103 protein-coding genes and 2 riboswitches (2 of these 105 only partly in view) are annotated in these 114938 nt (G+C 61.7%); of the genes, 78 read left to right on the plus strand and 25 right to left on the minus strand.

Features of this window, described 5'->3' with window-relative positions:
* The 3 genes in view from ADJ70_RS03415 to ADJ70_RS03425 are tightly spaced (at most 3 nt apart) and all read right to left on the minus strand, a layout consistent with a single transcriptional unit that may run on beyond the window.
* Positions 1–1440, minus strand: partial view of an NAD(P)/FAD-dependent oxidoreductase gene (locus ADJ70_RS03415; protein WP_050343497.1) — the 5' portion only. It extends 219 nt beyond the left edge of the window; 1440 of the gene's 1659 nt are visible here — the first part of the coding sequence; its start codon is at positions 1438–1440; its stop codon lies off the left edge, out of view.
* Positions 1433–2797, minus strand: coding sequence for an aminoacetone oxidase family FAD-binding enzyme (locus ADJ70_RS03420; RefSeq protein ID WP_083443783.1), 1365 nt, complete (start codon positions 2795–2797; stop codon positions 1433–1435). Before ADJ70_RS03420 ends, ADJ70_RS03415 begins: the two co-directional genes overlap by 8 nt.
* A gap of 3 nt (positions 2798–2800) precedes the next feature.
* Entirely contained in the window at positions 2801–3691 is an 891-nt protein-coding gene (locus tag ADJ70_RS03425) for an Mrp/NBP35 family ATP-binding protein (protein WP_050343501.1), read from the minus strand.
* A 233-nt stretch (positions 3692–3924) separates the two neighbouring features.
* Between ADJ70_RS03425 and ADJ70_RS03430 the strand changes: the two genes are divergently transcribed.
* The 21 genes from ADJ70_RS03430 (at position 3925) to ADJ70_RS03530 (ending at position 32082) form a co-directional block, all read left to right on the plus strand.
* A complete protein-coding gene (locus ADJ70_RS03430) occupies positions 3925–4383 on the plus strand; it encodes a DUF2975 domain-containing protein (RefSeq protein ID WP_050343503.1) in 459 nt (152 codons plus the stop codon).
* A gap of 41 nt (positions 4384–4424) precedes the next feature.
* Positions 4425–4637 (plus strand): helix-turn-helix transcriptional regulator, encoded by a 213-nt coding sequence (locus ADJ70_RS03435; RefSeq protein WP_050344739.1) that lies wholly within the window; start codon positions 4425–4427, stop codon positions 4635–4637.
* 91 nt (positions 4638–4728) lie between these two features.
* Positions 4729–6402, plus strand: a complete 1674-nt coding sequence (locus ADJ70_RS03440; RefSeq protein WP_050343505.1) for a DUF4153 domain-containing protein — start codon at positions 4729–4731, stop codon at positions 6400–6402.
* A gap of 201 nt (positions 6403–6603) precedes the next feature.
* Positions 6604–9513, plus strand: a complete 2910-nt coding sequence (gene uvrA / locus ADJ70_RS03445; RefSeq protein ID WP_050343507.1) for an excinuclease ABC subunit UvrA — start codon at positions 6604–6606, stop codon at positions 9511–9513.
* A gap of 1068 nt (positions 9514–10581) precedes the next feature.
* A complete protein-coding gene (locus ADJ70_RS03450) occupies positions 10582–13164 on the plus strand; it encodes a dynamin family protein (RefSeq protein ID WP_050343509.1) in 2583 nt (860 codons plus the stop codon).
* Positions 13154–16666: an ATP-binding protein gene (locus ADJ70_RS03455; RefSeq protein ID WP_050343511.1), complete on the plus strand. Its 3513-nt coding sequence runs from the start codon at positions 13154–13156 to the stop codon at positions 16664–16666. The genes ADJ70_RS03450 and ADJ70_RS03455 overlap by 11 nt, the downstream gene beginning before the upstream one ends.
* Entirely contained in the window at positions 16663–17487 is an 825-nt protein-coding gene (locus ADJ70_RS03460) for an HNH endonuclease (protein ID WP_083443784.1), read from the plus strand. The genes ADJ70_RS03455 and ADJ70_RS03460 overlap by 4 nt, the downstream gene beginning before the upstream one ends.
* Before the next feature lie 19 nt (positions 17488–17506).
* On the plus strand, positions 17507–17896 hold the full coding sequence (locus ADJ70_RS03465; protein ID WP_050343516.1) for a hypothetical protein: 390 nt from the start codon (positions 17507–17509) through the stop codon (positions 17894–17896).
* A gap of 836 nt (positions 17897–18732) precedes the next feature.
* On the plus strand, positions 18733–19251 hold the full coding sequence (gene ybaK / locus ADJ70_RS03470; protein WP_050343518.1) for a Cys-tRNA(Pro) deacylase: 519 nt from the start codon (positions 18733–18735) through the stop codon (positions 19249–19251).
* A gap of 94 nt (positions 19252–19345) precedes the next feature.
* Positions 19346–20557 carry a C40 family peptidase gene (locus ADJ70_RS03475; protein ID WP_050343520.1) on the plus strand — a complete coding sequence of 404 codons (1212 nt, stop codon included), beginning with the start codon at positions 19346–19348 and terminating at the stop codon, positions 20555–20557.
* 263 nt (positions 20558–20820) lie between these two features.
* Complete coding sequence (gene hisG / locus ADJ70_RS03480; RefSeq protein ID WP_050343522.1) at positions 20821–22488, plus strand: ATP phosphoribosyltransferase; 1668 nt, start codon at positions 20821–20823, stop codon at positions 22486–22488.
* A complete protein-coding gene (gene hisD, locus ADJ70_RS03485; RefSeq protein ID WP_050343524.1) occupies positions 22485–23903 on the plus strand; it encodes a histidinol dehydrogenase in 1419 nt (472 codons plus the stop codon). Before hisG ends, hisD begins: the two co-directional genes overlap by 4 nt.
* 13 nt (positions 23904–23916) lie before the next feature.
* Positions 23917–25020 (plus strand): histidinol-phosphate transaminase, encoded by a 1104-nt coding sequence (gene hisC, locus ADJ70_RS03490; protein WP_050344741.1) that lies wholly within the window; start codon positions 23917–23919, stop codon positions 25018–25020.
* Complete coding sequence (hisB, locus tag ADJ70_RS03495; protein ID WP_083443785.1) at positions 25017–25661, plus strand: imidazoleglycerol-phosphate dehydratase HisB; 645 nt, start codon at positions 25017–25019, stop codon at positions 25659–25661. Before hisC ends, hisB begins: the two co-directional genes overlap by 4 nt.
* Positions 25661–26329 carry an imidazole glycerol phosphate synthase subunit HisH gene (hisH, locus tag ADJ70_RS03500; protein ID WP_050343526.1) on the plus strand — a complete coding sequence of 223 codons (669 nt, stop codon included), beginning with the start codon at positions 25661–25663 and terminating at the stop codon, positions 26327–26329. Before hisB ends, hisH begins: the two co-directional genes overlap by 1 nt.
* Before the next feature lie 8 nt (positions 26330–26337).
* Positions 26338–27129 carry a HisA/HisF-related TIM barrel protein gene (locus tag ADJ70_RS03505; protein ID WP_050343528.1) on the plus strand — a complete coding sequence of 264 codons (792 nt, stop codon included), beginning with the start codon at positions 26338–26340 and terminating at the stop codon, positions 27127–27129.
* Complete coding sequence (hisF, locus tag ADJ70_RS03510) at positions 27119–27889, plus strand: imidazole glycerol phosphate synthase subunit HisF (RefSeq protein ID WP_050343530.1); 771 nt, start codon at positions 27119–27121, stop codon at positions 27887–27889. Before ADJ70_RS03505 ends, hisF begins: the two co-directional genes overlap by 11 nt.
* Positions 27890–27985: 96 nt before the next feature.
* The gene (hisI, locus tag ADJ70_RS03515; RefSeq protein WP_050343532.1) at positions 27986–28375 is read left to right on the plus strand and encodes a phosphoribosyl-AMP cyclohydrolase; all 390 of its coding nucleotides are present in this window, start codon (positions 27986–27988) and stop codon (positions 28373–28375) included.
* Position 28376: 1 nt separating this feature from the next.
* Positions 28377–28694: a phosphoribosyl-ATP diphosphatase gene (gene hisE, locus ADJ70_RS03520; RefSeq protein WP_050343534.1), complete on the plus strand. Its 318-nt coding sequence runs from the start codon at positions 28377–28379 to the stop codon at positions 28692–28694.
* Positions 28695–28791: 97 nt separating this feature from the next.
* Complete coding sequence (murJ, locus tag ADJ70_RS03525) at positions 28792–30510, plus strand: murein biosynthesis integral membrane protein MurJ (protein WP_253273222.1); 1719 nt, start codon at positions 28792–28794, stop codon at positions 30508–30510.
* 135 nt (positions 30511–30645) lie between these two features.
* Complete coding sequence (locus ADJ70_RS03530; RefSeq protein WP_050343535.1) at positions 30646–32082, plus strand: NlpC/P60 family protein; 1437 nt, start codon at positions 30646–30648, stop codon at positions 32080–32082.
* Positions 32083–32894: 812 nt separating this feature from the next.
* On the opposite strand, the gene ADJ70_RS03535 is transcribed toward ADJ70_RS03530, so the two are convergent.
* On the minus strand, positions 32895–33674 hold the full coding sequence (locus tag ADJ70_RS03535) for an aspartate/glutamate racemase family protein (protein ID WP_050343537.1): 780 nt from the start codon (positions 33672–33674) through the stop codon (positions 32895–32897).
* Between the two features lie 801 nt (positions 33675–34475).
* Here ADJ70_RS03535 and ADJ70_RS03540 point away from each other — a divergent pair.
* The 6 genes from ADJ70_RS03540 (at position 34476) to uvrC (ending at position 41218) form a co-directional block, all read left to right on the plus strand.
* Positions 34476–34706, plus strand: coding sequence for a type II toxin-antitoxin system prevent-host-death family antitoxin (locus ADJ70_RS03540; RefSeq protein ID WP_253273223.1), 231 nt, complete (start codon positions 34476–34478; stop codon positions 34704–34706).
* 36 nt (positions 34707–34742) lie between these two features.
* Entirely contained in the window at positions 34743–35057 is a 315-nt protein-coding gene (locus tag ADJ70_RS03545) for a type II toxin-antitoxin system RelE/ParE family toxin (RefSeq protein WP_050343539.1), read from the plus strand.
* Positions 35058–35704: 647 nt separating this feature from the next.
* Positions 35705–36937 carry an ATP-grasp domain-containing protein gene (locus ADJ70_RS14910; protein ID WP_050343541.1) on the plus strand — a complete coding sequence of 411 codons (1233 nt, stop codon included), beginning with the start codon at positions 35705–35707 and terminating at the stop codon, positions 36935–36937.
* Between the two features lies 1 nt (position 36938).
* Complete coding sequence (locus tag ADJ70_RS03555; RefSeq protein ID WP_050343543.1) at positions 36939–38135, plus strand: DegT/DnrJ/EryC1/StrS family aminotransferase; 1197 nt, start codon at positions 36939–36941, stop codon at positions 38133–38135.
* Between the two features lie 51 nt (positions 38136–38186).
* Complete coding sequence (locus ADJ70_RS03560; protein ID WP_157051383.1) at positions 38187–39188, plus strand: GNAT family N-acetyltransferase; 1002 nt, start codon at positions 38187–38189, stop codon at positions 39186–39188.
* Positions 39189–39229: 41 nt separating this feature from the next.
* The gene (gene uvrC / locus ADJ70_RS03565; protein WP_050343547.1) at positions 39230–41218 is read left to right on the plus strand and encodes an excinuclease ABC subunit UvrC; all 1989 of its coding nucleotides are present in this window, start codon (positions 39230–39232) and stop codon (positions 41216–41218) included.
* 224 nt (positions 41219–41442) lie between these two features.
* Here uvrC and ADJ70_RS03570 read toward each other — a convergent pair whose 3' ends face one another.
* The 3 genes from ADJ70_RS03570 to ADJ70_RS15065 form a co-directional block, all read right to left on the minus strand.
* The gene (locus tag ADJ70_RS03570) at positions 41443–43047 is read right to left on the minus strand and encodes an ABC transporter substrate-binding protein (RefSeq protein ID WP_050343549.1); all 1605 of its coding nucleotides are present in this window, start codon (positions 43045–43047) and stop codon (positions 41443–41445) included.
* 769 nt (positions 43048–43816) lie between these two features.
* A complete protein-coding gene (locus ADJ70_RS03575; RefSeq protein ID WP_050343551.1) occupies positions 43817–44278 on the minus strand; it encodes a helix-turn-helix domain-containing protein in 462 nt (153 codons plus the stop codon).
* Between the two features lie 76 nt (positions 44279–44354).
* Entirely contained in the window at positions 44355–44540 is a 186-nt protein-coding gene (locus ADJ70_RS15065; protein ID WP_216597310.1) for a hypothetical protein, read from the minus strand.
* A 169-nt stretch (positions 44541–44709) separates the two neighbouring features.
* Here ADJ70_RS15065 and ADJ70_RS15070 point away from each other — a divergent pair, with 169 nt between their 5' ends.
* From ADJ70_RS15070 to ADJ70_RS03600, 5 genes are all read left to right on the plus strand, one after another.
* Entirely contained in the window at positions 44710–45051 is a 342-nt protein-coding gene (locus ADJ70_RS15070) for an ATP-binding protein (protein ID WP_050343553.1), read from the plus strand.
* A 740-nt stretch (positions 45052–45791) separates the two neighbouring features.
* Positions 45792–45904, plus strand: a riboswitch (TPP riboswitch).
* A gap of 61 nt (positions 45905–45965) precedes the next feature.
* Positions 45966–46304 carry a thiamine-binding protein gene (locus tag ADJ70_RS03585; RefSeq protein ID WP_050343555.1) on the plus strand — a complete coding sequence of 113 codons (339 nt, stop codon included), beginning with the start codon at positions 45966–45968 and terminating at the stop codon, positions 46302–46304.
* 94 nt (positions 46305–46398) lie between these two features.
* Positions 46399–47112 carry an ABC transporter permease gene (locus ADJ70_RS03590; protein ID WP_371256193.1) on the plus strand — a complete coding sequence of 238 codons (714 nt, stop codon included), beginning with the start codon at positions 46399–46401 and terminating at the stop codon, positions 47110–47112.
* Between the two features lie 2 nt (positions 47113–47114).
* A complete protein-coding gene (locus ADJ70_RS03595; RefSeq protein ID WP_050343559.1) occupies positions 47115–48176 on the plus strand; it encodes an ABC transporter substrate-binding protein in 1062 nt (353 codons plus the stop codon).
* Entirely contained in the window at positions 48177–48998 is an 822-nt protein-coding gene (locus ADJ70_RS03600) for an ABC transporter ATP-binding protein (RefSeq protein ID WP_083443788.1), read from the plus strand.
* Between the two features lie 111 nt (positions 48999–49109).
* On the opposite strand, the gene ADJ70_RS03605 is transcribed toward ADJ70_RS03600, so the two are convergent.
* The 3 genes from ADJ70_RS03605 to ADJ70_RS15620 form a co-directional block, all read right to left on the minus strand.
* A complete protein-coding gene (locus ADJ70_RS03605; RefSeq protein WP_216597311.1) occupies positions 49110–50324 on the minus strand; it encodes an amidohydrolase in 1215 nt (404 codons plus the stop codon).
* A gap of 101 nt (positions 50325–50425) precedes the next feature.
* A complete protein-coding gene (locus tag ADJ70_RS03610) occupies positions 50426–51715 on the minus strand; it encodes a HipA domain-containing protein (RefSeq protein WP_050343561.1) in 1290 nt (429 codons plus the stop codon).
* On the minus strand, positions 51716–51979 hold the full coding sequence (locus tag ADJ70_RS15620) for a helix-turn-helix domain-containing protein (protein ID WP_050343563.1): 264 nt from the start codon (positions 51977–51979) through the stop codon (positions 51716–51718).
* Between the two features lie 506 nt (positions 51980–52485).
* Here ADJ70_RS15620 and ADJ70_RS03620 point away from each other — a divergent pair.
* A complete protein-coding gene (locus ADJ70_RS03620; RefSeq protein ID WP_050343566.1) occupies positions 52486–52698 on the plus strand; it encodes a hypothetical protein in 213 nt (70 codons plus the stop codon).
* 533 nt (positions 52699–53231) lie between these two features.
* Here ADJ70_RS03620 and ADJ70_RS15625 read toward each other — a convergent pair.
* A complete protein-coding gene (locus ADJ70_RS15625; RefSeq protein WP_050343568.1) occupies positions 53232–53489 on the minus strand; it encodes a flavodoxin in 258 nt (85 codons plus the stop codon).
* 56 nt (positions 53490–53545) lie between these two features.
* Positions 53546–53717: riboswitch (Lysine riboswitch) on the plus strand.
* Between ADJ70_RS15625 and ADJ70_RS03630 the strand changes: the two genes are divergently transcribed.
* The 4 genes from ADJ70_RS03630 (at position 53702) to dapD (ending at position 57630) form a co-directional block, all read left to right on the plus strand.
* Positions 53702–55090 (plus strand): diaminopimelate decarboxylase, encoded by a 1389-nt coding sequence (locus ADJ70_RS03630; protein ID WP_253273224.1) that lies wholly within the window; start codon positions 53702–53704, stop codon positions 55088–55090. It overlaps the preceding riboswitch by 16 nt.
* Positions 55091–55165: 75 nt before the next feature.
* Positions 55166–56068: a 4-hydroxy-tetrahydrodipicolinate synthase gene (gene dapA / locus ADJ70_RS03635; RefSeq protein ID WP_050343570.1), complete on the plus strand. Its 903-nt coding sequence runs from the start codon at positions 55166–55168 to the stop codon at positions 56066–56068.
* 9 nt (positions 56069–56077) lie between these two features.
* Positions 56078–56806: a 4-hydroxy-tetrahydrodipicolinate reductase gene (dapB, locus tag ADJ70_RS03640; RefSeq protein ID WP_253273225.1), complete on the plus strand. Its 729-nt coding sequence runs from the start codon at positions 56078–56080 to the stop codon at positions 56804–56806.
* Positions 56807–56919: 113 nt separating this feature from the next.
* On the plus strand, positions 56920–57630 hold the full coding sequence (gene dapD / locus ADJ70_RS03645; protein WP_083443789.1) for a 2,3,4,5-tetrahydropyridine-2,6-dicarboxylate N-acetyltransferase: 711 nt from the start codon (positions 56920–56922) through the stop codon (positions 57628–57630).
* A 255-nt stretch (positions 57631–57885) separates the two neighbouring features.
* Here the strand turns inward: dapD and ADJ70_RS03650 are convergent, their stop codons facing one another.
* The gene (locus ADJ70_RS03650) at positions 57886–59058 is read right to left on the minus strand and encodes a hypothetical protein (protein ID WP_050343574.1); all 1173 of its coding nucleotides are present in this window, start codon (positions 59056–59058) and stop codon (positions 57886–57888) included.
* 290 nt (positions 59059–59348) lie between these two features.
* Between ADJ70_RS03650 and fba the strand changes: the two genes are divergently transcribed.
* The gene (fba, locus tag ADJ70_RS03655) at positions 59349–60221 is read left to right on the plus strand and encodes a class II fructose-1,6-bisphosphate aldolase (protein ID WP_050343576.1); all 873 of its coding nucleotides are present in this window, start codon (positions 59349–59351) and stop codon (positions 60219–60221) included.
* A 147-nt stretch (positions 60222–60368) separates the two neighbouring features.
* On the opposite strand, the gene ADJ70_RS03660 is transcribed toward fba, so the two are convergent.
* Complete coding sequence (locus tag ADJ70_RS03660) at positions 60369–61217, minus strand: Crp/Fnr family transcriptional regulator (protein ID WP_253273226.1); 849 nt, start codon at positions 61215–61217, stop codon at positions 60369–60371.
* A gap of 441 nt (positions 61218–61658) precedes the next feature.
* Between ADJ70_RS03660 and ADJ70_RS03665 the strand changes: the two genes are divergently transcribed.
* A complete protein-coding gene (locus tag ADJ70_RS03665) occupies positions 61659–62192 on the plus strand; it encodes an A24 family peptidase (protein WP_083443790.1) in 534 nt (177 codons plus the stop codon).
* Positions 62193–62263: 71 nt separating this feature from the next.
* Here ADJ70_RS03665 and ADJ70_RS03670 read toward each other — a convergent pair whose 3' ends face one another.
* Positions 62264–63532, minus strand: a complete 1269-nt coding sequence (locus ADJ70_RS03670) for an ISL3 family transposase (RefSeq protein WP_050343580.1) — start codon at positions 63530–63532, stop codon at positions 62264–62266.
* A gap of 1559 nt (positions 63533–65091) precedes the next feature.
* Positions 65092–66990, minus strand: a complete 1899-nt coding sequence (locus ADJ70_RS03675; RefSeq protein WP_050343582.1) for a hypothetical protein — start codon at positions 66988–66990, stop codon at positions 65092–65094.
* Positions 66991–67369: 379 nt separating this feature from the next.
* Between ADJ70_RS03675 and ADJ70_RS03680 the strand changes: the two genes are divergently transcribed.
* Both ADJ70_RS03680 and ADJ70_RS03685 read left to right on the plus strand, forming a co-directional pair.
* On the plus strand, positions 67370–68596 hold the full coding sequence (locus ADJ70_RS03680; RefSeq protein ID WP_216597312.1) for a hypothetical protein: 1227 nt from the start codon (positions 67370–67372) through the stop codon (positions 68594–68596).
* A gap of 100 nt (positions 68597–68696) precedes the next feature.
* The gene (locus ADJ70_RS03685; RefSeq protein WP_050343585.1) at positions 68697–69260 is read left to right on the plus strand and encodes a cysteine hydrolase family protein; all 564 of its coding nucleotides are present in this window, start codon (positions 68697–68699) and stop codon (positions 69258–69260) included.
* Between the two features lie 40 nt (positions 69261–69300).
* Here ADJ70_RS03685 and ADJ70_RS03690 read toward each other — a convergent pair whose 3' ends face one another.
* Together ADJ70_RS03690 and ADJ70_RS03695 are read right to left on the minus strand one after the other, a co-directional pair.
* Positions 69301–69972, minus strand: coding sequence for a hemolysin III family protein (locus tag ADJ70_RS03690; RefSeq protein ID WP_050343587.1), 672 nt, complete (start codon positions 69970–69972; stop codon positions 69301–69303).
* Between the two features lie 64 nt (positions 69973–70036).
* Complete coding sequence (locus tag ADJ70_RS03695) at positions 70037–71611, minus strand: C69 family dipeptidase (RefSeq protein WP_050343589.1); 1575 nt, start codon at positions 71609–71611, stop codon at positions 70037–70039.
* A 290-nt stretch (positions 71612–71901) separates the two neighbouring features.
* Between ADJ70_RS03695 and ADJ70_RS03700 the strand changes: the two genes are divergently transcribed.
* Complete coding sequence (locus tag ADJ70_RS03700) at positions 71902–72930, plus strand: 3-deoxy-7-phosphoheptulonate synthase (protein WP_050343591.1); 1029 nt, start codon at positions 71902–71904, stop codon at positions 72928–72930.
* A 133-nt stretch (positions 72931–73063) separates the two neighbouring features.
* Here the strand turns inward: ADJ70_RS03700 and ADJ70_RS03705 are convergent, their stop codons facing one another.
* Positions 73064–73546 carry a gamma carbonic anhydrase family protein gene (locus tag ADJ70_RS03705; protein ID WP_050343593.1) on the minus strand — a complete coding sequence of 161 codons (483 nt, stop codon included), beginning with the start codon at positions 73544–73546 and terminating at the stop codon, positions 73064–73066.
* A 434-nt stretch (positions 73547–73980) separates the two neighbouring features.
* On the opposite strand from ADJ70_RS03705, the gene ADJ70_RS03710 reads away from it, so the two are divergent.
* From ADJ70_RS03710 to ADJ70_RS03735, 6 genes are all read left to right on the plus strand, one after another.
* Positions 73981–74712, plus strand: coding sequence for an amino acid ABC transporter ATP-binding protein (locus ADJ70_RS03710; protein WP_050343594.1), 732 nt, complete (start codon positions 73981–73983; stop codon positions 74710–74712).
* Positions 74713–74729: 17 nt separating this feature from the next.
* Positions 74730–75671 (plus strand): transporter substrate-binding domain-containing protein, encoded by a 942-nt coding sequence (locus ADJ70_RS03715; protein WP_050343597.1) that lies wholly within the window; start codon positions 74730–74732, stop codon positions 75669–75671.
* A gap of 15 nt (positions 75672–75686) precedes the next feature.
* On the plus strand, positions 75687–76439 hold the full coding sequence (locus ADJ70_RS03720; protein ID WP_050343599.1) for an amino acid ABC transporter permease: 753 nt from the start codon (positions 75687–75689) through the stop codon (positions 76437–76439).
* A 2-nt stretch (positions 76440–76441) separates the two neighbouring features.
* Positions 76442–77089, plus strand: a complete 648-nt coding sequence (locus ADJ70_RS03725; RefSeq protein WP_050343601.1) for an amino acid ABC transporter permease — start codon at positions 76442–76444, stop codon at positions 77087–77089.
* A 48-nt stretch (positions 77090–77137) separates the two neighbouring features.
* Entirely contained in the window at positions 77138–77806 is a 669-nt protein-coding gene (locus ADJ70_RS03730) for an AAA family ATPase (protein ID WP_050343602.1), read from the plus strand.
* Positions 77807–78006: 200 nt separating this feature from the next.
* A complete protein-coding gene (locus ADJ70_RS03735; protein WP_050343604.1) occupies positions 78007–81564 on the plus strand; it encodes an ABC transporter ATP-binding protein/permease in 3558 nt (1185 codons plus the stop codon).
* 136 nt (positions 81565–81700) lie between these two features.
* On the opposite strand, the gene ADJ70_RS03740 is transcribed toward ADJ70_RS03735, so the two are convergent.
* The 4 genes from ADJ70_RS03740 to pth2 all read right to left on the minus strand — a co-directional run bounded on the left by ADJ70_RS03740 (position 81701) and on the right by pth2 (position 84750).
* On the minus strand, positions 81701–82333 hold the full coding sequence (locus ADJ70_RS03740) for a hypothetical protein (protein WP_050343606.1): 633 nt from the start codon (positions 82331–82333) through the stop codon (positions 81701–81703).
* A 349-nt stretch (positions 82334–82682) separates the two neighbouring features.
* The gene (locus tag ADJ70_RS03745) at positions 82683–83108 is read right to left on the minus strand and encodes a hypothetical protein (protein WP_050343608.1); all 426 of its coding nucleotides are present in this window, start codon (positions 83106–83108) and stop codon (positions 82683–82685) included.
* 209 nt (positions 83109–83317) lie between these two features.
* Positions 83318–84085 (minus strand): 2,3-diphosphoglycerate-dependent phosphoglycerate mutase, encoded by a 768-nt coding sequence (gpmA, locus tag ADJ70_RS03750; protein WP_050343610.1) that lies wholly within the window; start codon positions 84083–84085, stop codon positions 83318–83320.
* Positions 84086–84309: 224 nt separating this feature from the next.
* The gene (gene pth2 / locus ADJ70_RS03755; protein WP_050343612.1) at positions 84310–84750 is read right to left on the minus strand and encodes an aminoacyl-tRNA hydrolase; all 441 of its coding nucleotides are present in this window, start codon (positions 84748–84750) and stop codon (positions 84310–84312) included.
* 298 nt (positions 84751–85048) lie between these two features.
* On the opposite strand from pth2, the gene ADJ70_RS03760 reads away from it, so the two are divergent.
* The 5 genes from ADJ70_RS03760 to murI all read left to right on the plus strand — a co-directional run bounded on the left by ADJ70_RS03760 (position 85049) and on the right by murI (position 92812).
* Entirely contained in the window at positions 85049–87145 is a 2097-nt protein-coding gene (locus ADJ70_RS03760; protein ID WP_083443791.1) for an ATP-binding cassette domain-containing protein, read from the plus strand.
* On the plus strand, positions 87129–88790 hold the full coding sequence (locus ADJ70_RS03765; protein ID WP_050343614.1) for an amino acid ABC transporter ATP-binding/permease protein: 1662 nt from the start codon (positions 87129–87131) through the stop codon (positions 88788–88790). Before ADJ70_RS03760 ends, ADJ70_RS03765 begins: the two co-directional genes overlap by 17 nt.
* Positions 88791–89005: 215 nt before the next feature.
* Positions 89006–89974, plus strand: a complete 969-nt coding sequence (locus tag ADJ70_RS03770) for a hypothetical protein (RefSeq protein ID WP_050343616.1) — start codon at positions 89006–89008, stop codon at positions 89972–89974.
* A 222-nt stretch (positions 89975–90196) separates the two neighbouring features.
* Positions 90197–91873 carry an alpha-amylase family glycosyl hydrolase gene (locus ADJ70_RS03775; RefSeq protein WP_172674433.1) on the plus strand — a complete coding sequence of 559 codons (1677 nt, stop codon included), beginning with the start codon at positions 90197–90199 and terminating at the stop codon, positions 91871–91873.
* A gap of 165 nt (positions 91874–92038) precedes the next feature.
* Entirely contained in the window at positions 92039–92812 is a 774-nt protein-coding gene (gene murI, locus ADJ70_RS03780; protein ID WP_050343618.1) for a glutamate racemase, read from the plus strand.
* A 40-nt stretch (positions 92813–92852) separates the two neighbouring features.
* Here murI and ADJ70_RS03785 read toward each other — a convergent pair whose 3' ends face one another.
* A complete protein-coding gene (locus ADJ70_RS03785) occupies positions 92853–93737 on the minus strand; it encodes a DegV family protein (RefSeq protein ID WP_050343620.1) in 885 nt (294 codons plus the stop codon).
* A gap of 107 nt (positions 93738–93844) precedes the next feature.
* On the opposite strand from ADJ70_RS03785, the gene ADJ70_RS03790 reads away from it, so the two are divergent.
* From ADJ70_RS03790 to rpsJ, 6 genes are all read left to right on the plus strand, one after another.
* Positions 93845–95146 (plus strand): O-acetylhomoserine aminocarboxypropyltransferase/cysteine synthase family protein, encoded by a 1302-nt coding sequence (locus tag ADJ70_RS03790; protein WP_371256161.1) that lies wholly within the window; start codon positions 93845–93847, stop codon positions 95144–95146.
* Between the two features lie 26 nt (positions 95147–95172).
* Complete coding sequence (locus ADJ70_RS03795) at positions 95173–95550, plus strand: metalloregulator ArsR/SmtB family transcription factor (RefSeq protein WP_050344756.1); 378 nt, start codon at positions 95173–95175, stop codon at positions 95548–95550.
* Positions 95551–95786: 236 nt separating this feature from the next.
* Positions 95787–96161, plus strand: coding sequence for a 30S ribosomal protein S12 (gene rpsL, locus ADJ70_RS03800; protein WP_050343624.1), 375 nt, complete (start codon positions 95787–95789; stop codon positions 96159–96161).
* 48 nt (positions 96162–96209) lie between these two features.
* On the plus strand, positions 96210–96680 hold the full coding sequence (rpsG, locus tag ADJ70_RS03805) for a 30S ribosomal protein S7 (RefSeq protein ID WP_050343626.1): 471 nt from the start codon (positions 96210–96212) through the stop codon (positions 96678–96680).
* Between the two features lie 23 nt (positions 96681–96703).
* On the plus strand, positions 96704–98800 hold the full coding sequence (gene fusA, locus ADJ70_RS03810; RefSeq protein WP_050343628.1) for an elongation factor G: 2097 nt from the start codon (positions 96704–96706) through the stop codon (positions 98798–98800).
* Between the two features lie 79 nt (positions 98801–98879).
* Positions 98880–99188 (plus strand): 30S ribosomal protein S10, encoded by a 309-nt coding sequence (gene rpsJ, locus ADJ70_RS03815; RefSeq protein WP_050344757.1) that lies wholly within the window; start codon positions 98880–98882, stop codon positions 99186–99188.
* A 93-nt stretch (positions 99189–99281) separates the two neighbouring features.
* Here rpsJ and ADJ70_RS03820 read toward each other — a convergent pair whose 3' ends face one another.
* Positions 99282–100277: a glycosyltransferase family 2 protein gene (locus tag ADJ70_RS03820; protein ID WP_050343630.1), complete on the minus strand. Its 996-nt coding sequence runs from the start codon at positions 100275–100277 to the stop codon at positions 99282–99284.
* A 167-nt stretch (positions 100278–100444) separates the two neighbouring features.
* On the opposite strand from ADJ70_RS03820, the gene ADJ70_RS03825 reads away from it, so the two are divergent.
* The 19 genes from ADJ70_RS03825 to ADJ70_RS03910 all read left to right on the plus strand — a co-directional run bounded on the left by ADJ70_RS03825 (position 100445) and on the right by ADJ70_RS03910 (position 113845).
* Positions 100445–101395 carry a ChbG/HpnK family deacetylase gene (locus tag ADJ70_RS03825; protein ID WP_050343632.1) on the plus strand — a complete coding sequence of 317 codons (951 nt, stop codon included), beginning with the start codon at positions 100445–100447 and terminating at the stop codon, positions 101393–101395.
* Positions 101392–104148 carry a YfhO family protein gene (locus ADJ70_RS03830; protein ID WP_050343635.1) on the plus strand — a complete coding sequence of 919 codons (2757 nt, stop codon included), beginning with the start codon at positions 101392–101394 and terminating at the stop codon, positions 104146–104148. The genes ADJ70_RS03825 and ADJ70_RS03830 overlap by 4 nt, the downstream gene beginning before the upstream one ends.
* A gap of 177 nt (positions 104149–104325) precedes the next feature.
* Positions 104326–104745, plus strand: coding sequence for a DUF1810 domain-containing protein (locus ADJ70_RS03835; RefSeq protein WP_157051387.1), 420 nt, complete (start codon positions 104326–104328; stop codon positions 104743–104745).
* A 351-nt stretch (positions 104746–105096) separates the two neighbouring features.
* Positions 105097–105717 (plus strand): 50S ribosomal protein L3, encoded by a 621-nt coding sequence (gene rplC, locus ADJ70_RS03840; RefSeq protein WP_050343640.1) that lies wholly within the window; start codon positions 105097–105099, stop codon positions 105715–105717.
* Positions 105718–105764: 47 nt separating this feature from the next.
* A complete protein-coding gene (gene rplD / locus ADJ70_RS03845) occupies positions 105765–106391 on the plus strand; it encodes a 50S ribosomal protein L4 (RefSeq protein WP_050343642.1) in 627 nt (208 codons plus the stop codon).
* On the plus strand, positions 106391–106693 hold the full coding sequence (gene rplW / locus ADJ70_RS03850; protein ID WP_050343644.1) for a 50S ribosomal protein L23: 303 nt from the start codon (positions 106391–106393) through the stop codon (positions 106691–106693). Before rplD ends, rplW begins: the two co-directional genes overlap by 1 nt.
* Before the next feature lie 134 nt (positions 106694–106827).
* Positions 106828–107664 carry a 50S ribosomal protein L2 gene (gene rplB / locus ADJ70_RS03855; RefSeq protein ID WP_050343647.1) on the plus strand — a complete coding sequence of 279 codons (837 nt, stop codon included), beginning with the start codon at positions 106828–106830 and terminating at the stop codon, positions 107662–107664.
* Between the two features lie 26 nt (positions 107665–107690).
* Positions 107691–107951 (plus strand): 30S ribosomal protein S19, encoded by a 261-nt coding sequence (rpsS, locus tag ADJ70_RS03860; protein WP_050343649.1) that lies wholly within the window; start codon positions 107691–107693, stop codon positions 107949–107951.
* Between the two features lie 14 nt (positions 107952–107965).
* A complete protein-coding gene (gene rplV, locus ADJ70_RS03865; RefSeq protein WP_050343651.1) occupies positions 107966–108328 on the plus strand; it encodes a 50S ribosomal protein L22 in 363 nt (120 codons plus the stop codon).
* Between the two features lie 7 nt (positions 108329–108335).
* The gene (gene rpsC / locus ADJ70_RS03870; protein WP_050343654.1) at positions 108336–109052 is read left to right on the plus strand and encodes a 30S ribosomal protein S3; all 717 of its coding nucleotides are present in this window, start codon (positions 108336–108338) and stop codon (positions 109050–109052) included.
* Entirely contained in the window at positions 109052–109480 is a 429-nt protein-coding gene (gene rplP, locus ADJ70_RS03875) for a 50S ribosomal protein L16 (RefSeq protein WP_050343656.1), read from the plus strand. The genes rpsC and rplP overlap by 1 nt, the downstream gene beginning before the upstream one ends.
* The gene (gene rpmC / locus ADJ70_RS03880; protein ID WP_050343658.1) at positions 109481–109696 is read left to right on the plus strand and encodes a 50S ribosomal protein L29; all 216 of its coding nucleotides are present in this window, start codon (positions 109481–109483) and stop codon (positions 109694–109696) included.
* A gap of 19 nt (positions 109697–109715) precedes the next feature.
* Complete coding sequence (gene rpsQ / locus ADJ70_RS03885; RefSeq protein WP_050343663.1) at positions 109716–109982, plus strand: 30S ribosomal protein S17; 267 nt, start codon at positions 109716–109718, stop codon at positions 109980–109982.
* 81 nt (positions 109983–110063) lie between these two features.
* On the plus strand, positions 110064–110432 hold the full coding sequence (gene rplN / locus ADJ70_RS03890; protein ID WP_050343666.1) for a 50S ribosomal protein L14: 369 nt from the start codon (positions 110064–110066) through the stop codon (positions 110430–110432).
* 12 nt (positions 110433–110444) lie between these two features.
* Entirely contained in the window at positions 110445–110762 is a 318-nt protein-coding gene (rplX, locus tag ADJ70_RS03895) for a 50S ribosomal protein L24 (protein ID WP_050343668.1), read from the plus strand.
* Positions 110763–111441: 679 nt separating this feature from the next.
* Entirely contained in the window at positions 111442–112611 is a 1170-nt protein-coding gene (locus tag ADJ70_RS03900; RefSeq protein ID WP_050343670.1) for an IS630 family transposase, read from the plus strand.
* 106 nt (positions 112612–112717) lie between these two features.
* A complete protein-coding gene (locus tag ADJ70_RS14000; protein ID WP_083443795.1) occupies positions 112718–112927 on the plus strand; it encodes a hypothetical protein in 210 nt (69 codons plus the stop codon).
* Between the two features lie 32 nt (positions 112928–112959).
* A complete protein-coding gene (locus ADJ70_RS14005) occupies positions 112960–113169 on the plus strand; it encodes a helix-turn-helix domain-containing protein (protein ID WP_253273227.1) in 210 nt (69 codons plus the stop codon).
* Between the two features lie 475 nt (positions 113170–113644).
* Positions 113645–113845, plus strand: a complete 201-nt coding sequence (locus ADJ70_RS03910) for a hypothetical protein (RefSeq protein WP_050343672.1) — start codon at positions 113645–113647, stop codon at positions 113843–113845.
* A 65-nt stretch (positions 113846–113910) separates the two neighbouring features.
* On the opposite strand, the gene ADJ70_RS03915 is transcribed toward ADJ70_RS03910, so the two are convergent.
* Positions 113911–114938 carry the 3' portion of a hypothetical protein gene (locus ADJ70_RS03915; protein WP_050343675.1) on the minus strand. 508 nt of this gene lie beyond the right edge of the window, so the window shows 1028 of its 1536 coding nt (coding positions 509–1536); its start codon lies beyond the right edge, outside the window — the gene reads right to left on this strand; its stop codon occupies positions 113911–113913.

Here is a 114938-nt window from a genome sequence, read left to right on the forward strand (position 1 = left end):
GCCCATGGCAGGTATCGCCAGGCGCAGTGCCTCGCTGACGTAGGATGGCAGGCAGGTTCTGACGTCTCCCCAGCTCACGCCGCGCGGGTAGGTGGGAGAGACGCTTCCCTGATCGCTTGAGGGCACACCCTGCAGGAAGTCCCCCACGAGCTGTGCCGGTGCTGCGTAGGAGCCACCACCTAACGTGAAGGCTGCCCGCTCGCAGCGGCGCTGTAGCATCACGCCCGCAAGCACGTCCTCTCCCTCCAGGTCCTCGGGAAAGACGTTGGCCAGAAGACCCGAGTTCGCGTTGGTCCCCGCTCGATCGGAGCGACTCATACCGTTCGTGACGACACCACCCTCCTCGCTCGCCGCCGCGACGACATACCCACCCGGGCACATGCAGAACGAGAAGACGGGGCGCTGTGAGCTTGGATGTGCGACCAGCTTGTAGGGGGCGGCACCGAGCTTCGGATGACCGGCAAAAGGACCGTACTGGGCGCGGTCGATGTCCGCCTGGAGGTGCTCTATGCGCACTCCCATGGCGAAGGTCTTGCGCTCGAGGGTGACGCCTGCGTTGCAAAGCAGCTCGAACACGTCTCGCGCGGAGTGTCCGCAGGCAAGTACCACGTCACTCACGGGCCTGCGTTCCTCCACGAGAAGGCCGCTTTCCTCTCTGCGCTCGAGGACGACTGCCGTCACATGCCCGCCCCTGATGTCGAGTTTCGTGAGTCTGGTGCTCAGGTGCAGTTCCCCGCCCGCGGCCTTGATGCGCTCGCAGATCTTGGTGACGACGGCGGGGAGCAGGTCGCTTCCCACATGGGGCTTCGCATCCCAGAGTATGCGGCGTGGCGCCCCGGCCTCCACGAGGGTCTGGAGGATGAAGCGGTGCGCCGCGCTCTTGGTGCCGGTCTCCAGCTTGCCATCAGAGAAACTGCCGGCTCCGCCCAAACCGAACTGTATGTTGCTCTCGGGGTCAAGCTTACTTGTTCGAATGAAGCGCTCGACGTCGGCCGTGCGCCGCGCAGCATCCCGGCCACGCTCCACGAGCAGGGGTTCAAGTCCTGCCTCTGCAAGCGCGAGGGCGCAGAATAGACCCGCGCATCCCGCACCGACCACAAGGGGCCGCTGCGTGCGCCGTACGCTAAGAGCCTTGGGCAGCGTGAAGTGCTCGACGTCAGCAACGCGGACCTGTCTGTCCTGGTGACGCCGTGCCAGACGGCAAAGCAGCTCTCTCTCGGCGTTCTCTCCGCCGCGCAGGGCGATGCGCACGGTGTAGCCAATGTGCACGTTTCCCCTCTTGCGGGCATCGATCGAGCGTTTGCGCAACTCAAGGGAGCTCAGGTCGTCAGGGGTAAGGTGAAGCCTGCGCAGCACCACCCTGCGCAGGGTGGCCTTTTCGGTACCGTCCGCACCATCGAGCTCCTTGAGGGGCAGGCGGATGTCGGAGACGTCAAGCATGTCGGGCTACCTCCCCTGCCTCGCCCGAGCGGGTCGTGCGCGCCGTGGTGACGCTTGCCCGCGCGGCGGCAGCACCTGCGACCAGGCCGCTCTTCCAGGCCCACGAGAGGTTGAAGCCACCGCAGTCGCCGTCAACGTCGAGCGCCTCGCCCGTCGCGTAGAGGCCGGGTATGTCAAGTGCTTCGAGCGTCGTGGGCAAGAACTGCGCGTTTGCAAGGCCACCAGCCGTGACCTGTGCATGCGTGACGTCTGCGACACCCGTGATGCGAAGGGGCAGTGCCTTTGTCAGCAAGACAAGTGCCTCAACGTCGTCGTTGGGGACCCCGCTGCCCCAATCGCGCCATGTGGGCTGCCAGCGTGCGAGGGCGAGTCTCTCGAGTAGTGCCGCAATGTCAGGGTCGAGCACGCCGTCAAGGCAGCCTGGCTCGAAGTCACCCCGAGCTGAGCTGCATGCAAGCCCTCTCAGTTCAGAGTGGGAAAGGTCTGGCGTGAGGTCGAGCTCAAGTACATCTTTTGGCGCCGCGCGGCGCGACAGGTCAAAGATTACGATGCCCGAGAGGCCATAGTCCCTCAACATGACCTCGCCGCGATCCTGCCAGTGAGGGAAAGGCCCACCCTTCTTGCTGAGGGTGACGGCCGCGTGCACGCGCCGACCGTCGAGGGCAGAGAGGGGCGAGCTCTCGCAGGACAGGGGGCAGAGGACGGGTCGGGTCGGTGTCGAGGAGAGTCCGAGTCCATCAAGCCACGGCTGTGGAGCCTCTCCTGCGCCGTTGCCCCCACAGGCGACGATGAGCCTGCCTGCGCGCAGCGTTGACGGGGTGCCATCCGCCAGCGCAGAAGAGAAACTCACGTCAAAGCCCCGCCCGTCCTGGTGTCTGACCTGGGTCACGCGCCGTGCCGGTGCCGCTACCACCCCCGCCCTGCGCAGGCGGGCGATAAGCACGTTTCTCACGCTCGCCGCGCGCCTTGACATCGGGTAGAGGCGGTCTTGCTCCAGACACCAGCGCAGACCACAGTCGCGAAAGAAGCCGAGGATGTCATCAAGGGGTCTCTGGCCAAAGACCTCGCCTACGAACTCAGGGTCATTGTAGTGCCCCGCGTCGAGCAACACGTTGGAGAAGTTGCAGCGTCCGTTGCCCGTGGCGAGGATGCTGCGCCCGCACTCGAGCCCGGACTCGAGCACGACGACGGAGGCTCCCGCCTCGGCTGCGATGATCGCGGCGACGAGACCGGAGGCGCCGCCGCCTACGACGCACACGTCTACCTCCGACGGCACGTTCACAGATGTTGCCGCCCGGAGCAGGGTGTCATGCTGTCTGGCTCGAGAGACGGCCCGTGTGGTTCTGCCCTTCGACACCCCCTACTCCTCCAAGCCCTCATGGGCCTCGATCTGCTCTATCGTTCGTGCCACAAAGCCCTTGGGAAGGACGTCCTCGAAGGTTCCCTTGTCACAGCTTGTGGCGATCGTGGGGTCGATGGGCAGCTCGTCGAGCGCTGGGATGCCAAAGTGCGCGGCCGTCTCCTTGAGGCGGCTGGGCCCAAAGGGCTCTACGCGCGCTTTGCAGTGGGGACAGGGGAGCCACGCCATATTCTCAACCAGCCCTATGACTGGCACGTTCATCATGGCGGCCATGTTGAGCGCCTTGCCGACGACCATCTGCACAAGGTCCTGGGGTGAGCTCACGATCACGATACCCTCGATGGGCAGGCTCTGGAAGACGGTGAGCGCGACGTCGCCAGTCCCGGGCGGCATGTCGACGACCATGTAGTCGATCTTGCCCCAATCGGTGTCCTCGAAGAATTGGCGGAGCGCCCCCATGAGCATGGGCCCGCGCCAGAGGACGGGATCGGTCTCGTTCTCGAGGACGAGGTTGGTGCTCATGATCTTGATACCGCCCTTGGAGGTGACAGGGATGATCCGCTCACCGTAGGCTGTCGCATGCTCGCCTGATAGCCCGAACATCTTGGGGATCGAGGGTCCGGTGATATCGGCGTCCAAGATGGCAACCTTGTTGTTCCTGCGGGCGAGGCTCGCGGCTATGGCGCCCGCGACAAGGGACTTGCCCACGCCACCCTTGCCCGACACCACGCCAATCACATGCTTGATGTAGGTTCCTGCGGCAGGTACGAAACGCTGCGGTCCCTGGTCCTGCGCGCGGGCGTTGTGACCGAGAGCTGCGTCCACCTCGCGACGCAGCGCCTCCTTGTCAATCTCCGGTGAACGTGGTGTATCCGACTTCGCGTTCGTCATGGCGGGTCCTCTCGCGTCCTTTCGTTAGCTGTGCGCAATGTCTCGATTCTACCCAAAGTGTCCGGTACCTGTGATTGGGGTGTCGCGAGGGTGGCGTGCGCGTGGCGCAGAAGGATGAGATATACGAACGGATTATTGAAAATCGAAATATTATTATTGATATTCGATATATATAGACTATACTGGTGCGAGTAAGCAGTAGGCAGTAGCTAGGGATGATGGGAGATGGCCACATGTCCAAGAGGAGGACGTCCATCCTGCTCAAGATCGTGAACCTCATGGCGGTGGCGGGTTGTGTGTCCATCGCTCTTGTGGTGATACCAGGTGCCGAGAGGGTGGGCCTCGTGCCACACCTCTCGACATTGCTGTTCATCATAGGATCTGTCCCACTGCTCGCACTTGCGGTGGTCTCGTGGAGGTTGTATGGTGCGATCGGCGCGGGTGAGGTCTTCACGTCCAAAAACTCCAGAGCGCTCAGGACGATGGCCCTGCTCTGTACCGTTGACTGTGCCATCTGGCTGGTGGAACTCGTCCTGTACCTTGCCCTTGCCGAGCACCTGCGCTTCTCGGTGGCGGCGTCGCTGCTCGTCGCGCTCGCATTCTGTTTCTCCCTGGCCATCGTCTGCGCGTCCCTCTCGGCATTCACCGCAAGCGCCGCAGAGCTCAAGGACGAGAACGACTTGGTGGTGTAGGGATGGGCAAGCGAGAGCAGGTAGGACGGCGATCAGGTGAGATGTGCGGTGAAATACGCGTCAACCTGGACGTCATGCTTGCCCGAAGGAAGATGACCCTCACCCAGCTCTCTGAGCGCGTGGGAGTGACCTTGGCGAACCTCTCGATACTCAAGAACGGCAGGGCCCGCGCCGTGCGCTTTACGACGCTTGCGGCCATCTGCCACGAGCTGGACTGCCAGCCCGGTGATCTGCTTGAGTACGAGCCTGAGTGATAGTTATAGTCCCTTGAGCTGGCCTTGTTGCGTGGGAGTAGCACCGTTCAACTTCAGTATCTCTCAACTTCGATTCGATAGGAGACCAACCATGACAGATAGACCCAACGATGGGCGTCCTCCCGTCCCCCAGGGGCTCTCGGCAGCTCCTACGTCAGACGCCGCTATCCCGACGCCTTGCCTTACAGAGTCGGATACCTCGGTTCCAGGGGCCCCCATACCGCCGGGAGCGCCCCTGCCACCACAGCCATCACAGGTTCACACCAGAAGGCCTCCCGCCCGCTTCGACGAGAGGGACTGGCCCACACTCGTCCTCTCTGTCCTGCTCTCGCTCTTCTGGTGCGTCGCCTCAGATGGCCCCAAGATCTCCCTGGCATTCATCCTGTTTGGCGGCATCGGCTTTAGCATCTCCATGCTCGCGTTCTTCGCATGTGCCCTCTTCCTGCGCGGCGGACTCAAGGGTCTGGGGCCCTACACCATCTTCTTGTTGGTCGTCGTCATGGGGCTTGCCTGTGTACCTTCCGTGACGGCCAACCCAGACGTGCGCTTCCTCAACGCCTTCGTGCTCGCGGCTGCCTCGATGCTCGAGTACCTGCTGCTCGCGGGCTGTGCCGAATCCGTGGCGCTTTCCTTGGAAGGGGCGTGTCTCGCCCTGGCGACCTTCGTCCGAGAGCAGGGTCGCAACATACGCGTGCTCAGGACCCTCAGGCGCGGCTCCAAGGGAGAACGGAGCGTCCTTGCCGCTGCCCTTCGCGGGCTTCTTGCCGCCGCGCTCATCCTAGCCTTCGTGCTCCCGTTGCTTGCCAGTGCCGACGAGGGTTTCGCGTCTGCGTTGAGGGGGCTTTTAGGCTGGCTCGACGACGGTTGGGTGATGTACAGGGTCGTCCGCCTCGTCTTCATCGGCGCCCTCGCGTTCTCGCTGCTGTACGGCGTGGCGCATGCGCATGGCGGGGACTCGTCCACGCACCCTGCGTCGGGTAGGCCCGCGAGCGCCGTGACGGTGGGCACCATGCTTGCTGTGCTTGACCTCCTCTACCTGATGTTTGTGGCGATCCAGTTTGGCAGGCTCTTTGGCGGGACGTCCATCGCGGTAGGCGACCATGCGTATGCTGGATACGCGCGTGAGGGCTTCTTCCAGCTGGTCATCGTCGCGGGCATTAATATCGTGGTGGCCTTCCTGAGTGTGCGGGCGCGCAGGGGCGCACCCCGCTCGGTAGTCTTGATCGTTTTGCAGTACGTCCTCCTTTTTGCGATCCTGGTCATGCTCGCCTCAGCGGCTCTTCGCATGGGGGCCTATGTCGGACGCTACGGCCTGACCATGCTGCGCGCCCTGACCTATGTCGGCATGCTTGCGATTCTCTCACTTACGGTGCTCGTGGCGGTGTGGGTCATACGTCCTGGCCTCAAGGTCTTTCGCTGGTCTGTCGTGGCGCTGCTGGTGATCTGGCTGGCCTTTGGCCTCTCGTCCCCTGCTGAGCGCATCGCGCAGTACAACGTGGAGGGCTACCTGTCGGGCTCCATCGAGAGAATAGACGTGGCCTACCTCGTCTCCCTTGAACCTGACTCATCTTATGCCATCGAATGCCTGCTGGACAAGAAGCCCAGCCTCCGTCAGGAAGTCATGGAGATGCGGCACTACGGCGGCACGGGATACGGCTACGCGGGATACGGCGACGCCCGCGAGGGGTATGGGGGGATGTCTGCGCACCACGACTGGGCGGAGCGCTCACTGCGAGAGCTGGTAGGCTCGGGCGACGAGTCGTAGGGGCCTGGAGCGCGCGAGGCGCGATGGGCCGCGTCGCAGGAGTGGGATGCGGGTCGTGTGCAGTTGCGGGCGTGTTTAGAGACGTTTGCCGCCTTGGGTAGACTAGGTGCCGAGAAACCATCTGCTTGGGCTGTCCTCGTGGCATGTAGCTGCAGGTCCTTTGGCATGCCTAGGCGACTCAGAGCGAACGGACAGGTACCCATGGCATCGGAATCCATCGTCATCCGCGGAGCGCGCGAGCACAACCTGCGCGACATAGACATCAGCATCCCGCGCGACAAGCTTGTCGTGATCACGGGCCTCTCGGGCTCGGGCAAGTCGAGTCTCGCCTTCGATACGATCTACGCCGAGGGACAGCGGCGCTACGTGGAGTCCCTCTCCAGCTACGCCCGGATGTTTCTGGGCCAGATGGACAAGCCCGACCTCGACAGCATAGACGGCCTCTCTCCGGCAGTCTCTATCGACCAGAAGACCACGAGCCGCAACCCCCGCTCCACGGTGGGTACGGTCACGGAGATCTACGACTACCTGCGTCTGCTCTTTGCCCGCATCGGGGTGCCGCATTGCCCCGAGTGCGGGCGGCCCATCGAGCGCCAGACCACCGACCAGGTGGCCGACAAGGTTCTCGCACGTGCGCAGGGACGCCGTGCGCTCGTGCTCGCCCCGGTAGTCCTAGGTCGCAAGGGCGAGTACGCCAAGCTCTTCGAGGACCTCGCCAAGGAGGGCTTCTCCCGCGTGCGCGTGGACGGCGAGGTGCGTGATCTCTCCGAGACCATCAAGCTCGACAAGAAGTACAAGCACTCCATCGAAGTCGTGGTTGACCGCATCGTCGTGCGCGAGACCAGCCTGGGTCGCGTGGCCGAGGCCGTAGAGACGGCGACGCGGCTCGCCTCGGGACGCGTGGGCTTCTACCTGCTGCCTGACAAGGACGCGCCCGAGGGGACAGAAGGTGAGCTCCTCCAATACTCGCTCGCCCTCGCCTGCCCGGAGCACGGCCACTCTATAGATGATCTCCAGCCGCGCGACTTCTCGTTCAACGCCCCCTACGGCGCCTGCCCCGACTGCGACGGTCTCGGCGTCCGTCGCATCGTGGACGCCGAGGCGCTCATCGAGGATCCGACCCTCTCGGTCAAGGACGGCGTCTTCGACGCGATCTTTAGCCACTCCAACTACTATCCGCAGATCCTCTCCGCCGTCTGCAGGCACCTGGGCGAGTCGGACGAGACGGCTTGGCAGGACCTCTCGAAGAAGGCGCAGAAGGCCCTGCTCGATGGCTTGGGTGACACTAAGATTCGCGTGGACTACCACACCCGTGACGGGCGCGATACGCACTGGTTCTCCAAGTTCTCTGGCGTGCGCTCCATCCTGTTCGAGAAGTACCAGGAGACCACGAGCGCGACCATGAGGGCCCACCTGGAGAAATTCGTCCGTGAGGTGCCCTGCCCCAGCTGCCATGGTGCGCGACTCAAGCCCGAGTACCTGGCCGTCACCGTGGGTGACAAGAACATCCAGGAGGTCTGCGACCTCTCGTGCAGGGACAGCCTGTCCTTCTTCGAGCGGCTGCAACTCACGGAGCGCCAGCACCTCATCGGTGCCCCCATCGTGAAGGAGGTCATCGCTCGTCTGCGCTTCATGGTCAACGTTGGCTTGGACTACCTCACACTCAGCCGTGCGGCCACGACCCTCTCTGGCGGCGAGGCACAGCGCATCCGCCTGGCCACCCAGATAGGGGCGGGTCTCATGGGCGTGCTCTACATCCTAGACGAGCCGTCCATAGGCCTCCACCAGAGGGACAACAACCGCCTCATCGACACGCTGAAGCGACTGCGCGACCAGGGCAATACCGTGATCGTGGTCGAGCACGACGAGGACACCATACGTGCGGCCGACTATGTGATCGACATGGGTCCTGGTGCGGGCGAACTGGGTGGCGACGTCGTTGCCGCAGGTACGCCAGAGGAGATCATGGAGCACCCCGACTCCCTGACGGGGGCTTACCTCACGGGAAAGAGGCTCATCAGGCTTCCCGAGAAGAGGCGCAATCCGCGCCGTGGGTTCATTCGGATCACAGGTGCTCGCGCCAACAACCTCAAGAACGCGAGCGCCAAGGTGGAGCTGGGTACCTTCACTGTGGTCACGGGCGTCTCCGGTTCGGGAAAGTCGTCGCTTGTCACCGATACGCTGGCTCCGGCGCTGACCAACATCGTGCATCACTCCAAGCGCGTCGTCGGTCCCTATAAGAAGCTCGAGGGCTTAGTCGACGACGAGGGTCGAAAGATCGTGGACAAGGTCATCGACATCGACCAGAGCCCCATCGGTCGCACGCCGCGCTCCAACCCCGCCACCTACATCGGCCTCTGGGACGACCTGCGCAACCTCTTTGCCTCCGTGCCCGAGAGCCGGGCTCGTGGCTACAGTGCGGGACGCTTCTCGTTCAACGTATCGGGAGGGCGCTGCGAGGCCTGCAAGGGTGACGGCCAGATAAAGATAGAGATGAACTTCCTGCCCGACATCTACGTGCCCTGCGAGGTCTGCCACGGCAAGCGCTATAATCGCGAGACCCTTGAGGTCACCTATCACGGCAAGAGCATCAGCGATGTGCTCGACATGACCGTGACCGAGGCGCTCGCGTTCTTTGGTAACATCCCGCGCATCAAGAACAAGCTGCAGACCCTCTTTGACGTGGGGCTGGGCTACATCCACTTGGGCCAGAGTGCCACGACGCTCTCGGGCGGCGAGGCCCAGCGCGTGAAGCTCGCAAAGGAGCTTCACCGCCAGCAGACGGGCAAGACCTTCTACATCTTGGACGAGCCCACGACAGGCCTGCACTTCGAGGACGTGCGCATGCTCGTCGAGGTGCTCGAGAAGCTCGTGGATGCGGGCAATACCGTGCTCGTGATCGAGCACAACCTCGATGTCATAAAGATGGCTGACCGCATCATTGACCTCGGTCCCGAGGGCGGGGAGGGCGGCGGGCGCGTCGTGGCCTATGGCACACCCGAGCAGGTGGTGAAGGTGAAGGAGAGCTATACCGGTCACTACCTGGCACCCATCCTCGAGCGAGATCGCGAGCGCATGGTGGATGCGGGTGTGGAGTTGGGGCCGTCGTAGAACTCTGGCGCGGGGTCGTTGCCGAATCGCATCGCGGGGACCGGGACGTCTCCCGGGGCCGCGTCTGCGCCGCACCTCTCTCGCGCTCGTCTCGCGTTGCATTGCGGGGCCGAGGCGTCTCCTTGCATCGCGCCTATGCAGGCTCACGTAGAGACGCATTCTGGAGGTGACGCCCCAGCCAGAGTGTGTCTTTTGGTGAGGCGTGCCCCGGGGGCGCGACCAAAGTGCGCTTTTCCGTGAGGCCCGACGCGCAGAATGCGCTTTTCCGTGAGGTGTGCTCTGCGGGCGCGGGCCAGACTGCGCTTTTCCGTGAGCCCATCAGGACAGAATGCGCTTTTCCGTGAGCCGACGCCGCGTTTGCGCAGGTGAGAAAAAGCGCACTCTACGGAAAAGCGCATTCTGGAGTTTGACGTTACGGAAAGACGCATTCTGCGCGCTCCAGAACCGCCAGAGTGCGCCTTTTGGTGAGGCGCCTCACGTAAAGACGCATTCTGGAGGTGACGCCCCAGCCAGAGTGCGCCTTTCCGTGAGGTACGTCCCCGGGGCGCGGCCAAAGTGCGCTTTTCCGTGAGGTGCGCTCCGGGGGCACGGGCCAGACTGCGCTTTTCCGTCACGTCGCAACCACAGAGTGCGCCTTTCCGTGAGGCCCAACGCGCAGAGTGCGCTTTTCCGTGAGCCGACGCCGCGTTTGCGCAGGTGAGGAAAAGCGCATTCTACGGAAAAGCGCATTCTGGAGTTTGACGTCACGGAAAGACGCATTCTGCGCATTCTGGCCCCCGCCCCTCACGGAAAAGCGCACTCTGGACGGGCGGCGGGTGGCCACGGGCAGTACCGATCACGGGTACACGGGTAGCGCCTACCGAATTGTCACCGACCAGGTTGGCCAGGACAGTGCCAGTCGGGTTGTCGCTAAGATGCAACTCATCTCGCTGACGCGGGATCTTGAATCGCGTATTTTCAAACCATTTACAGAACTTGAGGGTCAATCGTCCTCAGGTCATGTGATACTACAGGACGTGCCACGTGTTCGCATTGACCATAACGACGTAGTGCAAGGTGTGTCGAATCATGTCTCGAGTCAAGATCATCAGCGATCCCTACAGGAAACAGACCAACTTTCAGTGCGAGGGCGATGCCGAGGATGACTGGCGTCCGGTCAACCCAGGCAGCAAGCTTTTGGGGGACAGCATCGCGCATGGGTTCTTTCCCTTCAAGGTGAAGGAGATCGTGGACATCATCGTCGGCGACTACTGGACGTCCGGCAACCCGGTCAGCATCGTCTTCGAGGGAGCGAGCGACGAGTACGGGGAGCTTGAGGCGATATGTGCGGATGCCCGCTACGTAGACACCGTGAGGCTGTCGCAGTCCGCAAGACGTCTGTCCAATGCCCGCGACATCCTCCCGGACATCATTGCGCTCTTCCATGAGCTGACCCCCTTCCTCACGGAGCATGTCAGAGATCACTCCAAGATCGACAATGACCTGAGGAAGTTCTCAGACGCATCGAGTGATGCGGTGCCCATCTGTGTCATGGGCAACTATAGCGCGGGCAAGTCGACCTTCATCAACGCCCTCATCGGCGCTGAGCTGCTTCCCAACGGGGATGAGCCCACGACGGCTCGCATCTACCAGATCCAGCGCTCCCAGCGCGACGAGACCGGCCGCATCGACTTCTCGTACGAGGGGACTGACGTCTCTCTGAGCTTTGGCACCAATGGCCTCTCAAGTTCGAAGGGCGAGGGCGACCTTCCCATCTTGGATACCGTGCGCTCTGCGGCCGAGGCTGCTGCCAGCGGAGGGCTCGTGCGGCAGATGAACGCGGCGCTGCGGGTGATAAACGACTGCGTCTCCCTTGAGGGACAGGGCAGGGTCTCTGACCTCGTGAGAATCGAACTCCCGCTGAGCGACGTCGATCCCTGGGCGCAGTCAGGAAACTTCGTGATCTTTGACACCCCTGGGTCGAACTCGGCAACCCACGCGGACCACCTGCGTGTCCTGCGCGATGCCATGCAGAGCATGTCAAACGGCGTTCCCGTGTACGTCTCCCAATATGACTCACTTGACAGCATCGACAACCGCAGCCTGTACGACGAGATCAAGAAGATCGAGGCCCTTGACAGCCGATTCGCGATGATCGTCGTAAACAAGGCGGACATCGCCTCGCTGCCAAAGGGTGGGTTGAGCGCCGAGGACGAGGCCCAGATACTCCATCAGGCCGTCCCTGCGCACATGTACTCGCAGGGAATCTACTTCATATCCTCCATCGTGGGTCTGGGAGCGAAGGTGGACGGGCAGTTCTCGAGCGACTACTATGCGGAGAAGTTCGAGGACCAGCAAAGAAAGTATGCAGACCCCTCTGAGCCCTATTACAAGTCTCTGTACCTGTACGACATCATGCCCGAGCAGATAAAGGCGAGAGCCGTCACGGAGTCGAGGGCGTGCGAGAACCTCATGCTCGCAAACAGTGGCCTCTATGCCCTCGAGCGCGCGATGCAGACCTTCGCGTGCAGGTATTCCTCATACAACAAGTGCTACCAGTCGAGGCAGTCGCTTGACAGGATCATCGACATCACGCAGGAGGAGCTGTCGCTGACGAAAGAGGACTGCGAGCGCTCGAGAAACCAGCGCAACAAGGTGCTTGAGGATGACAGGGAGGCGCTTCTTAGGCAGCTCGAGGCGAGGGAGGCAGAGCTGAGGGAAGAGCAGGTCTCTTCGTTTCGGGAGGCCTTGCTCCCGGTTGCCGACGACGTGTGCAAAACCCTGCGTCCCGATGACCTCAGTAAGAAGGAGGAGTCACTCATCGCAAAGGAGAAAGAGCGCCTGGGCTACGACGAGCTAGCCGAACGGGTGCGCCAGGCCCATGGCGCAGTGTTTGGTAACCTTACTAACCGTGCGCGTGCCTTTGCGGAGGACGAGGGCGGGACGTCTTCCGACCAAGAGGACGGGCCTGTCGAGAAGACAGGGACGATGGGTGACGTGAGGGAAGCCAGAAATGCGAGCAGGTCGCGGCAGGAGCTTTTGAGCCGTGCGACGCGGGGTGCCACCGACAAGCTGCTGGCACAGCTTGAGGGACTTCTCGTGTCTAGGTTGAGAAAGGCGAACGAGACCATCACCTTGCGTTCGCGAGAGTACTGGGAGGATGCCTCCAAAAGCAGTCGGCAAGCGCTGTACGAACTGGTCTCGGGCTCGACGGAGATCGACGAGGGTGTGAGGCAGGAGCTTGCGGATGTCATCGCGGACTACAGACCCCTCGAGCTGAGTCAGCCGACCGTGGAGTACTTCGACAAGGAGAGGATGCACGGTCTGTGGCTCGGAAACTTTCGTCTGATACGCTCTGACAGGCTGAATATCCCCAAGGTCTCCAAGGTGTATGGCCGCACGGTCCGGCAGGTCGTTCACGATGAGATCTTTCCCAGGGTAGAGGAGAGCCACAGGCAGAGCTTCGTGCTGTGGCTCCAGGAGCTCCTGGCGCTCTGCTCCAAGAACATCATTTCTTACAATCCCTCGCTGAAAAGCCAGGCACAGATCATAGAGGATGATACGAGGAGGATCGCCGAGCTGGAGTCGGGCATAGACATGCTCAAGAGATGCAGGAGTCAGATAAGTCTCATGCTCGACTGGAAGGACGAGGTGCTCGCGTATGGGGATTAGGAGCCTTGCCAGGCGCATTGGCGGCAGGGCAGCAGACGCGGTTGCCAGTCTCTCGGTGCTTGGTCCCGGCCAGCTCAAGGAGATCCAGGAGCGACGAGAGAGCTATCTCTCCAGGATGGCGGATCCCACTGATGCGGCGGCCAAGAAGCTGACGCAGACCCTCCTTGCCGCAAACGCCGTCGAGGTCTATGATGCCTACCTGCCGCAGTTGCGGGAGCTCTACGTGCCCGTCTCGCGCGACGAGGAGTACGAAGGCGCATTTGACCCGGCCCATAACGTGAGGTACATCAACATCACCAGGTGGGTCATGGACGCCACTGAAGACAGCCTCGAGAAGCTCGTGAACGTCTATGACGTGCTGTCCGACGAGGAGTGCAACATAGCGCTCGTGTTCCACAGGACCACCCATGACACCCAGGTGTTCCTCGCCGTGGTCAACGTGCGCAATGATCATGACAACGTCAACGTGGATAACTACATGGACCGGGTCACGGGAGCCCTGAGGGGCAACTTCCCGGGCTCTGAGTGGGGACGGGAGGTGTGCACGGGCGTCCCTCCCTGCATCGACGACGACAGGCCGTACTCGGTCGCATGTGCGTCGAACATTCCAACGGAGAAGTCCGAGAGCTTTGTGAGCCAAACCGTCGACAAGTTGTTGGACGGCATCGTGCCCGCAAACATGACCCAGCAGTACACGCTGATCTTGCTGGCGTCGCCCATCCGGGACGTGGGGGAGCGAAAGCTTCGCCTTGGTGAGATCTACTCGGGCCTTGCCCCGTATGCCTCGTGGCAGACCAACTACACCTTCACGGAGTCCGACTCCCAGATGTCTGGCGCCACCGTGGGCCTGAACGTGGGAGCAAGTGCCGGCATGCAGGTGGGCACCAACCAGTCGATGACGGACGCCGACGCGACGAGCGACTCGACGAGCAGCGCGGAGTCAGAGAGCGCCTCAGTGGGCGAGACGAGCGGGACGACCCACAGCGAGTCGAGCAGCAGCACGCACGCGGATACGTCGGGCGAGAGTACAACAGGTTCTGTGCAGGTGAACACATCGCTGAGTTCTCGAGCGGGCATAAGTGTTGGTGGGGCGAGCGCGGGCGTCGGGAAGAGCGTAAGCGTTGGGGCGAGCGTGAGCCGACAGTACAGCTCAAGCACCTCAGACGCAATGGGTACCTCGGTCTCGGATGGGAGTTCGAGGTCCATCGCCAACACGGTTGGCAAGGCAGTGTCACGGGGCCTCGGTCGTGCGGTGACCAAGACGGTGGGTACGGCCGCCGGCAGCATGGCCGCAAAGAGCCTTGGTGCGAACTTCGGCATGAACTTTGCCAGGACCTCAAACGTCACGGCGACGGTGGGCAAGAACGAGGGCATCACGCAGTCGTTCGCGAACTTCTCTGTCAAGCATGCGCTTGAGCTGCTCCAAGAGCAGATGAAGCGCTATGAGGCGAGCTCCGCGCTCGGGATGTGGGACTTCGCGGCGTACGTCCTGAGCGAGGACCTGAACGTCGCCAACAACGTCGCCCACACGTACCTGGCCCTGACGCAGGGTGAGCTGTCCTATCTGTCAAGTTCTGCCGTCAACCTCTGGCGTGGGGACATGGGCGAGGGCAGCGGGGCGGCGCACGAGATCTACAGTTACCTGCGGGAGCTGCGTCAGCCACTGTTTGGCATCAGCCCCGACCTCATCTCACGAGACGACGACTTCTGCGTCTATCCGCCCCTCGTGAGCGCGATGACGCCTCTGAGCGGCAAGGAGCTGGCGCTGTCCCTCAACTTCCCGAGGAAGTCCCTGGCGGGGTTTCCGGTGATAGAGTGCGCGGAGTTTGGCAGGAGCGTCACGACCTACTCTGCCGTCCGCCCTGACGCTGCGGGCGAGTTCTCGCTCGGCAGGGTGTTTCACATGCTGCATGAGGAGAGAACGCCCGTGAGGCTCTTTGCGGACTCGCTCAGCTCCCACGTGTTCGTGACTGGTAGTACGGGATCTGGCAAGACCAACACGGTCTGCCAGCTCCTCTCTGAGGCAGACAGGGCGGGCGTGGGCTTCCTTGTGGTCGAGCCTGCGAAGGGCGAGTACAAGGACGCCTTTGGTACGAGGGGCGACGTCAGGGTCTTTGGGACCAACCCCCTGGTCGCACCGCTGCTGAGGCTCAATCCGTTTGCCTTTCCCGCAGGTGTCCATGTCCTCGAGCATCTGGACAGGCTCGTGGAGGTCTTCAACGTCTGCTGGCCGATGTACGCCGCGATGCCTGCGGTGCTCAAGGAGGCTGTCGAGCGCTCCTACGAGGATTGCGGGTGGGACCTGACCGAGTCCACCAATGATTACGGGGAGGGACTCTACCCCTCGTTTTCGGACGTCGCGCGCAACGTGAGGGAGATCCTCGACACGAGCGAGTATGATGCCGAGAACAAGGGCGCCTACAAGGGAGCCTTGCTCACGCGCCTGAGGTCCCTGACCAATGGGATCAACGGCATGGTCTTTGCCAGTGTCGGACTTGATGACGCAGAGCTCTTCGAGGGCAGGGTCATCGTCGACCTGAGCCGCGTCGGCTCCAGCGAGACGAAGTCGCTCCTCATGGGCGTCCTCGTGCTCAAGCTGCGGGAGTACCTGATGAGTTCCTTCCCCGTGGCCAACAAGGGCCTCAGGCACCTGACCGTCCTTGAGGAGGCACACAACCTCCTCAGGCGCGTGTCGACCGAGCAGTCGGCCGAGGGCGCAAACCTGCTTGGCAAGAGCGTGGAGATGCTTACTAACGCCATCGCCGAGATGAGGGCCTACGGGGAGGGCTTCGTCATCGTCGACCAGGCGCCCGGACTGCTCGATCTGGCGGCGATACGCAACACCAACACCAAGATCATCATGCGCCTGCCCGACGAGGACGACCGCCAGCTCGTCGGGAGGTCCGCCAACCTCAACGATCGTCAGGTCAAGGAGCTCGCGAGGCTGCCGCAGGGCGTGGCGGCGGTCTACCAGAACGAGTGGGTCGAGCCCGTCCTCTGCAAGGTCGAGCGATTCGAGGCGCCGTCTGGGACTTATACGTACGCGCGCCCGGAGGTGCTCGACCCCTCAGGCAAAAGAGAAGACGCACTTCTCATCGCCGAGCTGCTGAGCGGGGGCAGGACGCTCTTTGGCCCAGAGCGGTTTAAGGACCTGCGAAAGAGGCTCGATGCCCTGGGCGTAGAGGCCTTCGTACAAGTCCTTATCCTGAGGTTCTTGCAAGCGCCTCCAGCCGAGCCGCGCATGACGAGGCTTGGTCCCGTGATGAGCGCCCTCTTCCCGGACGTGCGTCGCGCGGTCGTCTCGTCACATCGCGAGAGCGCCTTCGACATGTCCGCATGGACGAGGGCTGCATCTGAGTGTTTGGCACAAGAGGCTCAGACTACCTTGGCCGAGCAAGTCAGAAGAGACATCATCCAGGCGATCGTCACCGACTACCTCTACAACGAGCTCCATGACGAGAACGCGCTAAGAGAGTGGTCCATCAAGGGGGGTTTGGCATGAGGGGGATGTCTGACGTGGGCTCGAACCAGGACGTGGCACGGCCACCCGATCCCTCAGAGCTCTCCGGTAGCGTCCATGGCAGTTTTGACCCCGACGCAAGGATTGGGAAAGCTGCCCCGGATGGCGTCGGGGTCGAGCGTGGGGACGTTGGGAAGGCGGATGATGCCCTCTCTGATTTCAATCCCGATGCGCGTATTAGTACACCATCAGGGGATGCTGCGGCGTCCGAGGCGGAAATTCCCGATTCGGGGGAGCCTAATGTCCAGGTCCCAGAGCATGCGTCCGGTGACCTGCGGGGTCCTGACGGGTACTACACATCCCTTGATGATCGAAAAGGGCTGGCACTGGCTACACGGGGCGAATGGGTCTCGAGTCCAGGCAATTCCCTCTGCAGGCCTGACGTGACCACCGAGGGGGGCAGAGCCGTCAAGGAGGAGCTCGCTAGGGCCGGGCTCGAGGGAATCGTCTATAAAGGCTGCGTACCCGATTTCGGTCCCGTCGCCAAGGAGACCGTCACGATCGATACCATGACGCCTGATATCGAGACCAATAGGACATCGGCCTACCAGGCCCTCGCTGACAGGTGGTGCGCGGAGGGGCGTCCCGACAAGGAGGGAAACCCCAAGACCGACTGGATCTCGCGTGACGTCGCTGAATGGAAGAAGGAAAACAACCTCGCGTTCCATGAGTGCAGCGACATGCACACCTGTCAGTTCGTTCCGCAGACCATTCACTCATACTATAAGCATTACGGTGGCCGCTCGGAGTGTGCAGCAAAAGAGAGGCTAGAGGGCATGGGAGTCGGGGAGCAGCAGCTATGAGGCATGGGAGGTAGCAGCTATGAGCGGCATTGTCATGAGCACGTGGGGCAAGGAGATCACCGTTGAGGTCAGGTTCGACCTCCTCGACGACGAGAGGGTGACCTCAAAACAGGCGTATGCCTTGGGCGTGATATTCGTCTTGTGGGATGCGGTGAACGGTGCGCTCGACGCTCTGAAATCCTACTGCCTCGAGAACGATGGGAACATGCTTACCTCCGAGTGCGGCACTGCGCGCATCGACGACATCTTCGACGTGGTGGAGCCCTACTCCCTCTTCGTCGTTCGGGATGATTCAAAGCGCTCCGTCGCGCTCATGTGTCACTACCGTCTTGATCCGGAGCATGGCCTTGCCCTCCTCTTCGAGAACGAGAGGCTCACGAAGATTGGGCCGGAGGACATCGCCTTCTGATAGCGCGCGACTTCTGGTGCGTGTATCCCGACGCCGCCTCGAGGGCCGAGCTTGTTACAGGCAAAGTGCGCTTTTCCGTGAGGCCCAACGTGCAGAATGCGCTTTTCCGTTACGTCGCCCGCCCAGAATGCGCTTTTCCGTAGAATGCGGTTTTCCTCACCTGCGCAAACGTCGGTCCGTCTCATGGAAAAGCGCATTCTATGTTTTCCGCCTCACGAAAAGACGCATTCTGGAGGTGCCGTCTCACGCAAAGGCACATAGTGTTAACGGCGACCGAGATCAGCCAAACGGGACTGCGGCGAAAATCTTGGACCAAAACAAGTCAGTCACTCGTGCGGCGTCGGCCATGGGGGTTGCGCGCGGGTGCCGTGCGAGGTCAGGGACTGCGGGACCCAGATGGGTGACAGACGGTGCCGGTGCGGAGGAAGGTCGGCTCGCTCCGCGCGGTGCGACGGAAGGTCGGCGCGCTCCGCGAGAGGTTCGACATAGACCCTACGGACCTATCCCTGCTCGGAGGGCAGGTGGGTGTGCCAGTCTAGCAGCTAAGCGTCACAGTTGAGGTGGCGCGGAGACTCAGGGCGACTATATGCGCATCTCGTAAGCGATATCCCATGACGGCGCCGCCAATCCGATGGGGGCAGCACCGCGAGACGCTACTGTCCGCAATCCGGTCCGAGTGCTCGTCGTGGCTCATCGGCCATGCCAGAGGGTATACAGAGTATGCAGCAACAAGTGCGCAGTGGTCTTCCAAAATGTCTGGATAAGGCAAAGGAGATGAGGGTGTCGGTGGTCTTGATAGGGGTTGCGAGCGGCACGACGCTGGGAGTTGGTCAACCATGAGTAGACGAGAGAGGGAGAGGGTCGCAAAGACCAACGCCATGCGTGAGTTGGAGCGCGGTCACATCACCTACGTGGCCCGCGAGCTTGGCGAGGAGAAGGATATCTCGCGTGGACTCGGTCTGCGAATGGCGCGGGAGGCGGGAGAGGATCCCCAGAGCCAGTTCAAGACCCTCGTCTGCGTGGCGCCCTCGGGCGGCCACATGGTCTGCTGCATCCCCGTTGCAGACGAACTCGACCTCAAGAAAGCCGCAGCGGCAGCGGGCGAGAAGTCTCTTGAGCTTCTACCTGTCAAAGACCTTGAGTCCGTGACGGGGTATGTGCGTGGGGGCTGCACGCCCGTGGGTATGAGACGACAGTTTCCCACCCTTATCGACGAGACGGCCCAGCTCTTCGGCACGGTAGGCATATCTGGAGGCCGACGTGGCCTGAGCCTCGAGCTCGACCCCGGTGACCTCGCAGGGTTTGTCAAAGCGACATTTGCCGATATCGTGCAAGGTAGTGACAGTTCGCACTAAACTGGACTATACTGGCCTTTACACATTTTTCGATGACAATCTGAACCTAAAATCTGGCAAACGTCACGGGACGTGTTTCGAGAGGGGTCTACCTATGGGCAAGCTGGTTGTTTCGAGAAGGAAATTGCTTGCTCTGGCGGGTGGTATGGCGCTGGGGGCGGTCATGTCGGGGCTCGGCGCGACGCTGGCTTACGCAGATCCCGAGGCATCGCAAGAGACCTTGGACGCGCTTTCCGACGCGAAGGCGCGCTACGACGACGCCGAGGCAAAGCTCGAGGAAATCGGCAGCCAACTCGAGGAGCTGGGCGCCCAGCAAGAGCAGACACAGCAGCAGGTCGATGACACTCAGTCCAGGATCGACGAAACTCAGTCAAAGATAGAGGACTCGAGGCAAAGAATCCGGAGCAAGCAGGAGGAGATCGACCAAAAGCAGAGGGAGATCCAGTCCGCACAGGACGAGCTGGGCAGGAGCGTCGCCGCTAACTATAAGACGGGCGGGATTTCCATCGTCGACATCGTCGTCAACTCAGGCTCCCTCGACGAACTCGCCAACAGCATCTACTACTCTGACAAGATCGCCCAGAGCGAGCGGGACAAGATTGCTCACATAAAGAGTCTGAAGTCCCAGCTTGAGGAGCAGAAGGCCCAGCTCGAAGAGGAGAAGGCCCGGCTCGAGAGGCAGAAGGCCCAGCTCGAGGAGCAGAAGGCCCGGCTCGAGGAGCTCAAGAGGCAGCTGGACCAGCAGGCGGCAGACACGCAGGCCAAGCAGCGGGAGGCCCAGTCGGTGGTCGACGGACTCGACCAGGAGGTAAAGGACCTCATAGCTAGGCGCGACGCCGAGACCCAGGCTGCGCGCGAGGAGGAACAGCGTAGGGCCGCAGAGGCTGCCGCAATGGCAAACTACGGTGCGGGCACACCTGCCATTACCGGTTCGGGGCTTCGCGAGCGACTCTGCAATGCCGCGCTGTCGCTCCTTGGTGTCCCCTATGTGTGGGGTGGGACCTATCCGCAGTCAGGGGGGACGGACTGCTCTGGCCTCATGCAGTGGGCCTTTGCCCAGTGCGGCTACTCCATTCCGCGCACGACCACGACTCAGCTTGCCGCCTGTAGGGCTGCCGGCCACGTGTTCTTTGACACCTCGCAACTCCAGCCTGGCGACCTCGTGTTCGTGAATGGGGGCCACCACGTTGCCATGTATCTTGGTAACAGCAGGTGTGTCCATGAGCCGAGCCCGGGTGGGGTCTGCATGGTCTCCCCACTGAGCCGTTGGGGTGGTATCTATGCGCTAGGTTTTCCGCTCGCGTAGGTCTTATGCGCCGCGCTACGGGCGTCGCTGCGGTCCTGCGACATCTCATTGCGATCCCGCTATCTTTGCGAAAGCTTCACATAGGTCTCATACAACCTGCGTATGTCACGTACGTGAGGGGGTTCGATGCTTCCGAGCCACTTGAACCACTCAAGGTAGTAAAAAGTGCGTTTCCCCCTGCACCTTTCTTCTTGGTGTGGGGCACTTCCCGTTTAAAGTCGTGGGGTACGGTACTGGTGAAGGCGTAGGACAGGAGGAATGCGGTGCGGGCTGGAACAGCGCGGGGGTTTCGGGACATCCTTCCGAGCGAGGCGCTCGCCCGCGAGCGCATCGTCGGCATGGTGCAGGCATGTCTCACAGGGCACGGCTACGTTCCTGTCGAGACGCCTCTCCTCGAGCTGCACGAGACCTTCGAGCGTGTCGGTAAGCCGAGAATTCCATCATTTCAGCTCTTCGACTCAGAGAGCGGACCGCTCGTGCTCCGGTCCGACCTTACGATGCCCATTGCGCGCATGGTGTCCGAGCGAACCGACGAGAGCAGCCTGCCCCTTCGTCTGCGCTATCTGGAGCCTGTGGTCCGCGAGAGCTCGGCCCTTGCGGGGCAGCCGAGGCAGTTCACCCAGCTCGGGGCCGAGCTCTTCGACGTGCGGGGCAGCCTGCCCGAGATCGAGATAGTCTCGGTCCTTGCCGAGACGCTCAAGACGCTAGGCGTGCCATCCTGGCGCATCGTCTGCGGTTCTGTGACCCCGCTCCTCTCGCTGCTTGACGCCTGCGCACCAAGTGCCGCCTTTCACGCACAGGTCCTGTCGCTGGTTCATGACTCTGACCTGCCGGGGCTCGACGAACTAGTCAGGGGCGCCATGCTCGATCGTCGTGCGGCCCATGCGCTGAGCTCTCTTTGCCGCCTTGCCGGCGACGCCTCCACCATCGATGAGGCCGACGGCCTTCTCGCCGAGGTGGGCATCCCCATTAAGAGGCGTGGGACGTGTGAGCTGCGTGACTTCGCGAGGCAGCTCTCGAGCCTTACCGAGGATGCGGACATCGGTTTTGACTTCTCGATCGTCAACTCCTTCGACTACTATACGGGTATCGTCTTCAAGGCCTACTCTGACGCCTCGAGCGGGGCGATCGCCTCGGGGGGGCGCTATGATGCGGTACCCGAGAGCTTCGGTCGTTCCGAGATGTCTGCCTGCGGCTTTGCGCTCTCGTTGGAGCGTCTGCAGGAGGTGCTCGGCGAGCAGGGGGAGTCGGGTGTCGTGTCTACCGCACGCGGGCGCTCGACACGCCCGCTCAGGATCGCGGTTCCCAAGGGCGGGCTCTTTAGAGGTGCCGTGGACGTACTCGGTCGTGCGGGTCTTCCCGTGGAGGGCCTGCGCAACCTCGGGCGCAGGCTCATCGTTTCGGCGGGCGACGTTGAGTACGTGATCGTGCGTGCCCAGGACGCTCCCGCCTTCGTGGGCCACGGCGGTGCCGATTGCGGCATCTGTGGAAATGACTCGATCATCGAGGCGGACATCGAGCTCGTCCAGCTCGTTGACCTCGGCTTCGGTGCCTGTCGTTTTGTGGTGGCCGAGCCTCGCGCCAAACAGGGCGTCGCCGAGGGTGCCTACTCATGGCGCGGGACCGTGCGTGTTGCGACCAAATATCCACGCATCACGCAGGATTACTACGACTCCATCGGCCAGAAGGTTGACATCGTCACTTTGCACGGCAACATCGAGCTTGGACCCATCGTGGGTATGACCGATCGTATCGTGGACATCACCGCGACAGGGGCCACGCTCAGGGAGAACGACCTCGTCATCGTCGATGACGTCATGAGCTGCACTGCCCGCTTCTTCGCAGGGCCCGCCGCCTATCGCTCCGATGGACGCGTGCGCAGGCTCGCAGCGAACTTGGGCAAGCTCTCACAGGAGGGAAGAGAAGCATGAGAATTCTAAGCCTTGGTGTCGGCGGGCGCCTTGACAGGGCGGCGCTCAGACCTCTAGGCGCACTTCCGCGGGAGGCCATGGAGGCTGCCGAGCGGATAGTGGACGATGTGCGCGAGCGTGGTGACGTTGCCGTCCGCGAGCACTCCCTGCGCCTCGATGGGAGCTGCCCTGAGGAGTTTCGCGTTCCTGGGGAGGTCATCGAGGGCGCGCTCGACCTGGTGGACGAGGAGTTCCTCTCCGCCCTGAGGCTCGCAGCCAGGCAGATTCGCGACTTTCACGAGAGGGAGCGCGAGCGCTCCTGGTTTACCACGCGTGCCGACGGCACTGTGCTCGGCGTGCAGGTGACGCCGGTGGCCGCCGCCGCGCTCTACGTGCCAGGTGGTCGCGCCCAGTATCCATCGACTGTGCTCATGGACTCGATCCCCGCGAAGGTCGCCGGCGTGCAACGCGTCATCATGATGACTCCCCCGCAGAGGGACGGATCACTCTCGGCCTACACGCTGGCAGCAGCGGCAGTCGCGGGTGTGGACGAGCTGTATGCCGTGGGAGGTGCCCAGGCCATCGCTGCCGCAGCCTATGGTACTGAGTCCATCCCTCCCGTCGAGAAGATCGTGGGTCCCGGTAACGCCTTCGTTGCCGCCGCCAAGCGCTGTGTCTCGGGCGACGTGGGCATCGACATGGTCGCAGGCCCCTCCGAGGTGTGCGTGCTCGCAGACGCTACGGCCGACCCCGTCGTGGTCGCTGCCGACCTCATGGCACAGGCGGAGCACGATCCCATGGCAGCCTGCTACCTCGTGACCCCTGATGCGAGACTTCCCCAGAAGGTGGAGGATGCCATCGAGCTTCTGGTCCCGCAGAGTCCGCGCAAGGACATCACGAGGGCATCGTTGGACGTCCACGGTGTCATCGTTATCACCAGCTCGCTTGCAGATGCCGTGGATGCCGTGAACGTGATCGCGCCGGAGCACCTTGAGCTTCACTGTGCGGACGCCCTCTCGCTTCTGGGCAAGGTGAGGAATGCGGGCGCCATCTTTGTGGGCGCCTGGAGCTCCGAACCTCTGGGCGATTACGTCGCCGGTCCCAACCACACCCTGCCAACGGGCGGTACCGCTCGCTTCTCGAGTCCGCTTGGCGTCTATGACTTCACTAAGCGTTCGAGCGTGATCTCATACTCGCCAGAGGGGCTGCTCGCCGATGGTCCTGCCGTCCAGGCGTTGGCCCAGGCCGAGGGACTCTGGGCGCACGCACTCTCTATAGGCCTTCGAAGGAGACTCCTCGCAGAAGGCAGGGCGAGCACGGGCTTTTCCGATGTCGCCTCGGCATGCGAGGACGCAGGATTCACCGCCTGGCCGCGAGCACTCAGGGCGCCGGGTACAGCGAGGCTTTCGGATCCTGGCGATCAGGCCGGCGACTAGCTTGGGGGAATCCGTGACGCTTTCCATCTCCAAAAGGGTCCGTTGCCTCATGCGGCCTGCGGCGGCGGCGCTCGAGCCTTACGACGCGGCTTTCTCTCAGGCACACATCAACCTCTCCGCCAACGAGAACGACTATCCTATGCCAGCTGCCGCACGCGAGGCGATCGACGCGGCCATCGCGCGGACGCCCACCAATCGTTACCCCATCGCGATGGCGGACGAGCTGCGCGAGGCCATCGCGGCGTGGCATGGCGTCGAAAAGGACCAGGTCATCGTCGGAAACGGTGGCGATGAGCTCCTTTTCAACCTCATCCTCGCCTTTGGGGGAACCGATAGGCCCCTGCTCGTCCTTGCGCCGACCTTCTCGGTCTACGAGCTCTACGCCAAGCTCCTCGAGACACCCGTCATCAGGCTGTGGCGTGATCCGGATACTTTCGGGGTCGACGAGGACAGGGCCGTCGAGGCAGCAGGGAGAGCCAACCTCATCATCGTGACGACGCCCAACAATCCGACGGGCAACCTCTCATCTCCAGAGTTCGTGGCCCGTCTCTGTGACGCTTGCCCCGGCATCGTTCTTGCCGACGAGGCCTACATCGAGTTCGCTGAGAAGGGGTCAAGCTCAGAGGGGCTGCTCGTTGCCCATGACAACCTGTCCGTGCTGCGCACGCTCTCGAAGGCCTACCAGTTCGCGGGCGGTAGGCTCGGTTACGCCTTGGCGTCTGCTGACGTCATCGCGGCGCTCGCGGCTGTGCGTCAGCCCTACTCGGTGAGTGTTCTTGCGCAGGTAGCGGCGCTTGCCGTCATCGAGCGCCGCTTTGAGTTCCAACACAGTATCGATAGGATCAGGCAGGAGCGACAACGGACGCTCTTGGCCTTGGCCTCCTTGTCGGACATGGGCCTTCGTGTGTGGCCGAGCTCGGCGAACTTCCTGCTTGTGCGTCTGCCCCATGCTGCCGAGGCCCGTGTGCGCCTGCGTGACGAGTTCTCGATACTCGTGCGCGACCTCTCGGATACGCCGGGCCTCACGGACTGCCTGCGTATCACCGTCGGCAGGCCAGACGAGAACGACGCCGTTATCGGCGCCATCACCACAATCCTGAGAGGAGAGTCGCAATGAGCCTATCGAAGGAGGACCTCGTGAGCGGTCCGACAAAGGATGCGACAAGCACAGCGCACAGGCGTGCCAGCGTCAGCCGCACGACTGGGGAGACTGATGTGACGGTTACGCTCGACCTCGACGGTCAGGGAGACTGTTCCTTGGCTACGGGGGTCGGCTTCTTCGACCACATGCTGAACGCCCTCGGTCGCCACGCCCTGCTCGACCTCACGGTCGAGGCTAGGGGCGATACCTGGGTGGATGACCACCACACGGTCGAGGATGTTGGCATCGTCATGGGGCAGGCCCTGCGTGAGGCCCTAGGCGACAAGAGGGGTATCAGGCGCTTCTCGGATGCCTGCGTCCCCATGGACGAGGCGCTCGTGCTCGCTGCCATCGATGTCTCGGGCCGAGGTGAGCTCTTCTGGGACCTGCCCATCAAGGTCCAGAAGGTGGGGAGCTTTGACACCGAGCTTGCCCACGAATTCTTTGTAGGTCTTGCCCGCGACGCTGGCATCACCCTGCACGTTCGCAAACTTGCGGGTGAGAATGCCCACCACGTCATCGAGTGTGCGTTCAAGGCGGTAGCCAGGGCCCTGCGCATCGCGGTCGAACCTGACCCGCGTGTGAGCGGCGTACCCTCGACGAAGGGAAGCCTTTGATGCTGTCCAAGGAGATCGTGGTCGTGGACTACCACCGCGGCAACCTGCAGAGCGTAGTGAGGGGCCTTTCCGCAGTGGGGGGGTTTGCCGTCGCGTCCGACGACCCTAAGAGAATTGCCTCTGCCGCAGGACTCGTTCTTCCAGGCGTCGGCGCCTTCGAGGATGCGATGGGCTTTCTGAGGCAGAGCGGTGAGGCGGACGCCATCCTTTCATCCATAGGCGAGGACACGCCGTTTTTAGGTATCTGTCTTGGCCTTCACCTCCTTTTCGAGCGGAGTACCGAGCGTTCGCGGTCTCTTGGGCGAAGCTCATGGGGTGGCAATTGGGTGCCTGGCCTTGGTGTTCTTGCCGGTTCAGTCACGCGACTCGACTCGCAGCGCCTCAAGGTGCCCCATGTAGGTTGGAACCAGCTGCATCTTACCAAGCAAGGAGAGCAGTGTCCCCTTCTTGTAGATGTTGCAGAGGGTACGAATGCCTACTTCACGCACTCATACGCCCTTGCTGACGGTCATGATGGGGACGTCGTCTGTGCGAAGACCCATTATGCGCGCAGCTTTCCTTCAACAGTCTGGAGAGACAACGTTTTTGCCGTCCAGTTCCATCCCGAGAAGTCCTCCACCGCAGGTCTGAGGATGCTCTCGAACTTCGTGCGTATCGTGTACGGATAGGAGGGACCGTGATCCTGTTTCCCGCCATCGATCTCGTCGCTGGCAAAGTGGTACGCCTCTCGCGCGGTGACCGGTCGAAAATGGACGTCTACGCGGACGATCCGGTGGCTGTGGCGCGTGACTTCGCAGCACGGGGTGCCCGTTGGATTCATGTGGTGGACCTCTCGGCGACCTTTGGGGAGGGTGAGGAGGCGCTCTGTGCCAACCACCGTGCCATCGAGGGCATCTGCCGGCTGGAGGGCGTTTCGGTTGATGTCGGCGGCGGCGTACGTAGCATCGAGTCCATAGAGCGTCTTGTTGAGGTGGGCGTCGGGCGCATCGCCTTGGGGACAGTCCTCGTACGTGATCCCGAGCTGGCGCGTAGGGCTGTTGCACGCTTTGGTGAGCTACTCGTTGCCGACGTCGCCGCCAGGGACGGTCGGGTGAAGGTCAACGGCTGGCGTGAGGGCGCAGACGTCCTGGCGGAGAGGCTCGTGGAAGATCTTGCCATAATGGGGTTCAGACATCTGGTCTTTACCGATATCGCTCGTGACGGCATGCAGACGGGTATCGATGCGGATGCCTATGTGCGCATGGCAAGACTGGCCGGCTTTCCCATCATCGCCTCCGGCGGCATCGCGGGGTTGGAGGACATTCGTACCCTTGCTGAGCTCGGTCCCCGGCTTGTAGAGGGTGCCATCTGCGGCCGTGCCCTCTTTGAGGGAAACTTCACCCTCGAGGAAGCGCTGGCTGCGGCAGGTGAGGGGTGTGCGAGCGGGCAGAAGAGAGGGCAACGGGAAGGAGAGTCACATGCTGACTAAGCGAGTCATACCGTGTCTGGACGTACGAGACGGACGTGTCGTCAAGGGCGTGAACTTCGTTGGGCTGCGCGATGCGGGAGATCCCGTGGAGCTTGCGAGTTCCTATGACCGGGCCGGGGCCGATGAGGTCGTCTTCCTCGATATCACTGCGACCTCTGACGACCGCTCCACGACCGTTGACCTTGCGAGCCGTGCTGCCAAGGAGCTGCATGTTCCCTATACCGTCGGGGGAGGCTTTCGTGACGTGGACGGCATGACCAAGATGATCTCGGCGGGTGCGGACAAAGTCTCCATCAACTCCGCCGCAGTCAAGGATCCCACACTCATCTCGGCTGCGGCGTCTGCCTTCGGCAGCCAGGCCGTCATCTGTGCCATAGACGCCCGCCATACGGGAGGCGCAAGGGACGGCTGGGAGGTCTATGTCGCTGGGGGCCGCAAGGCCACGGGCATCAACGCGGTCGCGTGGGCAGAGGAGGTCGCACGACGCGGTGCCGGTGAGATTCTGCTCACCAGCATGGATCGCGACGGCACCAAGGACGGCTTCGACCTTGCGCTCACCCGTGCGGTCGCCCGTGCAGTGTCCATCCCCGTCATCGCCTCGGGCGGCGTGGGGACGCTCGAGCACTTTGCCGAGGGTATCCTCGAGGGCGAGGCAGACGCGGTTCTTGCCGCAAGTGTCTTTCACTTCGGGACCTTCTCGATCCGCGAGGTGAAGGAGTACATGGCGAGCCAGGGCATTGCCGTGAGGCTGGACTTCTGACCCATGGGCCTTGTGCCTGGTTGCCCCGAGGGGTCGCATAACGCTAGAATCTGTCGGGTACGCAGGGTTGTTCGGTCAGGCAAACCAGGAGGATGCATGGAGCAGGTCGCACTTGGGGAGGTTCGGCTGAGATATGATGGGCGGGGTCTCATTCCTGTGATCGTGCAGCAGGTGGGCACGGGCGAGGTCCTGATGGTTGCTTGGGCGAACGAGGAGGCTCTTCGGCTCACCCTCGCTACGGACACGAGCTGGTTCTGGAGCCGCTCTCGCCACGAGCTCTGGAATAAGGGAGCGACGAGCGGAAACGTGCAGAGTGTCAGGCGTGTGCTCGTGGACTGTGACGCGGATACCCTCATCTATGAGGTAGATTCCCCTGGCCCCGCCTGCCACACGGGAAGCCGAAGCTGCTTCTTTCGCGAGCTTGTCGAAACGATGGCATCAGAAGACGCGCCCGCCTTGTGTGCGGGGCGGGCGAAGGGGGACTAGGATGGGCGTGCGCACCGCAGACGTGCAGGATGGCGATATGGCAGAGACGCTCGACTCTCTCGCGACTACCATTCACGGGCGCTGGGAGCATGACCCGGCTCGCTCCTATACCGCCAGGCTCCTCACCGGTGAGGAGGACGAGCTCTTGAAGAAGCTCGCCGAGGAGGCAAGCGAGGTCATCATGGCCTGCAAGGACGATGATCACGATCACATCCGCTACGAGATGGGTGATCTCATCTACCACCTGCTCGTCACGGCTGAGCGCTACGAGGTGACGCTCGGCGAGCTCGCAGGCGAGCTCGACGCGAGGATGAGGTAGCGCAGTGCCGCAGGGCGATGTGGCTCCAGGAGAGCCACCGATGACGCGTGGGCCCAAGCACATGGCCTCGCCTGAGGTGACGGCAGCGAGGGCCAAAATGTCTAAGGCCAGTTCGTCCTCGTCCCAGGGGAGGCCGAGGCACCTCGCGCCCTCTGAGGGGCCCTCGTCCGGACTTGGGGGCGTCGTCGGTTCCGACACGGTTCCGATGGAGGCCGTCCAGGAGGCTGGCCAAGAGGCTGCGGTTGCCATCGGTCGCAACACCGCCCTCATGAGCGCCTTGGTCATCGTGAGCCGCATCACGGGTTTCTTTCGCACCTGGGGGCAGGCGTACGCCCTTGGCGTCACCGTGATGGCGAGCTGCTACTCGGTTGCCAACAACCTTCCCAACCAACTTTACGAGATCGTCGTGGGTGGCATGCTCGTCACGGCCTTCCTGCCCGTGTACCTCTCTATCAAGAGACGTCTCGGCACAGAGGGGGCGAGTGCCTACACCTCGAACCTCGTCTCTATCGTGCTCCTGCTCATGGGCGCCGTCGCCGCCCTGGGCTTCGTGTTCGCCGCCCAGGTGGTGTGGACGCAGTCGTTCGGCGCGACGAGTGAGTTCGACTCCGAGCTTGCCGCCTACTTCTTTCGTTTCTTCGTGATAGAGGTCGTGCTCTACTCGCTATCATCGATTTTCTCGGGCGTTCTTAACGCCGAGAGGGACTATCTCTGGTCGAGCGCGGCGCCCATCATCAACAACTTCGTGACGACCGCCTCGTTTCTCGCGTACGCCTGGCTCGTAGACTCAGATCCCTCGCTCGCCCTCATCGTCCTCGCCCTTGGCAACCCGCTTGGCGTCGCCGTGCAGGTGCTCGTCCAGCTGCCCGCGCTGAAACGACATGGCATTCGCCTCAGGTGGCGTATCGACCTGCGTGACCCGGCCATCAAAGAGACCCTCACCATTGGTGTTCCCACCATCGTTGTCATGCTCTGCTCCTTTGAGACCACCTCTGTAATGAACAGCTCGGCACTCTCGGTGACGGGGGCGGGCGCCTCGATCTCCTACTACGCACGCCTGTGGTTCACGCTTCCCTACGCCATCCTCGCCGTGCCCATAACCACTGCCATGTTCACCGAACTGTCGGTCTATGTCGCGGAGAGCGACCTTGACTCGTACAAGAGGGGCGTGGCCGACGGCACGAGCCAGATTCTCTTCCACATGATTCCGTTCATGCTCTACCTGATCGTCTTCGCGCGGCCTCTCGTCGGGTTCATATCAGCAGGCAGGTTCAGCCCGGATGAGATCGGGACCACGACGCAGTACCTTCAGGCGCTCTCGGTGTCGCTGCCGCTCTATGGGGTGAACACCTACCTGCAGAAGGTGTGCTCGTCCATGCGACGCATGAGCCTCTACGCGCGTGCCCACGTGATTGCCGCCCTTATCCAAACGGCACTCTGCCTACTGCTCACTCCTATCCTCGGGCTCAACTTCGTGGCGCTCAGCTCAGCCGCGTACATGCTGTTGGTCGATATGGTCTCGTTTGTGGGCCTCCGGCGGCAGCTGGGGCCGATGGGCCTTTGGAACGTGGTAGGCTGTGCCGTGAGGGCATCGGTGTTTGGTGTGACCGGCGCGGCGGTCGGCTTCGCTACCCTTTCCCTCTTGGCGCGCACCGCCCTGGTGGCGGCAGGAACGTTCGGTTCCATCGCGTGCCTTATGCTTGCGGGCATTCCGGCGCTTGTGGTGACCTATGGCATTGCCTTGGCGACCAAGGCCCCCGAGGCCGGCATGGTGTCCCGTCTCTTGGGTAGGGTCCTGCGCAGGGGTGTGCGGTGAGGTCGTGTGTCAAGGCATATGTTGATTCTCTTTCTCGTGCGGCAGCGTGTGTTCCAAGAGTAAAGTAACAAAGGATTATGCGGGCAAGAGTGGAAACTGTGACAGTGCAGATGACTTTTGCGAGGTAGGGAGCTTATGACAGATAAGATACGGGCTGTGGTGAGGGCAGGGGCCGCAATGGGTCTCTCTCTCACGCTTGCGTTCTCGACTGTTCCGACCTATGCCTTTGGTGCGACGAGTTCTGCTGAGATGCAAAGTGAGCTTGATCAAGCGCGAGCAAAGCTCCAAGAGTACTCACAGCAGGCGAGCGAGAGATTCTCTGAGCTCGAGCAGGCTCAGGCGAACTTGGAGGATACGCGTGCCCAGATAAGCGACACACAGTCGCAGATCGAGACAAAACAATCTGAGCTTACGGATGCGCAGACAGAGCTTTCGGGCATCATGTCCGATAACTACAAGGATGACACCAACTTCGTTGGGTATGTCTTGAGATCTACCTCCTTCGATGACCTTGCCTCACGCGTATACTACGCGAACAAGGTCTCCGAGAAGGAGACCAACGCCATCGCTGAGGTAGTGAAGATTCAGTCCGAGCTGCAAGAGCAGAAGTCCAAGCTTGAGCAGGAGGAGAAGGAGGAGGAGAACCTCCTAGAGCAGAGTAAGGCGAGCTACGAGCAGATCCAGTCGGTCATCTCCAATCAGCGCAGCTACGTCAACAATCTCTCCGAGGAGGTTCGCAAGCAGATAGAGGCCGAGGAGGCAGCGCGCAAGCAGGCTGAGGAGGAAGCTAAACGCCAGGCCGAGGCTGAGGCAGCGGAGGCGGCGCGCAAGCAGGCCGAGGCTGAGGCTGCAGCTGCGGCGTCTCACGACAACACAGGTGATGAGTCGAACTCGGATGCGGCCGCTGACAACGGTAGTTCCCAGAGAGATGATGACTCAAGTTCGAATGAGCGCTCGAATTCTAACTCGGGCGGTAATTCGGACGAAAGGCAGGACTCTGGGTCGAAGAGGGACTCTGGGTCGAACAGGAACACCGGTTCCAACAGCAACTCTAACTCGGACGGTGGCTCTAGCTCGAACAAGCGCTCAGAGTCTAAGCGTAGCTCTAACTCAGGTAAGTCGAAGTCAAACAGCAGCTCCGGTTCCTCTGGTTCTAGCTCGAGAAAAAGCTATGGCTCAGGTATTTCGGCGGTTATAGCCGCAGCGAAGTCCCAGCTGGGCGTCTCCTACTCCTATGCGGGCAACGCGATCGCCGGGCAGGAGTTTGACTGCTCCGGACTAGTCTGGTGGGCGTTCCGACAGGCGGGGTACTCGATCCCTCGTGGCCAGCGTATGGCCAATGGCTACAACAACTCCATGATCGGATGGGTCATGCAGCACGGCTTGAAGACGAGTATTTCTCAGCTTGAGCCAGGCGATCTCATGTTCTGGGGTTCGGGAACCGGATCGACTACCCATGTCGCCCTCTATATTGGTAACGGTCAGATGATCCACTCTAACTACGGTGGTGTCGAGATCAGGAGCGCAAGTTACTCCTCCGGTCACTTCGTGGGCGGCGGTTCGGTCATCTAGGCACTACAGGACAAGGCATTCAAGACGGGGTCGGGTAAATCCGACCCCTTTTTTGAGGCTTCGTGAGCTCGTGTGGGTGGATGGTTGCGTCACCGCCCCGGTGGCATGGGCCTCAGGCCCGGGCACCTGAGCATCACGGGGGCCATGGGGCCGTCGACGTCGTGGGACCCGTGGCCCCGTCCGGTCGCGCGGGCGGGCAGACGTGGGTATGCAGGGGTGTACGCAGATCGGCGAAAACGGCCTCTCGACGCAACCACCGCTCGCATGCAGAACGCGCCCTTTGGTCGGCTCACACGCAAAGTGCGCCTTTCCGTGAGGTGGCGGGTGCAGACTGCGCTTTTACGTGAGACCGTCTGCGCAGAATGCGCCTTTGCGTGAGGTGGCTCCACGTTTGCGCAGGTGAGGAAAAGCGCACTCTACGGAAAAGCGCATTTTGGACGGGCGACGTCACGGAAAGGCGCACTCTGCGATCGAACCCTCACGGAAAGGCGCACTCTGCGCGACCGCCCGCATGCAGAGTGCGCCCTTTGGTGAGGCCCACACGCAAAGTGCGCTTTTCCGTGAGAGTGACACCTCCAGAGTGCGTCTTTCCGTGAGTCGCCGGTTGCAGAGTGGGGCACTTGTGCACGTTGTTGCGACGCGATTCGCCGAGGCGTCAACCCACACTAACCCCCGAAGAGCCCCTTTTTTGGTTCGCTTGTTACATGAGCAGGATTCGTCTCCTGGCGTAACGTACGTCTTCCCGTTGGCCGAGCGCCTGTTGGTCTCGTGTCATGTTGATACGCGCAAGAGCGCTCAGTTCACCACAGGCGTTACGAAGAGGCGGAGTCCGGCCCTTGCGGCCGGGCAGGCATCGCCTTTGTCTGCACCCATACGCTCCCCTTATCCTTGCGTTCCGACTCGTAGGTCTCTACGCAGCGCTCGGCGAGGATGTCAAGGGAGTCGAATAGAAACGGTGGCCTTTGGGTGAGGTCTTGGTAGATGACCGAGAGCTCCGTACATCCTACCACCACGGCATCGCCGCCCCGCTCATGGAGGCGCTCGGCGAGCCGGACGAGATCCCTGGGATCGTAGGTCCCGTTTGCTTTGATCCCCTGGTAGATGAGGGACATGACGCGCCTCTGGTCGGCGTCGTCGGGCTCTATTGTCCTCAGCCCCTCGGTCTCGAAGTAGCCCTGGAAGACGCCCGACTCTATGGTGCCGTCCGTGGCGAGAAGCCCCACTGCGCCCGTGGCGCCAATCTCGTGGGCTATCCTTCGCGCCGTCTCCTTCATGATGTTGAGCACGGGGATGCTCACGGCCTTACAGATGGCGTCATAGAAGTAGTGCGCGGTGTTGCAGGCGATGGCAATGTAGTCGGCACCGGCCTCCTCGAGCCATTGGGCAACCTTGACCATCTCGGGCTGTGGGTCGGGTTTTGTGTGGTCGAGGATGTAGGCGGTGCGATCAGGGATCTGTGGGTCGTTGAACACGATCATCGGGATGTGGTCTTGATCGGTGGTTGCGGGGGTCTTCTTGATGATCGCTTCCATGAAGTATGCGGTCGCCAGTGGCCCCACCCCACCGATGATGCCGAGGATTGGTCTGTTCATGTGCTTGCCCCCTCGATGCTCGTCATGCGCGCTGTGCGTACGAAGAGCATTCTAGACGATATGCGGAAGGACATACTGAGACCTCTCCTCGTAAGCTAAGCGGCGAGAAATCCGCAAACGACGAGTCGTGGTCAAGGTCGCGATTTTGTTTTGGGAAGGTTGGACGGCGAAAACGAGACGACTTTAGGCAAAACCGAAGCCGAACCGCTAGAATAGCGGCTTCGTGAGCTCGTGTGGGTAGGTGGTTGCGTCACCACCCCGGCGATGTGAGCCTCACCGCCAGGGCGACGACGCAGGAGTGTACACAAATCGGTGGAAATGGCCTCTCAGCGCCGTTTCGGGGCATTTGTGTACACAGTTGGGCCGTGGGCTTGGGTTGTGGGTGGCCTTGGGATCGCAATAGTGTACACAAATGGGAGGATCGGGCCTCTCCGCGCCGGATTGGGGCGTTTGTGTACACTGTTGGGCTGTTGCGCTGTTGCGAGCAGCCGTGGGGACGCAGGAGTGTACACAAATCGGTGGAAATGGCCCCTCGGGGCCGTTTTGGGGCATTTGTGTACACTGTTGCGACGCGAGTCGCGATACGAATTGCGACGCGAGCTGCGCCAGGTGGCACGAGCGCCTCAACCGCCACGGCGTGTCGGCGCCTCCCCCTCGCTGGCCTCCCTCGCTTGGTCGGGAAGACAGACTCTGAGCGAGTGGCGCCGCTGCCAGGTTGGCATCTTCGCCGAGGCGTCATCCCACACGAACCCCCGAAGAGCCCTAAAATAGAAGGGATTTCTTCTATCGCAAGGAGGAGCCATGCCGCAAATCGTCCCCGTAAGTGATTTTCGCGCAAACATCAAATCTGTCTCTCGGTTTACGGATGCTGGTGAGGTGGTCATACTTACCCAGAATGGGCGCCCAAGGTGGGCGATGGTCGACTATGACACATGGAACGCCACGGCAAGGGTACAGGAGCGCTCCTTTTCGAAGGCGGTCCTTGAGACTGAACAAAGAGAGAGCCAGTACCCTCAAACTGCTGAGCTCTGACGAAGCCCGCGCTGCGCTGCATGCTCGACGCCAAGCATGAGGTGCCAAGGGTTCTTTCTGACCGAGGATGCCGTAGACGACCTTGTGGAACTTGAGGCATATGTGCTCACCTATCAGGACATAAGCTTTGTTGAGGTCTTGGAAGACTGTTTCCTCGAAGCCTTCCATGGTCTCTTAGCTCAGGTAGACCACCATTCCGTCTATCAGTTTGAGCCACCTATGCCAACGCTTCACACCTACAGGAGCATCAATGTCTATAACTACAAGGTCTTTTACCACGTCGATGACAGGCAGGTAGTCATCTATCGCATTCGTCATCTGCTGTCGGACTTCTTACGGATGAGCTGGTAACGCGCATGGACGGAGATCACATCGAGAACCGTGGTGCGTGGAAGGCCCATGGCGTTCGTGCCACCGCCCGACGCCACTTCCTTCTCCGATGACCCCTGAGCTGTGCCGTCTCATGCGCGTGCCACTCGCTGCCGCCGAGTGGCACGCAGATCGTGCACTCGACGCCACCGCGTGGCACGAAAATCGGCATAAGCGCAGTTGTCAGGAAATATCGTGCCACTCGACGCCAGCGAGTGGCACGTCCATCGTGCACCCGACGTCACCGAGTGGCACAGCCGAGCCTCGCCAGGCCGGCGCCCGGGCGACGCCACGACAAGACGCCTGGGCTGGCGGGAGGGGGCGTGCGGGACGCCTGCCTACCAGCCAGCCACGACGGCCACGGTCTCTCGTGCGTATGCGCGATGCGACCATTGCGGCGCTCTCCCGCCGGCCCCACGTGCCTGGATGGGACCTGACGTATCAGTAGCCTGAGAAGTTGTCACTGGCCTGCCCGCGAAAGGTAAGCACAGGGAAGTGGGTCGATAGTTCTGTGACTCTGGTGCAACATAAGACCCAGGAGGCCGTACTGCTACAATGAGGCGCGCGATCTGCGTGCGCCAGCGAGGGTCCGCATGCGTCAGGAAGCGCTTGTGTACCTGCGAGGCCGAATGGGTGATACGTCGATGACCAAGAAGTTCGTTCCGATTCTTTTGGGTACCGAGATCGGTGCCTATGGCATGGCTCGTGCCTTTTGGGAGGCGTACGGGGTAAGGAGCCTTGCCTACGGTACCTTCCCGCTCACCCCGACCCGTCACTCGAAGTTCATAGAGCAGCGCTGTGACGAGCGTCTCATGGACCCAGCCGTCCTCGTGAGTATGCTCAATGCTGATGCGGGACAGCTGAATGGTGCGCTGGGCCTCGTGATACCCTGCGGTGATGAGTACTCCATCCTACTCTCGGAGCACAAGGATGAGCTTGATGGTCGCTACGTGCCCATATGCTCTGGGCCGGGAACTCTTGTCCAGCTCAATGACAAGTCGCGCTTCTACGGGCTCTGCGAGCGCGCACAGGTGCCCTACCCGCAGGCTATCACGCTTGGTCCTGGTGACGAGGTAAGAGAGTTGCCCTTCCCCTATCCTGTTGCCCTGAAGCCCACCGATGCCCTCGACTTTCGTGAGCACCCCTTCGACGGCCAGAAGAAGGCATTCATCCTTGACGGGAGGCCCATGCTCGAGGAGGCGCTGCGGCGTGTCTTTGACTCTGGCTACTCGGGTAAGCTCGTCGTGCAGGACTTCGTGCCTGGGGGTGACGACAACATGCGCGTGGTGAACGGTTACGTGCGCCACGATGGGTCCACGGCGCTGCTCTCGATAGGTCAGCCTGTGCTCGAGGACTGCGCACCCATGCGTATCGGCAACTATGCCGCCATCATCTCGTACGGCGATGAGGGCGCCTACGCCTCTGTCGAGCGTCTCATGAGGCATATTGACTATTTTGGCTACTTCAACATCGATATGAAGCTCGACGTGCGCGATGGCTCCTACAAGCTTCTCGACTTCAATCCGCGTCAGGGGAGGAGCAGCTTCTTCACGACGCTCTCGGGTCACAACCTCGCTCGCTGCGTGGTGGAAGATGTCATCGAGGGGAAGACGGGCGAGTCGGTCCATGCGAGTGAGGAGTTCTTGTGGTGCGGCGTGCCCAGATCGATCGTGAGGCGCTATGTGGCGGACGGCCCCCTCAAGGAACGCGCCCTTTTGCTCATGCGTGAGGGGAAGGTCGGGACAACGCTCTTTGGGGGGCACGACCGTGACCCGCGCCGCCTATGGAATATGGCGAAGCTCTGGACCCATTACCGCGTCGACTTCAGGCGCTACTTCGGTCACAGGGAGCTGGAGGGCTAGGATGGGATCTCCCAAGGGCGTGGGCAAGTCCTTCAGAGACCGACTCCGCAGGCAGCTCGCCGAGCGTACGGGTACGTGTGCTAAGGACTGGTATGTCGTCTTCAAGGCACGCTATGGAATGGAGGTCGTCTTCGAGGTGCTCCGCGAGCTGCGGGGTGGCGGTAGCGTGGTCACACAGCTCATGACCTGCTGCACGGCCGTCGACCCCATAGTAGCTGCAGGACTCGTTCCGCACTATGGCGAGCTGAGCGAGCGCACGCTCGCGCTCGACCCGGCAAAGCTACCCCTTGCCTCAGACCTGCGGGCCGTGGTGATGCAGCACAGCTTCGGTATCATCGAGAGAAAGGGCGACTGTCGTCTTGCCGATGCCGCTCACGCCGCAGGTGCCGTCCTCGTCGAGGACTCGGCGCACTGCCTGGCCCGCCTCTCGCGCGGAAATGAGGGAGAGCCGCTTGCAGATGTCTCCGTTCACTCGTTTGGTGTGCAGAAGATGGTCCAGACCTATTTTGGCGGTGCCGTCTGGGTGAACCCCGACATGAGGGACAGAGTGCTCAGGGATGAGCTCTCTCGCAGGCTCTCCTCGCTTCCCGAGATGCCCAGGCGCTTGGGCCGGGCTGCTCGGTCATATGCTTGGCAGATCAGGGTGTTCATGCGACTTCCCGGGCCGCTCAGGAGGGCGTTTGCGGCCATGCAGAACTTCGAGCAACCCATTGTGGACGCTGAGCGGGCCGGTAAGCTCCCCTATGAGCCGATGGCTGCCGATGAGGGTGTCTCCCAGAGGGCCTCTTGGGCCCTCGAGGGCTTGGGCAAGGTGGAGACCACCCATCGCGCATCGGTTGAGAGCTATCGCAGGGAACTCGCATCGCAGGGGGTGCTCAGGTACGTAGAGATTCCTGCGGCCGCGCTCGAGGGGGAGGCGCAACCTCTGCTACGCATGCCCGTCGTGATGGGAAGCCAGGCAAAGGCGCAGCGTGCGCTCAGCGCCCTTCACGGCCGGGGTATCTATGCCCAGGACTGGTACAGGCCCGTACTCTATCCTGGTGTGGGCGATCCTGCCGTCTACCACTTCGACGGCGACCTCAGGCCCTGGCCCGTCTGCGAACGCATCGTGGCTGGCATCCTCAATCTGCCCTGCGACGGTGATCCTGGACAGGTACGGGAGGCCATCGGGTGCCTGCTCGATGTGGCGCAGTCTTAAGAGAGCGTAGAATGGTGACATGGTGACCCACTGGTTTGGAGGTAAGAGATCATGCAGATAGAGCAGATCGGGCTTTCCGAGCTCGAGCAGAGGGCGGAAGAGCTGAAGTTGACACTTCCGATCGAGCAGACGCACCAATGGGCCAGCTATCAAGCGACCATCGAGGGGCGCAGTCCCTGGCGCTGTGTTCGCTTCGCAGATGATGACAGGACCCTTGCCTTGGCCTCCCTCATGGACTTCGAGACCCATGGCTACCATTTCTTGCGCTCTGAACATGGTCCCGTATGGGTGGAGGGGCCGAGCGAGGCCCTTGAGGCGCAGGCCATCACCACGCTGTGCGACTACGTGCGCAGCGAGCATAGGGCAGCCGCCTTCATTCGTATGGCGGTCAAGCACGCCCTTGACGTCACGAGGCCAACCCTCTCGACGATACCATACGATCGCACAGTCATCCTCGACGTCACGGGTGGTGACGAGGCGATACTCTTGCGCATGAAGCCACGTGGCAGGCGTGACGTGCGCAAGGCGCTGCGCGAGTCACCCATTGAATGTTCGGACGAGACGGAGCGCGCGAGCGCCTCCTTCGAGGAGTACTATCCGCTCATGGTCGAGACGGGCGAACGTGACGGTTTTACTCCCGCCCCGATGTCTGACTATGAGAACATGATGCACATCCTTGGTACTGGGCACTGCAGGCTCTATGCGGGGCGCCTTGACGGTAGGCTCACCAACTGGTCCATGGTCACCGTGAGTGGGAAGCGCGCCACGCGCTACTACGCTGCCTCCTCCACCGACACGATGCGCATGCACGTAGGGGACAAGCTTGTCTATTTCGAGGCCTGCGAGCTGGGCCGGCTCTTCGACGGTACCGTCAGCGAGTACGACCTCATGGCCATTGGAAGTGATCTTTCCCCCGAGCTCAACGGTCTGAACGAGTTCAAGTGCAAGTTCTCGAAGGAGGTGGCGGAGGTGGCCCCCGATCGCGACGTGCCGTTGCGCAAGACCCTCTACGCCGCCCTTGTGGCCGCCAGACGGGCGCTCAGGCGCGGCTAGGCCGCCCCCTGAGTCCTCTCGATTGGTAAGGCGATCGCCCCATGAGCATCAAGGATCCTGCGACCCACGTGCCCGATTTCGACCTCGAGGCCCCCCGTCCCGAGGCTCAAGGCCTGCCGTCCGTCGCCGAGCAGGTGGGCAAGGTTCCCACAGAGCCCGGCTGCTACCTCTGGAAGGATGCCAAGGGGGAGGTCGTCTACGTGGGTAAGGCCAAGAATCTCCGTGCCCGCATGCTCCAGTACGTGAGGCTCACGGATGACCGCGCAAAGATCCCGCTCATGATGCAGGTGGTACGCAGCTTCGACTACATTGTCGTGGGCTCGGAGCACGAGGCGCTCGTCTTGGAGCGCAACCTCATCGCCCAGTATCATCCCTACTTCAACGTCGACTTCAAGGATGACAAGAGCTATCCCTACATCGCACTCACGATGGGCGACACCTACCCCGCCATCAAGTACACCCGCGAGCGGCACCGCAAGGGCACGCGCTACTTTGGACCCTACACCGACGCCCAGGCGGCGCGCGAGACCATAGACACCCTGCGCAAGGTAGTTCCCATCTGCTCTGCGACCTGTGTGGAGTGGAAGCGTTGCCGTCGCTACCTCAAGGGGCATCCAGATGACGCCGCAGTGGCCAACCTGGCGTTTGCAGACCGCGGTCGCCCTTGTTTCGACTATCACGTGGGCCGGGGTCCCGGCGTCTGCGTGGGGGCAATGACACCTTCCGACTACGCGAGAAACGTCCGTCAGGTGGAGCAGTTCCTGGCAGGCAGGCGCTCGGCCATCGTGGGCGAGCTCACGCAGCAGATGCACGATGCCGCCGCAGCTCTCGAGTTCGAGCGGGCGGGGCGTATCAAGCGCAGGCTCGAGGTCATCGAGGGTCTTGATGATGAGCAGCAGGTGACGTTCTCCTCTGCGGTCGATCTTGATCTCATAGGCTTCTACCGCGAGGAGACCATCAGCTGTGCCTGTGTTTTCGTCGTGCGCGAGGGGCGCACGGTGCGCTCGAGTGAGTTCATCCTCAACAAGGGGGCCGACGTGGACGAGGTCGAGCTTACCGAGGGCTTCATTAAACGCTACTACGACGAGACGGCAGACATTCCCGCAGAGGTGGACACGCACATCGACCTTCCCGATGCAGAACTTCTAGGTGAGTGGCTCACGGACAAGCGTGGGCGTGTCTGTCGCATCCACCGGCCCAAGCGCGGCGAGAAGGCTCACCTCCTCGAGATGACGGCAAGAAACGCCCGCCATGCCCTCATGCGCTACATGGTACGCACGGGCTATGCTGACGAGAGGACTAACCAGGCGCTCCTCGAGCTGGAGAGCGCACTCGCACTTGACGGGCCACCCCTGCGCATCGAGTGCTTTGACATCTCCACACTTCACGGTTCCTTTACCGTCGCCTCTATGGTCGTCTTTACTAACGGGCGTCCCGACAAGGGACAGTATCGTCGCTTCAAGATCCGAGCCGAGCTGAGCGAGGCAAACGATTTCGTCTCGATGGGCGAGGTGCTCGGCAGGCGCTACGCCCCGGTGCGCAGGGACGATGAGCGCTTTGCTGCCTCGACGCCCGACCTACTCGTGGTGGATGGGGGCAAGCCACAGCTCACGGCTGCCATGGGACAGCTTGGTGCCCTGGGACTCGACATACCGGTCTGCGGCCTCGCGAAGGCGGACGAGGAGGTCTTCGTCCCCTGGGACGAGACGCCCGTCGTCCTGCCCTCGGGCTCTGCCTCGCTCTACCTCATCAAGCAGGTGCGTGACGAGTCGCACCGCTTCGCCATCACCTTCCACCGTGAGCTGAGGACCAAGGCGCAGAGCGTCTCGATCCTCGATGAGGTGCCAGGCGTCGGCACGCGACGCAAGCGGGCCATCATGCGTCACTTCGGCTCGATGAGACGCCTCAGGGCGGCGAGTGCCGAGGATATCGCCTCCGTGAGGGGTGTTCCCACGTCGGTCGCGCGCGAGGTCTATGACACGCTTCGTGCCTGGGAGGGCGAGGGTAGGGACCAAAGGGAGGCTACGTGAGCTATCTCGTGTTCCTCGCATAGCCTCGATGTGACCCCCTATGCCTTCGTTGCGCTGTCCGATGAGCAGCCGGCGCTTCTCCGGGAGACCCACAAAAGGATAAGGGGGAAAGATAGGGACAGGAAGCGCAGAAGAGAAAGGACGGACATGGCAAGGGCCGCGCAGTCAACCCCTGAGCCACGAACAATACAGAAAGCTCCAAAGGATCGTCGCGCCGGGCGGTGCTACTTGACGGTCGTGACGCCCATGAGCGCTACACCCGTGGTGCCGATGCCCTTGAAGTCCGAGGAGACCTTGATGCCATCGGCCGTGGTGGTATCACGCCAGGAGGCCGTGCAGGTCTTCACGTGCAGGATTGGGTACAGGGGGACGTTCTCGGCGAGTATGTCAAAGCACCTGTTCCAATGCTCCTGCCGCTCGTCGCCCGCAGAATCAAGTGCGGCGTCCATCTCCTGGAGAAGCTCTTCATGCTCGACGGTCCCACTCCAAGGGCAGCGTGTCCTCATCCAAACATCATTGCCGTACCACCACCTGAGCACCAGATCGGGATCCACGCCAAAGCAACTGGGGTCGCCTGGCGCCAGCAGCAGGTCGTAGTTGCTATTGCCCGTGTCGATCGCCGCATAGGTCGCATCCGAGCTGTCCGTCTGTATCGTGACCTTGAAACCCAGATCCTCCAGGTTCTGCTTGATGACGGTGGACATGGCGACCACCTGGTCGTTGTCCGTCGTCCTGAGGGTTAGCTGCCCAGGCGTGACGCCTGCCCCTTTGAGCAGACTTTTTGCCTTGTCGGGGTCGTGGCTGTAGACCACCGACGCCCTATGGTAGTGCGGGAAGGTGGCGTCATCGGGAAGAAGGCTGGTGGCGGCTGACGCCTGTCCGTAGAGGGCACCTTCTACCATGCCATTGTAGTCGAGGGCATACATGATGGCCTGACGCACCTCCACCTTGCTCCAAGGATACTTCGCGACGTCAAACATCAGGAAGCGCGAGCCGAGTCCCTGCACCGCGTCTATGGTAAGGCCCGCTTCCCGAAGCTGCTCGATCGAATCGACGGGCACGGCCTCCGAGATAAGCGTGGTCCCCTGCTGGGCGGCCGTAACGCGGGCGACTTTGCTTTTGAGAATCTCGAAGCGTAGCGTGTCGTCCTTGGCGGGGTACGCACCGTTGTAGTACGGATTCGGCTTAAACGTGACCGACGCGTCCGTCACCTCCCTGTACATCCAAGGACCCGTGCCAACGGGGGCCCTGGCCCTCTCCTCGCTGGTCGAGCCCTCGGGCACGATCTTCAGGATTGCCAGACGTGACTTCAGCCATGGGAGGTCGGGGTGGCTGGTCCTGACCGTCACGGTAGAGTCGTCCTTGGCCTCTATGGAGGTGATCGGCGTAAGCATCGGTGCGTAGCTGCCCCCCGCTGCCGCCGCCACCCTGAACGAGAAGACGACGTCCGACGCCCTGGCCTCCCTCCCGTCGGAGAACTTCGCATCGCTGCGCAACTTGACGTCAAAGGTGGTACCGTCGATCTGGGCAGGGTCGCCTTCGGCGAGCGCCGGGCGCGTGCCGAAGTTATGGAAGTCCGTCTCGAAGAGGCCTTCCATGACATTGAGGTTGCAGCTCAGTGCGAGTGCGGATGAGGTGGACAAGGGATCGAAGTTCTTTGCGGAGTACGCGGCACCGACGGTCAGCTCGCCACCCCCTGCGGTCTGGACGCCACTTGTGGTCCCATTCCACTCGGAACCCGTCGCACAGCCGGTGAGGCCAAGCCCTGCGAGCGCTGCTGCCCCGCCGACAAGATTGACGAACGTACGGCGTGAGAGTGATGTACCCATGCTGGCCTCCGGCACTTCCTGCGAGATTCCGTCCGATGCGAGCTGACGCAGCAAACATCCTGCGACCGCTATGGAACAAGCATACCAGAGTCTCTGCGAACTGGTCTGCGGAAGCCTAGGCGGGGCTCGCTCGGGTACTCCTGTGCCCAGCTTGCTCTCCGAGAAGATCGTCACGCGCAGAGCATGCTGCATCACGTACAGTCATCACTGACCTGTTGTGCGTGAGAGTGGGGAAACCATGCATGAGGGGGAGGCCCTCTTTACGATAGCTCGTGTGCGTCAGCAGGGAGGAGATGCTGCTTCCCGCGAGGCAAAAGTCTGGTGGCTAGTCGTCTGGGCAGCCGTGTGAGGCCCAAGCCCTGCTCCCCGCATTTATTCGGCTTCTCGGGGGTTTGTGTGGGTTGCTGCCTCGGCGAAGACGCCAATCCGGCAGCGGCGCCGCTCACACGAATTCTGTCTTCCCGACCATGCGAGAGGCGGCCACCGAGGAGGCACCGCCGGCGCACCATGGTGGTTGGGGCACTCGTGCCACCTGACGCAGCTCGCGTCGCAACTCGCGTCACAACAGTGTACACAAATGCCCCAAAACGGCTCTGAGAGGTCATTTTCTCTGATCTGTGTACACTCCTGCCTTCCCACGGTCGCTCGCGTGACCGGGCGGGGCCACGGGTCCCACGACATCGACGGCCTCATGGCCCCCGCGATACCAGGGTGCTCGGACCTGAGGCCACGCCGCCGGGCGGTGACACAACCACCTACCCACACAAACTCACGAAGCCCCTTTTTTAGCATGTTGCTTTAGCATGTTGCCGACGGCGACGTGCGATATGGACTCGACATAGCCGAGCTCCATGCTCTTCTCGGCGATGAGCCGAAGCGTCCACCTGGCGTGACCCTCTGGCGGGTCCGTGTAGGTCAGGGCGACGATCTTCGCCTTGGCCTCGCCGTCTATCTTGACGTTTCCCGGCCTGCTGCGCGCCTTGCGCGCGAGCACGCCGTCGAACCCCTCCTCGACCAGCTTCCTCTTGAGGTTGTAGACTGTCTTGACCGTCGAGTGGTAGGCCCTTGCGGCCTCCGCGTCGGTCATCCGCAGGTCGGCGAACCCGCCCTGGTCGATCGCCAGCAGCAGGTTCGCCCGCTTGATCTCCGCGGCCCTGCCGCTTCCCCGGTTCACTCGCGCGAGCAGCTCCTCGCGCTCGCCCTGCGTCAGCTCAACTCTGTACTTGGTCATGGGATGTCCCTCCTTACGGTTGCGATTACAGGATATCCCATAACCTTTGATAAGTAAATTAGTACTTAACTAATCACTAGACATGAATCGCCAGGTGTACCTCGACCGCACCCTTAAGCTCCACGATACCGATCTCATCAAGGTGGAGACTGGCGTGCTGCGTTGTGGGAATTCGAGCTTGCTCGGGCTGGCGCGAAACAAGATCGCATCGGAGGATGTGGAAGAACGGGCGCTCGCTCGTCTCCCTCAACCTGGAGAGCAAGGTGTGCTCCATCACGGCTGAAGACGAGCTGTACAACTCTTTCAGGGATAGGGTCTCTCCGGAGGGCAGGACGTATATGTTCCTCGACGAACCTCAGAGTATCGAGTGGTGGCAGACGCCCTGGACTTAGGCCATTAGGTCATTCTTGGGCGTCTACAGGCCGACTGATATGGGACATTTGTCCGAGAACGCCGTCTACCTGCAGTTCCTCTGCAGGGGATGGTACGTGCACGTGGGCAAGCTCTACGAGAGGGAGGGCGACTTCGTTGTCGTCAAGGATGAGAGAATCGTGTACTTCCAGGTTACGGACGAAATGCTGCCCGAGGCGATACGAGAACGGGAGCTCAAGCCACTTCGCTCGATCCGCGACTCATACGAGAAGCTCATCGTGGTGCGGCAAGGGAGATACGAGTCAGATATCGGTGGGATCAAAATGAGGCTTCGTGAGCTCGTGTGGGTGGATGGTTGCATCACCGCCCCGGTGGCATGGACCTCAGGTCCGGGCACCTGAGCATCACGAGGGCCATGGGCCCTCGACGTCGTGGGACCCATGGCCCCGCCCGGTCGCGCGAGCGGCCGTGGGTATGCAGGAGTGTACACAGATCGGCGAAAACAGGCTCTCGGCGCAACCACCGCCCGCATGCAGAATGCGCCTTTCCGTGACGTCGCCCGCCCAGAGTGCGCCTTTCTGTCACGTCGCGGTGGCGTCGCCGGCGCAGAGCGCGCTTTTCCGTGAGACGGCGGTTGCAGACTGCGCTTTTACGTGAGACCGTCTGCGCAGAATGCGCCTTTGCGTGAGGTGGCTCGACGTTTGCGCAGGTAAGGAAAAGCACACTCTACGGAAAAGCGCATTCTGGGCGCGAACCCTCACGGAAAAGCGCATTCTGCAACCGGACCCTCACGGAAAGGTGCACTCTGCGCGACTGCCCGCATGCAGACCGCGCCCTTTGGTGAGGCCCACACGCAAAGTGCGCCTTTCCGTGAGAGTGACACCCCCAGAGCGCGTCTTTCCGTGAGTCGCCGGTTGCAGAGTGGGGCACCTGTGTACACTGTTGCGACGCGATTCGCCGAGGCGTCAACCCACACTAACCCCCGAAGAGCCATCAAAATCCTGTCGGTTAGGGACTTCTTCCTGGGCTCGCTGCTCTGATGGAGGCGGGAGTCGAAGCGAAATTGTCGAAAAGTGGCGTCCCTAAGGCTGTCTTGCATACGAATCCGAGTCACTCCGCCGCACTCGTCGTGGTAAAGTATTCCTCATCAAAAGGGGGCTGGCGCACGCCGGCTGAGATAGGGCCTAATGCGGCCCTGACCTTCGAACCTGATCTGGGTAATGCCAGCGTAGGGACCACGGCACGTGTACGGCGCGGGTCCCAGTGATAAGCGGGGACGCCTACGATGCGCTTGCCCCGCAGAAGGGGAGTGCCTATGAACTGCTCTGTTGCCCTACAGTACCTTCCCATGAACGTGGGGTCGGACGACGAGGTCTGTCGCATCGTGGACGAGGTCATCGCCGTCATCGACGAAAGCGGTCTCGACTACTACGTGGGACCCTTCGAGACGACCGTCGAGGGGGACTTCGACTCCTGCATGGCACTCGTCAAGCGTTGCATCGAGGCGGGGGCCGCAGCGGGTTGCGCCGAGAGCGCGAGCTACGTCAAGGTCTCGTATCGCCCGACAGCTGATGTCATGAGCACCGGACGCAAGATCGGCAAGTATCATCCAGGCGATCCTGACCTCGTCACGAGGGAGGCAGACGTTGCATAGTGAGGGGTCCTCTCGCCCACGTCCGCCCGATGCCTTACCAAGCCCCACACCCTCTCGCGTTCGTCGTGCGGTGATCCCGCCCGCGACGGTAGCGGTGCTTTTGCTCGCATGGCAGCTTGTCGTGGCCGCAGGTATCGTGCCCAACTTCCTCCTGCCAAGTCCTACACAGGTGTTGGCCGCACTCGCCTCTGATGCGGTGTTGCTCGCCGACCATGCCGCAACCACACTCGCCGAGTCTGTCCTCGGGCTTCTCATCGGCTGTGCCGTGGGCTTTGCCTTCGCCGTCCTCATGGACCGCTTCGAGATCGTTTACCTAGCCTTCAGCCCGCTCATCACCGTGTCGCAGACGGTCCCCACCGTCGCCATCGCGCCGCTTCTGGTGCTCTGGCTGGGCTATGGCCTCGCACCCAAGGTGGTGCTCGTCGTGCTCACTACCTTCTTCCCGATCACAGTCTCGCTCGTCAGTGGCTTTCGGTCGGTGGACCCGGATCTCATAGACCTCATGCGCACGATGAACGCGACGTCAGCTCAGATCTTCTGGCAGGTCAAGATACCTACGGCGGCCGAGCAGTTCTTCAGTGGCCTCAAGATAAGCGCAACCTATGCCATCGTGGGAGCCGTGATCGCCGAGTGGCTGGGCGGCTTCTCGGGTCTGGGCGTCTACATGACACGTGTGCGCAAGTCGTTCGCCTATGACAGGATGTTTGCCGTGATCGCGCTCATCTCCGCGCTGTCACTCGCCCTCATGGGTGCGGTGGGTGCGATCCAGCGTATCTGCATGCCCTGGAAGAGGGCAGAAAGGAAGTAAGCATGGACTTTTCGACCAAGCTTAGCAGGCTGTCCCGGAGAGGCTTCGTCCACGGCGTCGGTGCTCTCGTTGCTTCGGCGGCGCTCGCCGGCTGCGGGGCGTACGATAACGCCGTCTCCGGAGACTCCAAGGGTTCGGGCTCAGGTTCCTCCCAAGAGACGACCAAGATCAGCTTCTGTTTGGACTACACGCCCAACACCAACCATACGGGCATCTACGTTGCCCAAGACAAGGGGTACTTTGCCGACGAGGGCCTTGAGGTCGAGATTATCCAGCCATCCGAGGGTACCGCTGATCCCGTCATCGGCTCGGGTCAGGCCCAGATGGGCGTGAGCTACCAGGACTACATTGCCAACGACCTCTCCTCCGCCTCTCCCATTCCCGTCACAGCGGTAGCCGCCATCATCCAACACAACACGAGCGGCATCATGAGCCGCAAGGAGGATGGGGTCACGAGCGCCAAGGGCATGGAGGGTCGCACGTACGCCACCTGGGACATGCCCATCGAGCAGGCTACCATCAAGCGGGTGGTCGAGTCCGACGGTGGTGATTACTCCAAGGTCAAATTGGTGCCCTATACCGTGGACGACGAGGTGAGCGGTCTCAAGGCCAAGCTGTTCGACACCGTGTGGGTGTATGAGGGGTGGGCCGTCCAGAACGCGGCCGTTCAGGACTATCCGGTGAACTATTTCTCGTTCATCTCGATGGACGAGGTGTTTGACTTCTATACGCCGGTCATTGCCGCAAACAATGACTTCATCACCCACAAGCCTGAGGCCGTCAGAGCCTTCCTGCGTGCTGCCAAGAGGGGTTACGAATTTGCCGTGAGTGACCCTGGTGCCGCTGCGGACATACTCTGCACGGCCGTGCCCGAGCTCGACAGCGCGCTCGCGCACCGGAGTGCCCAGTTCTTGGCGAGCCAGTACCAGGCGGAGGCACCGACCTGGGGCGTCATCGACGGGGGGCGTTGGGCCCGCTACTACCAGTGGCTGAACGACAACAACCTGATCGAAAGGCATATCGACGTCAATGCCGGGTGGACGATGGACTATCTGGAGCGATAGGTGAAAGATAGGGTGAGTGCTGACGTGGGATCGAGCCGGGGTAAGGGTGGAAAGGGGACCTATGCCCTCGAGGCCCGCCACCTCACGCTCTCATGGGACGGAGGGGTCCACGTCATTGTCCATGACGTTTCCCTCAGGCTCGGCGTCGGTGAGGTCGTGTGCCTGGTGGGGCGGTCCGGTTGCGGCAAGACGACCATCATGCACGCGCTCTCGGGCCTGTCGCGTCCCCTAAAGGGCAGTGTCTGCCTGCACGGCGAGGACGTGACGGGTATCCCCGGCCGCGTCAGCTACATGCTGCAGAAGGACCTGCTCCTTCCCAGCAAGCGCATCATCGACAACGTCTGCCTGCCTCTGGTGCTCGGTGGCATGAGCGTCTTGGACGCGCGGGCCAAGGCCGAACCCCTCTTCGAGCGCTTTGGGCTTGCGGGCACGCAGCGCCGCTGGCCAGACGAGCTCTCTGGTGGCATGCGGCAGCGGGCGGCATTCTTGCGCACGTATCTTATGGGAAACGACGTCGTTCTGCTCGACGAGCCCTTCTCCGCACTCGATGCCCTCACGCGCACGGACTTGCGGGGTTGGTACTGCAACATGGCGCGTGAGCTGGACATCGCAACCCTTGCCATCACGCATGACGTGGACGAGGCCGTCACGATGGCTGGCCGTATCTACGTGTTGGGAGGCGACCCCTCGCATGGAGAGCCCAGTCGTGTGGTTGCACAGGTCAAGGTGGGGCGGCCACAGGCGACCGCAGACGCAGGGGAGTTCGCCCTCACGCCTGAGTTTCTGGCCGCCAAGCGCGAGGTGCTTGCGTGTTTGGGCTAACGTGCCGCCCGGCACGCGAGTGTGGGGCGCATTGCCCGCGACGCGAGCGCACACCAGGCCGTGTGGTGTGCGCTCGCTCCCCACGTCGCCACGCGCCTGGTTCTACAGGCATCATGGCATCATGACCAGGCGCTTGTAGACGTCAAGTCCCGCCACCAGGATGGACTCGTCAAAGTCGAAGCGGTCGGAGTGTAGGGGAATGCCCGTACCCGTGCCCAGGAGTAAAAACATGCCAGGCAGCCACTGCTGGTACCAGGCGAAGTCCTCAGCGATGAGAAGGGGTTCGGGCAAGGTCTTGAGCTCGATGTCGTCCATTGCGAGCCACTCGCGGCTGCGCACGTAAAGATTCTCGTCGTTCACAACGGGTGGGTAACCTTCCGAGAGGCTCACAAGTGCCTCGCACCCTCGCGGCTCGGCTGCATCGCGAGCAATCCGAGGTAGTTCGGCGCTCACGCGTCTACCCATTGTGGTTGAGAAGGTCCGAAGTGAGCCCTCGAGGCGCGCACTCGCGGCGATTTGGTTTCTCACCTCGCCGGCCTCCATGCGGCCGAACTTGAGCAGGCATGCCTCCTCGAGTCGGCACTCGTCCATGGAGGCATAGGCACGTCCAAGAAAGTCACAGCAGGCCTCGAGTGCGTCGGCACCGTCTTCGGCCCTCGCGATGTGGGAGGCTCGACCGGAGAAGGACACGCTCACCTCCCTCGAGGAGGCGAGAAGCGCCCCTGCCCTGCTCGCGAGCGCAGCACGTGGCAGCTCGGGCCACAGGTGGAAGCCATAGATCCTGTCCACGCCCAAGCGTTCGAAGACACCGCTCTCGCACACCGCCTTGGCGCCTCCCGTCGTCTCCTCCGCAGGCTGGAACACCAAGAGCAGCGAGCGCGGCAGCCTGTCCAGGTGGTCCGCCAGCCACCAGGCAAGCCCGAGGACCATGGACATGTGCCCATCATGGCCACAGGCGTGCATCCTTCCGGGGTGTGTCGATGCGTACGCGACGCCCGTCCGCTCGCTCACGGGCAGTGCGTCCATATCTGAGCGTATGGCCGTGGCATGGGTCGTCCCCAGGTCAAAGTGGCAGCATACGCTCGAGCGACTGGGCGAGAACACCGTGGCCCTTGCTTGGATGCTTCTACCTGTGGAGTTGCGGTTTGCCCGCTCGGACACGCTCTCAAGCTCGCGTGTCACGTAGGCGATCGTCTTTGGCAGGTCGAAGTCGAGTTCGGGGATCTGGTGCAGGTCACGGCGAAACCTCCGCAACCGGTCTAATTCCATATCCGCCCCGCCTGCCATGGTACTCGCCACGCCCCTGCCGTCATCTGTCTCGCACATCCTGTTGCCCCCATACCCCGTTCGCACAGCCCATACCGATCACACGTCGTATTCTAGATGATTCTGGTCCGTCTGCGGCAAGCCCCTCAGTGTGCGCCTTCTTAGCCAAACAGGTGTCTGATGACTTTCAGTCGTGGTGCGGCATTGGCAAGGATGCGCCCTGCCATACCCTCCGCCTCAGCTGAGGGAAATGCGATATTGGGGCTCTCCAATCCATGAAGTACCTCGTTGACGGCATGGTCGAAATCGTCGAGGTCAATTCCCAAGTCAAGCGCAATCGAGAGAAGGTCCCTCTCATCGATATCATCCAGGAGCCTGTGCGTGCCAATGACAAAGGGCATATTCGATGAGTAGCCGGTCAAGGGTATGCAGATGACATCGTACATTGGAGTAAGCCTACGGTCGGTCCAACGCTCGTTATAGAGAAGGGCATGGTTCTTGAGGTGCGCGTCTGAATTGCCGATGGCAAAGTCAAATACCAGTCTCTTGGCAAGTTCGATTCTGTCGGCGATGGGATTCGATGAACCCTCATCGATTACGTTAGCCATCATGAGCGGATAATCCGCATCGACCGACTCGGGTTGATACTTGAGGTAGGGTCCTAGTCCCAGCGCCTGACAGAAATCCTCCTGATGAAGACGGAGGAGGAACCTCTCGTCTGCTGAGCCTGTCCAACGCCGGTCGAAGCGTTCGATCGCTATCGCGCCATGAAGGCTAGGCACTCGAGTCACCCTTGCGGTGTCGATCTCACATGCAGAGGAGAGTAAAGAACATACAAGCTCATTCTCGGCAATATCCTCCTCTCCCCTACGCGACATCTTGATGATATGTGTTGAGGGAGCTGTTCCACGCGGGATCAGCCACTCGTCTGTAGCTGCGGTTTCTGCGCACAGTCCTTCAGGCAAGCACCATGCCACCTTTGACTGTGCGCCTGCAAGTGACAGGCGTGTCGAGCTCGCTATCTCAGTGGCCATGCGGAGCGGGTTCTCGTTCATGGCAGCAAGTACGGAGCGATCGAGTGTGTCATATCGTGGGTTATACTCGTCGGGGCGTACCCGCTCGGATACGAATGTAAGTGCCCCTATACTCTCGCAGCCAAGACGTTCAAGTATGGACAGATAATCGCTACGTGGTACCTGATACATCTTGGCGAGGTTTGAGTAGACTTCGCCCTCAGGGAGCATACCTTGGAAAAAGGGATTAAACTCCTCCGCTGTATAAGGTGTGTGGTCAAGAGGTAGGCGCATCGATATACCGAGGTCACCTGTACCCTGTGTTCGTACGAGGAATTCCTTGTCATAGGTAAAGCGAGCGTCTACGCCTGGCCCATGTTCGATTTTGCCAAGTAGCTCACGCCTTCTCAGTATGTTGCGATAGACGAGGATGGCCATTCAATGCCCCCTCACTCGAGCAAAGAGATCGATTCCCATCGTCTTGCAGATACGTATAACCTGCTTGATGTTACCGCCTGCGATTCCTCGTTCCATCTCGCTTATGAAGCGGGGAGAACATCTGCACGCTCGGGCGAGCTGAGTTTGGGTGAGTCCGAGTTCCAGTCTGCGTGCGCGCATTATCTTTCCCAGATCGTCAGCTCCGGAGAGCTTCCCATCCGGGTTGCGAGGCTTGGGGGGAAGTGATAGCCGTATAGTGTCCATCTGTTCCTCCTACATCTACTGTACGGTGAGAGCGTATTCCCAAATGGGATGATACCCAAATGTTCAATGTATATTTTCCCAAATGGGATGATATGGAAAGAAGGACTCCTCGCGGTTTTTTGGTGGGTAGCACGGGCTAGGGCGGAGCGCAGGCGAGGGCGTCGAGCGACAGGCGCCCAGCCCGGGGAAGATCACGGTGGCGAGGTGCCCCACGATGCGAACCCCCCGGCGGCCCTCTTGACGGGCGGCGTGAGCGGGTTGGCCCCCCCGAGGCGGGCCGACGGCGTTCCCGGCGGACTCCCGCTCGCCTGCGCTCGCCCGTCTCGGTCGACTCAGGCCGCCGCTGACGGCGATTCGCTTCTGTATCCTGTTGTTTCAGCTCGCGATCCCTTGCGCCAGCTTCTTGGCTGCCTCTCCGTTCGATGTGCGAAAATATACGCGTCATCGCGACAATGCAGTTACGTTCTTGGTTTGAAGTTACGGCAGAACGATTAGTGAGGTTTGATATGGCAACTAAATACAAGATTCTGATTGACGGCGAAGAGGATGATGAGGGGAATGCGTTTGATACTGAGTCAGAGGCAGATGACTATGCCTTGCAGTGGGAAAGCAATTGGCATGCAGGTGGCGAAGTTTTAGAGATGTCAAATCCGGGTGATTACCCATATGACCCTGACGATTGCCCAAATATCGAAGTAGTTGAATTTGAAACAGACTAAAGGCGGCAACTATGCGTTCGGTGTAAACTCTCGTACGGCTTGTCCGGGTGCGGTCTCGAGGACGGCTGCGTGCGTCCCCGGGAGGCGTCGCGTTTCCGTGACGCCGCAGTCGCAGAGTGCGCCTCTTGGTGAGACGCGCAGACAGAATGCGTCTTTCCGTCACGTCGCGGCGCCCGGGAGGTGTGGGGCAACCACCCGCCAGGCTGCGGGGCACTATGGAGAATGGCCCAACTGGGCAAATGCGCTCGAGCAACCCCCCGCCAGCCTGCGGGGCGGGTTGTGCCAGGGTCTGCGGATCTCGGTTCGGAGTCTGGCCTCACGGAAAGGTGCAGTGTGCGTGGCTGCCCGCACACAGAGTGCGCTTTTTGGTGAGACGCGCATACAGAGTGCGCTTTTCCGTAAGGCGTAGGCTGCAGAATGCGCTTTTCCGTAGGGCGGCGCCGCGTTTGCCCAGGTGGGGAAAAGCGCACTCTACGGAAAAGCGCATTCTGGCTGCATACCCTCACGGAAAGGCGCATTCCGCAGCCCCCATCTCACGGAAAGGCGCATTCTGGCTGCATGCCCTCGGAGGTGGCGCATTCCCTCCTGTAGTCTTCGAGCATGTGACCGAATCCTCCGCCACCGTGCGTGCAGAATGGGATGATCGTCTTCCCGCTCAAGTCAACCGCTCTCAAAAAAGTTGTGGCGGGGAGGCAGGCCTGAATCTGAAGGCGAAAGATCCTCCAGAGGCCAACGCCCCATCGGCGGTCCCTGTCTTTCTCGGCGCGCATGGGCTTAGGAATAGAGTCCATTCTGTTACGGGGCGGAATCGCTCTTGTCCACCCGCCTCTCTTTGGCGTACACTAAACCTATCGATAGAGGCGCGGAAGCGATGAGTCCCAGGCGAGCCGGCAGGCACTGACCTTGGGAGGGGGCCTAATCCGCCGAACCGCATGCGTCAGGCGTGGCGCGCGCGGTGGGCTTGGGGGAAACACCTCCAAGACTGTCTACGGAGTATCCGTGGTTGAGCTATCTTGGCGTCTTCGTCCGTAGGCTCAGCCCAGACGAGGACGGGGGAGCGGTGTCTCAGAAGCGACCGTTCATTACGGCAGACAGGCTCGAGGCCATTGCCTCGCGCTATCCCACACCCTTTTACCTCTATGACGAGAGGGGCATACGCGAAAACGCGAGACGTGTGCTTGAGGCCTTTGCGTGGAACCCAGGCTTCAGGGAGTACTTTGCCGTGAAGGCGACGCCCAACCCCGCCCTCATTGACATACTGCGGGACTGCGGCTGCGGCGTGGACTGCTCGAGCGAGTGCGAGCTTATGCTAGCGGAGGCCATGGGCATGTTGGGAGACGATATCATGTTCTCCTCAAATGACACGCCGGCTCAGGAGTTCGAGCGTGCCCTTGCACTGGGCGCGACCATTAATCTCGATGATATCACGCACGTGGCCATGCTCGATGAGGCGGTGAGGTCGGTGGGAGTCGACTACCCTCACACGGTCAGCCTGCGCCTTAACCCCGGTGGTGACTTCGCCTTCGCGAACGGCATCTTTGGCTCCCCCGAGGGGGCGAAGTTCGGTCTCACCGAGCCGCAGGCGCTCGAGGCCGCCCGTCTGCTTGCGAAAAGGGGCGTCGAGCACCTGGGGCTGCATGCGATGCTCGCCTCAAACACCGTCACGAATGGCTACTATCCCGCGCTGGCCCGCACACTGTTTGCGACGGCCATAACCCTCGAGCGCGAGCTGGGAGTCGACGTGAGTCTCGTGAACCTCTCGGGCGGCGTGGGCGTCGCCTACGAGCCTGACGAGAGGGAGAACGACATCGCCCTCATTGGCGAGCTCGTTCGCCAAGTGTACGAGGAGCGTCTGGTTCCCGTTGGCATGGGAGACGTCCGCATTGCCACGGAGCTCGGCCGCTACATGCTGGCGCCTTTCGGTGCGCTTGTGACCCGTGTCATCCACAGCAAGGAGACCTACCATCACTACCTGGGCGTTGACGCATGCGCGGCCAACCTCATGCGCCCCATGCTCTACGGCGCCTACCACCACATCACGGTCATGGGCAAGGAGGATGCGTCGGCATGCCGTCGCTACGACGTCGTCGGCATGCTCTGCGAGAACTCTGACCGCCTTGCCACGGACCGCCCGCTTCCCGAGGTCGAGGTGGGGGACTTGCTGTTTGTCCATGATGTGGGCGCCCACGGCCACTCCATGGGCTACAACTACAACGGTCGCCTGCGCTCGGCGGAGCTCCTGCTTAGGGAGGATGGCGAGGTCGAGCTCATACGTCGCGCCGAGACGCCTGCCGACTACTTCGCGACGCTCGATGTCCTCCCGGTGGGCAGGCGTCTCCTCAAGCGGGCAGGAGGACAAGGCCCCGCGCGTCGGAAGTCCGCGCGCCCTTGAGGGGCGCGATCATCACGAGTGTCCGGGCGGCGCGCCTTGGCGCCGACGACAATCATTTGTCTGAAAGGGGCAAGTATGGACATGACAGGGCTGAGCGGATCCGTCGTCGCGATCGTCACTCCGTTCAAGGAGGACAGGGGCGTAGACTTTGAGGCGCTCGAACGACTCGTCGACTTTCATCTGGCAAACGGTACCGACGGCATCCTCGTGCTTGGCACGACGGGCGAGTCGAGTACGATGACCGACCGCGAGGACTACGAGGTCGCCACATGCGTGGTCGATCGCGTGGCAGGGCGCATCCCCGTCATCGGTGGCTCGGGTTCCAACTCGACCGACGAGTCGCTGCGCAAAAGCCTGGGCCTCCAGAAGCTCGGTGTGGACGGTCTGCTCATCATCACGCCCTACTATAACAAGAGCAACGAGGAGGGCATCTACCATCACCTCAACAGCGTCCTCGATGCCGTGAACGTGCCCTGTGTCCTCTACAACATTCCTGGTCGCACGGGCTGTTCCATCAGCGAGAAAAACCTCGCGCGCCTGTCGCGCCACCCGAACGCCTGGGGTCTTAAGGAGGCGTCGGGAAATATCGCTTATGCCGCGACGGCCGCGCGCTATGTGAGCGAGGACTTTCACCTGTTCAGTGGAAACGATGACATCGTTGTGCCGCTCCTCTCGCTGGGTGGGTCCGGCGTCATCTCGGTCTGGGCTAACATCGCACCGAAGACGGTGCATGACATGTGCGTGCGTTGGCAGGGAGGTGACGTCCGGGGAGCCTTGCAGATGCAGCTCGATAACCTTGAGCTCATCCATTCCCTCTTCTGCGAGGTGAATCCCATACCCGTGAAGGCGGCGCTCGCAGCGATGGGCCTCATCACCGAGAGCTATCGCCCGCCGCTTTGGCCCATGGCGCAGACCGGCCGCGAGCGCCTGTACGAGGCGCTCGCCGATCGCGGCCTCATCAGCGCAGAGTCGGAATAGGGGGTCATTGTGGCAGACAGGACAAGGACGGTCGTGCTCATCGGCGCGGGCAGGATGGGCAAGCTCATTGCCGAGGCGCTCCCTGCCAGCGGCTTTGAGCTTCTAGGTACCTACGACGTCACGAGCGCGACAGAGCTTGACGTCGCTGCCCCGGCCGCAGAGCTGGCAATCGACTTCTCGAACAAGGCGTCACTGCCGCACACGCTGGCCTATGCGAGGCGCACGGGCGCGGCACTCCTGAGCGGCACGACGGGCTTCTCTGATGAGGAACTGGCCCGCATCAGAGCATTGGGCACGAGGGTGCCCGTCGTGTGGAGCGCAAATTACTCGCTTGGCGTGGCGGTCCTGAGGCGTCTTGCCGCCGAGGCCGCAAAGGCCCTTCCGAGCTTTGATGTCGAGATCGTCGAGACCCACCATAACCAGAAGGTCGATGCCCCCTCGGGTACGGCAAAGCTCCTTCTCGCTGCCGTGGATCCCAGTGGTGAGGCACGCGTGACCTATGGCCGCGAGGGCATGGTGGGCGTGCGCCCCGAGCACGAGATAGGCATGCACAGCCTGCGCGGGGGCAGTGTTTCGGGCACCCATGAGCTGCACTTCTTCGGGACCGACGAGGAGCTCTGCCTCACGCATCGCGCGACGAGTCGCCAGATTTTCGTGAGCGGTGCCATAGCTGCAGCCAGGCGTCTGCTCATGCGACCTGCTGGCTACTATAGCTTCGACGAGCTCATGCTCGGCTGAGCTGAGTTCGTAAACACCTACGAGCGCCGTCTCACGCCATTGGCGGCGCGCACCGCACCTGATAGACATCGCACCGCACCTGACAGACATAAAGGAATAAAGGAGGGATTCGCTTGGACGCACGCGAGATCATCGACTACATAGCCACCTCACCCAAGAGGACGCCGGTCAAGGCCTATGTCAGGGAGGCGGCAGGCGCACAGGTCAGCTACCCTCAGGATGCCCACGTCTTCGGTGAGGGCATGAGCAGGATCGTCTTCGCGGACTGGTCCTCGCTTGCCCCGGTGCTCGAGGGGGCGAGCGAGGATGGGCGTATCCTGGACTACGTGGTCGAGAGCGATCGGCGAAACTCAGGCGTACCCCTGCTCGACCTCAAGGGCGTGAACGCGCGCATCGAGCCTGGCGCTCTCATCCGCGAGAAGGTAAAGATAGGTGACAACGCAGTTATCATGATGGGCGCGATCGTCAACATCGGTGCCGTCATCGGTGAGGGAACGATGATCGACATGGGAGCTGTCCTGGGCGGTCGCGCCATCGTCGGGGCGCGCTGTCACGTGGGTGCGGGCGCCGTCCTTGCAGGTGTCGTCGAGCCGGCGAGCGCCACCCCTGTCGTCATCGAGGATGACGTTATGATCGGTGCGAACGTCGTCGTCATCGAGGGTGTCCGCGTTGGCAGGGGAGCTGTCGTCGCAGCCGGGGCCGTCGTCGTGGACGATGTTCCCAGGGCGGCGGTCGTCGCGGGCTGCCCCGCCGCGATCATCAAGATGAAGGACGAGGGGACCGAGGGAAAGACCGCGCTCGTTGATGCCCTGCGCCGGCTCTAGGCTGGCTCCTGCACCTGCCTTGTGGTCGCGAAGTGAGTGATTTTTCCGGTCCCCAGAGATGAAGTTTACAAGTACTAACTTGCATATGTGCAGGTCAGAGACTTACTGAAGATACTCTCGATGTGAGTGAACCACTCACTTCACCTTCCTGACCATTCACTCTACCTTCCCAAAGTGTATAATTCACACTTACGTCGCGACCGTGCGCACCCATGCGCACGGTCGCGACGCCTCTTTTGCGGCTATGCCTTGACTCTAATGTGGGCTGTTTGCGTTGATCGTGCTGCTTGGCCTGGCCTTAGAGCCATTGGAGGAGTTTGAGTTGCCTGTGTCCGTTGAGGTGCCACTGCCACCATCGTTGCCGCCTGCAGAGCCAGCGGACCCGTTCTTTGAGCCAGAACCCGTGTCGGATGATCCTTGGCCGCCGGACCCCGTTGACCCAGGGTTCTCGCCCCAGTTGGTGGAACCTTTCCCAGACCCGTTTGAGTTGCCCGTGCCGTTATGGTTCGTGCCCGATCCAGAATTTGAGTTGGAGTTGGTATCGGACGTGCCCGTACCGGTCGTGCTGCCCGATGTTCCTGCGTTCCCCGTACCGGTCGAGCCGGTGTTTCCGGTCGTCGAGGTGGGAGTCGTTGGCGCGGGGGCAGTATCGCCCGTCTTGCCTGTCGAGCCCGTGGTGCTAGAGCCCGTGTCTGCCGCAGTTCCCCCGTCTGCGCCCTGATTGGCATTTGGAGCGCTGTTGCCCTGCCCGCTGGTCGTGCCTGTACCATGGGTCTGTCCCGTGCCATTCGTCGTACCCTGTGTCGAGGGCTCTTCGCTGGGTGAGGACTCTGTGATTGTGGGGGTGCTGCCAATGCCCTTGCCTTGCGTCGCAAAGGTGACGACGGCGGCGTAGATGAGTACTGCGATGATCGCCACAACGGCGGTGAAGATCGCGGCGCGCCTCTTCATGGTGTCGGACTTGCGTTTTGCAACGGCGCCTCGAATAGTGTCGGGAGCGATGCGTGTGCTCGACAGATCATGAGTTCCGTCGGTCACAGTCGTCTTGTCGGCATCGTCCTTTTGCCAGCTGGGAATGGGCTTCTGCCTGACATGGGTCATTCCCGCACCCGCTATACGCGTCTTGCCAGACTTCATGCTGTCTTGGCCCGTACTGTCGGAGGTCAGGTTGTCCTTTATCTTGCTCGCCGATGCCGAGAGCACCGACTTGTACACCTGTGAGGCGAGGGCGGATGCGGCGGCAGCCACGCCCACACCGATGAGCGAGCCTGTGAGGCCGATCTGTGATTGGAGCAAAAACGAGGTTATTGCGGCGAGTGCGCTTGCGATGACGGTAGAGAACGAGAGATCATCAAAGAGCTTCTTGTCCTCACCATCCTCTAGATTGGTGTCAGTAGTGGTGATGCGTGCGTTTGCAGTCTCGGCCAAGACGGCCTCCCCTTCCCTCGGGCATGTTTTCCCTCTGCGAGCTGGCCTGTGTGGCGGATGCCTTGAACTGATGTTGTTGTACCTCGATGACGGGTGCTGCGAGCGAGTATCGTGCGATTTCACGATATATACCCGTGTTCATGACAGAACCCCCGCTTTGTCGCTACTACGGGGCAATGATACGTTTGGACAAATCGTGCCACTCCTCGCAGAATAGCCGCCCATCCTTCGCGCTTTGAGGAGTATGATAGGAGTTGCAGGTACTCTCACACCGTTCATTGGAGGTTCGTATGCTTGTCAGTGCAACTGCAATGCTCCAAAGCGCCCAGAAAGGTCACTATGGCCTGGGGGCGTTTAACACCAACAACCTCGAGTGGGCTACCTCGATCCTGGATGCTGCTGAGGAGCTCCAGTCTCCCGTCATCATTCAGTGCACCAGCGGGGCAGCCAAGTGGCAGACCTCCTTCAAGGTCGTCGCGGACATCGTGAGGGATCTCGTCCAGATCAAGAACATTACTGTCCCCGTTGCCCTGCACCTCGACCATGGCACGTTCGAGGATGTCTTTAAGTGCATCGACGCAGGCTTCACCTCCGTCATGTACGACGGCTCTCATGAGAAGGACTTCCAGACCAACCTCGACCACACCACCGAGGTCGTCAAGGCCGCCCACAACAGGGGCATCTCGGTCGAGGCAGAGGTCGGCGGCATCGGCGGCACCGAGGACGGCGTGACCTCGCGCGGCGAGCTTGCCGACCCCGAGCAGTGCAAGCAGATCGCCGACGTAGGCGTCGACTTCCTCGCCTGCGGTATCGGCAACATCCATGGCATCTACCCAGACAATTGGGAGGGCCTGTCCTTCGAGCGTCTAGCGGCGATCAAGGCCAAGACCGGTGACCTGCCGCTCGTCCTGCATGGCGGCAGCGGGATTCCCGTCGATCAGGTCCAGAGGGCCATCACCGAGGGTATCTCCAAGGTTAACGTCAACACCGACCTTCAGCTCGTCTTTGCGGCCGCGACGCGTAAGTACATTGAGAGCGGCGCTGACAAAGAGGGTAAGGGCTATGACCCCCGCAAGCTCATGAAGCCTGGCCGTGACGCCATCGTCGCGCGCACCAAGGAGCTCATCAAGCAGTTTGGCTCCGACGGCAAGGGCTGGAGCTAGCCGACGGACATCCTCCCTCGGGGCGTAGTGCCTGTATAGCGCCGCGTCCAAGGGAAGGGGTTTCGTGCGATTGGAACGACGGGGCCAGCCTTCGGGCTGGCCCTTTGCATCCTTCTGTATGCCGCTCGGCCTGCCTCTCGCAGGGAGCTATAGGGTGAGTGGATTGGAGTCGAGCAGCGTGAAGTGACTCCGGTCAAAGTCTATGATGCCATCCTTGCGCAGCTTGCCAAGCTCGGTAGAGACGGCGCTTCGGTTTACGGACAGGAAGTCGGCTAGCTGCTGCCTGTCAAACGGTATCGTGAAGCTGCGCGAGCCTTGGCGCTGCGATTCTGCACCCAGATAGGCAAGGAGCTTCTCTCGGGTGGTGCGCCTGGTGACGAACGAGAGCATGTCGTTGAGACGCAGGTTTTGCTCGGCTATGGTCGAGACAAGATTCTGCATGAGTCGGTTATGGAAGGGGCAGGAGGCCCTGCATATCTCCATGATCGCACGGATCTCGAACGTGAGCACCCGAACCTTGCGTGTCGCGACGACTGACACGGTGAGTCTGGATCCCGGTGTGCACGCGTACGCTTCGGCGAAGGAGTCACTCGGTCCGTCGATCGAGACGATGCTTCGGTTACCCCACCAATCCTCGCGGATGATGTTGATCTGGCCCTCAAGCATAACGAACACGTGGCTTGTAACGTCTCCTGCGTTTAAGAGTCGCTCGCCGACGTCGTATCTTCGCTCACGTGCCCCGAGGCAGGGGAGTGCGGCGAGGATCTCATCCTCATTGAGACCGGAGAAGAGCCTGACCTTGCGAAGGACGGGGAGTTGTGTGCGTGCCCAGGCAGGGGCTTTTGCCGCAGCTGCCGATGCGATACTCGAGCGTCGTGCGCTCCTTTGCGCCAGTGCCATGCGCTCTTTGCGGTCCATGTGTGTTTGCGCGGACAGGGGGATCTCTCCGAGGGTGGCGATGACAGTACTTGTGTCCTCGTTTCCGCGTGTTTCCATGCGCCTGAGCTCCCGTCGACTCGCATCTGTGTAACTTGCAATTCCAACGCCATGCTGTAAGGGTACCCGTTGGGCGACACAGAGCATACGAACAAGAAGTGGGCAACCCAAGATGGCGATGGGTGGCGTGTCAAGCTCGCATGTCCTATGGTGGGAAACGGCGTGCGAGCATCTCACGTAGAGGTTGGTACAATAGCGACGGGCACGCGGTCGCGCGTGTGCTCTGGTTGGTAGGGGTGGCGTCGTGGTAGACACGTGCGCTGGTTTCCCATCTGTTCGTGGGAGGAGCTGCTTGGGGATGTGTGACCTTGCCGGCTCTTTTGGTCGGGTTCAGGGCCAGGAGTCTCGACGTCATGCTAAGGTGGACGTGGACACTGTAGCTATAGGGGGAGGTCTAGGCGCGAACGCGGCTACGCCCGCACGTGAGGATGAGGTGCACGGGTGAGTATTGGGATTTCTTTGCTTGGACGAATACTTGAGGTTGCCTGTCTGCTCATCCCACTCGTATACCTGAGTATCAAGGATCTGCGCGAGAGGACCATACCCAACGTCAGCATCTTGGCGATCATACTGATACATGCGGCGCACGTCATGGTGCGTTCTCTCGTCAATGGAGTGCCACCTGGCCAGGCGCTCCAAGAGCTTTTCTTCTTGCTTATCCAGGCAGTGGTGGTTGGTGCCGCGTTCCTGCTATTTACCCTGATCATGGATTATGTGCTTGGCAAGGAGAGCGCCGGCGGAGGAGACATAAAGTTGTTTGCTGTCACTGCCTTCTGCCTTGGGTGGAGAAGGTGCATCGTGGCAGTTATGCTCGCCTGCGTGTTTGGTGTCATATTCTTTGGCATTCGGTGGGTATTGGCTCGGTGTGCCAATAAGAAGGCGCAAGATGATATTGCGGCGTACCCCGAGGGCAGCTTTGCCTGGGGGCCGTGGATCGCCCTTGCGCTCTGCTTGCTCATGGTCCTTGGCGATTGATGAGCGTAAGGGTAGGGGTCTCATGGTGACGAGGTTAGGGAGACGCAGAATGAGTGGGCCCCTCACGGTTTTTAGTGGGTAGCACAGAGGGACGTCTGGGGAAAACGTAGCTTTCCTAGTTTTAGGTAGATGATGGTCTTGAAGTACTCCAAGTTACTGAACCCTCGTGCCTGCCTCTTGGCCGACTGGATTACCGAGTTCATTCCCTCGAGGACGGCGTTGGTGAGCCTGTGGTCGAAGTAGTTCAGGATCTCGGCCCTGTGCTCCCGTATGGTCCTGGCGACCGTCTTCATCTGGGGGACGTTCGAGTGCATGATCCAGCTGCACAGAGCGTCCAGCTCCGACCCCGCGTCGTCCCTGGCCCCGCAGTCGTAGACCGCCTGCAGCGCCTCCTTCATCGCGCAGGCGCGGGCGGTCCTGAGGTGCTCCCTCGACAGCGTGCGCTTCCTCTCGGCCTGCCCCTCCGTGAGACTCGCCTCGTTCCTCAGCCATATGTACTTGGTCCTGGCTAGGAGCGCCCTCTTCTCCCTCGACTCCCTTGCCTCGGCGGACCTCACCCTGTCCAGCTGCCTGGTCGCGAGCTGGATCACGTGGAAGCGGTCGGCGACCCGCTCGGCGTTTGGCAGGTGCTCGGAGACGCCCTTGGCGAACGCCGGCGAGAGGTCGCAGGTCACGACCCTCACCGCCTCCGGGTCGCCGCCGTGCTCGGCCAGCTCGCGGGCGAACTCGGCGACCGTGCCGGCGTCGCGCCCGAGGGCGCAGACCATGACCCGCTCGCCCCCGAGGTCGACGAAGCTGGCCGGGTAGTTGTGCCCGCGCCTCCTGGCCGTCTCGTCGACGCCGACGTCAGTCACGCCCGAGAAGTCGGCCTCCGCATGGGCCTTGGCGACGATCCTGTCGGGCATCGCCCAGATCCTCGTGTCGTGCTCGCGCATCACCCCCGCTATGCCCCTCACGGGCATCGAGGACATCGCCATGACCAGCACCTGGGCCTCGAAGAGGGCGGCGAGGTGCTTGGCGTCGGGATCCGCCCACGGGACCTCTGCGGTCACCGGGCCGCCCTCGTCGCAGTCGAGGCGCGGCAGCCTGCAGTGGATGTAGGTCTCGTGCTGCCATATGTCCAGGTGGCGCCACGTGCGCTCGCGCGTGTCGTAGACCCCGTGCATCGCCCCGCACCTGGGGCACCTCATCGCGTGGCCGGGGGTCCGCTCCACGTAGACGTGCAGCTCGTCGGGATCGGGCCCGCATCTTCTCATCTCGACATCCACGACGGTCCACTCGTCGCCCAGGTCCGGCGACTTGGACACGAGGGCTGCCAGCATCTTCATCTCGGGACTCATCACGACACCTCCACACGCTCGTCAACTTTCGTGCAGAATGATACCGCCCCGCCGCTAGGAAAGCTACGTTTTCCCCAGACGTCCCTCTGTGCTACCCACTAAAAACCGCGAGGGGCCAATGAGTGTTTACCCCTGCTAGAACCCCTGGCAATCGGTCGATTTTCTCGGTTATGTCTGAGGCTTCGTGAGCTCGTGTGGGTAGGCGGTTGCGTCACCGCCCCGGTGGCATGGACCTCAGGTCCGAGCGCCCTGGCATCACGGGAGCCACGGGCCCCTCGATGTCGTGGGACCCGTGGCCCCGCCCGGTTGCGCGGGCGGGCAGACGTGGGTATGCAGGAGTGTACGCAGATCGGCGAAAACAGGCTCTCGGCGCAACCACCGCCCACATGCAGAACGCGCCCTTTGGTGGGGCCCACGCGCAGAATGCGCCTTTCCGTGAGGTCTCCCGCCCAGAGTGCGCCTCTCGGTCACGTCGCGGTGGCGTCGCCGGTGCAGAGCGCGCCTTTCCGTGAGCCGCCGGTTGCAGAGTGGGGCACTTGTGTACACTGCTGCGACGCGATTCGCCGAGGCGTCAACCCACACGAACCCCCGAAGAGCCTTATGTCTACTCCTATAGGGCGCGGGACCCCAGGAAGCTGGGCATGCATGGCAAGGGCAGCTCCTGGAGCTCCTCAGGAGAGAGGCCGGCATGAGGCGGCACGCCGTCAGAGCGCTTGGGGGCATGTGGAACACGTTGATGACCCTCACTTGACGGCACGCCGTACACTGCCACTCGTCGGTGAACGTATGGGGCGGCGCGTTCAGGGCCGAGTGGCAGTGCGTCGGGTACGTTCAGGGTCGAGTGGCAGTGCGACTCACACTGCCACTCGGTGGCGAGCGTGCTGGGTGGCGCGCCGTACACTGCCACTCGGCATCGAGCGTGCCGTATCGGTACGATCAGGGTCGAGTGGCAGTGCGTCCGGTACGTTCAGGGTCGAGTGGCAGTGCGACTCGCACTGCCACTCGGTGGTGAGCGTGCTGGGTGGCGCGCCGTACACTGCCACTCGACATCGAGCGTGCCGCATCGGTACGATCAGGGTCGAGTGGCAGTGCGACCGGTACGCCCGGGAGCGAGCGGCAGTGCGCCGTACACTGCCACTCGGCATCGAGCGTGCCATATTAGTACGTTCAGGGCCGAGTGGCAGTGCTGGCCGGGACGAACTCCGAACCCGCAGCCGTCATGCCGATTAGAGAGTGGCCCAACTGGACAAATGCGCTCGGGCAACCGCCCGCCAAGCCGCAGGGGGGTTGCGCCAGAGTCGGCAGGCCTCGGCCTGAGGCCTGACCGCACGGATAGGCGCAGTCTGGGCAGAGGGCCTTGCTGATGGCGCGCCCTGGGCCAGGCCGGGGTACCATCAGGCTGCCAGTTGTGGGCTCAGGAGGTGCCAGGAACTCAGGCTTAGAGTTCGCCTTATCTGCTCCCATGGCATGTCACGCATGGGCGCAGAAACGTACACGAATCGCTCCAACCAGCCGCAGTCCTGATGATCTTCGCGATTCGTGTACACTATTGGCGGAGCTCACGAGAGCCCAAAGAGTCCCTTGAACCAGCTCACGATGGCGTCCCACCAGCTCTGCCCGCTGTTCTCCGTCGAGGTGGACGCGCCGACGGACGTAGAGGACGACGCCGAAGTCTGCGCATCGGCTCCCAGCGTAAAGGCGGTGCTCGTACCGTACTCGTTGTCAAAGGCGCTGCGATCGATGAGGTCGCTCGAGAGGCTTCCTGCGCCATCTGCGTCATAGCTCGTCGAATAGCTTCCGGTCACGGTCAGCGTGACGTTGGAGCTCCCCTCGCGCAGCACGGTTCCGCTCGCGTCCTTGATGGTGACGTTTGCACCTGACGTGTCGACGACCCTGCCGCCATCGGCCACCGCGAGGTTCGTGACGGTGGAGTCCCCGTTTACGACCCAGGTTGAACTTGCGTCCACGTTGACCGTGATGGGCGCCTCGGTCTTAGCGGAGTCGATCGCGCTCTCGTTGTCACGTACCGTGGCTGCGCCGGTCCACGTCGTCGAGCTTGTAAGATAGAGCTTGACTGACGAGATCGTATCGGCCTCCACGGTGCCCGAGAGCGTCTGGCTGATACCCGTAAAGCTGACCGCAGCACCGTTTGATCCTGCGCTGCCCCAGTTGTTTGAGTTGTTGCCTGCTGCTAGGATGAGGTTGGCGGCGGTGGAGTCAAAGTCAAGCGTCGTGTCTTTGAGCACCACGTCCGCCTTCGTGTTCGTGAAGTAGAACATTGAGCCGGACGCGATGGCACTCTTGAGGGTGGAGCCCACCGCCTGGAAGGTCGCAGTCTTGCCCGTAGCGGTCTCGGCATCCCCTGAGGTGGACTGGTAGATGATAATACCGTCGGCAATGGGGTCGCTCGCGGTCTTCCCGTTCTGGGTGCTCTCGAGCGTTGAGTCGTTGATGAGGATGGTGTTCAGACCCTCCATGCCCGCAATCTGGCTTCCTGAGGAACTGCCTGTGACATTGTTCAACTCGATGTTGCCCGTCGAGTAGAGCAAGGGGGAGCCCGAGCCGGCAGTCTTGATGGTGGAGTTCGTGAGCGAGATGTTCCCGCCACCGCGATCGGTCGCGACGCCCGCGCTGTGATCGCCCTGCGTGGAGATGTCGAGGGTATCGGCAAGTATGGTGCCGCCGTAGGTTGCGTCAAGGCCTCGACTGTTGCCGGCTGAGGTCGTGATGGAGCTATCGCGCACGTAGGCGGTCGCCGAGTCGGTCGAAAAGACGCCATTCGAGCCCTCGCTCGTTGCACTCAGTTTCGAGCTCGAGATCTTGAGAAGACTGCCGTTGCCCACGGAGAGAGCGATCGAGTTCAGGCCGTAGAAGTTGCAGTTGTCGCCGTTGTTATCATCGCCGGACTTGTCTACACTCGCGCCTGTCACGACAAGCGTGCCGCCACCCTTGGCAAGAAGCGCGTTCTGGTCGCTCTCGGTCGCAGACGCGCTGTTGCCGTCAGAGCGCACCTCTTCGCCGTCGGCCGTGAGTGCGCCGGTGTAGCTTCCCGTATAGTCAAAAGTTTGGGTGTTCGCGCCGCCCATGCTGCCGGCGGGAGGTTGTCCCTGGCTCATGCTGCCAGAGGGAGGCTGGGCATGATCGCTCGGTGGCTGTCCTTGGGTGTTGGGAGCCGTTCCCTTGCTGCCACCTGAGGGCGGGGCCGGAGGGGTGCTGCTGCCCTGGGAGTCGCCGGAAGGCGCCTGCGGCTGAGCGCTGCTTGTGGTGGAGCCCGTGTTCGTAGAGCTTGCCGAGCTGCTTTCGGCAAGGGCTGCCGTCGGGATCATCGAGAGCGTGAGAGCCCCCGTCACGACGGCGACGCCAATTTGGCGCAGGAGTCTATCGCCATCGAAGGTGACCAGGCGTGTTGCCGTCTCGTTCTTGTACTGCGAGCGTCTTTTTGTGGTAGTCGTGGTCATGGATCTCACCCTGCCTTTCGATGTGCCCGTGTCCGATAGGTTGCGAGGAACTTTATCCAATGCTGGGGATGTCGTAGCGCTTGTTGGAGCAATGCCACGTGCGTGGCACAAGCTTCTCTTCTCGCTGAAGTCATTTGATAAGGAATCTGAAGCGCGAAGATTCACAGCATACTGCCTAGCCGGATCCTTACCCAAAGCCTTGCAAGAAGTATGTGCCCTGCTTGTGTCAAAGCCTTGGCCAGTATCTCGGAGAACGAATATAAGACCAAAGGTGGTATTCTGTGTGCTGCCATATCTGTCTGCACGGTGTCTGGCTCTGGACATGCCGTCTAGGCGTATGGGTGCTCCAACTGCATATCAAATGGACAAGGGGATTGTTTTGGAGTTCAACGACCTCACGCGCAGACAAGCGCTCAAGCTCATGATGGCTGCCGCTACCATGGCTGCCCTGACGCCCTCGGTGGCGACTGCCGATACAGCCTCGGACCTCGCACAGACCGAGGCCAACCTCAACAATGCGCAGGCTCAGGTTGAGCAGGTGCAGGCCCAGCTTGACCAGATTGCCCGTGACTACCAGGCCCTTGCCGAGGAGCAGTCCAAGACCCTCGCCCAGATAGAGGACAAGCAGGGCGAGATAGATGACACGCAAGAGCAGATCGACAGGAAGCAGAAGGAACTCGAGGAGAAGCAGGACCGCTTAGCCAAGCGTCTCTCAAGCTCCTATAAGCATGGTGACGATAATATCCTCTCCATCATACTGAACTCAACGAGTCTCGAGGACCTCGCCTCTAGCATCTACTACTTTGGCAAGATCTCCGACAGCGATCGCAGGATGATCGAGGAGGTCAAGACCGTCAAGGAGGAACTCGCCCAGAAGAAGGCCGAGCTTGAGGACCAGAAGGCCGAGCTCGAGGCGCTCAGTCAGACGCAGCAGCAGCAGATGCAGGCCATGCAGGCCAAACAGGAGGAGGTCAACGCCACCTTGGCTGGTCTCTCTGACCAGGTGAAGCAGCTCATGGCGCAGCGTGATGACCAACTGGAGCAGATGGCTCAGGAAAAAGCCGCCCAGGAGCGGGCCGCCCGTGAGGCCGCAGAAGCTGCAGAAGCTGCGGAGGCCGCAGAAGCAGAGCGGAGACGGACGAGCTCACGGAGTGGAAACTCAGGTAGTAGCGGAGGCTCGGGTAGCAGGGGTACCACAGGCACGGTCAACCCCGGTGGCTCCCTGACCGGCGCGCAGCAGAGGGTCATCAACTGCTGCCATTCGACGCCATCACCGGGTGGCGGTCTCTGTGCCATGTGGGTGAGTCGGGTCTTTGCTAATGCTGGTTACGGCTATGCCTCGGGCAACGCGAACGATATGTACAACGCTTGGTGCACCAGCTCCAACAAGGGTTACCTTCAGCCGGGCATGGTCGTCGCGGTCTCCACGCACAGGCACTCCACGGCGGGGCGCATCTACGGGCACATTGGCATCTACGTAGGCAACGGTATGGTCATGCAAAACGTCGGTTCCATCACTACCCAGTCCCTGAACGACTGGATTGCCTACTATGGTACGACGGTGACGCCGCGCTGGGGATGGCTCATGGGCATCTCGCTACGCTGATGAGGCGTGCATGTGCGGGTGGGTGCTCTTGACACAGATGGGCAGGTACCTGCGCATGCTGGATAGGACACTGGTGGGTGAGCTGTGAGGGAGTGGTCCCATGCAAATCGACAGGAAGCACACGGCGCTCTTGGTCATCGACGTGCTGGAGGGGACGGATGCCGACAGCGTCTATCGACCCACACCCGACGAGCAGACCATGAACGAAAACTGCGTGAAGGTCACCCATGCTGCACGCTCCGCTGGCCTCCCCATCATCTTTTGCGATGACGCCCACATACTGGGCGTCGACAGGGAGCTCGAGTTGTGGGGCGAGCATGGCATTGCCGGCAAGACTGCACCGATCGCCGCCCTCAAGGCAGGCTCCGGAGAGAGGGACTTCATCATCCCCAAGCGTCGCTATAGCGGCTTCTTTGGCACTGACCTCGACCTCACCCTGCGCGAGCTGGGCGTGACCCATCTTATCGCCATCGGTGCGGACACGAACATCTGCGTGCTTCACACGCTTGGCGATGCCTACTTCTTGGGGTACGATTCCATCGTTGTCGAGGATGCCACCCGTACGTTCCTCTGTGGGACGCAGGAGGGCGCCCTCGAGCACTTTAGGAAGTGCTACGGCTCAAAGATAGTCTCGACCGCCGAACTTATCGCCGAGCTGGCATAGGACACCCTGCTTGGCGCAGCCGCGCGTTCTCCGCAAGTGGCTAGACCACGTAGAGCAGCGCGGAGAGCGTGATGCAGATGGCACCTGCGAGCACCCAGAGGTGCCAGATAAAATGCAGGTAGGGAACCTTCTTGGCCACATAGAAGCCGACGCCTATGGTGTAGCAGATGCCTCCGGCCACGAGGAGCATGAAGGCGGGCGGTGGCAGCAGCTCATAGAGGTCCGTGATGCGAAAGACTATGAACCAGCCCATTGCGAGATAGATGAGGGCCGAAAGCCAGTGGGGCTGCCTCTCTTTGAGGAGTACCTCGGCGATGACGCCGGCGATTGCGATGCCCCAGATGAGAAAGGTGAGCTGCAGGCCACCGCGATCAGCGAGGGTTATGAGTTCAAAGGGCGCGTTGCTTCCGGCTATGAGCAGATAGATGGCACTGTGATCGAGGATGCGAAAGACCGACTTGGCTCTCTTGGGCACGAGTGCGTGGTAGAGCGTCGAGAAGAGAAACTCAAGGATGAGCGAGATTCCCATGAGGAGGGCCGCCACAAGGTGGGCGACCTCCTTATGGTCCATCGCCCGTAGGATGAGCAGCACGAGCGCTGCTATGGAGAGGAGCACGCCTACCCCGTGCGAGACCGAGTTGGCGATCTCCTCGCCCGTCGAGTACTGCCGTCCCTCCTTGGTGAGGCCTTGCTTTTGTTGGGTCATTTCCATGGGCTTACCTCGATTGCTGTAGCGGCTCTTGCTCCCTCTTGGGCAGCTGCCTGTGTTTGCGCGCCTATCCGTCGCTTCGCGAGTATGCGTTTCGCATGTTCTCGCTCGTTGTGAAGAGGACGTTGAAGAGGAGTCGGTCGGTTTCGTCGCGCAGCATGGCGGCGAGCCGCTCATTGGCTGTTGCGAGCCGTGCCGCCGCATCCGCGCGAGTGAGCTTCGCGACCTCACGGTCTGCCTTTGCCACCAATGCGTGGCCCTTCGAGCCCACGGCGAGCTGATAGCGCTCTATGTGGGCGGTGTTGAGCGAGAACTGTGCGTCAGCCAGAGCGGCGATGAGGCGGCTTGCCCAGTAGAGGCTCTCGGTTGAGACACGCCCCTCCTCGGTGTTCGAGAGGTACTCGGGCAGTTCGTTCACGTTGGCGAAGAGGGGTACGAGCGCATTGAAGATGTTGGAGCCAAAGGCCATCCACTGGAGCGCCCTGCTACCCGCAGGAGCATAGGGCCTGATTTGCAGGACGGCGAGGAAGTTGTTGCGGTTGATGCCGATGGGGCGGTAGATCCCACGTGTAGAATCACTGCCCAGCCGTCCGTAGGGGTCAAACGGCGTTCCCTGGTAGTGGAGGGAGAGCGTGTATTTCACGTCCTCTATCGTGAGCTTGCGCTCGGGGGTCCTGCACCAGGGAAGGTCGTCCGACTCGGGTCCTAAGGCCCCGACGGGGTCATCCCAACCACCGTGAGGTGCAAGGTAGCGGTGCATGGACCAAGCTCGCGGCGTGTTGTAGACGTGATCGGCGTCGGAGTGGCTGCCAAAGGCGTCACGCGGATTGAAGATGCGCGTCCCAGTTGCGCCTGCCTCACTGCTTCTTGCTGCGTCTGTCTTGCTGTCCTTTGCCTCGCCTGCGGTGCGGGCGGTGATGGTCAAGTCGAGATGATGCTCGCCCATCCATGCCTCGAGATCGGCAGAACACATGAACTCGGACCTCTTGCCACGGGCGTCGGCGAGGTCAAACTCGTCGATGCCAAGCTGGTTGGGCATCGTGACGTAGCAGTCATCCGGCACGCGCCGCGCGATCCAGTGGTGTCCGCCCACGGTCTCGAGCCACCAGATCTCATCGACGTCCGAGAAGGCGATGCCGTTCATCTCGTAGGTACCGTACGCCTCGAGGAGCGAACCCAAGCGCTTGACACCCTCGCGGGCCGAGCGGATGTAGGGGAGGACGAGCGTGACCATGTCTTCCTCGCCTATACCGCCGCTCTGCTCGCCCACATAGCCCGCCTCACCCTCTTTGCCCTTGGCCTCTGTGAGCTCGACCAAGGGGTCGGCACCAAGCACGCGCTCGTTTGAGGTCAACGTCTCGGTCGCGGTCATTGCGACGTCAGCCTCGTTCACGCCTGCCGCCGCCCAGATGCCCTTTGATGCGCAGGCGTCCGGGACCGAGCTGTAGCGCAAGGGGTTGTCAGGCAGGTCAATCTCCACATGGCTGATGGTGGAGCGATAGTGGCGAGGCTGATCGGCGGGAAGGATGACCTTCATGCGCTTCGCCGTGAACTGGCCCGCAGGCGAGTCCTCGTTCCTCGCGATGATGGTCGACCCATCGTAGCTTGCGTTCTTGCCGACGAGAATGGTTGTGCAGGCCATACGCCCTCCCTCTCTCTATGCATGTCCTATTCTTGCGCAAATGCGCGCAGCCATAGCGGTTTCCCGAAGCTTACACAACTCGCTGGTCTTCCTGTGGACGCATGTCGTCAGGCTGCAGGTGCATGTTGTCGGGTCAAGACGAGTTGCTTCGTGTGACTTGATGCTCAGGTGTGTCCATGCCGTGCCTTACGATTCTGCAACATCTGAGACGGTCTTGACCACTCGAGGCAAACACGTGGCATAATGCACGCGACCAACACAGGTGGTTGAGGGCTAGGAGGATGCATTCAATGGCGATGAAGTTCAAGCGCAGGTTACCCATTCCCCAAGAGATTCGCGAGGAGATGCCCCTTCCTGCCAATCTTGCGGACAAAAAGCGCAGCTTCGACGAGGCCGTCGCCTCTGTGATCAAAGGAGAGGATCCTCGCCTCCTGCTCGTTATGGGCCCGTGCTCTGCAGATCGCGAGGACTCGGTGCTCGATTACGTGGTCCGCCTCGCGAGCCTTCAGGAGGAGGTTGCGGACAAGCTCCTCTTTATCCCGCGCGTCTACACCAACAAGCCGCGCACGAAGGGTACGGGTTACAAGGGCCTGCTTCACAATCCAGACCCGAACGGCGCGCCCGACCTGCTCGAGGGCGTCAAGGCGATCCGTCACATGCACCTGCGTGTGGTGGAGGAGTCGGGCATGTTCACTGCCGATGAGATGCTCTATCCAGAGAACTATCAGTACCTGATAGACCTGCTCTCCTACGTGGCCGTGGGGGCCCGCTCGGTGGAGAACCAGCAGCATCGTCTTGTGGCGAGCGGCGTCTGTGGCGCCGTGGGCATGAAGAACCCTACGGGCGGTTCCACTGCGGTCATGCTGAACTCGATACATGCCGCTCAGGCCCGCCAGACCTTCATCTTTCGCAACTGGGAGGTTGAGACGACGGGCAACCCCCTCGCGCATGCCCTCCTGCGCGGGTACGTGGGTGACGACGGTGTGAACTATCCCAACTACCACTTCGAGTACCTGGAGCGCCTTGCTGAGACCTACGATCCGGCTGCTTACGAGAACCCTGCCGTCATCATTGACTGCAACCACGACAATTCCGGCAAGCGCCCTGGCGAGCAGGGGCGCATCGCGATGGAGGTCCTTGACTCCGTGCGCCGCAGCTCAGACATCGCGAGACTCTTCCGTGGCCTCATGGTCGAGTCCTACCTCGTTGGTGGCAGCCAGGACGTGGGCGGCGGGGTCTATGGACAGTCGATCACCGATGCCTGCCTTGGCTGGGATGACACCGTCAGGCTCGTGCGCAGTATCGCTGAGCGCCTGTAAGCGGTAGACTCTCTCGCGTCTGTGTCCCACAGGTTTTGGGGCACGAGGCTCCGGACGTTCGGTGGCGACGAAGCGACCATTCGGTGCGCATGTGGCGTCTCGTACCCAGCACAATTCTGAGGGCGTCGCTTTCCTAGCTCGAGCGAAGGGGCAGCTCTCTCTGTGCGAGTTGCACGTACTCGAGCGCGTTGTCACGGTTGCGTCCGATCTCATCGGGAGACATCGCCCTCCTCACCTGTGCTGGGCTGCCAAACGCGAGGCTACCGTCTGGTATCTCGGTCCCTTGGGTCACGAGCGCGCCTGCGCCCACGATGCAGTCGCGCCCGATCCTCGCACCGTTGAGGAGAATAGCGCCCATGCCGATGATGGTGTTGTCGCCGACCGTGCAGCCGTGCACGATGGCGTTGTGGCCAATGGAGACCCCTTCACCGACATGCACCGGAAAGCCAGGATCGACGTGGATGGTGACGTTGTCCTGCACGTTGCTCCTCGCGCCGATGATGATGGGGGCGCAGTCGGCCCTCACGACCGCTCCGTGCCAGACAGAGCTATCCGTTCCCATCGAGACGTCGCCCGTGACGGTTGCGGATGCGGCGATGTAGACGCTTCCCTCCATGGCACTATCCTCTCTCTGTGCGGTCCTCTGGCCTCCTGCTGCAAGGCTATGGTGCCTTACGAGCGTCGTACGTAGAGTGTACACGAAGAAGGTGCGGGGTGGCGAAGGGCGCGTGCCTGTCCCTCTGTCGGCGTTGATTCAGGCGTCATTGCCGGGTGTAGGGTGGCGGGAGGCACATCAGGGCGTTTCGGGATGGTGACGCGCCGATAAACCTTAGGGTCGCGCCGCGCGTCGTCACGACGCGTATGCGACAACTCGTCTAGAATAGCTATGGTTTTCTGCCTAGATCGGTTAAGGGCGACAGGACAGATGGAAAACGTATGCCATGGACTAAGGCGGCGTTGTAGCCGTGAGCGACTGAGGCTTCGCCTGCCAGCGACCACCACGAGACCGAGTCGCGAAAGGCGCGATGGGTCCAGTGAGGAGGGATACATATGGCCGACATGATAGAGATCAGCCATCTCGATAAGTACTTCGGCGACCTACACGTCCTCAAGGACGTGAGCCTGAACGTGCGCGAGGGTGAGAAGGTCGTGCTCATTGGCCCATCGGGCTCGGGCAAGTCGACCCTCATTCGCTCCATCAACTGGCTCGAGGAGCCCACGAGCGGTGAGGTGCGCGTGGGAGGTACGCTCCTCACGCGCAAGAATCACCTTGAGGTTACGCGCACCTATACCTCGATGGTGTTCCAGCAGTTCAACCTCTATCCCAACATGACCGTCATGGGCAATCTCACGCTCGCGCCAATACGGCTGCAGGGCAAGAGTCGCGAGGAAGCCGAGAGTACCGCACTCGCCAACCTAGAGCGCGTCGGCCTTGCCCATAAGGCGGACGAGTGTCCCCAGAACCTCTCGGGTGGCCAGCAGCAGCGTGTCGCCATCGCACGGGCGCTCTGCACGAAGCAGCCCGTGATGCTGCTCGATGAGCCCACGAGTGCGCTAGACCCCGAGATGGTCAACGAGGTCCTCAACGTGATGGTCGAGCTGGCCCAAGAGAACATCACGATGGTCTGCGTGACGCACGAGATGGGCTTCGCGCGTCAGGTGGCTGATCGTGTGGTGTTCATGGATGACGGCCAGATCCTCGAGACGGGTACGCCCGAGCATTTCTTCACCCATCCTGACAACCCACGTTGCCAGGAGTTTCTCGACAAGATCCTCAAGTAAGAGGAGGCATAGGGGACATGAGGCAGAACAGTCGAGAGCAAGGCGACTTCGGGATCATGGGCATCGTGGGCCTTGCAGGTGGCAAGGGCGGCACGGGGCGTGACGCCATATGTCCACCAACCCTTACGAGGCGCTCCTTCGTGGGCACGATACTGGCTGTGGCCTCGGCGGGTCTCTCGCTTATGGGCTGTGCCGGCTCGGGCTCGCTCAGCGCCGCCGACGGCGTGTCTGCCGTAAGGACCCGTGGTCGCCTCAAGTGTGGTGTCAAGACCGATGTTCCGGGATATGGCTACCAGGACCCCGCCACGGGTACCTTTCGTGGGATGGAGATAGACATCTGCTACGAGATCGCGGCGCGCCTCTTCTCCGTGACGGCGGTCGAGGCGCAGGAGAGGGGCCTCGTTGACTTCACGGGCGTCACAGCCAAGACCAGAGGCCCGCTCGTCGATTCGGGCCAGGTGGACCTTGTGTGCGCAACCTACACGATCACAGAGGAGCGCAAGAGGTCCTGGAACTTCACCGATCCCTACTACACGGACTCCATTGGCATGCTCGTCCTCAAGTCCTCGGGCCTCAAGACCCTCGCCGACCTCGATGGTAGGATCGTCGGCGTTGGTGAGGGCGCCAACACGAAGAAGCTCATGCAACAGATGCTCAAGGACCAGGGCCTTGGTGACATCAGTGTGAGCTACCCGCAGTATCTCGACTATCCCACGCTCGCCGCAGCTCTCGCCTCGGGCAACATCGACGTGTTTGCCATCGACCGTTCCATCCTGGGGGGCTACTTTAACGACAGCAACGAGCTCCTCGAGCCCGACCTTGTCTTTGGGGAGCAGCGCTACGGCGTCTGTACCAACAAGCAAGCGACGGAGCTCTCGGACCTCTGCGATGAGGTGGTCGCCCGCATGGTCTCAGACGGCAGCATCGATGCGCTCGCCGAGCGTTACGGCCTGCTCTAGGAAGGGGCTGACAGCATGGAACTTGCCAACGCTGACAGGTGGGCTGCGACGCTCGCCAACGCGGACCTCCTGTGGCAGGGGTTCCTCTTTACGGTGGGGGTCTCGCTTCTGGGGCTTGTCCTCTCGCTCGTGGTGGGGACGCTGCTGGGCGTCCTCTCGACCACGCGCTCGGGGGCGCTGCGTGCCATCGCCCGCGTCTACGTCGAGTTCTTCCAGAACACGCCAATCGTGGTGCAGGTGTTCTTCGTCTACACCGCAGGTCCCATGATACTGCAGGCTGCCATGGGCGCCGAGCATGTGGTGAGGATAGCTCCCTTCCTGCTCGTGGTCGTGTGCGTCGGTCTCTATCACGGCGCGTACGTGGCCGAGGTCATCCGTACCGGCATCGAGGCGATACCGCGCGGGCAGATGGAGGGCGCCCAGTCCCAAGGCTTCTCGCGGGTGCAGGCGTACCGCTACATCATCTTGCCCCAGACCTTCCGCATCATCCTGCCGCCCTTGGCAAACCAGGCGCTGAACCTCGTGAAGAATACCTCGGTGCTCGCGCTGATAGCCGGGGGCGACCTCATGTACCAGTCAGACATCATCGTCGCCGACACGGGATATTTGCAGGGCTACGTCGTGTGCTGCGTCCTGTACTTCCTCATCTGCTTTCCCATTGCCATGCTCATCACGTGGCTCGAGGCTCGCAGCAAGCAGACGCCCAGGGCGGGCAAGCAAGCCAAGGGACGCGCGTCTGTCGCTGCCACGGGCACCAAGGGGGTGTAGAGATGGAGATCTTCACCGCCAGCAACGTGAGCTTCATGCTCCAAGGCCTGTTCAACACCATCGTCATCTCACTCGCCTCCATAGGACTCTCTATCATCTTTGGCACGATCCTCGCACTCATGAAGACGTATTGCACAGGCAGGCTCCGCTGGCTCAGCTGGATCGTGAGCGCCTACATAGAGCTCTTCCGCTGTACGCCCAACCTGCTCTGGATCCTGATATTCCGCTTCACGATACAGGGGGACAACGTCCTCATATCGATCCTCGCCTTTACGGTGTTCACCTCGGCCGTCATGGCCGAGATCGTGCGCGGGGGGCTCAACGCCCTGCCCAAGGGGCAGTTTGAGGCCGCCCAGTCCCAGGGCTTTGGCTTCTTTGCCACGATGCGCCTCATTGTGCTGCCCCAGGTGTTCAAGATGATCGTGCCGGCGCTGTTCAGCCAGTGCACGACCGTCATTAAGGACACCTCGTACCTGCGTGGCATCGACGTCCATGAGTTCATGAGGAACTCGGCCGTCGTCATGGGCCAGGCCTCCACGCTCCAGCAGATCCTTCTGCTCTATGGCTTCGTCCTTCTCACCTACTTCGTCTTGAACTTCGCCATCTCGCTGGCTGTCCGTGCCTACCAGCGACGTATTGTTGCCGCCTGACCCAAGGCGAAGTCCTCTACCAACACGTCTGTCTTCGAAGGGAACGACATGAGCGACAGCTACATCGACGCACGTCACAGTACAGATGTCGCCGGAGGTCACGGCGACAGGGACCCCATCGTCATCTCGATCGCCCGTGACTATGGGGCCGAGGGCCATGAGGTGGGCAAGCTCCTCTCGGTGCACCTGGGGCTTCCCCTGTACGACAACGAGCTGCTCGTGCGCTCCGCCCGGCGTATGGGCGTGGACGTGGACGAGGCGGCTGCCTACGACGAGCGCACCCAGCGTGGCCCTCTGGCCTTCCTGCCCGACTCGACGGACCAGCGTACGGGTGCCGACAAGCTTTTTAAGGCCATGAAGCAGGTCATACTCGACCTTGGAAGTAGCAAGAGCTGCATCATCGAGGGGCGCCTCTCTGATTACATTCTGCGTGACAACCCCAACCTGATCTCGGTGCTCGTGACGGCGCCGCTTGAGTGCCGCGTCAGGATCGTGGGTGACAAGAGGGGCCTCTCCACGCACGACGCGCTCGTGCTCGTGAGGCGCATGCAGCACCGTCGCGAGCGATTCTATACCCGATACTCCGCAGGCAAGTGGGACATGTACACCGACAAGGACCTCATCGTGGACCGCTCGGTGTTCGGAAGGCAGGGCTGCTGCGAGATCATCGCGGCCGCCTACGAGTACAAGAGGGGGTTGCTCGAGGCGGATCGCTGAGCGCGGTCGCAAGACGGGTCCCGACTGTGTGCACGATGTGGACTCAGGTTGCATAGGTGTCGCCGGGCCAAGCAAGCGGGTATTCTTTCAAAAGTTAGTGAGTAATCTTTCAAACTATGCCGGCTGCGTGCGAGGCTTCAATGCGACCAGGGGCCTTCAGGGTCGGGGGCCGCAAACGTCCGGCGACAAGGTAGGCGCGCATGCTTCAGCTCAGGGATGTCTCGAAGGCGTACAGGACTGGCTCCTTCACCCAGGTCGCACTCGATGCGGTTTCGGTCTGTCTGCGTGACAATGAGTTCGTGGCCGTGCTTGGTCCCTCTGGCTCGGGCAAGACCACGCTGCTCAACATCCTTGGTGGCCTTGACCGGGCTGACTCGGGCGACATCATCATCAACGGTGTCTCGACCAAGAGCTATCGTCCCAGGGATTGGGATAACTACCGCAACCACCGTGTGGGCTTCGTCTTCCAGAGCTACAACCTCATACCACACCAGTCGATACTCTCCAACGTGGAGCTTGCGCTCACGCTCTCGGGTGTGGGGCGCGCTGAGAGACGCCGTCGTGCCGTCGAGGCCCTCACGGAGGTGGGGCTTGCGGAGCACGTCCACAAGAGGCCGAGCCAGCTCTCGGGTGGCCAGATGCAGCGCGTGGCGATTGCCCGCGCCCTCGTGAACGACCCCGACATTGTGCTCGCCGACGAACCGACCGGTGCCCTTGACAGCGAGACCGGTATCCAGGTCATGGACATCCTCAAGCGGGTGGCCGATGACCGCCTGGTCGTGATGGTGACGCACAACCCCGAGCTTGCCGAGGGCTATGCGACGCGCATCATCCGCGTGCAGGATGGGCGCATAGACGGAGACACGGATCCGCTCTCGGGCGACGCGGCCCTGGTCGTGGGGACTTCCGGCATGGCCAAGTCCTCGGTCGATGGTGCGGCGGCGCAGACCCCTGTGTTTGGTGGGTCGCCTGCGGGGGCCTCAGACGGGAGGGGAGAGCCTGACGCAGACGTGACCGGCGTCATGCCGCCTGTGGGTACGAGCAGACTCGACAAGCGACGGAGCAGGCGTGCCTCGATGGGATTTCTCACTGCACTCTCGCTCTCGTTCAACAACCTCATGACCAAGAAGGGGCGAACGGCGCTCACGGCCTTCGCAGGTTCCATAGGCATCATTGGCATCGCAGCCATCCTCGCCCTCTCCAACGGTGTCAACCACTACATCACCAAGACGGAAGAGGATGCGCTCTCAAGCTACCCACTCACGATCAACAAGAGCAGCCTAGACGTCGCAACCCTGCTCTCGTCCGCGATGGGGACGGGTGGTAAGGGCAGCTCGGAGTCGAGCGAGTCTGATCAGGCCGGCGTGGACGGATCTGGCGAGATCAGGCAGACGAGGCTCGCCGCAGACATGTTCGCCAAGGTCAAGTCTAATGACCTCGCATCGTTCAAGCGCTACCTGGAAGGCGACGCGTCAGACATCGGTCGATACGCGGCCGACGTCCAGTATGGCTATGGCATCGCCCCACAGGTCTTCGAGAGCGACAGCTCCAAGGGCATCGTGAGGCTCAATCCCTCCGAGACGGGCAGGAAGATGGCCAGTGGGGCCATGGGCTCGGCCCTTACGGGCGGCTCCACGAACTCGTCCTTCAGTGAGCTCGTGGATGACCGCAGGTTGCTCGAAAGTCAGCTGCGCGTGGTCAGGGGCCGCTGGCCCGAGGCGGCTGACGAGGCGGTGCTCACACTCGACAAGGATGGGTGCATTAGTGACTACACCCTCTATAGCCTAGGGTTCTATGACCCCGACGTCATGCGCCAGATGACACAGCAGATGCTGAACGGCGAGGAGGTGAAGATGCCCGATAACACCCGGGCGTTCACCTACGACGACGCCATGGGCATGACCTTCAAGGTGATACCCGCGAGTGCCCTCTATCAGAAAAACGAGGCGCAGGGTACGTGGACAGACATGTCCGACGACGAGGGCTACATGAGGGAGAGGCTCGACGAGGGCATCACGCTCAGGGTCGTGGGCGTCGTGAGGCCCTCTGACTCCGCAGGCTCCACGAGCGTGCGCGAGGGCATCTCCTACACTTCGGCGCTCACCCGTAGACTCATCCAGGAGTCGTCTGACTCCCAGATAGTGCGAGAGCAGCTTGCCAACCCCGACGTGGACGTCTTCACAGGCAAGACCTTCGAGGAGCTTCGGGACAGCCAAGGCAGGGCCTTTGACATGAGCTCGATGTTCACGATCGACCAGGGCGCGCTCAAGAGGGCCTTCTCCTTCGACTCGAGTGCGCTTGGCAGGTCGGCGGCCGACATGGGCGAGCTCGATCTTTCGGGGGTGAGCCTTGACCCATCGGGCTTCGACATGAGTTCGATGAGCCTTGACACCAGCGCACTCGCCTCGATCTTCGACGCGGACACGATGTCAAAGATCCTGGGCAACGCACCCAAGTTCGACTTGGCAAGGAGCGGACTTGCGGATCTTGGTACGGGACTCACCGACGAGCAGGCCAAGCGTATCACCCAGGCTGCCAACAAGCTCGCGAGCGGCTTCATCGCATGGATGGAGAAGAACCATCCGGGGGAGTTGGGTCCTTGGGCGGGGTCTGGCCCGGCAGCGGGATCAAGGGCCGCGAATGCTGCAGGCGCATCAAGCGATACTCCCAGCGGGTCCGCAGCTGATGGTGGCCGTGTATCGGGCTACGTCGTGTACCTGCGAGAGTACCTCTCAAACGATGAGACAGCCAAGGAGGTGCTTGCGGAGCTGCGGGGCATGCTTGGGGAGGAGGCCTCGAGGCTCGTGGAAGGGGCCATGCAGGACTATCTGACCAAGCAGTTCGTGCCTTACTTCTCTGAGGCCCTAGGCTCCCTCATGTCAGAGGCGGCTCAGGCGATGGCGACGCAGCTCGCCCTCCAGATGCAGCAGCAGATGGCGGCGGCGACGGGTCAGTTGGGCACACAGCTTTCGAGCGCCATCTCGGGGCAGCTCCAGAAGCAGATGGCAACGCTCTCGAGCGCCATGCAGGATGGCTTCAAGGTAGACCCGACAGCCTTCGCGAGCGCCATCAGGCTCAACGTGAGCCAGGATGACCTGACGTCTCTGCTCACCAACTTCATGAACGCCAAGGACCTGAGCTACGAGAGCGACCTCAAGAAGCTCGGCTACGCTGACGTCGCCAGCCCGGAGTCCATCAGGATCTATCCCAAGGACTTCAAGGCCAAGCAGGGTGTTCTCGACATCATCGACGGCTATAACAGGAAGGTGAGTGGCGCGGGCGACGATAGTCAGACCATCCAATACACCGACATCGCGGGGACGCTCATGAGCTCGGTCACGAGTATCGTGGACATGGTGTCCCTTGTCCTGATCGCCTTCGTGTCGATCTCGCTCGTGGTGAGTTCCATCATGATCGGCATCATCACCCATATTTCGGTGCTCGAGCGCAGGAAGGAGATAGGCATCCTCCGCGCGATGGGTGCCTCGAAGCTTGGCATCGCCAACATCTTCAACGCCGAGACCGTGATAGAGGGGCTCTTCTCGGGAGTTCTTGCCATGGCTGTGGTGTACGTGGTGTCCGTACCGGTCAACAGCATCGTCGAGCAGACGCAGAAGGTTTCGAACATCATGGCGCTCACGCCGCAGAATGCCTTGGCGCTGGTAGCGGTCTCGGTCGTGCTCACGCTCGTTGCCGGTACCATGCCCGCCATGAGCGCGGCCCGTCGTGATCCGGTCGAGGCGCTCAGGAGCGAGTAGGGACGCCGGGCTCTGGTGTGTCTCACCTCAGTTCTGGTGGGTGCCTCGGTAGGTTTCTCGGTGCCCCAGAATCTGCGGGGCATCGAGGAGGGAGTGCGTCAGCCCGGCAAGGCGAAAGGAGCTCTGCTCGGCTGTCCTACCAACCAAGCCTGCTGCCATTGATGCCTTCCCAGTTGCCGTTCATACCACCTGTCTCGTATGCCCCGCCTGCAGCCGCACCCTTGCGCAGCCGGATGGCACCAAGCAGGAAAAGGACGGACATGAAGAGGTCTATGGCATTTCCCAAAGGAAAGCCGAAGGATGTATCCACGATCAGATGATAGCAGTCCTGTGCGGTGAACATGGCGTCGACCACGCTCAGGAAGATGCCCATCAGAAGGATGCGACGAGTGTCCGAGAGGCCGTAGTGGGTGCTCGCCTGATGGCCGATGATGCCAATCAGGAGGCGCACGATCATGTACATGTATTTGAACGGCGTTTGCGGCATCCCCAACGACAGAGCAAGGACAAGATCGAGCACGGACCATGCCATCAGGGCGATTGACGTCCTGCGCAGCAGGCGACGATCATCCTTCTCCGGCGTAACAGCTGTGCCAAGGGTATCTATGTAGTGCTGGTTCGTCTGGATGACCCCATACACATAGAGGATGGACAGGACAAGAACAATGAGGTTGCCCACGTTCAGCTGAGGTAAGCGTGCGACAAACAGCATGGCAGGCATGGCCACAGAGACGATACCTAGGACGAGGGCGGGGGGTGTTCGGGCCATCATGCTTTCCCGCACGATAGCCGACGATGCCCGTAACGACTTCAAACGCAGCAAGGGCGAGCGTAGAAAGCGGGATAGACGTTCGACCATGCAGGGAGTCAACGGCCTGTTGGTATACCTGTGGGTGCAGCGAGCTGTTCTGTAGTATCGCGCTTGTGCAGACCATGCTCACGAGGCCTATGCCCCAAAATATGCTCAATGCGAGCGATACCCGTCGCAGCAGCGCGCTTCCCTCGCCCTGCATGAAGACCCCATCTCCATAGTCTATCACTAGGCCATCCTCCTCTGCGAGGCCATGTGACGCTGAGGGTCCCCATGGCCATCTGTCCTTGGTCATGAGCTACTTGCGCTACCAGCCGCCAGCCCGGTATCCGTTGTTTTGCCTCGTCTCGTAGACGCCATAGACGTAAAGTGCGGCGAGAAAGGCGAAGAAGAAGGTAAGGATGGTAAAATCAGAGAGCAGTGACAAGAGGCGTATGACCAAGAATATCCTACCAAGGACAAACGCGAGGGTGTTCTCACCGTTACGCTGCCCCGCGCGGTAACCGACCACGCCCACAAAGATCTGAAACAGGTAATCGAGGTACAGGATACCCGCGTTTTTCTGCATGAACCTGACGTAGTCCACTGTGTCCGAGCCAAAGTCGGCGCGGTACTGCTCCACACTCTGTCCCAAGGAGCTTAACCACATCAGCATGATGATGCACAGAACGCAGATCACCATCCAGATCACCGATACGATGCGCAGCAGCGAGCTGCCCTCCCGATATCCCATGATGCCATCTCCCCACGACACGATGTCCAGGAGGCCCTGGGCGACTTCGCAATTGCTCACCCCATGTGAGTAAGTCCGATGCGGCATTCTAGCAAATTACGAGGCGTCATTCAAGCCTACGCAGCGCGCCTGGTCCCATATGAGGGACCAGGCGCTTTAGTGCCGCCGATCGGATGCCAACGGACAGCAATCTCAGGCCAGACTGGTGGCTACTTCTTCACCTTGCCCTGGTTGGCGACGGCCTCGATCTTCTTTGCGATGGTCTCGGGATCGCCGATGTAGTGCTTGTCGGTGATGTTCCAGTCGCTATCGAAGGTATAGGAGCAGGGTACGCCGGTGGGGATGTTGACCTTCAGGATCTCGTCGGGCGTGAGGTGCTCGAACTCCATCACGAGCGCGCGCAGGCTGTTGCCATGAGCGGCGATGAGAACGCGCTTTTTGGCCTCGAGCTCGGGCTTGATGTGCTGCTCGAAGTAGGGCCAGGCACGGGCGATGGTGTCCTTGAGGCACTCGGTGTAGGGGAGGTCCTCCTGCGGCACCTCGCGAAACTGTGCCTGGATGTGGGGATCGCGCTTGTCGCCTGGCTTGAGTGCGGGAGGCTGGACGTCAAAGGAGCGACGCCAGATGAGGACCTGGTCCTCGCCGTGCTCAGCAGCTGCGTCGGCCTTGTTGAGGCCCTGCAGGGCCCCGTAGTGGCGCTCATTGAGGCGCCAGGTCTTGTGGACGGGAAGCCAGGCGCGGTCAAGCTCGTCGAGCACGATGTCAAGGGTGTGAATGGCACGCTTTAGCAGCGATGTGTAGCATACGTCGAAGTCGAAGCCTGCCTCGCGAAGCGCCTTGCCGCCTGCGGCCGCCTCCTCGCGGCCCGTATCGGTGAGGTCGACGTCAGTCCAGCCAGTGAAGAGGTTCTTGAGGTTCCACTCGCTCTCGCCGTGGCGTACGATCACCAGCTGCATGCGCCCATCATTCTCGGCCATGATGGCTCCTTTCTTCTTGGAACGTGCGTCTCTCGTTCCATATGCTCGGGCCTCCGCCCCCATGGCGGCCGTCACCCGAAGACCATCCCTATTACAGCACCTTTTTGGGTGCCCGTCGGCGAGAGAACCGCGAGTTGCGCCATCGGTCGGCGACGTGACGATGCCTCGTGCGATGGGACCAGGATGCAGTTTCGCAGAGCCTCTTTAGGTTTCGCAGAGCCTCTTTAGTATAGCGGGAGCTCGCCAGTGATGGGGTCGATCTCATCGGCGTGCAGAGGTTCGAAGGCTAGGCAGGTATGTGTGGGCTTACCGTGGAACTCCGTGAGGCCCGCGTCGCGGATGAGCGCGACGATGAAGTTGCGCTCGCGTCCCTGTGCCGCGATGTCGAGCAGCTCATCCTCGGAGTCCACGTAGACGCAGACCTTGGCGACGCCGGCGTCGAACCAGTCGGAAAGTGCCGTCGGTATCCCGTTTTCGTCGTCGAGGTAGACTCGACTGCCGTCCGGTGCCACGCGCAGCTGGTCTTGGCGCCCCTCCCGGACGAGTGCCGCTAGGGTTGCCTCGACGCAGGCGTGTCCCGCCTGGGCTGCGACTTTTCCCTTGCGCATCTTGAGGTCGCGTCTCATGACGATCAGCTGCTTTGCCTTGTAGGACAAGTTTGGCATGAAGACTCCTATCCCCGCGTCGGCTTCCTTTGGGCTGGGTGGCTCCCGGCGTGAGTGGATCGCCCAGTCTCGACTCCAGGCTACACGCCTGACCTGCGTGACTATAGACCGTCACACAAGCTTGCGTACCTGATCCCTCTAGAAAATCACTCGCTTTTGCGAGAGGATAGCCGTGTCGGGTCCCATCATTCTACATAATTTGCTATCCTATGAGGGCAAACGAGTAAACGAGTGCATGTTGGTAACGTTTGGCGACGGACGGTGCCGCGTTGGCAGCGCGAGGTGTGGTGGGGCTCACATGATAAGAAAAAGGCTGTTCGAGCTTGTGCCGGGGGCGCCGTGGCATGTGTTTCTGACGGTCGCTCTGCGGTGGTTGGGACTCGTCTCGAACATCGCCTTCGTGTGGGTGGTGTGCTCGACGCTCACACTCGCTCTGGAGGGCGCCTTGGATGTTGGCGGCATGCGGCGGGCGCTCGTAGTCGGCCTTGTCGTGCTTGCGCTCAAGGCCATCTCTACCAAGCTGGCATCACGCGAGAGCTTTGCTGCCGCCGTAGACGTCAAGCGCGTGCTGCGCCACAGGATCTACGAGAAGCTTTTGCGCTTGGGTCCAAGCTACAGCAAGAGGGTCCCCACGGCCGAGGTCGTGCAACTTTCCGTCGAGGGCTGCGAGCAGCTCGAGACCTACTTTGGCCAGTACCTGCCTCAGCTCTTCAGCGCAATCCTCGCACCGATCACCCTGTTTGTCGCTCTCTTCCTCATGGCACCCGCAGCCTGGCCCGCAGCGCTCGTGCTTCTTGTCTTCGTGCCGCTCATTCCCTTGGTCATCGTCTTGGTGCGGCGGACGGCCAAGGGTGTGTTGTCCTCCTACTGGGATGAGTACACGAGTCTTGGAGACTCATTCCTTGAGAGTCTCCAGGGACTCACGACCCTCAAGATCTACCAGGCGGACAAGGCCCGACACGAGGTCATGGACGAGGAGGCGGAGCGTTTCCGAGCCGCCACGATGAGGGTTCTGCGCACCCAGCTCAACTCCATCGTGTTCATGGATGTCGGAGCCTTTGGCGGGGCTGCGGCAGGTATGGGCATGGCGCTGTGGCTTCTCTCGGTGGGATCTATCGACTTCACGGAGGCCCTGTTGGTGGCCTTGCTCTCGGTCGACTTCTTCCGTCCCCTGCGACGTTTGGGCTCATACTTCCATGTCGCCATGAGCGGCATGGCGGCATCCGACAGGATCTTCAACTTGCTCGACCTCGAGGAGCCCACCGAGGGTGGCACCCAGGTCCCGGCGCAGGGGGATCACCTGCTCATGAGTCACCTGAGCTTCTCATGGGACGGCGGGCGCGAGGTGCTGCACGACGTCTCGGTCGACATCCCCTCCGTCGGGCTCACCGCCATCGTTGGCGAGTCAGGATCGGGCAAGTCAACGATAGCCGCGCTTCTGGCAGGGCGCGCGGAGGGTTATGGGGGCAAGCTCCTTCTTGGTGGCAGACCGCTCGCGCACTTCGATCGCAGGGCCCTCGCACGTTACGTGACGACGGTGCCTGCGGCAAGTTACCTCTTTGCGGGTACTGTCAAAGATAACCTCCTGATGGGGCATCCCCGCGCCTCTGAGGAGGATATGTGGTCGGTTCTTGAGGGCGTTGACCTTGCGGCCTTCCTACGCGCGCAGGATGGTCTGGACACCAGGATCGAGAAGAGGGGAGAGAACCTCTCCGGTGGCCAGAGGCAGCGTCTGGCCCTGGCTCGAGCCTTCCTGCACAACTCACCCGTTTATATCCTGGACGAGGCTACGAGCAACATCGACGTCGAGAGCGAGAAGGCGATCATGACGGCCGTGCGCGGAATCGCTCGCTACAAGGCCGTGATCTTGATCAGTCATCGCCTGGCAAATGTCACGGCAGCTCGTAGGATCTATGTGCTCGAGCACGGCCGGGTGGTCGGCGAGGGTGATCACGCGCGACTCCTGCTTGAAAACACGACCTATCGACGACTTTGGGAGGGTCAGCAGGCGCTCGAGGCCTTTGAGCCCACCACGCTTGACGCGCCCTTTGATGACGAGATCGAGGATGATGAGCAAGTCTCAGAGGGTGTGGACGCTGCAGAGGAGGGCGGTATGGGTGGGACGGCCGATACCGGTGGTGCTGGGGACGCGAGCTCTGACGCCCCTAGCGGCACAGGTGACGCTGACGCCCTTAGCGACACTGACGATGCAGGTACCGAGCCCGTCGCAAAGGACGCTGCAGACGAGACTCCCACAGCAGAGGTGAGCGCCGCACCTACCGAAACCGAGGTGGTTGACATGCCTGAGCCTGCTGAGGCCGATGCCAAAGACGTACCCGTCACGTCCATTGCCGATAGCAATGCGAGGGAGGCCGATGATGCAAAGCCGGAGTAACGCCCGTGTCATGTGGCGCATGCTGGGGCTTGTCAGACCACTTTCGGGCTTCATGGTCATCTCGGTCCTCTGTGGCGTTGCGGGCTTCTGCTGCGCCACCTTTTTGCCGGTGCTTGCGGTTTGGGAGGCCTGCTCCATCGTGCTTCACCAGGAACCGCCCCTCTCGCTTGGCGTCTGCCTCGGCACGTTGGCGCTGATGGCCCTGCTACGCGGCATCTTGCGTTATGCAGAGCAAATCTGTAACCATTACATCGCCTTTAAGCTGCTCGCCCACATCAGAAGCGAGATCTTCGCCAGTCTACGTCGCCTGGCTCCCGCACGGCTGTCGGGTGTTGACCGGGGTAGCCTTATCTCCACGCTGACCTCTGACATAGAGCTACTCGAGGTCTTCTTCGCACATACGATCTCACCCGTCTGTATCGCGGTGCTCATGCTGGTGGTCATGGTGGCTTTCACGGGGAGCTTTGCGTGGCAGCTTGGCTTGGTCATGCTCGTCGCCCAGCTCGTTGTGGGTGCCGTGGTGCCCATCATGGTTTATCGCGTCTCCGGAAATGGTGGGCGGGTGGTACGGGACCGAGCTGCAGGTCTCTCGACTTTCGTGCTCGATGGCTTGCGCGGTCTCACTGAGGTTCTGCAGTTTGATGTTGGCGCGTCACGCCTCAGGACGCTCGACGAGCGGTCGCGCAGACTTGCTGGGGCGCAGCGTGCCCTATCGGCTGTAGGTTCGACCGGCTCCGCTGCCGCAGATGCAGCCATAGCCGCCTTCTCGCTCGCAGAACTCTTGGTCGGTGTGAATCTTTATATGGCGGGTGTCGTCGATGCGAGTGCGGTGGCCATCTCTGCCGCCGCCATGCTCGGCTCGTTTGGTCCGGCTGTGGCGCTCGCCAGTCTCGGTTCGACCCTGCAGGGTACCCTTGCTGCGGCACATCGCGTCATTGACGTGCTTGAGGAGGAGCCTGTGGTTGAGGAGGTCAGTGAGGGGGACACGATTTCCTTTGGTGGTGCCGCAGCCAAGAACGCGTCGTTCTCGTATGGTCGCAAGAGGGTCCTTGATAATGTTACGGTCGAGATACCCAAGGGCTCCATCGTGGGCATCTCGGGCAAGAGTGGATCGGGCAAGTCAACGCTCTGCCGCCTGATGATGCGCTTTTGGGATGTTGACCGGGGCCAGATCTCCATCAGTGACCAGCGTATCGATACCATCCGTACGGACAACCTGCGCGATATGGAAGCGCTCGTGGAGCAGGACACCTATCTCTTTCACCAGAGCATCAGAGACAATCTACTCATTGCCAAGCCTCATGCCATCCAGTCGGAACTCGATGCCGCCTGTCGCGCAGCGTCGGTCTATGACTTCATCATGGGCTTGCCGGAGGGGTATGACGCCGAGGTCGGGGAGCTTGGAGACACCCTATCGGGAGGTGAGCGCCAACGTCTGGGATTGGCTCGTGCCTTCCTGCACGATGCACCGTTACTGATCTTGGACGAGCCCACGAGCAATCTCGACTCGCTCAATGAGGGTATCATCCTGTGTAGTCTCGACAGGCAGCGTCGTAAGCGTACCGTACTGCTCGTGAGCCATCGGGCGAGCACCATGGCCGTGGCTGACAGGGTCTTTTCCATGGACAGCGGTCGTGTGAGCTAGTCTTGAGGTGGTGTTCCTGCAAGGGGTGAGCGCTCATGGGTGACAGTTGCCGGTAGCGAGGAAGTGCTTGTTCGGTCGAGCGAGATTTTTGGCCTGTGTGGTGGTGTATGATCGTCCTTGTTTACGGGAGTGTTTTCCTTGGCAGATCGGGCTATGACGCGGCGGGCGCCTGTGCTGTTGTACGCGAGGGCTTGGCGCGAGTGGGAGGTGTGGCTATGGCGACGCGGCTCATGGATGATGACGCGCGGTATGGTGACGGGATGGATGGTGTGTTTCCTGACAGGGCCGCGCAGTTTATGGAAGGCGGGGGGCTGTACAGTGGCGAGGGAATAGACGGCCTGTTCCCCGACAGGTCGGCGCATTTCGTGGATGATCCGGTAGGTGACCCTTTGGGCGGCATGTTCTCGGCTGGGTCCGCGCAGCCGATGGGCGCCGCCGCACCATATGGCACCAAGGTGGACAGCGTGTTTCCGGATAGGGCCACGCAGTCCATGGGAGGGGGCAGGAAGGCGACGGCATGGCCGTTCGTGTGGAAGTACAGCGATGGGGCAAAGGGGTCGCAGGTGTTCATACCGACCCTCCTGTTTGGGGTGGTGGGGAGTTTGGTCGTGGCGTTTCCGGGTTTTGCGCTTCTGACCAATCTCTCGGAGGGTGTGTGGCGCGAGGGTTCCTCCCTCGGCGGGCTGGCGACATGGATATTGCTGGTCACTACCGTCGTTGCTGCGGCCGCTCCCGCCATTGCCGCCGTGCACGTTATCTCGGCGGCCTCCGTCGAGTACGCGCGCGACTCATGGGGAAGGATGTGGGTTTCCGACTGGTCGAGGGGTCTGATAGCGGGAGGACCGGGTACGGCGGTCTCGATTGCCGCAGCTATCGTTGCGTGCCTTGGTGGCATCGGTCCCCTCTCCTCGCTTGGCGGGCTTGGCGATATGTACGAGGCTCTCAGAAAGTTCGAGGTGGGCGAGGACTTCGAGCGGGCGGTCACGAATGGGTATGCCAATCGTCTCGCGCAGCGGATTGTCTCTGTCCAGTCATATGCCGCGGGGCCCTTCACCACGAGGGTGAGTTGCACGGTGGAACCTTACGGCGGTGGTCAGCCCAAGCGCAGGAGGCTCTTCATCTCCCGTTCATGCAAGGGACTCGACGAGCTCATGTGTGAGGTAGACACCCTGATCCAAGAGTAGGGGTGTCCCCCACAGGTTGTGCGGGAGTCTTTGGGCTGCCCACACGCCTCAAAGTCTGGACCAGCGGCCACAATTGTCTCCTAAAGTAGTAGTTGTCCTTCGAACGTTCTCCAAAATCTCGTTTACATCTGATATACGCTGTGCTATACCTATTAATGTCGGAAATAACCGATATTAATAAGTTGTATGTTCAAAGTGTGCAGATCGTATCGGGAGGCGGTCATGGTTCAGGAAAACTCATCCAACGCAATGCAGGGGATCGGCGCAAGCCTCAAGTCATGGCGGGCCATGGGTGGCCTCACGGCCGACGAGCTCGCCCAGTCCGTGGGGGTGTCTCGCGACACCATCTCGCGCGTGGAGCGCGGAGACGCGAGCGTGGGCGTCGGCACGGTGCTGGACATCTGCGGGGAGTTTGGCCTGCTCGGCAAGGTGAGGGCTGCCTTTGACCCTGCAAACAGCGAGCTTGGCAAGATCGGTCTCTCGCGTGGCGTTCCCAAGCGCGTCCGCAAGGCACAGGACGCCTCGCCAGAGGAATGGCGAAACAACATGAACTGGTACGAGAGTTCCTTCGTCTATCAGATCTATCCTCTGGGGTTGTGTGGCGCCCCCTGGTCCAACGATGGCTCGACGCAAGGGGCGACCAATGACGACGATCACCGCCTGCTCAGGCTCGTGAACGACGGATGGGTCGAGCACGTCTCTAGGCTCGGTGCCACCTGCGTGATGCTCAACCCCGTCTTCGAGAGCGATGCCCACGGCTATGACACGCGCGACTACACGCGCGTGGACGCTCGCCTGGGCACGAACGATGATCTCAAGACCGTCGTGGACGCCTTTCACGAGGCGGGCATCCGTGTGATGTTCGACGGTGTGTTCAACCACGTGGGACGCGGCTTCTGGGCGTTCCAGGACGTCATCGCAAAGCGTGCCGACAGCCATTATGCCGGCTGGTTCAACATCGACTGGAACGGTAACTCATCCTATGAGGACGGCTTCGGCTACGAGACCTGGGGGGGCGTTCCCTATCTCGTGAAGCTGAATCACAACAACCTCGACCTCAACGATTACCTGGCCGGCGTCATTCGCGGCTGGGAGAGCGAGTTCGACATCGACGGCTTGCGCCTTGACGTCGCCTACTGCCTTGACCCGGGCTACCTCGGGTACCTGCGGCGCATCGCCAACGAGCTTACCGAGAAGCGCGACGAGAAGTTCATCCTCGTCGGCGAGACGATGTTTGGCGACTATAACCGCTGGATGAATGACGATGCCTGTGACTCCGCCTACAACTATGAGGCCTACAAGGGACTCTGGTCAAGCATGAACTCCGCCAACATGCACGAGATAGCCTATACGCTCGAGCGCCAGAGCGGTGATAAGCCCTGGGATCTCTACACGGGCAAGCACCTGCTCACCTTCGTTGACAACCACGACGTGCCGAGAATCGCGACCCAACTCACTGACAAGCATCAGCTCGGCTGCCTCTACGGCCTCCTGTTTGGCATGTGCGGTGTGCCCTGCGTCTACTATGGTAGCGAGTGGGGTATCGAGGGTGCCCAGAGCTTCGGCGACCACGAGCTGCGCCCCGCGCTCGACGCACCCCAGTGGAGTGAGCTCACGGACCTCATCGCCAGCTTTGCGGCCGCGCGGCTCCAAAGCGAGGCGCTCTGCATGGGTGACTACCACGAGCTGCAATGCCAGCCTCAGCAGTTGGTGTTCCAGCGCAGCTGCGCAGGCCAGCGCGTGATCGTGGCCGTCAACGCCGCTTCCCAACCCACGACCCTGCACTTCGACGCGGGCTGCGGTCGGGCGGTTGACCTCGTCACGGGCGAGGACCATGACTTTGGCGCGGGCTCCGAGGTGGGGGCATACTCCTGCCACTACTGGCTCTGTGAGAGGTAGGGGACACCGCTGTTCGTGTTCTCTGTGCGGCACGGGCGTCCACGATGTTCGGGGTCGTCAGTGTACCCTCTCGAGAGGACCGGGGATTTCCCCGGTCCTCCCACTTGCGAAGGGGTATGCTGCTCTTTGGGACGAGCGAGTCATGTCACGAAGGGAGGGTCATCCATGGCGGGCGGGAAGGGATTCGTCGCGGTGTTCGATTCAGGCCTTGGCGGCATCAGTGTGCTGCGCCGACTGGTGGACGTCCTGCCCCATGAGGACTTCGTCTATGTGGGTGACTCCGCTCACAATCCTTACGGCGAGAGGAGTCCAAGCCAGATCCTGAGCCTCTCTCGTCAGATAGTGGGCGAACTGGTCCGCGAAGGCGCAAAGGCCGTTGTGATCGCCTGCAACACTGCGACGAGCGTCGCTGCGGCGACCCTTCGCAGGGAGCTGTCCACCATTCCCATAGTGGGCGTCGAGCCTGCGCTCAAGCCAGCGACAGAACACGATCCCCACAGACGCATCCTCGTGATGGCGACGCCCGTTACCCTGCGCCTTGACAAGTACCAGCAGCTCGCCAAGGCCTATGGCTCTGACTCCGAGGTGATCTCCGTCCCCTGCGCGGGCCTGGCCAAGCGTATTGAGCAGGGAGGGCTCGATGAGGCGGACCTGCGCGAGATGATCTCATCCTTGGTGGGAAGGTATCGGGGTACCGTCGACTCGGTGGTTCTTGGCTGCACGCACTACCCCTTCGTCGCCCGCCAGATCCGCGAGGTCGTTGGGGACGTCCCCTTCTTCGATGGGGCGAACGGTGTCACGCATAGGCTCAAGAGCCTTCTTTCGAAGGATCACGCCCTCGCAAAAGATGACGCCGCAGGATCTGTGACCCTGCGCTCGAGCCTTAACGATCCAAAGGTGCTCGAGCGCTACCGACGCTTTCTCAAGATGGAGCTGTAACCGTCGGCTCACGATGAGGCGCATCGGATACGTGCTGCCACTACGTTCTGGACGCTCCCCAAAAGAAGAGGGCGACAGTGCCGGGTCCTGTGTGACAGCCTATGGTCGCGCCGACGTCAAAGTGATGTACGGGTCCGTCAAGTTTGGGAAACTGCGCCTCGATCATGTCGGAGACCGCACGCGCGTCATCCAGGCAGTCGGCGTTGCAGATGAAGACCTTGCCTGCGTAGTCATCGCCGTCCCGTGCGAGCTGGTGCATGAGTGCGACGACGCGCCTCTCGGCCTTGGCCTTGGTGCGGATCTTCTCCTTGACGGCGAGGGTGCCGTCGGCCTCGACGTTCATCACGGGACAGATCTTAAGCATGCCGCCCACAACGCCCGCCACCTTCGAGATGCGTCCCCCACGCACGAAAAAGCTGAGATCAGACGAGAAAAACCAGTGCTGCACCTCGAGCCGGTGTATCGTGGCCCACGACGCCAGGTCATCTAGGCCCATGCCAGCACTCCTGAGCTGGGCCATCCTGTCTACGAGGAGCCCGTAGCCCGACGAGGCGCAGAGCGAGTCAATAACGATCAGCCTGCGTTCGGGAAACACCCGCCTGAGCGCGTCTCGTGCGGCGCAGGCGGAGCCATACGTTCCCGAGATGCCCGACGACAGGGTCACATGCAGCACGTCTTGGCCCGCCTCAAGCAGCGGCGCCCAGAACTCCATGTACTCACCGATGCTGACCTGGGAGGTCTTTACCGTGGCACCCTTGAGCATGCGCGCATAGAGCTCCTTGGGCGCATGCGTCTTGCCAAAATCGTCCTTGCACGGGATGCCGTCGAGCTCGTAGTTGAAGAACACGTATCTGACACCAATCCCATCGAGCCAGGACGGAGTGAGATCTGCGGTGGAACAGCAGGTAAGGGCATAGGTAAGCATGCATTTCCCCTTTGGGTCGAACAAGCCGATGTTTCTTTTCTCCACTACTATAGGACTTTGGGGTGATAATCTGCTGTGAGATACGAGGCGAGGAAGAGGAGCTGATGATGGAGAAGCGTATCGGAGGACTGGGACAGAGCATCGAGACCCGCTGCGTGCAGGCAGGCTACACGCCCAAGAATGGTGAGCCGCGGCAGCTGCCCATTGTGCAGTCCACGACCTTCAAATATGACAGTTCGGACGCCATGGGGCGGCTTTTCGATCTTGAGGAATCGGGTTATTTCTACACGCGCCTGCAGAACCCCACCAACGATCACGTCGCGGCAAAGATCGCGGCACTCGAAGGAGGGTCTGCGGCCATGCTCACGAGCTCTGGCCAGGCCGCCAACTTCTTTGCCGTGTTCAACGTCTGCGAGTGCGGTGACCATATGGTGGCAAGCTCTACGATATATGGCGGTACGTTCAACCTGCTCGCACACACCCTGCGCAAGATGGGTATTGAGTGCAGCTTCGTTTCGCCCTTCTGTAGTGAGGATGAGCTGGAAGCAGCCTTCAGGCCCAACACCACATGTGTTCTTGGTGAGACCATCGCGAACCCCGCACTCACAGTCCTCGACATCGAGCGCTTCGCTGCAGCTGCCCACGCTCACGGCGTGCCCCTGATCGTTGACAACACGTTCCCAACGCCCATCAACTGCCGTCCCATCGAGTGGGGCGCTGACATCGTGACCCACTCCACGACCAAGTACATGGATGGCCACGGGGCAGCGGTGGGAGGCGCGATCGTGGACTCCGGCAACTTTGACTGGATGGCGCACGCCGAGCGCTTTCCTGGACTTACCATGCCGGATGAGTCCTACCACGGCATCGTCTACGCAGAGCGCTTTGGCAAGGCCAAGGCCTTCATCACCAAGGCGACCGCGCAGCTCATGCGTGACTTTGGCTCCATCCAGAGTCCGCAGAATGCCTTCCTTTTGAACCTTGGCCTAGAGTCGCTTCACGTGCGCATGCCACAGCACTGCCAGAGCGCCAGGGCGCTCGCCGAGTTGCTCGCAGAAAGCAACAAGGTCCTTGCCGTCAGCTACCCCGACCTTTCGGGTGACGAGTCGCATGAGCTTGCCCAGAAGTACCTGCCGCAGGGCTCCTGCGGTGTTGTGAGCCTTGAGGTCGCGGGTGGCCGTGCGGCGGCGGAGCGCTTCCTGGCGGCCCTTCGGGTGTTTGCGATCGAGACGCACGTTGCCGACGCCCGCAGCTGTTGCTTGCACCCCGCGAGCTCGACGCATCGCCAGATGAGCGACGACGAGCTCGCGGCGGCGGGTATCTCGCCCGCGACAGTGCGCATGAGCTGCGGGCTCGAGGGCACCGCCGACCTCGTGGCCGACGTCGAGCAAGCGCTTGCCGCCATCTAGCGATGCCGGTCGCAAGGGACACGAGCGTGCCCGATGTGAGAAAAGACGAGAGAGGCGCCAGGCAGGATACGATTGACTCGAGGCAACTTCGGGGCTATCTCGTAGACGATGACATCGTCTACGGCGCCACGCAGATCTTCGACGCGCTCTCGGACTCAACACGCTTCCAAATCTTGGGAGTGCTCGTCCAGGGGGAGAGGAGCGTCTCCGACCTGCAGGAGGTAGGCAAGGTCTCGCAGTCCGCGATCTCCCACCAGCTCAGGCTCCTCCGTGACCGGGGTCTGGTGACGGCCAGGCGTGAGGGGCAGCGCGTCTTCTACTCCCTGTCAGATGAGCACGTCGCTGACCTCATATCAATTGGCCTCTCGCATGCCGCAGAGCTGGTCACGTCTCAGAAAGACTAGGGGTGGGCCGCTTCGTGTGTGCATGTCATGGAATACTGGCAAAGGTCAGCTGCGTCAGCAGCCATGGTGTTTTGACATATGCCTTAAGGCAGTGTAAAGTTAGAGTTTGTGCAGGGCTCGCTATGGGTCGTGCACATCCGCACGTGTGACGATCCAGGGGGACGGTGCTGCGCCCTCCTTGACACATAGGTGCTCGCGCACCGTCATCCCAACGTTCTCAGCTAAGGAGAGAAGCTTTGCCTACAATCAATCAGCTCATTCGCCAGGGTCGCGTGTCGCACAAGGCCAAGTCCAAGAACGCCGCGCTGCAGCACAATCCCCAGAAGCGCGGCGTCTGCACCCGCGTCTTCACCACCACACCCAAGAAGCCCAACTCGGCGCTACGCAAGGTTGCCCGCGTGCGCCTCGTCAACGGCCTCGAGGTCACGGCCTACATTCCCGGCGAGGGCCATAACCTTCAGGAGCACTCCATCGTGCTCATCCGCGGTGGCCGCGTCCGTGACCTTCCCGGCGTGCGCTACAAGATCGTTCGCGGCGCCTATGACTGCGCTGCTGTCCAGGACCGCAAGAAGGCCCGTTCCCGCTACGGCGCCAAGCGCCCCAAGGAGTAGGGGACCGCGCTCCATCTGACATCGCAACCAGTTCTGAGGAGATACACTATGCCGCGTCGTGCAGCAGCTATCCGTCGGGAGGTCACTCCCGACGCTATCTACAACAACCGCCTTGTGACCCAGCTCATCAACAAGGTCCTTCTCGATGGCAAGAAAGCCACCGCCGAGCGCATCGTCTACGGGGCCTTCAAGCTCGTCCAACAGAAGACCGAGCAAGATCCCCTGTCCGTCTTCAAGAAAGCTATGGACAACGTCCGACCTACGCTCGAGGTCAAGCCCAAGCGCGTCGGCGGTGCCACCTATCAGGTGCCTATGGAGGTCAACTCCCGTCGCGCCACCACCCTTGCCATCCGTTGGATGGTCAACTTCTCACGTGATCGCAAGGAGAAGACCATGATCGAGCGCCTCGCCAACGAGATCATGGACGCCGCCAACGGCGTCGGCGCGTCTGTCAAGCGTCGCGAGGACCTCTACAAGATGGCTGAGGCCAATCGTGCCTTCTCTCACTACCGCTTCTAGCCAAACATCAGGAGTAGGGATACATGGCTAAGATCAAGTACGACCTCAAGGACCTCCGTAATATCGGCATCATGGCCCATATCGATGCGGGCAAGACTACCACGACGGAGCGCATCCTCTACTACACCGGCAAGACTCACAAGATAGGTGAGGTCCACGATGGGGCAGCGACCATGGACTGGATGGTCCAGGAGCAGGAGCGTGGCGTGACCATCACGTCGGCCGCCACCACCTGTTTCTGGAAGGACCATGTCATCCAGATCATCGACACGCCGGGCCACGTTGACTTCACCGCAGAGGTCGAGCGCTCCCTGCGCGTGCTCGACGGAGCCGTCGCGGTCTTCGACGCCGTCGCGGGGGTTCAGCCCCAGTCCGAGACCGTCTGGCGTCAGGCGACCAAGTACAATGTCCCCCGCATCGCCTTCATCAACAAGTACGACCGCGTGGGCGCAGACTTCTTCCACGCCATCGAGACCATGAAGGAACGTCTGGGTGCCGTTGCTGTCGCCGCGCAGATACCGATGGGTGCGGAGTCCAACTTCTGGGGTCTCATTGACCTCGTCTCAAACACTGCCTGGGACTTCAAAGAGGACGCCAAGGGCATGATCTATCCCGAGCCCATGGACGCGATTCCCGACGAATTCGTGGAGCTTGCCCAAGAGAAGCGAGACGAGCTGCTTGACGCTGCCTCGAACTTCGACGACAGCCTCATGGAGAAGATCCTCATGGAAGAGGAGATACCCCAAGACGATCTTAAGGCGGCCATCCGCACAGGTGTGCTCACCGGCGAGCTCAACCCCGTCTTCGTTGGCTCAGCCTACAAGAACAAGGGTATCCAGGAGCTGCTCGACGCGGTCGTTGACTACCTGCCGAGCCCGCTTGACGTGCCAGAGATCGATGGCACCAACCCCAAGGGCCAGCCCGAGCTGCGCCATGCGGACATAAAGGAGCCCTTTAGTGCCCTTGCGTTCAAGATCATGACTGACCCCTTCGTCGGTAAGCTCACCTATATCCGCATCTATTCCGGTCAGGCCGAGGCAGGCTCCTATGTCTACAACTCGGTTAAGGGCGAGCGCGAACGCTTGGGGCGTATCCTCGAGATGAACGCAAACGAACGGGTGGACCGTGAAGAGTGCTCGGCCGGTGACATCGTTGCCTGCGTTGGCCTCAAGAACACCACCACCGGTGATACCCTCTGCGATGAGAAGCATCCCATCGTGCTTGAGTCCATCAGCTTCGCCGATCCTGTCATCGATGTCGCCGTCGAGCCCAAGACCAAGGCCGAACAGGAGAAGATGTCCGTCGGTCTCGCGAAGCTCGCCGAGGAGGACCCGACCTTCCAGGTTCGTACCGACCACGAGACAGGTCAGACCATCATCGCCGGCATGGGCGAGCTGCACCTCGAGATCATCGTCGATCGCCTGCGCCGCGAGTTCAAGGTCGACGCGAATGTCGGCAAGCCGCAGGTCGCCTACCGTGAGACCGCAGGCAAGGCTGTGAGCCACGTCCAAGGCAAATTCGTGCGCCAGTCCGGCGGTCGCGGCCAGTACGGTGACGCCATCATCGACATGGAGCCCATGGAGCCCGGTTTTGGCTACGAGTTTGTGGACGCCACCGTCGGGGGCTCGGTTCCCAAGGAGTACGTCCCTTCGGTGGACAAGGGCATACGGGAGGCTCTGCAGTCCGGCGTCATCGCAGGCTACCCGACGCAGGACATCAAGGTCACGCTCGTCGACGGTTCCTACCACGAGGTCGACTCCTCCGAGGCCGCCTTCAAGATCGCGGGTTCCATGGCGATCAAGAAGGCGCTCGAGCAGTCTGGTCCCGTGCTGCTCGAACCTATCGAGAAGGTCGAGGTCGAGACCCCCGAGCAGTACATGGGCGACGTCATGGGCAATCTCTCGGGTCGCCGCGGCAAGATCGAGGGCATAGAGGACCGCACGAACACCAAGGTTATTCACGCCAAGGTTCCCCTCGGCGAGATGTTTGGCTATGCGACCGACCTTCGCTCGCAGACTCAGGGTCGTGCGAGCTACACTATGCAGTTTGACTCCTACGAGTCCGTCCCCAAGAACATCCGTGACGAGATCGTCTCCAAAAACGGCGGAAGCGCCACATAACTGACCAGCCAGGGCCACCGCCATTATCCGGGCGGGTGGCCGACAGAGGAGCTTCACGCTCATGATGGAGGTAAGCATCGTGCTCAACCAGAAGATCAGGATACGCCTGAAGGGCTATGACCACGAGATCGTGGACCAGTCCGCAAAGCTCATCGTGGACACCGCGCAGAAGACAGGAGCTCGCGTCGCTGGTCCCATCCCCTTGCCCACGAGGCGTAATGTCTATACTGTCATCCGTTCGCCCCATAAGGACAAGGACTCGCGCGAGGAGTTCGAGATGCGCACGCACAAGCGCCTCATCGACATCGTAGACCCCAGTCCGTCGACCGTTGACTCGCTCATGCGCCTCGACCTGCCCGCTGGGGTCGATATTGAGATTAAGCTGTAGGTCTCGACCGCATTCTTTGTGCTGCACGCCCCCTCGTACCACTGATCTTTGGGACGAGGGGGCGTGCCTTCGTATCTTTGTACGCGTGGCTGCCTAGTGTTCGCTGCCTGCTGTGGCGTTGGTCGTCACACCCCACTCGCTTGCCCTGCCCTCGTCCATGCGCCTGATCTGCCGGGCGATGTAAATCGGGCGATGCTTGCCCTCCATGTAGATGTGGGAGAGGTATTCGCCGATGATGCCGAGCGACAGCAGGATGAGACCTCCTACGATGAGGAGGAGCGAGACGATCGTGGGGTAGCCTGCTGGCGTGTTGTGCAGGACCATCGCGTCGATGAAGACGAAGATGATGTATACGAAGCCAATAAGGGCGAACAGTGCACCGACGTAAGCCGAGAAGAGCAGGGGCACCGAGGAGAATGCCACGAAGCCTGTCGTCGCGTAGTGCAAAAGAGAGCCGAGCGACCACTTGCTGTGGCCGGCGTATCGCTCGTCCGGCTCGTACTCAAAGGGACGTGTCCTGAAGCCTACCCATGAGAAGAGCCCCTTGGTGAAGCGGCTGTACTCGGGCATTGCAAGCAGTGCCTCTGCGACGCAGCGCTTGAAGACACGAAAGTCAGACGCGTCGGGCTCAAGCCTTGTCTCGGAGATGCTGTTGAATGCTCCGTAGAAGCAGCTGCTCAGTTTCGCGCGGAGGCCGCCTTTGCGCCTTGATTGATAGGCGGCGACAACGTCGCACTCATCTTGGTGTGCTATGAGCAGGTCGTACATCGCAAGCAGAGTCTTGGGGCTCTGCTGGAGGTCTGCGTCCATGAAGGCAAGGTAGTCTCCTGTGGCCTGCTGCAGGCCGGCTAGCATCGAGGGCTCCTTACCGAAGTTGCGCGAGAGCGTGATGACCACCGTGTGGGCCATGCGCCCGTCTGCCTGGACTGCCTCGAGCGCGTGGGAGGTGTCGTCGGTGGAGCCGTCGTTCACGAAGACGAGCTCGAGGCAAAGCCCCTCACGCGATGTGAAGGTGCGCGCCAGCTCCTCGCAGAGGCTAGGAAGCGAGCCTGCCTCGTTCTTGCAGGGAATGATCACGGACAGGTCCATATGTGCTGCGTCCTTGTCTTTGGCTGTGTTGTCCTCACTGCGTTGGACGGGGAGTCCATCGCAGTGTTCTCTTATTGTGTCCAATGATATCGATACTCTGGACCCGTGTGGCAAAGTCATTATCATTTGATAACGTACAGTCTGGCCTCCACCGTTGGGGGATGTGAGTGAACGTTTTTTTTCATGCAGATGACTTTGGCATCAACCTAGGGCAATCACAGAGGATCTTGGAGTGCGCCGAGCGAGGCGTCCTGAACTCGCTCTCCATCATGGCGAACAGCCCGCACTTCGAAGCGTGTGCACGACTCTTGGACGTCGCTCCGCACCATCTCAAGCGAGCCGTTCATGTGAACCTCGTCGAGGGATCCTGCTGCGTCGAGCCCGCCTCCATCCCACTTCTGGCGGGTGAGGATGGCGTCTTCAACCGCAGCTTCGTCGGCCTGCTACGTATGTCGTTGGGCAGGGACCACGGTGAGCTTCGTCGTCAGGTGGCGCTCGAGGCTGCAGCCCAGATTTCCAAGGTCACGGACCGCTTCCCCGCGCTTGCGCAGGGGTTGCGCGTGGACGGCCACCAGCACTTCCAGCTCATCCCCGCCGTGTTCGAGGGCATCCTCGACGCGATCTGGAAAGGCGGCTACGCCCTCGAGTACCTGCGCGTGCCCGTAGAGCCCGTGCGGGCGTTTATGAGGCGTGACGTCCTCTTCTCCATACGACCCGTAAACTGGATCAAGCGCCTGGTCCTCGGCTGGTGCTGGGGCCGTGACAGGCGTCTTGCGCGGTCCCTCGTCGGCAGTGGCCGCCCCTGCTCCTGTGATGGCCGCTCGGCCCTGTTCTGTGGTGTGCTCTTCTCAGGCGAGATGAGCGCGGAGCGCGTCTGTGCGGTCTTTCCGGCCTACGCAAGCTTGGCCAGGCACAGGGGCTTGGATATCGAGCTGCTCTTCCATCCAGGTGGTGAGCCTGATGCCGCGAGCTGCCTGAACCCCAAGATGGAGGACTTCGTGGCGTTCTACCAGTCTTCGGGCAGAGAGGTGGAGCATGATGCGCTCATGGGCCTGCACCTCGACCCGTCCGGTCCCGACGGGCTTCCCACGCTGCACTTCGAGGGGAGTTGTGCATGAGGGTTGCTCGATGCTTGGCAAAAGGCCCGCTCGCGCATGGGCGCCTCGAGTACGCACTGGCTCTTCTCGTTCCGCTTGCCACGCTCAGCGTCACCTTTGCCCTGAGAGGGGTCTATCCCTTTGGAGATCTCAGCGTTTGTGTCTATGACATGGACCTCCAGTATCTGAGTCTCTTCTCATGGCTCGGCAAGGTCATGCACGGTCAGGACTCGCTGCTCTATTCGTTTTCCCAGGGCATCGGAGGCAATGGGCTCGCACTCTTCGCATACTACCTCTCGAGTCCGCTCAATATCTTGATGTATGTGTTCGACCCTACGCAAAGTGCCGCCTTTCTGAGCCTCATGGTGTTGATCAAGGTGTCGCTTGCGGGACTTACCTGCTATGTCTTTTTGCGCAAGCGCTACGGGGCGGGTGCGATGAGCTTGGTTCTCTCGACCGCCTATGCCCTCTGCGGCTATGCCATCGGCCAAGCAAGTAATATCATGTGGCTCGATGGCTTCTACATGCTGCCGCTCGTCACGCTGGGCGTATGGCGGCTTGTCCATGACAGGAGCAGTACGCTGCTCTTCTGCACGGTGCTCTATGCCACGCTTGCCAACTGGTACTCAAGTTACATCGATTGCGTCTTCTCCTTGGTCTATCTCATCGCTTGTCTCGTTGCCAAAAGGGACGGGCATCCTCGCGAGTTGGCGTTGCGCTATGCTGCGACGATGGTCCTCGCTCTTGGGGCTAGTGCGGTGCTCTTTCTCCCCTCTGCGCTCAATCTTTTGGCGGGCGCTGAGAGCGGCTTTGGACTAAAGGTTCTTATTAACCCGAAGCCGATCACCATGCCGCTGCACCTTCCTGCCTTCTTTGGCATTGGAACCAAGGCGGAGACGGGTGAGTCTATCGTCCCCTACCTCTTCACCAGTGCGCTCGCTCTCGTCCTTGCGCTCCTCGCCCTCGTAAGGTCGGGCCTCTCCCGGCGCAGGAGGTTGGCGCTGATTATCCTCGTGGCTGCTCCCCTGCTCGGCTGCATGCTCAAGGGTCCCATGACCATCTGGAGCTGTCTGCGCTATGCGAGCTCGTTTTTTTTCAGGCACTCCTACACTGTCTCGTTTGCGCTCGTCATCTGTGCGCGTGAGGGCTATGCGGGTCTTCGTGAGCTGCCCCGGCAACAGAGGGTGCGCTTGCTCGGCGCCATCTCTGTCGCCCTCGCCATCTGCATAGAGCTCTCACAGCTTCTGGTGGACGCCAAGGGCAGTTCTGTGCCGGGCATGCCCGCGCGTGTGGTTGAGGTGACCTGCCTGCTCGTTCTGCCCGCGCTCGTGGAATTTCTTGTAGGGGCTCGCGAGCCGGCCGCTGAGGAGCGAATCTCGCTGGAGGAAGAAGCCGCATCCCCTTTTCATGTGCGAGGGGTGATCCGGGTGAGGAGTGTGTCTTTTGCCGCGGCGCTGTGTGTGCTCGTCGCCATCGAGGGCGGTTACAATGCCTGGTTGCTTGAGTCTCGTTTCTCCAATGCTGTGAGCATGTATGCTGGATATCTGGATGATATTGGGTTCACCTACGAGCAGATCAAGGCAGACGCCCGATCCAGCGACAAGGCAGATGCCGACGCACTCCTTGTGGGCCAGGCTAGAATCGGCTATAAGGGCGATCGTGCTCATGGCGCTCCGACGACCTGCGAGGGTTTCGTCACGGGTACCCAGCAGATGAGCGAGTACACTTCGGTCGTACGTGGTACGACGGAGACGTTCATGCAGGCGCTGGGCTACACGAACAGCTGCGAGGACATCTTCGGCTACAGCTACAATAGTCCGATGCTGCTCACAGATACCCTGCTGGGCATGGATTACGTGATCAACGATGAGGCAGTGCCGGGATCGAGGGCTAACGCCATCGCGACGCACCATGGCTTTTCTGCCTACCGCTACCAAGATCTCCTGCCTGCTGCCTACGGCCTCTCTGTGACCGCAAGAGGCACGGTCGCATGGGGTTCCCATGCTCTGAGAAACCAGGAGGCGCTCTTTGCAGATGCTACGGGTGTCGGTGGTGCCTACATTGCCGCTCAGGTGGCTGACGTCGCAGCAGATCCTTCTGTAAAGTTGCGCACGCTTTCGATCACCTGCAAGGGGGATGGCCCCCTCTACCTCTACTTCCCTGGGCTCAGCGCCCAGACGCGCATTGGCTCCAGCTATACCAGGTACACCCTGACAGCCAACGGCAGGGCCCTGCAGGATGTGGGGGGGCGCTTCGGAATGAACATCGTATACGCCGGGACCTACTCCAAGGGCGATGAGGTTACACTGACCGTTATGGATATCACGGCCCAGACGGTCGACAGGCGTTTTCCTGCCGCCACGGACTCACAGGGCTCAGAGCTGCTCTGGACGAGTCGCTTAAACGAGCTCCTCGAGGCAGGAACGCTCGATATGGATGCATATGCGACGGGCGTCTCGGCACTTGATAGTGGCCTCAGGAGCGCGCGCTTTTGCGGCAATAAGGCGTCCATTGACTTTTACGCCTCGCGTGACGAGACCCTCTTCCTACGGATTGGCTATGATACGGGCTGGTCGGCCACCGTTGACGGCGAGCCGGCGACGCTCAGGCAGCTCTACACCGCCTTCCTAGGCCTAAGCGTGGGCGCAGGGTCGCACCACATCGAACTGAGCTTCGAGCCACCAGGTCTTACGCTGGGTGTTGTCGTGAGTATCGTCAGCATCCTCGCCTTCGTGGTCTGGCGCGCCGCAGCGCACCGCGGGGATGTGCAATGAGCCATGCTCGGTTCTGATGGCGTGACTCGGCTCGGTGGGCTGCGACGCCGTCGTGAGCGTCTTATGTGGCGCGGCGCAAAGGTCGCTCGCCCGCTTGACGAGGTAGCTCTCACGACGGCCCATGCGTACCGGTACACGCTAAGCAGCTGACAAAAGCTTGAGGAGGGGATGGTGGCCATGACGTATGACCTGTCGAGGTTTATAGAGGCCCAGCAAAGGGACTATGCGATCGCACTCGCCGAGATCAGGGCCGCAAGGAAGCAAAGTCACTGGATGTGGTACATCTTCCCGCAGCTCAAGGGGCTCGGCAGAAGCTCGACCTCAGAGTACTATGGTATCGATGGCCTCGGGGAGGCTACAGCCTTTCTAAAGGACACGTATCTTGGACATAATCTCAGGGAGATCTCATCAGAGCTTTTGGGGATCTCGGATAAGGACGCGCACCAGGTGTTTGGGAGCCCCGATGACCTGAAATTGCGTTCATCTATGACGCTCTTTGCCCATGCGGGTCCGGAGGATACCGTATTCAGGGATGTGATCGAAGCGTATTTCGATGGGCGCGAGGACCAGCGTACGCTGCACCTATTGGACCTGTGACGACGAGTGCGCTACGGCTCGGACATACAAGGCTCGTCAGGCATGCCAGTATGCCGTGCTAGGTGCGGCGGCCTACGGACACAGCCGAGGGGGCTTTCGTCTCCTCGCAGCTAGAAGGACGCAAAAAAATTCTGCGCAGACCTTGTGAACACAAAGCCGCGCGTGTACACTATTCAAGCTGCGTTTTTGGGCAAAGAGGGAGGGCTGTGTCTCTGCAGCTTGCCGTGGTGTCACAGCTGTCCCATGGGACGCGGCATACAGAAGGATGTGGTCCGCTGGGGAGGGGTGGGAAAGCCGCCTCGAGTGTACGGTCGTGCGAGGTCCCAAGACCACCGAGGGTAAGGAACGAGCATGGTCAGTACGATTCTTGGCCGTAAGATCGGGATGACGCAGGTGTGGGATGACAACGACAACGTCGTTCCCGTCACCGTCATCCAGGCGGGCCCCTGCGTCGTCTCGCAGGTAAAGACGAAGGAACACGACGGCTACGATGCCGTGCAGATCGGCTTTGGGGACATCAAGCCCAAGCACGTCAACAAGCCCATGCAGGGGCACTTTGATGCTCAGGGCGTCGAGCCCATGCGCTACCTGCGCGAGGTTCGTGTTGAGGATGGTACGGAGCACGCGACGGGCGACACGGTCACGGTCGCGGACTTTGCAGAGGTCAAGGCTGTCGATGTCATCGGTACCTCGAAGGGCAAGGGTTTTCAAGGCACCATCAAGCGTTGGAACTTCTCCCGTGGACCCATGACGCATGGTTCCCGCAACCAGCGTAAGCCCGGCTCCATCGGCCAGTGTGCCTATCCCGCCCGCGTGCGCAAGGGCTTGCACATGGCCGGTCATATGGGAGACGAGCGCGTCACAGTCAAGAACCTCAAGCTGGTTCGCATCGACGAGGAGCAGAATCTCATGCTCATCAAGGGCGCTGTTCCCGGCGGAAAGAACGCCCTCGTCCAGGTCCGCAGGGCCTAAGGCCACGCCAGGCACCAATTGATCCTTAGGCCAGCAAGGGAGACACCATGTCCAAGATAGAAGTCAAGAACGTGCAGGGAGAGGCGGTCGAGACGCTAGAGTTTTCTGATGGCGTCTTTGGCATCGAGCCGAACATCCCGGTGGTGCACCACGTTGTCGTCGCCTATGAGGCGACGCTGCGCCAAGGCACCCACTCTACAAAGAACCGCTCTGCCGTCTCCGGCGGTGGGGCCAAGCCCTACCGACAAAAAGGTACCGGCCGTGCTCGTCAGGGCACCATACGTGCCCCACAGTGGGCTGGCGGTGGCGTCGTTTTCGGCCCGGTGCCCCGCAGTCACGCCAAGCGTGCTAACAACAAGGAGAAGAAGCTTGCCATGAGGTCAGTTCTCTCTGGCAAGCTCGCGGACTCTGAGCTTGTGCTCGTCGATGACTTCTCATTCGAGAAGCCCTCGACCAAGCAGGCCGCAGCGATCCTGAAGGCCCTCGGTCTTGCCGACAGGCGCGTCACTCTCATCCTCGACGATGATGATGTGATTACCTATTTCGCCTTTCGCAACCTCCCCCAGGTCATCGTCTACGGTGTCTCGGAGGCCAATACCAGAAACCTTCTCGACAATGGTGCGCTTGTCATGACCACTGCCGTCGCCAAGCAGCTTGAGGAGGTGCTCGCATAATGAACTCACCCCACGAGGTGATCATCCGCCCGATCGTCACTGAGCGTTCCTTCGACCAGATGTCTCTGAACAAGTACAGCTTTGAGGTTGCCCGCAGTGCTCCCAAGGAGGAAATCGCCTCTGCTGTCGAGACGCTCTTCAACGTTCACGTGAAGAAGGTCAACACCCAATGGGTCAAGCCCAAGACCAAGCGCGTTCGCTACGTCGCCGGCAAGACCCGCAGCTGGAAGAAGGCCATCGTCACCGTTGCTGACGGTGAGCAGATAGAGATCTTCGCGAATCAGCAGACTAGCGAGGAGTAGGTAATTCGCCCGCGATCCTGATGGTTCGCGGGCATGTGTGTCGCGAGTGATGGATACGCGCGGTACCGTGGTAGTCCGGCGTCATCACGCAAATCCCTGGACGTGATGGCCAGCGGAAGAAAGGGAACAAAGCAATGGCAGTCAGGCACCTCAAGCCCACGAGCGCGGGACGGCGCTGGCAGACGGTCTCCGACTTCAAGGAGATCACCTCGACCAAGCCCGAGAAGTCGCTCTTGGAGCCCCTGAACAAGAAGGCTGGTCGTAACAACAACGGCCGTATCACCACCCGCCACCAAGGTGGCGGCACTAAGCGCAAGTATCGCCGGATAGACTTCAAGCGCAAGAAGGACGACGTCCCGGCCAAGGTCGCCACGATCGAGTACGATCCCAATCGTTCTGCCCGCATCGCGCTGCTTCACTACGTCGATGGTGCGAAGGCCTACATCCTTGCTCCCCAGGGCCTTAAGGTGGGCGACAAGGTTATCTCTGGCAAGAAGGACGTCGACATCAAACCCGGCAATGCCATGCCGCTCTCCGAGATCCCCGTCGGCACCCTCGTGCATGCCGTCGAGTTTCAGCCTGGCAAGGGTGCCGCGATGGCTCGTGCAGCCGGCACTTCCGTGCAGCTCATGGGTAAGGACGGTGCCTACGCGGTCCTGCGTATGCCCTCCTCGGAGCTTCGTCGCGTGCTCGTTACTTGTCGCGCCACCATCGGCGAGGTTGGCAATGCGGAGCACTCTAACATCGTTATCGGCAAGGCCGGCCGCAATCGCTGGCGCGGCGTGCGTCCCACCGTCAGGGGCACGGTCATGAATCCGGTTGACCACCCGCATGGAGGCGGCGAGGGTAAGAACCACACCTCCGGTCGCCCGTCCGTCACGCCCTGGGGCATCCCAACCAAGGGCAAGAAGACGCGCGATCCCAAGAAGGCCAGCAACCATCTCATCATCCGTCGTCGTCGTTCCAAGTAGCACACGAGCAAGAGGAGATCGAACGTATGAGCAGAAGCCTCAAGAAGGGTCCGTTTGTGGAGACTCGCCTCCTTGCGCGTGTCGCCGCCATGAATGAGTCAGGCAAGAAGGAGGTCATCAAGACCTGGTCGCGCGCCTCGACCATCTTCCCCGAGATGGTTGGACACACCATTGCCGTTCACGATGGCCGCAAGCACGTGCCCGTCTACATCACCGAGTCCATGGTTGGTCATAAGCTGGGCGAGTTTGCCCAGACCCGCACCTTCCGCGGGCACAAGAAGGATTAGGGGGTGCGTGGATAATGGCTAGTAACTCCGCTTCCAATGAGGTCCGTGCCACCGCCAAGTATGTGCGCATGGCTCCTCGTAAGGTCCGTATGGTCGTCGACCAGATCCGCAGCCTCCCGGTCGAGAGGGCCCTCGAGGTCCTGCGCTTCTCGCCCCGCTCCGCAACCGAGCCGGTTGCCAAGGTCGTGCAGTCTGCTGTTGCCAATGCCGAGAACAACAACGGCCTGCGCGCTCGCAATCTCGTGATCAAGAGCGCCTACGTCGACGAGGGTCCCACGCTCAAGCGCATCCGCCCGCGTGCGAAGGGTTCTGCATCGCGCATCCACAAGCGCACGAGCCATATCACCGTCGTCGTCGCACCTGGAAAGGGGGCGTAGGGAAAGCATGGGTCAAAAAGTTCAGCCTACGGGCTTTCGTCTTGGCATCACCGAAGAGTGGCGTTCCCGTTGGTACGCCGATAAGAAGGGCTATGCCAAGAGCCTTGGCAACGACCTTGAGATTCGTAAGTTCTTGGGAAAACGTCTCGCCAATGCCGCCCTCTCTCGTGTTGACATCGAGCGTGCGGGGGACAAGGTCAGGATCACCATCTACACGGCCCGCCCTGGCATCGTCATAGGCAAGAAGGGTGCCGACATTGACGCCCTGCGCATTCAGCTCGAGAAGATCGTCAAGGCCGAGAAGGGCCACGTCAACGTGGACGTCATCGAGGTCAAGCGCCCTGAGCTTGACGCCCAACTTACCGCCCAGTCCATCGCTGAGCAGCTCGAGGGCCGCATCGCCTTCCGCCGTGCCATGCGCAAGGCCGTCCAGACCGCCCGTAAGTCAGGTGCCCAGGGCATTCGCATCCAGTGCTCCGGCCGTCTGAACGGTGCCGAGATGGGCCGCCGTGAGTGGTATCGAGAGGGCCGCGTGCCCCTGCACACCCTGCGCGCGAAGATCGGCTTCGGAGAGTCGACTGCCCGTACGACCATGGGTGCCGTAGGCGTAAAGGTATGGGTCTACCTCGGCGAGCAGCTTCCCGGTCAGCCTGCCCTGCGCCCCGAGCTCGAGGGCACGAGCAGCCGTCCTCGTCGCGGCCGTAACGAGAGGAGGGGTCGTTAATGCTGGCTCCCAAGCGCGTCCTTCACCGCAAGGTCCAGCGTGGCTCCATGAAGGGCCATGCCAAGGGCAACACCGAGTTGCACTTTGGCGCCTGGGGCCTCCAGGCACTTGAGGCCCACTGGATCACCAACCGTCAGATCGAGGCTGCCCGTATCGCCATGACGCGTCGGATGAGGCGCGGAGGCAGAGTCTGGATCACCATCTTTCCCGACAAGCCCGTCACCAAGAAGCCAGCCGAGACGCGCATGGGTTCCGGCAAGGGCAATCCGGAGGAGTGGGTGGCCGTCGTCAAGCCCGGTCGCATCATGTTCGAGATTGCCGATGTCGACGAGCTAACGGCCAAGGAGGCCTTGCGTCTCGCTCAGCATAAGCTTCCCATCAAGACGAAGATTATCGCCCGCACCGAGCAGGACGGGGAGGCACAGTAGATGAAGTATAGGGACATTCAGGAGCTCTCCGACGAAGAGCTTAGCCAGAAGCTCGAGGATGGTCGCACGGAGCTCTTTAATCTCCGCTTCCAGATGGCCACGAGCCAGCTGGATAACACTGCCCGCGTCACGATCGTCAAGCGTGACATCGCTCGCGTCCAGACCGAGATGCGTGCTCGCCAGATCGCGGCGGAGAAGTCCGCTGCCCAGAAGTAGATCGCAGGAAAGGCAAGAAATGGCAGATACCGAAGGCAGGAACGCACGTCATGTCCGCACCGGTGAGGTCATCTCACGTTCCGGCGACAAGACCATTGCCGTGCAGATTACCTATCGCAAGCACCACCCCAAGTACGGAAAGATGATGACCATCCACAAGAAGCTCCATTGCCATGACGAGAAGAACGAGTGTGGCATAGGCGATAGCGTTCGCGTCATGGAGACTCGTCCGCTGTCCAAGACTAAGCGTTGGCGCGTTGTGGAGATCGTGGAGAAGGCAAAGTAGCGATCGTATCAACCACACCCAGACAGGCACATCGCCTGTAGCGTCGTGCCCCCGCTCGGGGCAGTGTTCGGAGGAACTGCAATGATTCAGATGGAGACCATGCTTAACGTCGCTGACAACAGTGGCGCGAAGCGCGTGAAGTGCATCAAGGTCCTTGGTGGCTCCAAGCGCCGTTATGCTGGCCTTGCCGACGTCATCATGTGCGCCGTGCAGGAGGCAACGCCCGGCGGGCAGGTGAAGAAGGGTGACATCGTACGCTGTGTCATCGTTCGTACGGCTAAGGAGCAGCGTCGCAAGGACGGTAGCTACATCAAGTTCGATCAGAACGCCTGCGTCCTAGTCGACAAGGATGGTGAGCCCAAGGGTACGCGCATCTTTGGGCCAGTTGCTCGTGAGTTGCGCGATCATAAGTATATGAAAATCGTTTCGCTCGCGCTCGAGACGCTGTAGGAAGTGAGCAGCATGCCTAAGATGAAGATCAGGAAGGGCGATCAGGTCCAGGTCTTGTCCGGCAAGGACAGGGGTGCTCGCGGTGAGGTCATTCGCGCCATCCCGTCTGAGGGCAGGGTCGTCGTTCGTGGCGTCGCCATGGTGAAGAAGGCCCAGAAGCCCAATCAGATGGGGCAAAATGGCGGCATCATCGAGAAGGAGTCAGCGATCGACGTCTCGAACGTAGCGCTGATTGATCCCAAGACCGATACTCCGACTCGTGTCGGCTATCGATTTGGCACAGATGGCAAGAAAGTGCGCTATGCCAAGAAATCTGGCGAGGAGATTTAGAAACAGCGTAGCATGTGCACTGTGCAGGGAGTGACTGCACTGCGCTGTGTACTTGAGTGCTGCGTGAGACATGCGATATGCATTACATGCCTTGAGTGCCGCCCGGCAGTGTGAGCCATACTGCCGGGCGGTCTTTTACGCTATCGGGTGGCTTTGATATGCCCGGACCCCACCCCTTCACTGCCACTCGCCTCTGCCCTGCACTGCCACTCGCCCCCGAGCGTACCGTCCCGGCACGTTCACGCCCGAGTGGCAGTGTGGGTCGCACTGCCACTCGGCCCCGAACGTACCTTGGCCCCGGTTACGCACTGCCACTCGCCCCCGAGCGTACCGTCCCGGTACGTTCACGCCCAAGTGGCAGTGTGGGTCGCACTGCCACTCGCCGTTGAGCGTGCCCAGGCTCCACCCCTTCGCTGCCACTCGCCCCCGAGCGTACCGTCCCAGCACGTTCACGCGCGAGTGGCAGTCTCGTCCGCACTGCCACTCGCCCCCGAGCGTACCTTGGCCCCGGTTACGCACTGCCACTCGGCCCCGAGCGTACCGTCCCGGTACGTTCACGCCCAAGTGGCAGTGAGAGCTATCCTACTAGTTATATCGTTCTTTAAGTATATAGTGGCATTACAGACCTCCCTGCCGTATAATGGTGTCATGGCGACGACACGTTTACGAGGAGGCTGGCATGCCAAGGACACCGGAGGCCCTGAGGCTCACGGAGGGCGACAGGGAGGCGCTCGAGCTCGTGGCGAGGACCAGGACCGAGCAGGCGCGGCGGGTGGACAGGGCCCGCATGCTGCTGTGGAAGGCCGACGGCCGCAGCCTCGCGGAGATAGCCCGCTCGCTGGGGGCGAACGTCAACACGGTGGCGCTCTGCGTGCGGAAGTACCGCGAGGGCGGCGTGGAGGCGGCGCTCTCCGACGCGGCCCGCAGCGGCAGGCCCGCGTCGATAGGCGACGGCGACCGCGCGTGGGTGGTGAGCCTCGCGTGCCAGAGGCCGTGCGAGCTGGGGCACCCCGCCGAGACGTGGACGCAGTCGGCGCTCGCCGCGCACGTGAGGGCCGAGGCCGCCCGCGCGGGGCACCCCGCGCTCGCGCGCGCGACGAAGTCCATGGTGTGGTCGATCCTCCACGCGGCCGACCTGCACCCCGACCGGGTGCGCTACTACTGCGAGCGGCGCGACCCCGACTTCGAGGGGAAGACGCGCGAGGTGCTCGTCGTCTGCCAGCAGCTCTCGTTCCGCTTCGACGACGACGGCGACCTGCTGCCCTGGGAGGGCGAGGAGCCGGAGGTCCACGTCGTGTCGGTCGACGAGAAGCCCGGCATCCAGGCGATCGCGCCCGTCGCCCCGGACGTGAGGCCCGAGCCGGGCGTGCGGGGAGGGGCGCTGCTGCGCGACGGCGAGTACCGCCGGCTCGGCACGGTGTCGCTCATTGCCGGCATAGACCTGCAGGACGGCACGGTGGAGGGCATCGTGCGGGAGCGCCACAGGAGCCGCGAGTTCGTCGAGCTGCTGGAGGCCCTCGACGCCAAGTACCCCGAGGGGCACGTCATAAGGCTCGTGCTCGACAACCACTCCGTGCACAGGTCGAGGGAGACCCGGGCCTGGCTCGAGGGGCATCCCGGCAGGTTCGAGATGGTGTTCACGCCGAGGCACGGCAGCTGGCTCAACGTGATAGAGGGCTTCTTCGGCAAGATGGCCAGGCAGGTGCTGCGTCACATCCGCGTGAGGTCGCTAGACGAGCTGAGGGAGCGCATCGAGCTGTACCTCAGGGAGGTCAACGCGAGCCCCGTGCCCCACAGGTGGAGGTGGGGGATCGGACCCAGCGGAGACGGCAAAGAGGATGCGGCGTGATATGAATACGCTTCATATAATTCTAGAACGGTCTACTAGTGATCTGTCTATTTATATCCTACTGATATTGAGATAGAATGGCACCACACGGGGGAAGGGTGGCTCCATGCCTGCGGAGAGGTACAGGGTCGAGCTGACGGCGGAGGAGCGCGGGGAGCTGCTCGCGGTGGTGAGGAGGGGTAAGGGAGGGGCCGCGCAGGTCAGGCGGGCGAACACCCTGCTCGCGGTGGACGTCGGCGAGCACGCCGACCTGCGCACGAGCGAGGCGAGGCGGCCAGGACGTACCGGGCCTCGGCCAAGACGGTCTTCAGCCTGAAGAAGAAGCTGGCGGCCGAGGGGTTCCGGGGCGTGCTCGAGCGGAGGCGCAGGTCGTCACCGGGAAACCTCAAGATCGACGGGGACGTCGAGGCGAGGGTCATCGCCCTCGCGCGCACGGACGCGCCGGAGGGCCACGACCACTGGACGGTCCGCCTGCTCGCGGACAAGGCCGTCGAGCTCGGGTACGTCGAGTCGGTGTGCCCCGCCACGATCGCGAACCACCTGAAGAAGACGAGGTAAAGCCCCGGGGGGTGAGGGAGTGGTGCGTGCCCGAGGCGTCCCGCGACCCCGTCGCGGCGACGGGGGACGTGCTCGCCGCGCGTGGGCGCCCCGCCCGCCCCATCGTGCGCCCCGGCGGGGGCTCGCGCCAGCTCGTCGCCCACTCGCGCGGGCCCCTGCCCGCGAGGCCCGGTGCGCCGGGACCACGGGTGCGTCCGCAACGGCGTGGCCGACGTGCTCGTGTGCTTCGCGCCGCTGCTGTGCGAGCGCCACGCGCGAGCGGCCCCCACGAGGACCCGCGCGGGCCTGGCCGAGACTCTGTGATGGCTCTCGGACGACGCGTGCCTGCGGGCAGGGCGCATGGTCCTGGTCTGGGACAACCCGAGCGCGCACTCCATGGGGTCCCCCTGCGAGGCGTTCCCGCCCGAGGAGGCCGAGCGCCTGGCGAGGCGCCTCGGGCCGCATCACACCCCGGGGCACGGCTCCTGGCCGGCACATGGCGGAGACCGGGGTCGGTCGTCTTGTGCGGCACGGCCTTCCGGCGCGCGTCGGGAGCTTCGACGAGATGGGGCGTCTCACGGTCGCCTGGGAGGACGAACGTAACGCACGCGCCCGGACGGCCGGCTGGAAGCTCGCGGTCGGTGATGCCAGGGATAGGCTCGCCAGGCTGTATCCTAAAATAGTGATAGCAGATTAAGCATAGACGCTATGCTAGGGCTCTTTGAGCACGCCGATGACTAAACCTGAGTTCCCGGCACTTCCTTAGCCCACAACCGGCAGCCTGATGGTGTCCGGGCACCTGATCCCGAAGGCCCCGTGCGCCTCGCTCGTCTTCCTCACGGGCTCGGTGGTGACCAGCCGCCCGTCGTACCCTGTCGCGTGCCGCTCGCGCGGGATCCCCGGCATCGACTCGACCGCGGGCGAGGTCCTGCGCGAGGCCAGCACGTCCGACATCATCCTGGTCGCCGCGGTGGCCACGAGGCACATGAGCAGGTGCCCGCGGAAGGTCCCCTCGCTCCGCACGCAGACGGGCAGGGCTCTGCCGCCCTGCCTGGCGATCTCGAAGACCTTCTCGACGCGGTCTCGGGCGTGGCAGGGGGGGAGCAGCCTCCCCCTGGCTATCCTCCTGGTGCCGGCGAGCACGAACACGCCCCTCGAGGCCATCGAGTCGTGGGCCTCGGCGCCCGAGAGCCCGCCCTCGGCGGCCCTCCTGGCGGCGTCGCGCCCGGGCTCGCGGCGCATGGCGGCGTCCAGGCACAGGTAGGCGTAGCCCCTGCGGTCGCCCCTGGAGCCGATCCCCACGGGGACGCACCTGGCGCACGCGAGCCTGCCGTCGCGCGTGACCGCGTTCTCCCTGGCCTCGAGCCCGTCGACCACCTCCCCGTGGGCCCCCGGGTTGGGCCCCGTCCTCGCGAGGATGGGCACCCTCGCGCCCATCAGCGCGTCGGCGCTCGCGTTCGCGTGGTACCCGGCGTCGAGGACGGCGAACCTGGTGTCCACGCCCATCGCCCCGGGCTCGGCGATGGTGCGGGTGACCGTGCTCACGTCGATCACGTTGCCGGCGACGTGGCGGAAGAAGAGGGGCAGGCCCGTGTCGCGCTGCACGACGTAGATGAGGCGGACCTCCTCGCCGGCCTGGCCGTTGTGGTTGCTGACGGCCGTGACGGGAAGGCGGCAGGAGTTGGGCAGCCCCGTGGAGTCGATGAGGATGCCGTCGGCGCGCCCGCCTGCGGCCGCCTCCCTCCGCCTGCCGACGAGGGCCAGGTACTCGCCCACGAAGCGGCGCTTGG

This window comes from Olsenella sp. oral taxon 807, assembly GCF_001189515.2.
Lineage (GTDB): Bacteria > Actinomycetota > Coriobacteriia > Coriobacteriales > Atopobiaceae > Olsenella_F.

What these genes read in the sequence shown, in the direction of transcription:
- ADJ70_RS03425 (WP_050343501.1), bottom strand. Translation starts at nt 3,691, where the DNA reads ATGACGAACGCGAAGTCGGATACACCACGTTCACCGGAGATTGACAAG.
- ADJ70_RS03430 (WP_050343503.1), top strand. Translation starts at nt 3,925, where the DNA reads ATGTCCAAGAGGAGGACGTCCATCCTGCTCAAGATCGTGAACCTCATG.
- ADJ70_RS03435 (WP_050344739.1), top strand. Translation starts at nt 4,425, where the DNA reads ATGTGCGGTGAAATACGCGTCAACCTGGACGTCATGCTTGCCCGAAGG.
- ADJ70_RS03440 (WP_050343505.1), top strand. Translation starts at nt 4,729, where the DNA reads ATGACAGATAGACCCAACGATGGGCGTCCTCCCGTCCCCCAGGGGCTC.
- uvrA (WP_050343507.1), top strand. Translation starts at nt 6,604, where the DNA reads ATGGCATCGGAATCCATCGTCATCCGCGGAGCGCGCGAGCACAACCTG.
- ADJ70_RS03450 (WP_050343509.1), top strand. Translation starts at nt 10,582, where the DNA reads ATGTCTCGAGTCAAGATCATCAGCGATCCCTACAGGAAACAGACCAAC.
- ADJ70_RS03455 (WP_050343511.1), top strand. Translation starts at nt 13,154, where the DNA reads ATGGGGATTAGGAGCCTTGCCAGGCGCATTGGCGGCAGGGCAGCAGAC.
- ADJ70_RS03460 (WP_083443784.1), top strand. Translation starts at nt 16,663, where the DNA reads ATGAGGGGGATGTCTGACGTGGGCTCGAACCAGGACGTGGCACGGCCA.
- ADJ70_RS03465 (WP_050343516.1), top strand. Translation starts at nt 17,507, where the DNA reads ATGAGCGGCATTGTCATGAGCACGTGGGGCAAGGAGATCACCGTTGAG.
- ybaK (WP_050343518.1), top strand. Translation starts at nt 18,733, where the DNA reads ATGAGTAGACGAGAGAGGGAGAGGGTCGCAAAGACCAACGCCATGCGT.
- ADJ70_RS03475 (WP_050343520.1), top strand. Translation starts at nt 19,346, where the DNA reads ATGGGCAAGCTGGTTGTTTCGAGAAGGAAATTGCTTGCTCTGGCGGGT.
- hisD (WP_050343524.1), top strand. Translation starts at nt 22,485, where the DNA reads ATGAGAATTCTAAGCCTTGGTGTCGGCGGGCGCCTTGACAGGGCGGCG.
- hisB (WP_083443785.1), top strand. Translation starts at nt 25,017, where the DNA reads ATGAGCCTATCGAAGGAGGACCTCGTGAGCGGTCCGACAAAGGATGCG.
- hisH (WP_050343526.1), top strand. Translation starts at nt 25,661, where the DNA reads ATGCTGTCCAAGGAGATCGTGGTCGTGGACTACCACCGCGGCAACCTG.
- hisF (WP_050343530.1), top strand. Translation starts at nt 27,119, where the DNA reads ATGCTGACTAAGCGAGTCATACCGTGTCTGGACGTACGAGACGGACGT.
- hisI (WP_050343532.1), top strand. Translation starts at nt 27,986, where the DNA reads ATGGAGCAGGTCGCACTTGGGGAGGTTCGGCTGAGATATGATGGGCGG.
- hisE (WP_050343534.1), top strand. Translation starts at nt 28,377, where the DNA reads ATGGGCGTGCGCACCGCAGACGTGCAGGATGGCGATATGGCAGAGACG.
- murJ (WP_253273222.1), top strand. Translation starts at nt 28,792, where the DNA reads ATGTCTAAGGCCAGTTCGTCCTCGTCCCAGGGGAGGCCGAGGCACCTC.
- ADJ70_RS03530 (WP_050343535.1), top strand. Translation starts at nt 30,646, where the DNA reads ATGACAGATAAGATACGGGCTGTGGTGAGGGCAGGGGCCGCAATGGGT.
- ADJ70_RS03535 (WP_050343537.1), bottom strand. Translation starts at nt 33,674, where the DNA reads ATGAACAGACCAATCCTCGGCATCATCGGTGGGGTGGGGCCACTGGCG.
- ADJ70_RS03540 (WP_253273223.1), top strand. Translation starts at nt 34,476, where the DNA reads ATGCCGCAAATCGTCCCCGTAAGTGATTTTCGCGCAAACATCAAATCT.
- ADJ70_RS03545 (WP_050343539.1), top strand. Translation starts at nt 34,743, where the DNA reads ATGAGGTGCCAAGGGTTCTTTCTGACCGAGGATGCCGTAGACGACCTT.
- ADJ70_RS14910 (WP_050343541.1), top strand. Translation starts at nt 35,705, where the DNA reads ATGGGTGATACGTCGATGACCAAGAAGTTCGTTCCGATTCTTTTGGGT.
- ADJ70_RS03555 (WP_050343543.1), top strand. Translation starts at nt 36,939, where the DNA reads ATGGGATCTCCCAAGGGCGTGGGCAAGTCCTTCAGAGACCGACTCCGC.
- ADJ70_RS03560 (WP_157051383.1), top strand. Translation starts at nt 38,187, where the DNA reads ATGCAGATAGAGCAGATCGGGCTTTCCGAGCTCGAGCAGAGGGCGGAA.
- uvrC (WP_050343547.1), top strand. Translation starts at nt 39,230, where the DNA reads ATGAGCATCAAGGATCCTGCGACCCACGTGCCCGATTTCGACCTCGAG.
- ADJ70_RS03570 (WP_050343549.1), bottom strand. Translation starts at nt 43,047, where the DNA reads ATGGGTACATCACTCTCACGCCGTACGTTCGTCAATCTTGTCGGCGGG.
- ADJ70_RS03575 (WP_050343551.1), bottom strand. Translation starts at nt 44,278, where the DNA reads ATGACCAAGTACAGAGTTGAGCTGACGCAGGGCGAGCGCGAGGAGCTG.
- ADJ70_RS15070 (WP_050343553.1), top strand. Translation starts at nt 44,710, where the DNA reads ATGGGACATTTGTCCGAGAACGCCGTCTACCTGCAGTTCCTCTGCAGG.
- ADJ70_RS03585 (WP_050343555.1), top strand. Translation starts at nt 45,966, where the DNA reads ATGAACTGCTCTGTTGCCCTACAGTACCTTCCCATGAACGTGGGGTCG.
- ADJ70_RS03595 (WP_050343559.1), top strand. Translation starts at nt 47,115, where the DNA reads ATGGACTTTTCGACCAAGCTTAGCAGGCTGTCCCGGAGAGGCTTCGTC.
- ADJ70_RS03605 (WP_216597311.1), bottom strand. Translation starts at nt 50,324, where the DNA reads ATGTGCGAGACAGATGACGGCAGGGGCGTGGCGAGTACCATGGCAGGC.
- ADJ70_RS03610 (WP_050343561.1), bottom strand. Translation starts at nt 51,715, where the DNA reads ATGGCCATCCTCGTCTATCGCAACATACTGAGAAGGCGTGAGCTACTT.
- ADJ70_RS15620 (WP_050343563.1), bottom strand. Translation starts at nt 51,979, where the DNA reads ATGGACACTATACGGCTATCACTTCCCCCCAAGCCTCGCAACCCGGAT.
- ADJ70_RS03620 (WP_050343566.1), top strand. Translation starts at nt 52,486, where the DNA reads ATGGCAACTAAATACAAGATTCTGATTGACGGCGAAGAGGATGATGAG.
- ADJ70_RS15625 (WP_050343568.1), bottom strand. Translation starts at nt 53,489, where the DNA reads ATGGACTCTATTCCTAAGCCCATGCGCGCCGAGAAAGACAGGGACCGC.
- dapA (WP_050343570.1), top strand. Translation starts at nt 55,166, where the DNA reads ATGGACATGACAGGGCTGAGCGGATCCGTCGTCGCGATCGTCACTCCG.
- fba (WP_050343576.1), top strand. Translation starts at nt 59,349, where the DNA reads ATGCTTGTCAGTGCAACTGCAATGCTCCAAAGCGCCCAGAAAGGTCAC.
- ADJ70_RS03660 (WP_253273226.1), bottom strand. Translation starts at nt 61,217, where the DNA reads ATGGAAACACGCGGAAACGAGGACACAAGTACTGTCATCGCCACCCTC.
- ADJ70_RS03670 (WP_050343580.1), bottom strand. Translation starts at nt 63,532, where the DNA reads ATGAGTCCCGAGATGAAGATGCTGGCAGCCCTCGTGTCCAAGTCGCCG.
- ADJ70_RS03675 (WP_050343582.1), bottom strand. Translation starts at nt 66,990, where the DNA reads ATGACCACGACTACCACAAAAAGACGCTCGCAGTACAAGAACGAGACG.
- ADJ70_RS03685 (WP_050343585.1), top strand. Translation starts at nt 68,697, where the DNA reads ATGCAAATCGACAGGAAGCACACGGCGCTCTTGGTCATCGACGTGCTG.
- ADJ70_RS03690 (WP_050343587.1), bottom strand. Translation starts at nt 69,972, where the DNA reads ATGGAAATGACCCAACAAAAGCAAGGCCTCACCAAGGAGGGACGGCAG.
- ADJ70_RS03695 (WP_050343589.1), bottom strand. Translation starts at nt 71,611, where the DNA reads ATGGCCTGCACAACCATTCTCGTCGGCAAGAACGCAAGCTACGATGGG.
- ADJ70_RS03700 (WP_050343591.1), top strand. Translation starts at nt 71,902, where the DNA reads ATGGCGATGAAGTTCAAGCGCAGGTTACCCATTCCCCAAGAGATTCGC.
- ADJ70_RS03705 (WP_050343593.1), bottom strand. Translation starts at nt 73,546, where the DNA reads ATGGAGGGAAGCGTCTACATCGCCGCATCCGCAACCGTCACGGGCGAC.
- ADJ70_RS03710 (WP_050343594.1), top strand. Translation starts at nt 73,981, where the DNA reads ATGGCCGACATGATAGAGATCAGCCATCTCGATAAGTACTTCGGCGAC.
- ADJ70_RS03715 (WP_050343597.1), top strand. Translation starts at nt 74,730, where the DNA reads ATGAGGCAGAACAGTCGAGAGCAAGGCGACTTCGGGATCATGGGCATC.
- ADJ70_RS03720 (WP_050343599.1), top strand. Translation starts at nt 75,687, where the DNA reads ATGGAACTTGCCAACGCTGACAGGTGGGCTGCGACGCTCGCCAACGCG.
- ADJ70_RS03725 (WP_050343601.1), top strand. Translation starts at nt 76,442, where the DNA reads ATGGAGATCTTCACCGCCAGCAACGTGAGCTTCATGCTCCAAGGCCTG.
- ADJ70_RS03730 (WP_050343602.1), top strand. Translation starts at nt 77,138, where the DNA reads ATGAGCGACAGCTACATCGACGCACGTCACAGTACAGATGTCGCCGGA.
- ADJ70_RS03735 (WP_050343604.1), top strand. Translation starts at nt 78,007, where the DNA reads ATGCTTCAGCTCAGGGATGTCTCGAAGGCGTACAGGACTGGCTCCTTC.
- ADJ70_RS03740 (WP_050343606.1), bottom strand. Translation starts at nt 82,333, where the DNA reads ATGGCCCGAACACCCCCCGCCCTCGTCCTAGGTATCGTCTCTGTGGCC.
- ADJ70_RS03745 (WP_050343608.1), bottom strand. Translation starts at nt 83,108, where the DNA reads ATGGGATATCGGGAGGGCAGCTCGCTGCTGCGCATCGTATCGGTGATC.
- gpmA (WP_050343610.1), bottom strand. Translation starts at nt 84,085, where the DNA reads ATGGCCGAGAATGATGGGCGCATGCAGCTGGTGATCGTACGCCACGGC.
- pth2 (WP_050343612.1), bottom strand. Translation starts at nt 84,750, where the DNA reads ATGCCAAACTTGTCCTACAAGGCAAAGCAGCTGATCGTCATGAGACGC.
- ADJ70_RS03760 (WP_083443791.1), top strand. Translation starts at nt 85,049, where the DNA reads ATGATAAGAAAAAGGCTGTTCGAGCTTGTGCCGGGGGCGCCGTGGCAT.
- ADJ70_RS03765 (WP_050343614.1), top strand. Translation starts at nt 87,129, where the DNA reads ATGCAAAGCCGGAGTAACGCCCGTGTCATGTGGCGCATGCTGGGGCTT.
- ADJ70_RS03770 (WP_050343616.1), top strand. Translation starts at nt 89,006, where the DNA reads ATGGCGACGCGGCTCATGGATGATGACGCGCGGTATGGTGACGGGATG.
- ADJ70_RS03775 (WP_172674433.1), top strand. Translation starts at nt 90,197, where the DNA reads ATGGTTCAGGAAAACTCATCCAACGCAATGCAGGGGATCGGCGCAAGC.
- murI (WP_050343618.1), top strand. Translation starts at nt 92,039, where the DNA reads ATGGCGGGCGGGAAGGGATTCGTCGCGGTGTTCGATTCAGGCCTTGGC.
- ADJ70_RS03785 (WP_050343620.1), bottom strand. Translation starts at nt 93,737, where the DNA reads ATGCTTACCTATGCCCTTACCTGCTGTTCCACCGCAGATCTCACTCCG.
- ADJ70_RS03790 (WP_371256161.1), top strand. Translation starts at nt 93,845, where the DNA reads ATGGAGAAGCGTATCGGAGGACTGGGACAGAGCATCGAGACCCGCTGC.
- rpsG (WP_050343626.1), top strand. Translation starts at nt 96,210, where the DNA reads ATGCCGCGTCGTGCAGCAGCTATCCGTCGGGAGGTCACTCCCGACGCT.
- fusA (WP_050343628.1), top strand. Translation starts at nt 96,704, where the DNA reads ATGGCTAAGATCAAGTACGACCTCAAGGACCTCCGTAATATCGGCATC.
- ADJ70_RS03820 (WP_050343630.1), bottom strand. Translation starts at nt 100,277, where the DNA reads ATGGACCTGTCCGTGATCATTCCCTGCAAGAACGAGGCAGGCTCGCTT.
- ADJ70_RS03830 (WP_050343635.1), top strand. Translation starts at nt 101,392, where the DNA reads ATGAGGGTTGCTCGATGCTTGGCAAAAGGCCCGCTCGCGCATGGGCGC.
- ADJ70_RS03835 (WP_157051387.1), top strand. Translation starts at nt 104,326, where the DNA reads ATGACGTATGACCTGTCGAGGTTTATAGAGGCCCAGCAAAGGGACTAT.
- rplC (WP_050343640.1), top strand. Translation starts at nt 105,097, where the DNA reads ATGGTCAGTACGATTCTTGGCCGTAAGATCGGGATGACGCAGGTGTGG.
- rplD (WP_050343642.1), top strand. Translation starts at nt 105,765, where the DNA reads ATGTCCAAGATAGAAGTCAAGAACGTGCAGGGAGAGGCGGTCGAGACG.
- rplW (WP_050343644.1), top strand. Translation starts at nt 106,391, where the DNA reads ATGAACTCACCCCACGAGGTGATCATCCGCCCGATCGTCACTGAGCGT.
- rplB (WP_050343647.1), top strand. Translation starts at nt 106,828, where the DNA reads ATGGCAGTCAGGCACCTCAAGCCCACGAGCGCGGGACGGCGCTGGCAG.
- rpsS (WP_050343649.1), top strand. Translation starts at nt 107,691, where the DNA reads ATGAGCAGAAGCCTCAAGAAGGGTCCGTTTGTGGAGACTCGCCTCCTT.
- rplV (WP_050343651.1), top strand. Translation starts at nt 107,966, where the DNA reads ATGGCTAGTAACTCCGCTTCCAATGAGGTCCGTGCCACCGCCAAGTAT.
- rpsC (WP_050343654.1), top strand. Translation starts at nt 108,336, where the DNA reads ATGGGTCAAAAAGTTCAGCCTACGGGCTTTCGTCTTGGCATCACCGAA.
- rplP (WP_050343656.1), top strand. Translation starts at nt 109,052, where the DNA reads ATGCTGGCTCCCAAGCGCGTCCTTCACCGCAAGGTCCAGCGTGGCTCC.
- rpmC (WP_050343658.1), top strand. Translation starts at nt 109,481, where the DNA reads ATGAAGTATAGGGACATTCAGGAGCTCTCCGACGAAGAGCTTAGCCAG.
- rpsQ (WP_050343663.1), top strand. Translation starts at nt 109,716, where the DNA reads ATGGCAGATACCGAAGGCAGGAACGCACGTCATGTCCGCACCGGTGAG.
- rplN (WP_050343666.1), top strand. Translation starts at nt 110,064, where the DNA reads ATGATTCAGATGGAGACCATGCTTAACGTCGCTGACAACAGTGGCGCG.
- rplX (WP_050343668.1), top strand. Translation starts at nt 110,445, where the DNA reads ATGCCTAAGATGAAGATCAGGAAGGGCGATCAGGTCCAGGTCTTGTCC.
- ADJ70_RS03900 (WP_050343670.1), top strand. Translation starts at nt 111,442, where the DNA reads ATGCCAAGGACACCGGAGGCCCTGAGGCTCACGGAGGGCGACAGGGAG.
- ADJ70_RS14000 (WP_083443795.1), top strand. Translation starts at nt 112,718, where the DNA reads ATGCCTGCGGAGAGGTACAGGGTCGAGCTGACGGCGGAGGAGCGCGGG.
- ADJ70_RS03910 (WP_050343672.1), top strand. Translation starts at nt 113,645, where the DNA reads ATGGCGGAGACCGGGGTCGGTCGTCTTGTGCGGCACGGCCTTCCGGCG.